Below are 82,831 nucleotides of genomic sequence, written 5' to 3'. Positions count from 1 at the left end.
TTTTTCAAACAAGATGTTTCCTTATTCAGTTTTGAGGGTTCACCTCAAACTTTATATTGATATGGTGGTGAAGGCGAAGAGGTCACACCTGTTCCCATGCCGAACACAGTAGTTAAGCTCTTCAGCGCCGATGGTAGTCGGGTTTACCCCCGTGAGAGTAGGACGCCGCCATGTCATTTAAGCAACCCTTCAGGAATATTCCTGAAGGGTTTTTTTTTATGAATATTCCTCAAAATTTTGGTAGAATAGTAGTGTACATAGAGTTCATAAATTCTGGCCTTGATCCAACATTAGGTATTTGTAGTCGCCTTGGAATGGCGGATTAGGGCTTATTTATGCAGGGGAAGGGTGCAGACAATGGCACAATTGGTAAGGAAAAGGAATACGTTTTGGAATTGGAAATATGCCATGATGTTTTTATTGATCCCGCTTGGATTTTATTTGGTATCGTTAAAGGAGGATATCGGTTTTCTTCAACATATCTTCTTTGTAGCAATCATTGTTTGGTTGGCATTTGTCGGAATATTTGGCATCACCAACCGATACGAAAGATTGAAAGTGTATGGGTTCTTATATATATCCAGCAGCCTTCTTTTCGCTTATTTAGGCCTTGTATATATTTGGTAAAAGTTATTGAGTTTACCAGCATTCCTCGTTATACTGGGTAGGAGAATGTATGTTCGGAGGGACCCATATGCAACTAGTGCGCTGGAGCTACTCGAGAAGGAAAATGGTCCGAGGGTATTTTGATAAGTTTCCATATTCAACGGTTTATTTTAGAAGAGTTCGACGGTTTTATATCGTGTATATGGTGGACTGGGATGAACACGATCCTCTTGTTTCTCAGGAAGATCGTGAAGATATGCAACATTTAATTAATGAGGAATTAGGTAGATTAAAAGAATATGAACAAAGAAAGTCGAGAAAGGGCTAACCTCTCTCGACTTTTTTGTCTCCCGTATATTCCACCAAGTGGAACAAGGTGTCCATACTACATATCGTGTAAAGTTATGACATAGCTTCCCATGCTGCGTGCATACCTGCCACACGGCCGGTGACCATAGCAGAGGTAATATTGTATCCACCTGTATAACCATGGATATCAAGGATTTCTCCGCAGAAATAGAGGCGTTCCATAAGCTTGGACTGCATTGTGTTCGGGATGATCTCTTTTATTGAAACACCACCTCCTGTGACAAAGGCTTTTTCAATCGGCTGGGAGTCATGAACATGAACATGGAACCTTTTTAACATGTGAGTGAAATTCCGTAATTTTTCATTTGAGATGTTTGCCGACTTCTCATCAGGAGCTATCTCGGATTTCTCAAGAACGAAATCAAGCAGTCTTTCGGGCACCATTCCTTTAATTACATTGCGGAAGCTTTTCTTCGAATGTTCTTCCATCATACTCTGAAGTTTGTCTAATAGAACATTTTCTTTATCTTCAGGAAGAGCGTCAATTTCAATGGTTACAGGGCGGTGGCCTTTCATGAACTCTTTCACAACATATTGAGAGCATCTTAAAATAGCAGGACCTGATAAACCGAAATGGGTGAACAACATGTCCATCCGGTGGGTAACAATTTTTCTCCCTTTTTCATTTAACACAGAAACATCGACGTCCCTGAGTGAGAGACCTTGCAATGTTTTGTTTTTAATAAATGAATCTTTGGAAAGAAGGGGTACCTCTGTAGGGAAAAGTTCGGTAATGGTATGGCCGGCTTTTTTCGCCCATGCGTATCCATCCCCAGTAGATCCTGTATGGGGTACGGCTTTCCCACCAACTGCGAGAATCAGGGATCGAGTCACAATCTTTTCCTTTGATTTTAAAATAACCTGGTGTTCGTTCTCTCCGTAATGAATGGCGTCCACCGGAGTTTCTGTCCGGACTTCGATATTTAACTCCTTCATACGATTCAAGAGCGCCTGGACTACATCTTTGGCCTTGTTACTGACAGGAAACATACGTCCGTGATCTTCTTCTTTCAATGCGACACCGAGTCCTTCGAAGAAATCAATGATGTCATAATTGTTAAATACAGAGAAAGGACTGTATAGAAATTTCCCATTCCCAGGAATGTGTTTGATGACTTCATCTTCTGGAAGGCGATTGGTGACGTTGCAACGCCCCCCTCCCGATATAGCAAGCTTTGTTCCTAGTTTTTTTCCTTTATCAATGAGTAGAGTGTCGACACCTTGCTCGGCAGCCGCAATCGCAGCCATGAGTCCTGATGGTCCTCCACCAATGACAGTTACTTGGTAAGTCATGGATGTCTTCCTTTCTTAGTTCATTCGTTCCTTGTTCTTCCTTTATCTATGATAAAATAGATGAGGTCGATTCTACAATAAAATTGAAGGTGAAAAGCGAATTATGTCAAAGATACTTAAAGGTACGATGTTATTAACGGCCGGAACATTTTTGTCAAAGTTTCTAGGAATGATTTATACCGTTCCGTTTGAAAATATGGTAGGTACGGAAGGCACAGATTTATTCTCGATTGCTTACGTCCCTTACAGCATATTACTTAGTCTTTCCAGTATGGGGGTACCTGTAGCTGTCTCCAAATTTGTTTCAAAGTATAACTCTTTGGGAGACTATGAAACAGGACGAAAGATGTTAAAAGCTGGGCTTACCCTCATGTCCATTACTGGTGTATTGGCATTCTTGATTTTGTTCTTTTCTGCAGAACAGGTGGCTGCCTGGACAATTGGTGAAGATTCTGATCGACTTGGGCATGCTACGATGGTTATACAAATGGTCAGTTTCGCTCTGCTTGTCATTCCGCCTATGAGTATTACCAGAGGGTTCTTCCAAGGGCATGAATCCATGGCGCCTACAGCCGTTTCGCAGGTGATTGAACAAATAGTAAGAATTGTGTTCTTGCTGGCGTCTGTTTTCGTTATCGTTCAAGTTTTACAAGGGCCGATTCCTCAAGCCGTCGGTTTTGCAACATTCGCCGCATTCATCGGTGGAATTGCTTCTTGTATTGTCCTTTATTGGTATTGGAGAAAGCGGAAACCGTTTCTGGATCGTCAATTAGAGGCTCAGGAGTACACGTATGGGTTGTCTAATAAGGATATGTTCAAAGAGTTGTTCGCCTACGCAGGCCCATTCATCCTAGTGGGTATTGCTACACCTCTGTATCAGCTTGTCGATCAGTTTACATTGGAAAAAGCTATCAAGGCCTCTGGGTTGGAGTATAATAATGCTTTTTCTATCATTAACTTTTTGAGCCATAAATTAATTATGATTCCTGTTACGTTAGGACTTGGATTGTCGTTAGCTCTCTTGCCGGCAATCACACAGGCTTATACTAAAAATGAAATGAACCGTCTAAACCACCAGATCAATCAGGCCTTACAAATCGTAGCCTTGTTGATCATCCCAGCTGTCGTCGGTCTTTCAGTTGTAGCTTTTGAGGCCTATGGGACATTCTATGGGGTGGATGAGCTTGAATATCGCGGAGATCTATTACGCTGGTACGCGCCTGTCGGATTATTCCTTGCGTTATATACTGTCACTTCTTCCATTTTACAAGGAATCAACAAACAGAACTTTGCTGTCATCAGTCTTGGTACAGGAATTCTATTAAAGCTGGGACTAAACTGGTGGCTCATTCAGCTATTTGGTGCAAAAGGAGCGATCATTGCCACAGGGATCGGGGTGGCAGCAGCAGTTATCCTAAACTTCGGACGTATTTTCACTTCCATTGAACTTTCTTACCAACAGTTGTTTAAGAGGACGTTGCTCGTGCTGATTTTGACAACGGTTATGGCCATCGTTGTGGTCTTTATTAAATGGATGCTTGGCTTCATTTTAGATCCGATGGAAAGTCGCTTGGATGCTCTGATCGTTCTATTCTTCAGTATAGGTGCTGGAGGTCTGGTGTACTTGTGGTTAACTTATCAGACAACATTGCTCGAGCGTGTCTTAGGTGATCGTGTTCGCGTACTGGACAGATTTTTAAAAAGAGGATAAAAGGAGGTCTGGCAAAATGAGAATTGATAAACTTTTAGCTAATATGGGCTATGGCACGAGAAAAGAAGTGAAAACTCTCTTGAAGGGTGGAAACGTTCGAATTAATGGCAACCCTGAAAAAAGTCCGAAAACCCATGTGAACCCGGATGAAGATCTGGTCACAGTGATGGGGGAGGAAGTAGAATATAGAGAATATATCTATTTAATGATGAACAAACCAGGTGACTTGATTTCTGCGACGGAAGATGCCCACGACCCAACCGTTATTGACATTTTACAGCCAGAGGATCAGGTTTTTGACCCTTTCCCTGTCGGTAGGCTGGATAAGGATACAGAAGGCTTGCTGCTGATTACAAATGATGGTCAGTTGAATCATCGTCTGACCTCCCCTAAAAAAGATGTCGGTAAGACTTACTTCGCTGTTATTGATGGAAAAGTAACAGAAGAAGATATAAGAAAATTCTCTGAAGGGGTTACCCTGGATGATGGATATCAAACCAAGCCTGGAAAATTGGTCATTCTCGAGTCTGATGATGTTTCAGAAATAGAATTAACTATAACTGAAGGGAAGTTCCATCAGGTGAAACGCATGTTCGAAGCGGTAGATAAAAAGGTGACCTATCTTAAACGTGTAATGATTGGTGAGCTTGAGCTTGACGATGATTTAGAGCTTGGGGAGTATAGGGAACTGACAGATGAAGAAATTGACTATTTAATGGAGATCACAAACTTAGAACAGTAGACATCACTGAATAATCAACCAAAAAAACACCCGGAATTTTTTCCGGGTGTCATCTATATCCTCATCTTCTATGATATTTTGACTTTCTTTTCAGTGATTGTCCATTTTCCACGGTGCGGACTTGATACAAGTCCGTTGTATTCCAAAATGCTTAAGTCCCTCTGCATGGTACGGTCTGTGATACCGAACTCGTCTGCTAACTCATTCGTCGATACTGTTCCTCGATCTCTAATGTAGAGGTACACAGCTTTAATTCGATTGAGCATGCGGGATGATGGATGATTCAAAAAACCACTCCTTAATCGTCATTGTATGGAACTTGTGGTGCATGTGAATCTCTGAAGTTGGTTTCATTCTACAATAATGTGATGGAACGTGCTACTATAATCGTTTTAATTTACAGATTATTCATCTAATTTACAAAATATTAAAGGTTAGGAGGCTGGATCGATGATGTTACTTCGTAAGATCTTCCTGAAAATGGTGAAAGTTAACAATACAGTCCTATTTACTGCGAGTGCTCTTCTTATCCTGATCTCGAGTATTTCCATCGTTGTTGTAGAACAAGATACATTTCCTACTCTTTTTGATGGTTTCTGGTGGGTGATGACAACCGTTACGACTGTAGGTTATGGTGATTATTTTCCAGTGACGGTGGCAGGACGTTCCATTGCGATACTATTATATGTCATAGGCATTGGACTTATTGGTATTGTCATAGGAAAAATTATCGACGGTTTAGCCATTTTTCGAAAAAAACGATTGGAAGGTGATATTGTGTATAAAGAGAGCGGTCATTTCGTTATCATTGGATGGTCCCAAAAAGCTCATTTTGCTGTAAAGGAAATGATGGAGACAAATAAGGAATGCAATATTGTCATCATTGATCAATTAAAAGAAGCTCCGATTCTTACAGAAAATATCCACTACATAAAAGGTGAGGCAGCGGACGAAGAGACGCTGATAAAAGCAAACATTTCCCAGGCGAAAGCGGTCCTGATTTTTGCTGATGAGCAAATGGGGAATGAACAGATGACAGACGGGAAAACCCTCTTAATCGCCTCTTCTATTGAGACTGTAGCCCCCGATGTGCATACCATTGCAGAAATCATGGAAGAAAAACATGTGAAAAACTTCAAACATGCTCAAATTGATGAATTTATTGTTTCTAATGAAACGATTTCTTCCCTTGCGGTACGTTCTGCTTTTAGAAAAGGTGTCTCCGGTATTTATGGTCAGTTGCTTAAGAGATCCGTAGGTGAAGACTTATATTACATCCCGAAAAAAGCCAGTTGGAGAACCTACAGGGATGCTTTTGTGTCTTTACTTGATGGTGGTGCGACTTTAATAGCTGATCGGAATGATCTGACTATCAATAGAAAATTGGATGAACTTATACCAGATGGGGCAGAGTTATATGCTGTATGTGACAAACCGACATATGAGAAAATTCTAGGTAAAGGAGACTGAGTATGGACTTTCACTCTTTGAGTAAAAAGTACGAAAAGGAATATTTAGAAAAAGCGATGGAGTTGTTGAAGATTCCGAGTGTTTTTGAGGAAGACCGTGAGTATCCCTATGGAAAACCTATTCATGATGCGTTAGAGAAAATGCTGAGCATCGGTAAAGAAGATGGGTTTATTACGAAAAACGTAGATGGCCATGGGGGTCACATTGAATTCGGTGATGGGGATGAGGTCATAGGTGTTCTCGGCCACTTGGATGTTGTGCCTGCAGGAGCCGGTTGGACCTCACCACCGTTTGATCCTGTCATACGCGATGGGAAATTATATGCCCGTGGGGCACAAGATGATAAAGGACCTGTGATGGCTGCTTACATCGCTATGAAAATTTTAAAAGAGCAAGGTTTTCAGCCGAAGAAAAGAATTCGTTTAATTCTTGGTACCGACGAAGAGCGGGATTGGAAAGGTATTGATTATTATTTCAAGAATGAAACGATGCCTTCTCTTGGATTCACACCTGATGCCTCCTTTCCTGTCATTCATGCTGAAAAAGGGTTATTAGACAGCTACTTTACCTACCCGGTTCCAAAAGATGAAGGAGAAACAAAAGTCATCTCTGTACATGGGGGTGATCGTTTAAATATGGTCCCTGATGAAGCAGTAGCATGGGTTGAATCTCTTCTGAATGTAGAGGAGATTTTCAACGATTATTTAGCGCAGCACAAACTTGAAGGCTCAGTAAGGGCTGCAGACGGACGGTATGAAGTAAAAATGAAAGGCAAGGCCGTGCATGCGAGTAAACCAAAGGAAGGACGGAATGCCATTACAGAGCTATTACGTTTCCTTCAATCCCTTCCTCTGGATGATGAGTATGAGTTATTTATCCAGAAGATCTATAAGGCGTTTGAAACGACAGATGGAAAAGGTTTGAATGTAAAGCAAATGGATGACGTTTCCGGGTCCCTCACTTCAAACCTTGGTTCAATCGCAATGGACGAACATACATGTAAATTGGGTTTCAACCTTAGGTATCCTGTAAGTGCAGATTATGATGCTATTGATCGCAATTTAAAAGACGTTGCGGCAAACAATAAAGGCACGTATGAAGTTTATGATCACCTGGCATCCATTCACCTCGAAAAGGACCATCCTTTTGTAAAAACGTTGCTTTCTGTTTATAACAAAGTCACGGATGAAGAAGCAGCTGCAAAGACGATGGGAGGGGCGACCTATGCGAGAGCCCTTGAAGCTGGAGTTGCTTTCGGCGCCTTATTTGAGGATAGCCCGGATACGGCTCACCAGAAAGACGAACATGTAAGAATTTCAGATATGATTAAGGCCATTCAGATCTATTCCGAAAGCCTGTATGAATTGACAAGATAAAGAGAGAGGGAGCACGTGATGCCCGAACATTCCGCGGAGAAAACATATCGCTTCATTCAGATGTTTTACTTTTTCACTTTTTTTGCCTTTGGATCGATCTTTCCTCTCCTATCTGTCTTTTTAGCAGAGGAAAAAGGGCTGAGTCATACCCAGATCGGAATCGTTATCGCAGCCCTTCCCCTCATTACTATTTTTGTACAACCCGTTTGGGGGATGCTGAGTGACTATACAAGAAATCCAAAAAGGTTGTTAATGATTGCTTCTGTTTTCGCTTCTGTGCTGGGCATCTTTTACCCCTGGCTGCAGGTATTCCCTGTTCTCTTGCTAGGTATCATTTGTATCGCATTGTTCCAGTCAGGGATCGTTCCTTTATCTGACAGCTTATCATTGAATTTTGTCCAACGAAATGGAAAGGAATATGGCAACATCCGGCTTTGGGGTGCGGTGGGCTTCGCTGTGGCCGTATTTGTTTTAGGACGGCTGACAGAAGCGACTGGTTCGATGAATTGGATTTTTTATTCTTTTTCCTTAGGATTGCTGTTCGCTTTGATCACCCTATTTGAATTTCCAAAGCGTGCCGATGAGGTGACAATTTCCTTTAGAGAAGGGTTAAAAACCTTAATTCAGGAAAAGCCTTTCCTCCTTTTTCTTGTTTCTAATTTTCTTATCTTTGGCCCTGTTCTGGCAAATAACTACTATTTTGGAACGTTTATTTTAGTAGTAGGAGGGACACTGTCGGGTGTAGGTCTTGCATTTTTACTTGCCGCAGGCAGTGAAGCTCCATTCATGAAATTCGCCCAGATGGTCATCAATCGTTTTGGTGTCGTTCCGATTATTATTTTCAGTGCAACGGTTTCTTGTTTGAGATGGTTTTTTTATTATTTCGAACCTTCTAGTACAGTGGTTTATGCAACAACGATTGCCCAGGGCGTTTCCGTAGGGCTCTACATACCTGCGGCTCTCATTCTAGTGCGGGAACTGGCTCCGGGGGATGTAAGGGCTACGGCTGTAGGATTATATTCAGCCGTAGGGAACGGGCTTGGAAATGCTTGTTTTACATTCGTTGGAGGGTTGGTTATTGACCTTTCGAGTGTGTCTTTCATGTATGGTGTGTTTTCTTTCATGACTTTAGTTGGGATCATCATTCTCCTGATCGTTAATAAAATGGTACAACCTGAATGGAAGGAGTGTATAGCATGAGTCATTATTTTATTGGCATAAAAGTTCATTCTGAGATTCGTAACAAGTTGATGACCTGGCAATCCATCTTAAAAAAGAGGATGGCCTATAAAGATTGGACGGCAGAAGAAGATTTGCATATCACATTAAAGTTCCTTGGGAGTTGTTCCGATGAAAAAGTGGAAGGTTATATCCAGTTATTGAAGCAAGAAAGCTGGCCTTCTGAGTATTCATTGAGTATCGGTCCGGCCGGGAGTTTCGGTGATCAGGAGCGACCGAGAGTTTTTCACGCTCAAGTTCAGAGGGCACCTGGCTTGTTAAAAACAAAAGAAAAAGTGGATGCTATTGGTGAAAAGCTAGGGTTTGAAAAGGAAAAACGAAAGTTCAGTCCCCATATTACATTAGCGAAGAAGCAGCCAGAGGGTGTGTCCCCTTTAATCGAGGTTTCCGAGGACTCTATCCTTCTTGAAACATATGAAATGGTCGTGAATGAAATTTCTTTTTTTCGTATTCACCCCGGAGACCAGCCAAAATATGAAACAGTTGCGACAATCAAAGGTGGGTCAAAGAATTAATGGCACAATTGATTAAATTAAATGATTATATCTCCAGATATGAGACGAATATTTATCAGTATCCAAGGCAATATGTGAAATTGAAAAAGGATCATTGGAATAAAATGAAAAAACGGTTCGAACAAGGATGGCTGGAAGAGCCTATGGAAAGGATCGAAAAAAGAGAAGAACAACCAAGGAGAGGAATTAAAAAATTTTTAAAATTAAGATCAAAAGTAGAAGGGGAGGAAACTAGTGAAAACCCTTTAAGAGAAGATCTTCTTCCTTCCTCTGAAGAAGAATTGAAACAATACTACTTAGATGGTTTAATTCCTTTTCAGTTGAAATGGGCGACGACTACTTTGAGGGAAAAATCGTACCTTGATCCCTCTTACAAGCATAATTCAGATTTGAAATATTTTTTACAACGTTTACCAGATACCTTTCTTCTCATGTTTGAGCCAGTGGTGCAAATGAAAAATACAGAGGTGGAGATTGATCATCTGCTTATTGGTCCATCTGGCATTGAAATTATCTCCCTCCTCTCTCACCCATACGGAGAAACCATTCATCCTACATCAGAGAAAAGTTGGAATATTGAGCAGGAGGGAATGCAAAGCAAGGTGCTGAGTCCAATGCACTCCCTCCGAAGAACAGAAACCTTTATTAAAAGTGTGCTGAGTAATTATCAACTGGATTTTCCATATCGCAAAGTCGTTTTGTCCAAAACCATGCGATTTGCTTCAGGGCAAGCTCCCTATCAAACGGACTGGATTGGTAAAGATCGATATTCCTCGTGGCTACATGAAAAAAGAGCGGCAAGATCTCCCTTGAAGCATGATCAATTGAAAGTAGCAGAAGCTTTATTGAACCATTGCAGCACGATAGCTGTTAAACGTCCTGAATGGGACATGGAAGACGATTTTACGGAAGGATAAGTTCCTTCTCTGGGACAGCCTGAGGCTTTCCGATGTAGTACCCCTGCCCAAAGTCAACCCCTATTCGTTGAAGCCAATCCCATTCTTCCTTTAATTCAATCCCTTCTGCGAGGACGTGGATGTTTAACTGCTTTGCTCGTTCCATTACATCAAATAAAAATGCTTGGTTGTTCACATCCGTATGACAATTTTGAATGTAAGAGCGGTCAATCTTTAAATAATCGGGTTGCAGCAGGCTTAACATCTCTAATGTGCTGTAACCGGAACCGACATCATCCAATGCCACTTTCATTCCCGAAGCTTTATATGTTTCGAGGATGGATTTTAAATGTTCCACATCATCAATCTTCTCGGTTTCAACGACTTCAAAGACGAGATCCTCCGGATCAATGTTAAATTCTTTAACGATTTGGAAGGTGTGCTTCAAGCAAAACTCAGGGACGTAAATCGTCGAAGGTAGAAAGTTAATGAAGATCTTTTCCCCCATATTCAGATGTTCTGATTTTGCTTTTACAGCCGTTCTACGTGCTTTTTGATCAAGCATGGATTGGAGACCGGAGCGGCTGGCATAGGAAAACAATTCGCCAGGTGGTACAGATAGGTCTTTCGTACGAAGCAGCGATTCATAGCCGTATACACGGTTGTTTTTCATGTCCACAATCGGTTGTAAATGCGATTCGAAGAGCCCGGCATGGATCAACTCTGCTAATTTAGGGGAGTGTAATCTTTCATAAAGATGCTGTATAGATATCGGAAATGATTGAGAATTTTCGGTGTTGAGAATATGTACCCAATAATCCGGTGCAGAATCTCCCAACCAATCGACCAAAGCTAGTCTTAACTCGTCTTTACTATGATAAGCATAAACTTTTGCATCTGGACTTTCATGCGTGAGGGGGAGTGGAAATTTATTTTCTCCTAGTTGAGAATGTTTGGAGTTGAAAACTAATGCTCCCTGATTGGGAATAAAAACAGAAGTACCACAATATTGACAATCCTTCGCCAAAGTAAATTCCTCCTTTTTTACTAATAGTATACTAGAATAATAGGAACGTTGTATAATGATATGATCATATAGGTAGGAGAAATGTCTCATGTACATAATGATTGTCAATCCAATAGCTGGTAATGGTCAATCAATGAACCTGTTTCGGCGCATACAAAAAGAACCGTTATATAAGAAAAAGAATTGCCGGTCATTCCTAACTGAAGAACCGGGCCATGCAGAAAGACTTGCCCTTCAAGTGACCAAAATCCATCATGAGTCTTTAGAAGGAATTATTGTCCTTGGAGGAGATGGAACCCTCCATGAAGTCGTGAATGGAATTAGAAATTATCCAGACACTCCTGTGGGTTTTATACCTGCGGGTTCTGGGAATGATTTTGCAAGGGGGCTCTCCCTGAAGAATCGAGGACTAAAGCTGTTTCGAACCTATGTGAAAAAACCAATGAGATCAAAGGTCTTTCTAGCTAGCTACAGTCTTAATCAAAGGCAGAAAAAAGGGAGCCGTACGTTTATGAATAGCATAGGCTTTGGACTTGATGGTGTAGTGGTAGGTGAAGCCAACCAGCAAAAATACCGTTCATGGACAAAAAGGCTTCACATAACTAAACTCACCTATCCTCTTGCTCTCCTTCGGTCCATCACGAAGACCGAACCCATCCATTTTGAACTGTTTCTTGATGGGAAAAAAACGAACATTAATAAAGCCATGATGGTGACCATAACCAATCATCCTTATTATGGTGGTGGAATGAAGATTGCCCCGAAAGCGAAGATCAACAGTAAAAGTTTAACCATACTTGTGGTTAAACCGATATCAAAAAAGAAGCTTATGGCCATGTTTGTCAGCGTATTTTTTGGTCTGCATACAAAAATGAAAGAAGTGGAAGAGTGGAAAGCTTCCTCTGTACATATAAGTTCGGGACAACCGCTTCCTTTTCAAGTGGATGGGCAAAGTGGCACATGCTTCGACTGCAGCATCAAGAAAGCGGAAACATCGACAACATTCTACTCGGATTGATAGATATCTCTTGAAAGTTGACAGAATGATGGGTTAATCTAAAATAAGGTAACTGTTGAATCGGTATCATGATAATTTTGGATCATTCCCAAAGTACGGTATACTAGAACAACAAACAAAGACGTGATTCAATCACAAGAGGATTTGAGGAATTGAAGGTGAATTGGTTGGAACATATTCTTGGTAGTAACTGGACGATAACACCAGCAGGCGGTTCGACAGGAGAAGCCTACTACGCTCAGACTGAAGGAAAACGTTTATTCTTAAAACGTAATTCTTCTCCTTTTTTAGCCGTTTTATCTGCTGAAGGTATTGTGCCAAAGCTTGTTTGGACCAAACGGCTTGAGAACGGAGATGTAATTACAGCGCAGGAGTGGCTTGAAGGGCGCGAACTGAAGCCTGAGGAAATGAAACATAGACGTGTGGCGAACCTTCTCAGCAAAATCCACCATTCCACAGAACTTCTTGATATGCTTATGAGGCTCGGGAAACATCCTTTAACACCGGATGAAGTACTGAAAGATATAAAAGGGAACCAAAAAATCCTGGATCAAGTAGATCCCAGGATTGAAATTCATCATGCCATCAAGTTTCTTGAAAAGCATGCTCACCATGTCCATCATGATGTACATGTCGTTTGTCATTGCGATACAAACCATAATAATTGGTTGTTGTCTTCCAAAGACCAGCTGTACCTTATTGACTGGGATAACGCAATGGTAGCTGATCCAGCTCTTGATCTTGGCATGCTTTTGTACAATTATATCCCTGAAGATCACTGGAACGTATGGTTAAAAGAATATGGGATCTACCCTGATTCCCATATGTTCGAACGAATGAAGTGGTACTCTGTATCTCAGGCGCTGGCTTTCATACAGTGGCATCAAATGAGGGGCGAATATGATGAAGCTTCCATTCGTACAGAGAAGTTGAAAAAAATAATGAAAAAGCATGAAATCATATAAAAAAGTTCCATCTGAATGTTATTTCAGATGGAACTTTTTTATATTCCTCATGTATTGAATTAAATGGCAGGATTGTCGAAGATTTAGTTTCGATATATTTTCGGTGGGCGTTACGTTATTGGGCGTCAGGTGTAGCTGGGAAGCTACTCGTTTTCCTGCGGGGAAAAGCGCAGGGTGAGAACCCACAGGATGCAATCCGAGGAGCATACCGGGCACCCGCGGCTCCCACTCCACTCAACAAAATTCTCGAAACTGAGTCTTCAACCAAAGGGAGCGATAGTGAAGGGGTGGAGGTGGTTGTAAATAAAAAAAACGCTGCTTAGGCAGCGGTTTTTTCTGTAGCCGGAGTATATTTAAGTTTCTTTTCCTTAACCTCAGCGCTCATCATTTCTGATAATTTTTCAAAAGGATATATAAATAGTGCGTAACCTGCGAATAGGACAGAGAAAACAGCCAATACAGTCAGTTCAATCGTTTTAGAGATCATTTTCATAATTTCGATCATCACTCCTGTTTATTTAATAAGGCACGATACTAATGGTATATCAGTAAGCGCTTACAACCCAACCCCTCAAACCATGCATATTTCTAAAATTATCGTCGATAATCTTATTGATGCATCATTAGCTCATTCATTGTCTTATATAAACGAGTTAGGTCTGTTTTTCCTCCTATACCAAGGAAAACGAGAAAAATTTTTATTTTTATCAGCTTCGTGGTACCATTTTATCGATAAGAAGGAGGAATCCATTACATGCGTTTAAGAAATAAACCGTGGGCAGATGACTTTTTAAGTGAAAATGATGAAGTTGTCGTCCAACAACCGTTTGAAATGAAAGGGAAATGGAAGGAGCTTTTCGATAACCAGGAACAGCCCTTACATTTAGAAATAGGTTCAGGTAAAGGCCAATTTATTGCCGGTATGGGAAAACAGCATCAGGATATTAACTTTGTAGGCTTGGAATTCGTGAAAAGTGTGATTGTCGGGGCGGTCAAGAAAGTCCTGGCAGCTGATACAACCAATGTCCGTATGGTCAACGAAAATGCTAAAGACCTAAGGGATTTGTTTGAAGATAACGAAGTGGATCATATTTACTTAAACTTTTCTGATCCATGGCCTAAAAATAAACATGAAAAACGCAGGTTAACGTTCCATACGTTCTTAGAACAGTATAAAGCCGTGCTGAAAGAAGAAGGACAGGTTACATTGAAGACTGATAACAAAGGTCTCTTTGAGTATTCTCTTGTAAGCTTTTCAAATTTCGGTATGATTCTGGAAGATGTATCTGTTGACCTTCATGCAGACGAAGACCCTTTAAATGTGGAGACAGAATATGAGGAAAAGTTCTCTGCAAAAGGACAACCCATTTATCGTTGTACAGCACGCTTCCCTAAATGATAACGTTTTCATTAGCTCTAGTTATTATGATAAACTAGAGCTATCTTTGTTAAGGGGAGGAGATTGCCGGTGGAAAATCTTAAGGTGGGACGTGCTTCATTGACATGGTTGAATGGTGGGGTGACTCACATGGATGGAGGAGCTATGTTCGGAGTAGTGCCGAAACCATTATGGAGTAAAAAATATCCCGTCAATGAAAACAATCAAATTGAATTGCGAACAGATCCGATTTTGTTAGAGGTTGATGGGAAGAAGATGCTGATCGATTCAGGAATAGGCAATGAAAAGATGACGGATAAGCAAAAACGGAATTTTGGGGTTTGGGAAGAGTCATCAGTCCTGCGGTCTTTAGATAGCTTGAATATCAAAGCGGAGGAGATTGACGCATTGCTTATGACTCATATGCATTTTGATCATGCTTGTGGAATGACGAGATGGGAGGAGGATCAGCTTGTTCCTACTTTTCCTAACGCGACCATTTATACGAGCGAAGTAGAATGGAATGAAATGCGCCAGCCGAACATGAGATCAAAGAATACGTATTGGCAGACGAATTGGGAAGCGGTCCAAGGAAGGGTACATACGTTTAAAGATTCGTTGGATGTGCTGCCTGGTTTAAAAATGATTCATACAAGTGGTCATAGTCACGGACATTCGATCATCACTTTTGAAGATGGCGATGATGTATTCATTCACATGGCAGATCTTATGCCAACGCATGCTCACCAAAATCCGCTCTGGGCCCTTGCGTACGATGATTACCCTGTAACTTCTGTGCATGAGAAACAACAGTGGATGGAGTATGGTTATCAACGCCGGGCATGGTATGTTTTTTACCATGATGCTATTTATAGAGCATTGAAGTTTGATGAAGATGGACAGATCCTGGACAAGGTTAAGGAAAAGGAACATCACTATCAATAAAAAATACCCTCGTCTCCGAGGGTATTTTTGTATGATTTAAGCTGTCGTTTCCGCAACGTCAACGATTGTTCCTGTTTCCGTATCGATGTAAAATTCAAATTGAGATGTTTCACCGTCCTGGTTTTTAGAAATCCCGCCACGGTACACATCGTAATTAATTCCGTTTTTGTTCAATTCTTCGGGCTTCATGTAAATCCAAGACCCACTGATCGGTCCTTGCTTTTTAAAAGCTTCTTTAGCAATTTTTAGTGCTTTTTCAGGAGTAACACCCTGACCATTACTTAATTGCTCTTTTACTACGTAGCCTGCCAATGCTCCTACACCAGCTGCTAGTGCGACTTTTTTCCAGTTCATTAACCAATCACCTCACAACTTATTTCTAACCCTCAGTATACTAAATATTCCCGATAAAAGGAAATCAAAACTTATAAACATGGCTGATTTGTAGAAACGTTTTCAAAATTCCGTTAAACTATGGAAAGAAGGAAAAAAAGGAGATGTACATATGAATCAAGAAACGAAAAGTCTTTTTAAAACATTGACAGAACTCCCGGGCGCACCTGGGAATGAACATCTTGTCCGAGAGTTTATGAGACAGGAACTTGAAAAGTACTCGGATGAGATTGTCCAAGACCGTCTGGGCGGCGTTTTCGGGTTGAAGAATGGTAAAGGCCCTACTGTCATGGTGGCAGGTCATATGGATGAAGTAGGGTTCATGGTTACACAGATTACGGATAATGGTATGCTCCGCTTCCAAACCCTTGGCGGGTGGTGGAATCAGGTTATGCTTGCACAGCGTGTACAGGTCATGACAGAAAAAGGTCCTGTAGTAGGAGTGATTGGATCGATTCCTCCACATAACTTGACACCAGAACAACGGAAAAAGCCGATGGAAATTAAAAATATGCTTATTGACATCGGTGCAGATGACAAAGACGATGCTAAGAAAATCGGGATAAAACCAGGGCAGCCGATCGTACCGATTTGTCCTTTTACTCCAATGGCTAATGAAAAGAAAGTTCTCGCTAAAGCTTGGGATAACCGTTATGGTTGCGGTCTTTCCATCGAGCTTTTAAAAGAGCTGCAAGGAGAAAAGGTTCCAAACAAGCTGTACTCAGGTGCTACGGTTCAAGAAGAAGTTGGATTGCGGGGGGCACAGGTTGCTGCTAACATGATCGAGCCAGACATTTTTTATGCGTTAGATGCATCACCTGCCAATGATATGAGCGGGGATAAAAAAGAGTTTGGTCAGTTAGGTAAAGGAGCTCTCCTGAGAATTCTAGATCGTTCGATGGTTACACACAGAGGGATTCGTGAATTCATCCTAGATACTGCTGAAACCCATGATATTCCTTATCAGTATTTTGTTTCTCAAGGAGGAACGGATGCAGGGAGAGTTCATATGGCAAACGATGGGGTTCCATCCGCAGTAGTTGGTGTATGTTCCCGTTATATCCATACCTCTTCATCCATTATTCATGTGGATGACTATGCGGCAGCCAAAGAACTTTTAATCAAACTTGTAAAAACAACAGATCAGAACACCGTAGACCAAATCAGAAGAAATGTGTAAAGGAAATGGAAGTCCCCCCAGCCGATTTCAGAGGGCGTGACTTTATGCTAAAATTGGTGAACAGGTCCCATTGATCTTGTATGAAGTCCTCATCCAAGAGAGATAATGGCAATAAACGGCTAGAGAAGGAGAAAGGTGCTCGCAATGCTGAAAATTTATGTGGGATCCCAAAACCCTACGAAAATTGAATCCGTAAAAAGTGTTTTCCCGAATATGGAAGTCATTGGAATGGAAGTAGAATCGAAAGTTGCAGCCCAACCCTTTTCTGATGAAGAGACATTAGAAGGGGCAATCAACCGCGCGAGGGAATGTGCATCTCAAAACAAAGCCCATATAGGAATTGGACTTGAGGGTGGAGTCATGGAGATAGAAGATGACCTTTACTTGTGTAATTGGGGAGCATTAGTAGACAGTAAAGAAAATGTCTATACTGCGAGTGGTGCTCGCATTCTCCTTCCCGATGAAATAAAAGCAGGGTTGGAAAAGGGGAAAGAGCTAGGGGAAGTCATGGATGAATTTACGGATAAACATGATGTAAGAAAAAATGAAGGGGCCATCGGAGTTTTTACGAATGGCGCTATTCACAGGGAAGAAATGTTCACCCATGTAGTGAAGTTGCTAAAAGGGCAGTGGACCTATGATCAATAAGAAAAGGATGCATCTAATTTAGATGCATCCTTTTCCTTATGTCCAAGAGTTTATTGCATATAAGCTCCCTTTTCTTGAAGACTCAGTTTCGAGATGTTCGTGTGATTCTAGGGGCTCCGGGAAAAAGTTCGTCTTGCTCCATCGTCCAGACACTCGCGTCATATGCTAAACGTCAATGAGGTAGAGATTATATCATTCACTTCTCTTAACCATACAAGCTGATTTTTTAAGTAGTGGTTTCGAGAACCTTCCTTGGTAAGTGGGCGGAGGGGAATGGCGAGACTCCAGTGGGAAAAAAGTGCTCGGTGAGACCCCACAGAACGCAGTCCGAGGAGGCTCACCACGCTCCCGCGGAAAGCGAGCTATTCTCCGCAGCCCACATCCACTCAATAAAGATCTTGAAACTGAATCAATTCTGCCATATATTTTAATAACTTGTTTATGGTTTATTCGTATAAGTAGGTAAGGACATCAAGGGCCTGGTCCAATGTCTCGACGGTGACATCAGCTTGGTTGGATAATTCTTTGAGTGGATGAACAAGAGATTCAGGTCTTACTATAATCAAAGGTTTTCCAGCCTGTAGGGCTGCACCTGCATCCATCGCTGTATTCCACTGTTTGTAGGACTCTCCGAAATAAGCAATGACAGCATCGGATTTTTGGAGTAAAACACGTGTTCTGAAATTATTTACACTGGAGGCAGCCTCATCACGATACACCTTATTTGGCTGTTCACCTAAAATCTTCTCCCCGATATCATCTGAAAGTGCATGATTTTCTTGTGGACTTACAAAGTGGATAGGTAACTTTTCCTTTTCTGCTTTTTTTCTTATTTCGTTTCGCCAATCATCATGAATTTGACCTGCTAGATAAATGGTTAATTCCATTGGTTCATCCTCCTTAAAATTCCCTTTTCTTTAGTATGGAAGATGTAAAAAAAGAAGTCCAGCAAACGAGCTTTTGCTGGACTTCTTTTTAGTTATGATGAGAGCCTTTCCTCTTCATGAGCAGGCTCTACCTTCTTATTCGGTTGTTCTTCGATGCCGCTGGTTTCCAATTGAAATTCGGCTTCTTCGAAAGTTTCATCATTGTCTAATCCTTCCAAATGATCACTTGAGCTTTCTTCAATTGCTATTGGATTTTCATTGATGTTGAACTGGCTGATTTCAGCGGATAGTTCCTGGGAAAGTCCCTGAAGGTCAGTAGCTGAATGGTGAACTTTCTCAATTGATAGTAATTGATTTTCACTGGAGGCCGCTACCTCTTCTGCTGTAGCTACAGCTTCTTCTGATATTACACTAATGCTCTGCAACCTTTCTTTCACTTCCTCATTTACACGATCAACACCTTCAACCGCTTCATTTACTTCCCGTATTTGTTCATTCATCGATTGTACATAAGAGGCGATCCGTTCGAAAGCATCTTTGGTTTGAGTAACAGCTTTATCTTGTGAAGACTGAAAGTGTTTAAATTTCTCTGCTTCATCAGAAAGAGTGGTCATTTGGGTGGACATGGTTGTGACCATGTTTTGAATGCTTCCTGCTTCCTGTTTCGACCGTTCTGCTAATTTTCTAACTTCATCGGCAACGACGGCAAATCCTTTTCCTGATTCACCAGCCCTCGCTGATTCGATAGCGGCATTTAAGGCTAAGAGGTTTGTACTGTCTGCAATTCCTTCAATCGTTGTGACCACTTTATTTACTTCTTCAGATTTTTTTGAAGCGTTCTGCACTTCTTCAGTCATATGGGAAGCAAGGTTGATAAAGTCTCTGGAAGTCTTTTCTAAATCAGCGACAGTTTTTAAACCGGCATGTCCTTCCGTTTCCGCTTCCATCAGTTTGGATTGAATCGTTCCAGAAGCTTTCTTTGTATCGTTGATAGCTTCTGAGACTTGCTGGATGAATTGGTGAGTTTCATCAATTTTTTGAGCTTGATCCTGCGATCCAGCTGCTACTTGACTAATTGCTTCATTTACTTCTTCTGCTTGATTTGTCGTTTGATCTGAAATGGAAGCGAGATTCTCAGATGATGTATTAAGGATACCCGTAGCTTGAAGGACTTTCCGTACAGATTGTTCCATTCTCTCGGCCATTTGGTTAAATTGTAAACCCAGCTCAGCCATCTCATCTTTGGAAGTCAAATCTACACGATGAGACAAGTCGCCTTCACCAATAAACGTGGCACTTTCCTTGAGGCTGTTTATGGATTTTTTAATGGACCGAATTAAGAAGAAACCCGTAGTTAAGATCACGATTAAAATAAGTCCGCCGATTATTGCAAGTAATGTTGTTAACCATTGTTGTCGCTGTTTCTGATCGTTAATCATGGATGCGTTTAATTCACTTGCGGTTGACATAACAGCATCCACTTGAATGGAGACATCTGCCGCAATCCCTTCAAAGGAGGTGCGGATGGCGCTGGCTTGTGTGAATGTATTATCCATGGAGTTGATGGTCTGTTCATATTTTAATAGGTTCCGGCTTAAAGTGGAAGACTGGTCAGCATCCAGATCCATTGTCTTAATTGTATCTTTAAAATTTTGAGAACTGGTTTTAAATGCAGATAATTGCTCGGAGTTCGGTTCATTAATGTAATTTCGTTCGCTTACTTTCATCGCAAGCAAGGAATTCTTCAATGGTTCACTGTTCACAGACTCAATAACATCGTTGAAATTTTCATAGGATGTTTGAATGTGTTTATGTAGTCCATCATTCTCAGTAAATCCGACTAGTTTATACATATTAACTAAAGGACCTAATTCTTCTTGATATTGAACAGCTTTCTTAGTAATTTCCGTGAATTGACTTTTGATCCTGGGATAATTTTTATACTCGTTGGAAAAGTTAGTCGCTGTTTCTTTTACGGATTGGATAGCGGCTGCTGTCTCCTCCCCTTGCTCAGCACTTGGATTACGGAAAAACTTTTGTTGCTCAATTAAGGTTTTAGACATGAGATAATTGATTTTCTGGCTGTCCGCGAGTGACTGTTGAACCTCCTTCGTTCGCTGTGCCATCTCTTTTTGTTCCTGAAAGAAATATGTAGAAAAAACAAAGATGGTAACAATACCAATAACTGCTACGATCAACAGAAAACGCATTCGGCCTCTAATCGACTTCATTCGACCCCTCCTTTTAAAATTTCACAAATTTCTTTATATACTGATTAATTATAGATCTTTTTATCTAGTAAAACAATAGGGGTGATGAGTAGCATAAGGGGTCTTTTTACTTATATTGATACGTAGGAAGTGTATTTACACCTGTTTGAAATGGGTGTATGATAGTTTTGTTCACTTCAGGAGGTTGAGAAATGCTTACATTCTTAAAAAGAAAAGGAGTCCAATTGTCCTTTCAGGCTTATTTTGTTACCGCATTAAGCTACATGGCATTGGGTCTGTTTTCTTCATTAATTATTGGATTAATTATTAAAACAATTGGCGAACAGACAGATATAATCGTTCTATCAGAATCGTTCATTGAGATGGGTACTTTTGCAATGGACTCTAAAATATGGGGGGGAGCCATTGGAGCTGCGATTGCTTATGGGCTTAAAGCACCACCGCTTGTAATTTTTGCAGCCTTATTCAGTGGGGCCGCCGGGGCAGAACTGGGCGGCCCTGCCGGAAGTTATATCGCAGCCTTATTAGCGACTGAGTTCGGGAAAATCGTCAGTAAAGAAACTAAGATTGATATCATCCTGACTCCTTTTGTCACGATTATTGTAGGTTATTGTGTAGCAGCAGCGATAGGCGCCCCGATTGGACGTTTTATGGCAGGGATAGGGAGCATCATTAACTGGGCAACGCAGCAACAGCCATTGGTTATGGGGGCACTTGTAGCTGTACTAATGGGGATTGCCTTAACAGCACCTATATCCAGTCTGGCTATAGCTTTAATGCTCTCTTTAGATGGTGTTGCAGCAGGAGCAGCCACCGTAGGATGTGCCGCGCAGATGATCGGTTTTGCTACCATTAGTTACAGAGATAACGGATTTGGCGGGGCTCTAGCTCAGGGGATTGGGACATCCATGCTACAAGTTGCGAATGTGGTGAAAAAACCTCTGATTATTCTTCCTCCAACGATAGCCGGTGCTGTCTTGGCCCCTATTGCAACCGTCTGGTTAAGCGTAGAAAACAATGCCGCAGGTTCCGGAATGGGAACGAGCGGCTTCGTAGGCCAAATTATGACTTTTGAGTCTATGGGGTTTTCATGGGAAATCTTCTGGATCATCATCAGTTTTCATTTTATAGGCCCAGCCCTGATCAGTTATCTTGTGGCGCTATGGTTCCGCAGGAAAGGATGGATCAAGCCAGGCGATATGATTATTCAATACGATTAATCATGTGCTAGAATAACGTTGGAGGTGACCAGAAATGATTACACTAGAATCAGATCAACAAATGAAAGAACTACAAAATAATGAATCTGTCATTTTCTTATTCTCTGCCGACTGGTGTCCAGATTGCAGAGTGATTGAACCATTCCTTCCAGAGTTGGAGGAGAAGTATAAAACTTGGAAATTCGTATATGTGGATCGTGATCAATTCATCCACATCTGTGCAGAAAACGATGTGTTTGGTATTCCGAGTTTCCTCGCTTTCAAAGACGGAGAAGAAGTTGGCCGCTTTGTCAGTAAGGACCGAAAAACTAAAGAACAGATCGAAGAATTCATTAACAAACTTGACCAGTAAAAAGAACAGGCCGTGCCAAAGCACGGCCTGTTTTTTAATTCAATTTCATTTCATCACTAAAGCTCCTTTTCTTGGAGACTCAGTTTCGAGACTTTTGTTGGGTGGATGGGGCTGCGGGGGATGACTCGCTTTCCGCGCGTCGTTAAAAGAAGCCTTGTCTAGTAGGAATAAGTAATGACAATACCTGGTCATGGATACGATGATTTACAATGCTTTGAAACAGTCCGTAGAAAAACATACACGTTCGTGTCCCCATCCGCTTTTCATGTTTCTCAGACCCTGTTCTCACGCCTTATTCGTGCAGAATCCTTGGGTAACACGACTCTATAACGGCGTACGTGAATAGGGCTTTATAACAGAGCACAGCAGGTTACTGGTAGAGGGATTTCGAGAACCTCGTATAGGAAAGGGGCGGAGGGAAACGGTGAGACTCCTGTGGGAAGTGCGTGGTAGATGAGACCCCGCAGAGCGTTAGCTCGAGGAGGCTCATCACTCGCCCACGGAAAGCGAACCTTTTCCTGGAGCCCCTAAACTCCCACAAAAGTCCCGAAATCAAGTCTTCCACAATCCTGCCAGTTAGTTGAATAGCGTTGTGCTTTTATTATGGAGGGGGAAATGTGTATAATAGAAAACGATGTAGTTAGAAGAAACGAAAATAGTAAACAAATTCTTTCTTCCCATAACAAAGGAGGAAAAAAGATGAAAATGACAAGCATTAAGATGAAGAAAAAACTTGAAGAACGCCTAGCGAATGATCAATGGAAAACGACATTCAATAGAGATAAAGATACCTTCCGTGTCGAGTGGAGCCACTCAGGGAAAGGGATTACGATCACATTGCCGAATGTGATTTCGAAGTATGAATCACGCGGGGAAGAAGCCATTAATGAGCTGGAAGACCATGTGAAAGAAGCTCTTCGAGTTATGAATGAAGATCATAAGCTGACAGGTAAAGAACAGCATATTTTTCCTGTTATACGAGCCGCTTCTTTTCCGACGGAAACCGAGCAGGGGAAAAAGTTGGTTTATGTTGACCATACAGCAGAAACACGGATTTATTATGCTTTGGACTTAGGCAAATCTTATCAATTAATTGATGAGAAAATGCTGGAAGACGAGGGTTGGTCTTTAGACAGAATCAAAGAAGTGGCTGGATTTAATGTGCGTTCTCTTCCTGTTGAGATGAAAAAAGATACCGTGTACGGAAATGACTTCTATTTCCATTCAATAAGGGATGGTTATGATGCAAGTCGCATCCTGAATGAGGCTCTTCTTGAAAAGCTCAAAGCAGAGTGTAAAGGAGAGTTAGCCATCAGCATTCCTCATCAGGATGTCATTATCTTTGCAGATGTCCAAAATTCAGAAGGATATGATATATTAGCTCAGATGGCTATGAAATTCTTTGCAGAAGGAACGGTACCTGTTACTTCCTTGTCGTTTTTATATGAGGATAAGCAGCTGGAACCGATTTTCATTCTTGCTCAGAAGAAACCGAATAAGGATCGAAAGGAAGAGTAGAACATGGATGTATTTTACAACAAGCAAGGAATCGGAGATGTCCTAATTATTCCAATTAAAGATGGAGACCGTGACACATTTAAACAGGATGCTTACGGAGATGTAGTGAAAATAACTAATAGTAAAGACGGTTCTTTGCTCGGCTACAACATTTTCAATGCCTCCAAGTATTTTAATATCGAAAGTCAGGGGAAAATGCGTTTGACCGAAGAAATGCTAGCCCCAATCAAAGACCTCTTCACGAAAAATCAGCTCGACGATGTGCTTGACTTTGATTTAAGTCCGAAGTTCGTCGTTGGATATGTGAAGGAAAAATCAGGACATGAGAATGCTGACAAATTAAGTGTTTGTCAGGTGGATGTCGGAGATGAAACGTTGCAGATTGTCTGTGGTGCTCCGAACATCGATCAGGGGCAAAAAGTCGTTGTTGCTAAAGTAGGAGCGGTTATGCCTGGTGGAATGAAAATCAAAGATGCAGAGTTGAGAGGCGTTCCTTCATCTGGCATGATTTGTTCCGCAAAAGAGTTGAACTTACCAGATGCACCACAAGAAAAAGGAATTTTAGTGCTTGACGAAGATGCTGTTATTGGGCAGCCTTTTGAAGTTTAATCAGGATACAGATAAGCAAAGTAGCCCAGCTGCTTTGCTTTTTTTGATTCAAAAGTCATTTTTAAAGGTATTGTAAACCAACCAATGCCTCAAACCTGTTAAAATAGGAATAATCCTATAAGTGATTTTAAAATTGAAAAGAGAGTGAACGTAATGTGGAAAGACTTAAGAAATAAGATGAAAAAATTGCTGGATACAGAAGAAAAAAATGACCAGGAGACGCTACATAATATAGAGGAAAGAAATGATGTAAACGCTAAAACAAAAATGACTTATCGTTATCCTAAACAAGGGGAATTTCGTTTTCCTGTCATTCCTGATGCGCCAGGCAAAGCTCAAAATGAAAATGAAAGTTATCAACGTCCTCGACGCAAAAAAAACGTTGAACAACAAGAACCTGTGGAGAGGATGCCACAAAGGAAGAAAAGACCTAGAAAAGAAGAAAAAGGGCTGGAGGAGTTACCGGAAACATCGTCGATTCCTTTCACGCCTACCGATGTTCCATCTCCCATTTACGGCTACCAGGCACGACAACTTACAAAAGGCTTGGAAAGGTTGGAATATGCCGTAGAGGAACAACAATCACAGCCGGAATTTTTTACTGACTCCAATGATGAAAAACAATGGCAGGAATTACGGAAACGGATGAGGGCACGTGTCGATGAAGAAAACTCTAGACCAAAAACTGCTTCCGAGCTGCCGAATATCCTTGGTCGGGAAGAAGCGGCCACTAAAGAAACCAGCTTACCTAAGGTCATAAAGGACGAAAGCAGAAGTGAGTACGAAAAAGATTGGAGACCGAATCAATCCAAAGAATACGAGGGGCTCACATTCGCTGATGATGAATTGGTGGAAGCAGAAGAAGACCATTCCGATGAAACCCTATCTATGGAAGACAGGAGTAATGGGGAAACGGTCACAGACGATTTAGTCTTAGAAACAGAAAAGGGTAAAGAACACCAAGAAATCGAAGGCGAAAAGAGTGACCAGGAGAATCTTTCAGAGTCTCTTCAAGAGGCCATTCGAAGAGGAGAAGAAGATTCATTAGAAACGTCAGAAGTGACCGAGTATAAAGAAGAAGAGCATACGGGGGCGGAAGTTTCAGATGGTGAGCAAGAATCGAAGGAGATAACAACGCGTGCTGAGACCGAATATGAGGAATCACAGAGGGAACTCCCTGAATTTAATGAAAACAAAGAAGACTCTACATTTTCCATGATGGAAAAGCAGGTAGAGACCGGCTTGACTATGGGACAAAAGGAAGACGTAGAACGGGATGATTCAGACTCTGACATGACTCAGGTGGATGATGATCGAAGAATAGGTTTAGAAAGCGACCAATTGAACAATGAGGACGCGGATGCTCTCCCTCAAGAGGAACCTTCCTTCTTCCATACCGAAAAAGAAAGGTTCACCGAAGAAAAATCAGAACAAAAGGCATCCGAAATGATTCAAGAGCAGCCCGAAGAGGACGGAGACGATTCCTGGAGCTCGACTCGACACTCCGAAGGAAAAGCGGAAATGTATCAAGAAGCAGAAGTGGAAAAACCTAATAAGGAAGAACAACCTCTACCTCAGGATGAAACGAAAAGTAAAGCGTCTTCACATTCGTATGAGCGTTCCAAAGATAAAGATGGACAAAAACGCCGTGTGCCTTTCAACGTCCTTATGACGCCACGTGATAAAAGAAATCGCGATCATGAGAAAAAACAAAACATACGGCCTGAGAAGCCTGAGTCTAGAGCAGATGAATCTTCAGCTAAGGGTGTCGAAGAAGAAAAAAGAGAAAGAGTGGAGTATCATACGCCTTTACACTTGCTTGAAGACCCCGTTCGACCAACGTCTCTCGATGATAGTTGGATAACAGAACAGATGGAACTTCTTGAAACGACCCTTCGACATTTCCATGTGCGTGCTAAGGTTGTTAATGCAATGAAGGGGCCGACAGTAACTAGATTTGAAGTGCAGCCGGAACCAGGGGTCAAAGTTAGCAAGATCACAAACCTGTCGGATGATATTAAGCTTAGTATGGCTGCGAGAGACATTAGAATTGAGGCGCCGATCCCAGGAAAACAAGCCGTGGGTATCGAAATTCCTAATAAACAGTCCATGATGGTCGGATTGCAGGAGATCTTTGAATCCGATGCTTTCCAAAAGGACGATTCACCACTGACTGTTGGTCTAGGTCTGGATATCGGTGGAGATTCTATTGTTACAAATCTGAAGAAAATGCCTCACGGGTTAATTGCGGGGGCGACAGGCTCTGGGAAAAGTGTATGTATCAACACTATCTTGATCAGCCTTTTATACAAAGCACACCATGAAGATGTGAAGTTTTTGCTTATCGATCCAAAAATGGTTGAACTTGCACCATATAATGACCTTCCACACCTTGTGTCCCCGGTCATTACAGACGTCAAAGCTGCTACAACAGCATTGAAGTGGGCTGTGAAAGAAATGGAAGAACGGTATGAGAAATTCGTAGAAGAAGGCGTAAGGGACGTTGAACGTTATAATGAAAAAATGAAGAAGCAACAGAGAGAAGCAGAAAAACTCCCTTATTTAGTCATTGTCATTGATGAACTCGCTGACTTAATGATGGTTTCCCCGCAAGATGTCGAAGATGCCATTTGCCGGATTGCACAAAAAGCAAGAGCATGTGGAATTCACTTGCTCCTGGCAACTCAACGTCCGTCTGTGGATGTTATCACCGGATTAATCAAAGCGAATATACCGACTAGAATCGCTTTTAGTGTGTCATCACAAGTAGATTCCAGAACCATCATTGATTCAGGAGGGGCTGAAAAACTCCTTGGCAGAGGGGATATGCTGTTTGTTGAGAATGGTTCAGGCCAGCCTGTTCGTATCCAGGGAGCTTTCGTCTCTGATGATGAGATTGAAAGAGTGACTCACCATGTTAAGAAAATCGCTCCACCTCAATATCTTTTTCACCAAGAAGAATTGATGAAGCAGGTTTCAACAGAAGAAGAAACGGATGAGATCTTTGATGAAGCTGTAGACTTTGTGGTCGAGCAGAATGGTGCGAGTGCATCACTCATTCAGCGCCGATTCAAAGTAGGTTATAACCGTGCAGCCAGATTGATTGACCAGATGGAAGCTTATGGAATCATTTCTGAACAAAAAGGAAGCAAACCAAGAGACATTTTATTAACGAGGCAGCAAATCGAGGAAATGATGGAGTAAATCCATCATTTCGGCAAAAACCTTGTGCAAAACTTCTCAATTTTATATGATTAACAATGAATGAAAACGAGAGTGATCATGACCTCTATGTTTAAGGAGTTAAGCCATGAAGGAAATAGCACTGAAGTTGAATGGCGAAATCAGCCGATTAACGAATAAAACGTTTAAGTTTGATGAACGTGTAGCGGAAGGCTGGTTTTCTGCTGTCTACTTTTTAAAGACAAGAGATATTGTAGAAAATCATTTACCTGATAATAAAGTAACGATGCAATTTTTTCAAAAGGACCATGCCGTATTGTGTGGAACCGACGAAGTCATTGCATTGATCCATACGTTTGCCGAGCACCCAGAGAAGCTTGAGATCCATTCATTGAAAGACGGGGATAAAATCAGTCCTTATGAGACAGTGCTCACGGTGACTGGACCTTATCAGTATTTTGGATTTTTAGAGGGAATCATTGATGGGATATTAGCGAGGAGAACTTCTGTCGCCACCAATGTATATAATGTCGTCAAAGCAGCTCGATCATCGGGCAAGCAGAAGCCCATTATTTTTATGGGTGACCGGGATGATCACTTCACGCAGCAATCAGGCGATGGTTATTCTGCTTTTATCGGCGGTTCCACGGCACAAGCGACACACGCGATGAATGAATGGTGGGGGAAAGAGGGAATGGGAACCATGCCTCATGCCCTGATCCAGATGTTCAAAGGGGATGTTGTAGCGGCAACGAAAGCCTATCATCAACAATTTCCAAACGATCAGCTGATGGCCCTGGTGGATTACAACAATGATGTCATTACTGATTCATTAAAGGTAGCCCGAGAATTTGGTGATGAATTGAAGGGTGTACGCTTAGATACTTCCCGTAACCTCGTAGACAAATACTTCCTAAGAAATCAGCACCTTATGGGTACTTTTGATCCAAGAGGAGTCAATCCTGAATTGATTTTTGCTCTCAGACGTGCTTTGGATCAGGAAGGCTACAAGCATGTGAAAATTGTAGTCAGCGGTGGATTCACCAAGGAGCGGATCCGGGCGTTTGAAGAAAAGAAAGTACCTGTTGATATGTATGGTGTCGGAGGTAGTTTATTGAAAATCGGAATCGGTTTTACAGGTGATAATGTATTGATCGATGGTGAACCAGAAGCCAAGGAAGGTAGAAGGTACAAGCATAATCCACGCTTGGAATATGTTGAATATACTGGAGCAGAAGAATGATCGCTTGAGAAAGGCACGGACAGCGTTTGTTTGTGCCTTTTGATTGGGTCATATTTACTTTTTCTGTCGTCCATTCCGTGATATGATTGGGTAATGCAGATGCGTGGTTATCTAAGCGTGCAACTTTAAATCGCATATCCATGAAGATTACATATACTATACTTAAAGTGACCCACTTTATTTTGGAGGTTCTTGTTTATGACAACTTACCATTTCATTGGTATCAAAGGAACAGGAATGAGTTCGCTTGCCCAGATTCTTCATGATTCTGGTGAGAAGGTTCAAGGATCAGATGTTGAAAAACGTTTTTTTACTCAAGAAGTTTTAGAATCTAAGAATATAGAAATTCTTCCTTTTTCAAAGGAAAACATTCAAGAAGGATTGACGATTATTGCTGGGAATGCCTTCAGTGATGATCACGAGGAAATTCAAGAAGCAAAAGAGCTGGGACTGCCGTTTTATCGTTATCATGAATTTTTAGGAGAGTGGCTGCAAAACTATACAAGTATTGCAGTAACTGGCGCTCATGGTAAGACCTCAACAACAGGATTATTGGCACATGTCCTATCTGAAAATTACCCGACTTCTTATCTTATTGGAGATGGTACAGGTAAGGGGCACGAAAACAGTCAATACTTTGCTTTTGAGGCGTGTGAATATCGACGTCATTTCCTTTCCTATAAACCGGATTACGCGATCATGACGAATATTGATTTCGATCATCCTGACTATTTCAGTAGTGTGGATGATGTATTCCAGGCTTTTCAGGAAATGGCGAAACAAGTGAAAAAAGGAATCATTGCTTGCGGAGATGATGAGCATCTCCAACATATTCAAGCCAATGTACCGGTCCTCTATTATGGACTGGCAGATACAAATGATTTCCAAGCTCAGAACATAACCGAAACATCAGAAGGAACTTCATTCGATGTTTTCGTCAGAAACAACTATTATGATACCTTTACCATTCCACAGTATGGCAACCACACCGTATTGAATGCGTTGAGTGTCATAGCATTATGTCACTATGAAAATATGCAGTCAGAAGAAATAAAAAAACTTGCTACATTCAAGGGTGTTAAACGACGGTTTACAGAAAAACAGTGGCATGACCAGATTTTAGTAGACGATTATGCCCACCACCCAATCGAAATTAACGCCACGATTGAAACGGCTCGAAAGAAATATAAAGATCGCCCCGTAGTCGCGATTTTTCAGCCTCATACGTTCACGAGAACCAAAACGTTCCTTAATGAATTTGCAGAAAGTCTGAACGAAGCGGATGAAGTTTATCTTTGCGATATCTTCGGCTCTGCCAGAGAAAATGAGGGCAAATTGACTATCAATCATTTGCAGGAATTGATTCCTGACTCCCGCGTTTTACAATTGGAAGAAGTCGATCAACTTTCAGCGCATGAAAATGGTGTGTTATTGTTCATGGGAGCAGGCGATATTCAAAAGTTCCAAGAGGCTTATGAGAAGCAGAACGACTAAATTAGCATGCGGCTTTAAGTAAAGCCGCATGCTTTTTGTTTTTCAGCGCTATTTCAAGTTGCGGAGGATTTGATTTGCCGGAAGCAGGGTTTCTTCCCGCTATTTTTTATCTGGTCAAGCCGCTTCGCTGTCCAGGGTATATAACAGCCAATCCAGCCAGGCAAGTCTCGATGCTTTCCAACCACCCCCATTTGGAATAGAGGTGAAACGAACCCTATACTCAAAAGGATGGTTTCTCTACCTCTAAGTAGGATCAAACTTTTATCGCAGGATAATAGCAAAAAGGAACTTTTTCGAACAAAATATCCAATTAGTGAAGGAATTTACGGATAGAATAGCGAATAAGTCCATTTATAGTAGCCACTAACGTTTAGAAATGCCTGATTAGGGTATAAACTAAACTGTGTGGATTACATAAGAAGGAGTGTGCAGGGGGAATGATTATTATTCTGTACATTGCTGCACTAATTGCAGCAGTGGCTTTTGCTGTTCTTGTCATCTTTTTGGCGAGGACTCTGACGGCTGTGCGCCGTACGATGAACAACGTTGCTGACACACTTGAAGGTGTGGAAAAGCAAATGGAAGGAATCACCTTAGAGACAACCGAGCTCTTGAATAAAACCAATAAATTGGCTGAAGATGTCGGAGAAAAGTCACAAAAGTTGAATACTTTAGTAGACGGGGTCAAGGGAATTGGTGACACAGTTCAAGAGTTCAATCAGTCTATTCGATCTGTATCCAAAGGATTAACCCAGTCAGCTCATGAAAACACGGATACAGCAGCCCAAGCCATGAAATGGGGGCAAGTGGCCATCAATTTGTGGAAGAAAGCAAAGAAAGAAGAGACTAAATCTTAAGGAGGAATTCGTTTATGAGTCAACAAAATCAACAAAATGGTAATGGAAGAGATTTCGTACTAGGTTCTTTAATTGGTGGACTTGTAGGAGCTGCCGTAGCCCTATTGTTCGCACCAAAATCCGGTCGTGAACTTCGTGATAATATCAATAGTAGCTCTAGTGAATGGAAAGAGCGTGCTGGAGAGTGGAAAGATGTCGCTTATGAGAAAAGTGGCGAATGGAAAGACAAAGCCGTAGAGTCTTCCTCTCAACTCTCTAAAAACGTGTCAGAGAAATCTCAGCAGTTCAGTGGAGCTGTGAAAGATAAAGTGAAAAACTTCCGTTCAAGTGAAGAAGATGAAGCTGAAAAAGCAGCTCAAGAAGTGGCAGAAGCCATTGAAGAAGCTGCACAAGAGCTTGAAAAGCAACAAGATTCTACGACATCATCTAATTTATAATGAAAAGTGAGATGGAGGTTGAACAATCAACCTCCATCTTTTCTGTTGAAGGAGGAATAAACGTGAAACATGAAGTGATTAAAAGTAAAGAGGAGTTTATAAACATCATAGAAATGCATCAAGAGTTTTTCTTACTAAAGCATAGTCTCACTTGCCCGATCAGTGCTGCAGCTCAAGAGCAGTTTCTCCGTTTTATTGAAGAGACATCTGTTCCATGCTTCATACTTTATGTACAGGATTCAAGAGAACTATCCAACCATATTGCTGAATTCACTGGAGTTCGTCATGAGTCACCTCAGGTCATTCAGTTTCAAGAAGGAGAAGCCGTTTGGCATGACAGTCATTCGGCCATCACAAAAGAAAGATTATTGGAAGTCTAACTTCGTCAAGGCCTGTAAAAAAGCAGGCCTTTTTTGGTTTAGGACAGTATTGTTGATTAAGGTTAGATAAACTTTTGATAAAGAATTTCATGAAAACCCTTTATAGGGGTGACAACTGTCGAAATATTAGCTATAATTGTCCCTAATTATTTAAAGTATTCATCCATTTCATAACACTAAATTCTTGGTAGGGGGACGAACATAATGAGTAATCAAAATCTTGACCAGCTGCGTAGCCAATTAGATGATGTTAATTTACAGCTTTTGAATTTAATCAATAAACGCGGTGATCTGGTAAAGGAAATTGGTCAAATCAAGGAGCAGCAAGGGATGAACCGCTTTGATCCTGTTAGGGAAAGAGCGATGCTCAATCAATTATCTCAACATAACAAAGGTCCTTTCGAGGATTCAACAATCGTTCACTTATTCAAGGAAATCTTCAAGGCAGCTTTAGAGTTGCAAGAAGATGATCACAGGAAGGCCCTGCTTGTATCACGTAAGAAAAAGCCTGAAGACACAGTAGTAGAAATCAAGGGAGAAAAAGTCGGAAATGGATCACCCTCTTTCATTATGGGGCCTTGTTCCGTAGAAAGTTATGAACAAGTATCGACAGTTGCAAAAGCTGTTAAAGACCAAGGGCTTAAACTTTTGCGCGGAGGTGCGTTCAAGCCTAGAACATCTCCTTACGACTTTCAGGGACTTGGTATCGAAGGTCTAAAAATGCTCAAGCAGGCCGCTGACGAACAAGATTTAGCGGTTGTCAGTGAAATCGTAAACCCTGCAGACTTGGAAGAAGCCCTGGATTACTTGGATGTTATTCAAATCGGTGCACGTAACATGCAAAACTTTGAACTTCTTAAAGCAGCAGGTTCTGTGAATAAACCGGTCCTATTAAAAAGAGGAATGTCTGCTACAATTTCGGAGTTCATTAATGCAGCGGAATACATCATCTCCAGAGGGAACCAGGATATCATTCTTTGCGAACGAGGTATCCGTACGTATGAAAAAGCGACGAGAAACACCCTAGATATCTCTGCTGTACCCATTTTAAAACAGGAAACTCACTTGCCTGTAATGGTGGATGTCACACACTCTACCGGTCGTCGTGATCTACTATTACCTGCTGCCAAAGCAGCTCTAGCCATCGGTGCAGATGGAGTCATGGCAGAGGTTCACCCTGATCCAGCTGTAGCCCTGTCTGATTCAGCGCAACAAATGGATATCCCTACATTCCATGCTTTCATGGAAGAGTTAAAAAAATAAAATAAAGACCCCCATTTTACAATTGTAAAGTTTTATAGAACAAACAATGGAAGTGAAAAGTTAGGCTGGTCAGCTAGCCTAACTTTTTTTTGTTTTCAAGCTCTTCTCACTTCAGTAATCTAAATAGAGATTTCAAGGGTGGGAGGTACCCTTTTATCTTATTCTTTTGCAGGGAAACGGCTATCCGTTATAATAATTAGGGTATAATAATACAGAGAAAAGCTACGAATATTGCGCGGGTAAGCGATTTATCGTATGATTATCCTATTGAACAAAAATGAACGACTGGATTTGACGAAGGAGGATGCATGATGAATGTAACAATATATGATGTAGCGAGAGAGGCAAATGTATCGATGGCGACGGTGTCAAGGGTTGTGAATGGGAATCCGAATGTTAAGCCGGCGACTCGTAAAAAAGTACATGACGCCATTGAAAGACTAGGGTATCGACCGAACGCGGTCGCTCGTGGATTAGCAAGTAAGAAAACGACAACCGTTGGAGTAATCATTCCTGACATCTCCAGTATTTTCTTTGCTGAACTAGCGCGAGGAATCGAAGATATCGCAACGATGTACAATTACAATATTATTTTGAGTAACTCCGATCAGAATAAAGATAAAGAGCTTCATTTAATCAATGCCATGTTAGGAAAACAAGTGGATGGCTTGATCTTCATGGGCGGAGATATTACAGAAGATCATATCCGTGAATTCAAAACTTCTTCTGTCCCTATTGCACTTGCTGCCACGGTAGATGAGACAAAAGAAACTCCATCTGTAAATATTAATTACGAAGAAGCTGCTTATGATGCAACAAAGCTGCTGCTTGAAAATAACAATCGTATCGCTTTTGTTTCTGGTCCTGAAAACACGGTCATTAATACTGAAAAAGTAGAAGGCTTTGCACGTGCTATGAAGGAAAGTGGCGAAGAACAGCCGGAAAAATGGATGGTTACAGGCGATTACTCCTATGATTCTGGCCTTGAAGCATTAGAACAGATTGTCGAGATGGACAACCAGCCAACGGCTATTTTCGTTTCTTCAGATGAGATGGCACTTGGTGTCATTCATGGTGCGCAAGACCGTGGCATTCGTGTTCCGGAGGACATAGAAGTCTTTGGTTTTGATAACACCCGCCTAGCTACGATGGTGCGTCCGACGCTTTCTACAGTCGTGCAGCCAATGTATGATATTGGCGCCGTGGCCATGCGTCTTCTTACGAAATTCATGAATAAAGAAGAAGTGGAAGAGCAGAATGTCATTTTGCCGCATAGAATTATCGAAAGAAACTCAACTCAGCAGAAATAGTACCGATATATGTACTATAAGGTACTTGTTCGAAACTGAGGAGAGAGTGGAATGACAAAAAAAGATTTATTGACTCCCATCGGAATTACAGTCGGTTTTGCCATGGTCATGTTTGGGATCATGGCAAACGCTGGTTTCGGAGGATTTAAGTCGTTTATTCAAGTGTCTTCGATCTTAATCGTTCTTGGGGGGCTTGCAGCAGCGATTCTAGTAAACTTCAATATGAGAGAAGTGAAGCTGACGTTCCGTGTAACTAAAGAGGCTTTTAAAACGAGTGACTTGAATTTAAGAGAATTGATTTCCTTGTTTGTAAGCTTATCTGAAAAAGCAAGGAGAGAAGGTTTACTTGCTCTTGAGACAGAACTGGAAGAAGTGGAAGATCCCTTTATTAAAAAGGGAATCCTTCTTGCTGTAGATGGTATTGAACCAGAGGTCATCAATGACATTATGAAAGCAGAAATCGTGGCCGTTGAAGAGCGTCATCAAAGAGGGAGAGCTATCATTGAGAAGGCAGGAGAATATGCCCCGGCATGGGGAATGATTGGGACATTGATTGGTCTCGTCCTTATGCTGCAAAGCTTATCCAATCCTGCAACACTTGGTCCTCAAATGGCTGTAGCCCTGCTTACTACCTTTTATGGTACATTGCTTGCCAACCTCGTCTTTATCCCAATGGCTGGAAAGCTTGAAAACAAAACGTATGAAGAGATATTCATAAAACAAGTTATCATTGAAGGTGTTATTGGTGTGCAGTCTGGGCAGAATCCTAAAATTCTGGAAGAAAAACTGAGCGCATTTTTATCTGAAAGTGATAAGAATGTAGAAGAAAAGGAACAAGTAGAGGAAGATCCATTAGGAGCTACTGCTAATGAATCTTAAGCGTAGAAGGGAAAAGAATAAAGGTGCACCCAAATGGATGACTACATATGCGGATATGATTACACTGGTACTTGTGTTTTTCATTCTTTTATTCTCCATGTCTCAAATTAATTTAGTGAAATTTGAAGCCATAGCAGAGTCCTTCCGTAATCGGATGATTTTTGACTTTTATCCATCGGCTATCGAGAGCGACTATCCAACAGAACAAACGAAAATTCAAGAGAACGGGGAAAAAAACAATGAGTTTGAAGACCCTGTAGAAACGCCTGATCATGTGGCATCTAAAGAGGATGAGCAGACGGAAGAACTTGAAGCATTAAAAAAAGAAGTCGATGAATATCTTAAGGAGAACGACCTCAGTGACATTATTGCAGCTACTCAAACAGAGCGGGGGGTTGTACTGGTCTTAGAAGAACAGTTGCTATTTGAAACGAGCCGTGCTGAAATCCTTGATGGAGCAAAACCTTTTTTAACGAAAGTCGGTACCCTTTTAACGAATATTCCGAATTTCGTTAAAGTAGAGGGGCATACCGATAATCGGCAGATCAACACTTATCGTTACCCTTCAAATTGGGAGTTATCTGGAGCTAGAGCTAGCAGCGTCATCCGCTATATCCTTACAAACACGGAAGGGTTAGATCCCAAGCGTTTTACTGCTGTCGCTTATGCAGAAACAAGACCCGTAGCACCGAATGATTCAGAAAAAAATTGGAGTAAAAACCGGAGAGTGGAAATTGTGATTCTTGACCCGGATTACGAAAGCCCCTCTACTTAATTAAAGCCACTACTGCAAGAGAGTAGTGGCTTTTTTTTACATAGAATTAGTATTGAACTTCTTCTGATTGTGGATTAATTGTAAGGCTTTTGCTAACACTTTTTTATTTTTTTCTGTTATTTCTTCCCGGCGTGGAATTGGTTTGAATGCATGAGGGGGGTCATGCCAGGTTTCCATCAAGTCCACCGGAGCCTCTTTTTGCCATTTTTGAACCCATTCCACTGGCAGGGCCCCCTGGAAAGGGGTTTGGTCATTCATTACTTTCCAAATTTGTGCCCAGGCCCGCGGGACCACTCGCCAGATGTCATACCCGCCTCCTCCAAGAGCAATCCATTTCCCTTCACAGTATTCGTGAGCAAGTTCATGAGCCAGTTTTGGAATAGCTTCGTAAATTTTCATCGTGGAGCATAAGTGAGTTAAAGGATCAAAATGATGAGCATCCGCACCGTTTTGAGTGACAATGACATCCGGTTTGAAGAAATTCACAATTTCTCTGAAAGCGGATTCATAAACACTTAAAAAAGATTCATCTTCTGTAAAAGCATCGATGGGGATATTAAACGAATAACCGTACCCCTCTTTTAGCCCACGTTCATTTACGTTTCCAGTGCCAGGAAAAAGGTATCGTCCTGTTTCATGAATGGAAAAAGTGCACACGTTCGGATCGTCATAAAAAGCCCATTGTACGCCATCTCCGTGGTGCGCATCGGTATCTACATACAAGACTTTAGCCTTGTACTTTTCGCGGATATATTTAATGCCTACGGCTCCATCATTATAGATGCAAAAACCAGAGGCTTTACGTTCAAAACCATGGTGCAAACCACCGCCAAGATTCAATGCGTGCTGCACCTTTCCTTCCATAACTGCATCTATAGCAGATAATGTACTTCCAACAAGCAACTGAGATGCTTTATGCATGCCTTTAAAAATTGGAGTATCTTCGGTACCAATCCCGAACTCCATACCCTCATCTTCTGTCAATAACCCCTGCCCTGCTTTTTTGACAGCTTCAATATACTTTTTGCTGTGCGCAAGCGATAATTCATCTTCTGTAGCCAATCGTGGAGCAATGATGTCCTTTTCAGATAACGCACCTGCAGATTCTAACAAATCTTTTGTCATCACCACACGCATTTGATTGAAAGGATGATCGTCGCGAAAGCGGTATGTCGTAAATTCATCGGAGTACACAAATCCAGCATGACAGGTCATGATGGAATCCCTGGCATTTGAGGCCACAGTACTTCGTAGCCTTCAGATTTCAAGTCCTCAATCGTAGGCAGGGGATTCATGGTTTGGATCCTTACCACTATGATTTTATATTTGGGATCCGGTTTATAGGGATAGATGAGGACAGAGCTGATATTCACTTTTCTTTTACCGAACACTTGAGTTACTTGAGGCAGTATTCCGGGTTTATTAATCACTTTAACTTCAATCTGTGAACTTTGGACATGAGTTCCCGTCAGTTGAATGAGCGTATACAACATATCCTTTTCCGTTATAATTCCTACCAGTTTTTCATCTCGGGTCACAGGGACACAGGCAATTTCCTGCTCATAAAAAATGGAGGCTACTTCTTCAACAAAATCCAGCGGGTGCACCGTTGTTACGGGTGAGGTCATGATGGATCGAATTGGATTTTTCAGCTCTTCATGAGCGGTTTCTTTGTCAAAGACTGAAGGACTTGCATCTCTAACATCACGGTCTGAGACGATGCCAATGACTTCATTTTTTTCGTTGATGATTGGGATATGACGAATATGATGTTCGTGAAGGAGTTTCAAAGCTTTTTCAATGGTTTCTTCAGGCGAAAGGGTAATAACTTTCTCTTTCATGATTTCTTCCACTAACATATGACTACCTCCTCGTGCGATATTGATGCCTTGTTAAGAACCTCAATTTATCAAATTGTTCAACAGATGAATCAGAGACATGGTTTCCTATCTTCACCATCAAGCAGTTTGCAGGATGGGATATGATTTCTGGATCGTCAGTAGGAGAGGGAGTAAGGCCTCCTGCTGCCATCATTTTTTCCATGACTTTTCGATAATCCCAAATGTTCAGTCCTGTTCCTTTAAGGTCCCAGTGCCAATAATATTCCGTAGAAATGATGATATAGTTTTCCATATATTCATCCATCATGGAGACTTTTAATAGACGCGAGCCAATTCGATAGCCGCGGAATTTTGGAATGACTTCAATTGCTCCAAGCTCTATGAGGTCTTCCATATTTCCTTCCGACCAACGTTCAAGAGGGTCTGGATGGAGATAGGTTACATAACCGATAATTTCCTCATTGTGCCTTGCAATAATAATGCGTCCTTCTTCGAAGTCTGCAATCCCTTTAATCGCCTCGAATTGTTTTTCCGGGGGACGGAAGGCCGTCAAACCTTCATGGAACGTGTACTTCTCAAGATCTTCAGAGGGCAATGGACCTTCTACGATGACAGGTCCATGTTCTGTGTCAAATGCCTCGTAATGATACGTCTTTTCATGATTCATTCAGCCACCACCTGACATAGATTAATTTGCTAATTTCCTCCATTATACATGAAACCATGCTTGTTTTTCATGGTGTATGAAAAAATCCGACCGGCAAGCCGATCGGATTTTCATTCATGATTTAATTTTCCTGAGGATCTGATCCATCATCTGCTCCAGAATCATTACCTTCTGACCCGTCACCAGAGTCAGAATCCTCTTCAGAGTCAGAACCGGAACCATCTCCAGTGCCATCGTCAGATCCTTCTCCGCCAGAGTCCTCACCGGAGTTCCCTTCGGAGTTATCGTCTCCAGATCCACTTTCTCCAGAATCGTTGTTTCCGGATCCTTCACCATCGTTTGACTGTCCACCATCTGAATTTCCTTCATCATTTCCAGAATCATTTCCATTCGAACCGTTGGAGTTTCCGTCCCCATCATTGGAAGATCCGTTATTGGAAGAATCATTTCCTGAGTTTGAATTTCCTCCTGAGTTATTAGAGGAGGTGTCTTGATCATCAGAAGGTTCTGGTGCGCCGGGATTTCCTACCGTCGTCGTTCCGGATAATCCCGAAGACTGACCGAAGTAATCTACGGCTCTTACGGCATAAATTCCGCTTCCTCCTGAGAATCCAAGAGAATTGTCGACTGTACTTCCAATTTGAGTGAATGATCCTCCTGGTGTAGAAGCGCGATAAACGCGGTATCCTACAACATCACTGCTGGAGGAAGGTGACCAGGAAATGGCCGATCCACTAGCACTCACGGACCCTGGTGCGGCTGGTGCCTGTCCATCATTATCAATGGAAGAAGCGGTCGATCCGATACTATCCGTAGAAGGAAGAGCCACATTGGACCATGCGCCTGAATTCGGCAAGAGTTCTCTTAATACTTCAGAGCTTGTGTACCCATTTTCTTCTAAGAATTCAGGGCTGAGAGTAACGCCTCCACCATCGATAATAAATTCACCAGGTGTATTCGGACCTGCTACGACCAGTTGATCTTTGACACGGACAAAATCACCGCTGATCAAGCTGTCGTCTACTTTTGTTGGTGCATAGTCGGCATCGTATAGATCGCTCTTGGCAAGCCCAACAGAAGAGCATAGGTCAGAGGCCAGCAGTCCTGATGTTGCGCAATATGAACGCGTCACCAAACCACCCGGGCTTTGGAAGTCGTTCTTAGGAACCATCAGTTCTGGTCGGATTTCAGATACGGCGTTTACAACGTCCGCCCATAAGCCCTGCGTACGCGAGTTATAGTTCAAGTGCTGCATGTTTCCTTCTGCAAAACCAGTCCACATGCCGACTGTGACATTTGGGTTTGTCGCTACAAACCAGGAGTCTCGGGTTTGTTGTGATGTTCCGGTTTTTCCGGCCCAGTCAACTCCACGATTGTAAAGTAAACCGCGGACCCTTGAACCAGTTCCGTATTCCAAAACATCCCGCATGACATCGATAGTTAGATAGGCAGCTTGTGGGCTGTATACTTCTGTTTCTTCCGCTTGGTGTTCATAAATGGTTTCCCCGTCTTTTGTTTCGATTTTTTCAATCATGTACGCATCTACGAATTTACCCATATTTCCGAATGTAGCATAAGCGTTTACGTTCTGCTCTACGGTTATTCCTGTAGTAAGGGCTCCAAGAGCCATTGATTCGGACTCATAATCATTATATACCCGGCCATTTATCGTTACATTTTTTAATAAGTTATCTTTCATGCCCATCTTATCGAGATATTTTTCAACTGGGTTCTTATCTAAGATTTTGTTATATTGCTTTACTGCAGGTACGTTATAAGATTTTGCTAGTGCATACCTTGCTGACACAAAACCTCGATGTTTCCTAGAGAAGTTCCTTACTTCTTGTCCATTTGATTTGTAGTTGTATGGAACATCTGCAATAACAGAACCAGGCTGAGCTTCTCCCATATCAAAGCTTGGCCCATAAACTAGGAGCGGTTTCATTGTACTACCATTTGAGCGGTCAGCTTGAGTTGCGTGGTTCATGTTTTCTACCTCGAAATCATAGCCGCCAATAAATCCATAAATCTTACCTGTTGAGTTTTCAATGAGCACACTACCTAATTGTAGAGGAATATCTTCTTTAAATTCTTGTCCATCACTGTCCAAGACCGTTTTTTGCCCCCATGGCCAGTTCCCTTCTGTATAGGAATCTCTCACTTTCTGCATAGCATCATAGACTTCCTTGTCTAGTGTGGTATGAATCTGGTATCCTCCGGCAGAAAGTTCACGCTCTGCCATCGTCTCATATTCCTCACTTAACTCGTCGTCTTCTGCAAGGTCTTTTTCGGTATGACCGTTTTCTTTCATTAAGTGATCTTTAATGAGTGCTTTCGCTCTACCTTGGACTTCCTGGTTAATAGCAGGATAAGTACCCAGAACCGTAGCTTTTGGATCTGTTAACGTTTCTTCATTAATCTCGAACTTCATCGCTTCATCATACTCTGCCTGGGTGATGTATTCAGCCTCATGCATACGTTCAAGAACTTCGTGCATGCGGTCGATCCCCGCTTCTAAATTTTCTGGTTCTTTTATCGATCCGTCATTATAGAAAGGGGTATATCCGAAGGGTGATTGAGGTAATCCTGCAATATAAGCGGATTGTGCTAATGTTAAATCTTTAGCATCTACCCCAAAAATCCCTTGAGCTGCAGTTTGTACGCCTGCCACATTTTGACCATTCGCATTCCTGCCAAAAGGTACTATGTTTAAATAGGCTTCCAAAATCTCATCTTTATCAAGGAATCGTTCGATTCTTAAAGCCAGCAGCATTTCTTTGGCTTTACGTTCAAACGATACTTCGTTCGTCAGGATTTGGTTCTTAACCAGCTGCTGGGTCAAGGTACTTCCACCTGTTTTGACGGAGGAGTTGGTCACTTCCTGAACAACAGCCCGCATGACCGCTTTCGGAACCACACCTTTATGTTCCCCGAAATATTCATCCTCTGTCGCAATTACAGCATTTCTCAAATGTTTATTAATCTGCTCTAATTGGACTTCTTCACGATAGAGATCCGACCTGACATCTCCAATCTCTGTTTTTTCATCGTTGAAGAACATGGTCGAGGTTTCCGAATAGTTATAAATCGTTTCTTTCATCTGCTCTTCGCTTCTGACCTCTTCATCTTTCACAAGAGAAGCGAAATAGCCGGCGCCTACACCACCTGCGAAGAATAACCCGATAACACCGATGATGATAAAAAATAAGATGACGTTCCATACGACATCATAGGTGATCCGGCCATTTTTCTGGATGGTGCCACTCTGCCATAAAGAGCGTATATCCAGCTTTTTTCGCCCGTTTTCCGGTTTATTAGACATGATAATACCTCCTAAAAAATCCACCAATATTATAACACACCCAAGGAAGATAGGATATAATTCTCCTTCTGGTTTATTGCTTTTTGGGTTGTGTTGTGATAAATATATACGTAGATGAATATATGTGCGTTGAAGGACTGGAGTAAAAAACAATTCCCTGTTTCAGAGAGCCGATGGTGGGTGAGAGTCGGTACACAGTTGTTTTTGAATTACGACCTGGAGCATTCTTCTGGTATGAATCAGAAGACGGTGAAATGCCGTTATCGATCGGAGTGGCACATGATACGTGTGTGTGTGCAACAAGGGTGGTACCGCGAGACCTCGTCCCTTTTTACAGGGAGCGAGGTCTTTTTTTGTTTTCAGAAAATTCATCTCTTAGACCTTAGCACAAGTCTATCTATTAAAGAATGAGGAGTGATCCAATGAATATTTTGAAGGATTTGCAACAACGTGGTTTGATCAATCAGATGACAGACGAAGAAGGTTTAAAAAAACACCTGGCGTCAGAACAAGTAACGCTTTACTGCGGCTTTGATCCGACAGCGGACAGTCTTCATATTGGACACCTGCTTCCAGTACTCATGTTGAAAAGATTCCAGCAAGCAGGGCACCGTCCGATTGCACTTGTCGGTGGCGGTACGGGAATGATCGGGGACCCGAGTGGCCGCTCAAGTGAAAGACAATTGAACAGTGCGGAGGTTGTTCAGGGATACAGTGAGAGTATTAAAGAACAATTAGCGAGAATCCTGAATTTTGATGAAGGTGAAAATGCGGCGGTTGCGCGCAATAACCATGAATGGTTATCTCAAATGACCATCATCGATTTCCTTCGGGATACCGGGAAACATTTTGGAATCAACTATATGTTGGCGAAAGATTCTGTAGAGTCCCGTATTGAACAGGGAATCAGCTATACAGAATTCTCTTACATGATCTTGCAGTCTCTTGACTTTCAACAATTGTACCAGAAAGAGAATTGCACGCTCCAAATTGGAGGAAGCGATCAGTGGGGGAACATTACGGCGGGACTTGAACTGCTGAGAAGGTCTGCGGCAGGAGAAGAAGAAGTGGAAGCCTATGGTCTGACTGTTCCATTGATTACGAAAGCGGATGGTTCGAAGTTCGGGAAGACAGCTGGTGGAGCCATCTGGCTTGATCCTGAGAAAACATCTCCTTACGAATTCTATCAGTTCTGGATCAACGCAGATGATCGGGATGTCATCCGCTTCTTGAAGTATTTCACCTTCTTAAGCATAGAAGAAATCACTGAGTTGGAAAAAGAAGTAGAAAGCCAGCCTGAAAAGCGTGTGGCTCAACGTCGTCTCGCTGAAGAAATGACCCAGCTCGTTCATGATGAGGAAGCCTTGAAACAGGCGGAGCGAATTTCTGCTGCTTTATTCAGTGGAGATATCAAAGCTTTATCAGGCGCAGAAATTGAGCAAGGATTTAAAGATGTGCCGACTTACCATTCCGAAGAAAAAGAACCGCAGCTGCTCGACCTGCTCGTGGATGCAGGCATTTCTTCTTCCAAGCGTCAGGCGCGCGAGGACATCGGCAATGGGGCCGTTTACATTAACGGGGAACGTAATCAGGATCTTAAGCATACAATCGGTGAGGAAGATCGTATTGAGGATCGCTTTACCATTATCCGCCGTGGAAAGAAAAAGTATTTCTTGGTTAAGTTCCAATAACAAAGCAAAGAGGCGGACCGTTTATGGTCCGCCTCTTTATTTATGGGTTATTTAGAGCAACTGACTCACTTCACCATTTTAAAATAAAAAAAGCGCCTCTGAAATGTAAATAACATTCCAAAGGCGCTTTGTCGTTAATCTGCAAAAGCAGATATTAACGAGAGTAGAATTCAACGATAAGTGCTTCGTTGATTTCAGAAGGAAGCTCAGAACGCTCAGGGAAACGAGTGTACGTTCCTTCACGCTTGTCTTCGTCGAAAGTAAGATATTCTGGTACGAAGTTGTTTACTTCGATCGCTTCTTCTACGACGTTAAGCTTTTGAGATTTTTCACGAAGGCTGATCATTTGACCAGGCGCTACGCGGTAAGATGGGATATCAACGCGACCGCCATCTACTGTAACGTGACCGTGAGTAACTAGCTGACGAGCTTGGTTGCGCGTACGAGCTAGACCTAGACGGTAAACGATATTATCCAAACGGGATTCAAGAAGGATCATGAAGTTTTCACCGTGGATTCCTTTCATGTTACCCGCTTCTTCAAACAAGCGGCGGAATTGACGCTCAGTCAAACCGTACATGAAACGAAGCTTTTGCTTCTCTTGTAGTTGAAGACCGAATTCGGATAGTTTTTTACGTTGGTTTGGACCGTGTTGTCCAGGAGCGTAAGGGCGCTTTTCAAGCTCCTTACCAGTTCCGCTTAAAGAAATACCATAACGACGTGATTTTTTCCAGGTTGGACCTGTGTAACGTGCCATAGGAATTTCCTCCTTTTTATTTTATTTTGCATAAAATAAAAACAGTGTGTCCCTTCGGTCATTGCTCATTATGTTTTCATGCACCTTCGCCCCAGCAGCAGAGAGTTACACGATGCACCTCAAAGAGAGGAACAAAATGATGACAATGGTGGTTCACATAGGCTGCCATTTATTTTACACAAAGAACATTGTAATCCTTATAGATACGGAAGTCAAGGGGACTGAAATAAAAAAGGTGTCGAGTATGGAAGAGTGGATCGTAAGAAATATAGTGATTATGGTATTTTTTATATTTAGTGTGAGAATCCCCATGTTGGTGAAAGGATCCATTATGTTCCGTGCCTATCGTTCTTCTGGTGTTTATCGCGATGTTTCTAATAGATACAGTTTTAAAAAGGTAAGGTTGGCTGATTCCAGGCAAACAGATATAGAATGATATAAAAGTGAAAAGGTTATAAAGATATATTTTTACATATTCAAGGTCGTTTTTATGATTAAAGTAATGGTACAATATACTCAAATCGTTTGTTAGGGAAGATAGGTGAGTCGAATGATTGTCCAATCCCTCATCAAGAAGAGAATGGAAAAACTGCAAGGTCGTCTGTTCCGATATTTTATCTCAGAATCACCCTATACGTATGAACAGTTTGTTGTCAACCTGACTGATGAAATAAAGAAATTTTCCGAAGCCTCTTTTTGTGCTATATATTTGCTGGATGAATGGAAAGGGTGGTTTCAAATCCATTCAAAGGACAGGTACATGAGAGAATCACTGAGAAGTCATTTTTCTCTCAATGATTTATATACCCAGACGCCGAATCAATCCGACCTACAACATATTATTGATGCGAAAGAAGTGGGGTCTTCGTTGCGGGTCACCTCACTACACTCTGGGGGAAATGTCTTTGGGTATCTGGTTCTGAAGGGAGCGGCTGCCTTGCATATGCAGGAGGATTTACTGCATGCGATTGGGTCAGAGGTTACGAAATGTATTAAAAAAATCGAAGGGTTTTACATGTCCATGGAGGAAGAGAAAAAATACGAGTTGTTATACAAAGTAACTTCTCACTTCCATTCCTCTATCGATACAGATGGAGTGTTAAAAGAAATTATTGAAACTCTAAGAAAAACCTATCCGGATTTTCAATACTATTTATTGTTGTCGAATGATTACACGAAAGATAATGACCTCCCTGTACGCGAGCTCACTTATGACATGGATCTTGAGTCAAGTGCAAGTACACAGGCTTATTTAACTGGAGAAGTACAAATGGAAGACCATCTGGTAGAAAAGCGATCGATTCTATACGCCCCTCTTAAAGGAAAACAAGGCATCTATGGAGTTTTGAAAGTTGTAACCCCGGAATATTTACATTTTCCAAAAAAAGATATCGAATTTTTCATTTTCATAGCAAAAGCAGCGGGGAAGGCTCTTGAAAATGCTCAGCTCTATCAGCAATCAAGAAAGTTAAACAGTGATTTGCAATTGATTAACTCTACATCACAAAAACTCAACTCCAATATGCGATTAACTGAAAAGATTCGCTATATGGCTTATAAAATTCAACAGTCTTTTGATGCGGATGAAGTTGGTTTTGTTACATATGAAGAACCTGCGATTCCCACCGTTCTAGAGGGGAGTACAGAATATTTCGCTTCGTCTGACTCAACACCGCTTATCCATTATGTAAAAGAATCCATATCTCATCAAGAGGGCCCGCTTTTCATAGGTGATTTGGATGCAAAGCCAATCGAACATGTTTTGCCTTACCGTTCTCTGATGGCCGTTCCAATGAAAGACCACGAACATATCAGTGGTCTTGCGATTGTCCTCCATAAAGATCCATATTTTTTTACATTTGAGTCATTCAAACTTCTGCAATCGCTTGTCGCTCATTCCACGCTTGCTTTTGCGAATTCAATCCTGAGAGAGAAGTTGGAGAAAGCGGTCATCACTGATTATCTAACCAAACTTCATTCAAGGGTTCATTTGGACCAATGCGTGGAGAAACATGTCAAACATGATGAGCAAGGTAGTTTGATTCTCTTTGATATCGATAATTTTAAGAATATCAATGATACCTATGGTCACCAGGTGGGGGACGAGGTCATTTGTCAGGTAGCTGATATTATCAAAGCAGTGATAGGGAATCATGGCCTTTCTGCACGGTGGGGTGGAGAAGAACTAGCGGTTTACCTTCCGATGCTTCCATCTGAAAAAGCCCACGATTTGACCGAAATGATCCGTGAAAAGATAGCGATGTCCACTTCTCCTGCTGTAACTGTTTCCTGTGGGATTGCTCCGTGGAAGGCAGAATGGGTCAGACCCACACGTAAACAAATTGTCCAACAGGCGGATCAAGCTTTATATAAAGCCAAAAGTTCAGGAAGAAATCGAATTGTAACGGCTCACCCAATAAAAGAAAGAAGCTGACAAAGAAGCCGCTGGAGTGTTTTCCACTCCAGCGGCTTCTTTGTGTTAAATGTATTTTTGTAAGGTTTGTACGAATTCGACCAATTTCTCCTCATCCACTTCATCGAATCTTTTTTTGGAAGGACTGTCGATATCAAGCACACCGAAAATTTCACCATCTTTTAAAATGGGAACGACTATTTCAGATTGGCTTGCGGCATCACAAGCGATATGACCTGGAAACGCATGGACATCTTCAATGCGCTGAACTTCGTTATCGGCTACGGCTGTACCACAAACCCCTTTGCCTGATGGGATTCGAACACAAGCGGGAAGTCCTTGGAAAGGCCCCAGAACAAGCTGGTCTTCTTTCCACAAATAGAAGCCGACCCAATTCACATCATCTAAGAATTGGTTGAGGAGAGAGGATGCATTGGATAAGTTAGCGATTTGATCCGGCTCGTCCTCAATAAGAGCCTTTAATTGTTTAATGACCAAATCATATTTTTCATTTTTTGAACCTGAGTAAGAAGTCGTTTGAAACATCAAAATACCTCCTGAGCATATAGTATTCGACAAAAATCAGAATTTTCTGTCGGTATTTGATGGACGATTGCAAGCAGGAAATCCAACAAATATAGAGAATCCTTTCCTGAGGGGGAAAAATAATGAGCCGACCAAACGTAACGCGTGACAAAGTGTTAGATGTAGCCTGCCGCCTTTTTTACAGCCAAGGTTTCAATGGAACATCTGTCCGGGATATCGCGAAGGCAGCTAATGTCAATGTCTCGCTGATCCATTACTACTTTAAGAGCAAGCAAGGCCTTTTTGAATCGCTCGCTGTCAGCTATTTTGAGCCTTATCTTGAAATGCTGGAAAACGAGCAACCCTCAGAAGGCGAATATCGTCTAAATGAATTAGTGAAAAAAATTCTACATTATAAACAGTCGAATTATCAACTATCTTGTTTGTTAAATAGGGAGCTGACGTTAAACACAACATTTGCGAGAGAAATGCTCGTCACTTACTTGGCAAAAGAGAATCATTTGCTTACCCAAATCCTTTTTCATAAAAACTCCCACATTGATGTGACATTCAAAGAAAAATTATGCCTGCTTCAATTAAAAGGACTCTTAAATGCTCCGTTCATGATGCCACATGAGTTTAAAGATCCGTTTATTACAGATGCTTCTCTCAATCACTTTGTAGACATGTATAGTGGACTTATGAACGATCATCGTTCCGTCCAGGAGCTTGCTAAAGCTTGAGAATCTGAGAATCGACAGAGCTATATCCTTGCCCCAGACCTGATGACGTATGAGCATCAGAACCATAGATTAAAGGTATGCCCATCGAAGAGGCTTTTCGTGCCATTTTTAATGGTGGATAAGTCTCTTTGCAATGCTCTTTCACAACTCCTGCCCCGTTATAATCAAGGGTGTATCCTTGATCCTTAACAAGTTTGAGAAATGAATGAGCCAGTTCTTCCCAATTAGCCGGTGCGGGATAAAGTTCCTGAAACTTCTTCACAAGTGTCATATGACCAATCCTGGACGGCTTGTATTCACCTAAATCACTGAGAACCGATCGGGTTAGCGTTTTGTAGTAGGTATCATAAAGTTGATCGACCCCGCCAAAATCATGAATGGCTTCTCTATACGTGTCCGGGCTGTAGTCGATACAGTACCACCGGCTTTGTCCTTGTAAAAAGTGGACCGATAGGATGCTGTCATCAAGAGAGGGACCATAAGTATGGAGGAAGCTTTCCACCTCTTTTTCATACCCTTCGATATAGTCAACTTCAAATCCTTTCTTAATGTGAATATCCTTTTTGTATGCTTCTTTTAATTGGTCGATTTCTTGTAAATATTCTTCCACTTGGTTTAAAGACATCCCGCTATCTTTTTCCGGCACGGGGTCTTCAAACGTTGAAGGAAGCGGTGCGTGTTCTGTGAATGTCATGGATTGATACCCGCATGTTATGGCTTGTTCAATGTAACTTTTAAGGGTATCTGAAGATCCATGTGGGCAATATGGGGTATGGATGTGACCATCAATCATAGTCGTCTCTCCTTTGTGCTTGAATTTTTTGTCAATATGATAATAAATTTGAAATATTTTAGCCAAAAGGATGTTTTACATGGTATCATTATAGACAACTAAATCACAATTCGGAACGGAATACATCCGTATGGCACGTTTATTGTAAGGAGGCTATTTATGAAGTACGTCATCGGGGCTATTTTACTACTCATCGCATTGTTCATCATAGGGCTGATTTGGCGGAAAAAGGTCTATGATGAAGTGGATCGCCTGGAAGGTTGGAAAATGGATATCATGAACCGGCGCGTCACTGAAGAATTATCCAAAGTGAAAAGTTTAAACCTTTCCGGTGAGACACAGGAAAAGTTCGAAGCCTGGCGGGCCCGTTGGGATCAAATACTGACAAAAGAACTGCCTGAGCTGGAAGAAGACCTTTTCGATGCAGAAGAAGCGGCGGATCGCTATCGTTATAAACGCGTGAAAGTGGTCTTGGCAAACACAGAGAAAAAGTTAGTAGCCATTGAGGAAGACATTAAAATGATGCTTCAAGAACTGGAAGACCTCCTTGATTCCGAAAAGCAGAGCCGCTTGGAAATTGAATCGATGGAGCCGGAATTGAAAGAACTCACCAAACTACTTATTCAAAACCGCCATCAATATGGCAAAGCGGTCCGTGTTTTTGAACAAAGAGTGGGTGAATTGAAGGATAAGCTTAGTAAATATGAACAGTTAACCGAGCAGGGTGATTACATTGAAGCCAATACCCTGGTGCAAACGATTCGGCAGGAGACTACACAATTGCAAGAGGATGTCCAACATTTTCCTGATCGTTTGAAACAGGTGAAAATTGATCTGCCTGAACAGTTGAAAGAGCTGAAAAATGGTGTGGAAGAGATGAAGGCGGAAGGGTACAGGATCTCTCATTTTGATTTTCTTCCGGAGTTACATAATTATGAGCGGTCTCTGGAGGAATTGCTCGTGCAAATGGAGCAGGGAGACCAATCAGGGGTCGAAGAGTCGTTAGAAGAAATTCAAGCAAGAATTCAGGAAATGTATCAGCTGCTGGAAAGAGAAGCAGTAGCTCATCATTATGTGGAGAAACAGTTTGTACCGCTTAAAGCTCAGTTGGATGAGCTGGAATACGTTTTGGCGGACACGGAACGGGAATTAGAAGAAATCCAACAAACGTATCAAGTGGAGGAAGATCATTTGGAGTCTCACCGAAGCTTGAAAAAGTGGTTTAATCAAATGCGTAAACGTGTGACAAGCCTCGATTTCAGACGAGGCGATGGAGAAACCTCCTATTCTCTTCTCCGTGAAGAGGTAGAAGATACCGAAAAACAATTGCAAGAACTCGAAGAAAAGCATAAATATTTCCATGAGCGTGTACAAAACCTCAGAAAAGATGAAAGAGAAGCTAAACAAAAGTTGACGAAGATGGAGAGTCTTCTCTTAGATACTCATCGACGTTTAAAGAGAAGCAACATCCCGGGCATTCCTACTTCTATCTATGAAGATATGAAAGCGGCGAGCCACAAAGTGGATGAAGTCTTTCAAAGCCTTGAAGCACAGCCGCTGGATATGGCTGTAGTGAATGAAAAACTTGATGAAGCTATGGGTATGACTGAGCAGTTGAGTCAGGATGCTGAATCGGTTATGGAGACAGCTCAGCTTGCTGAACGAGTCATTCAATGCGGCAATCGCTATAGAAGCAAATACCCGATCTTAGCTGCTAAACTTCTTGAAGCAGAGGAAAGATTCAGGTCTTATCATTATGATCAAGCACTGTCTCTAGCAAAAGAGGCCATTAAAGAAGTGGATCCAGCTGCATTGTCTAAAATTGATAAAGAGGAAGAAGTCCTGGTTTAGGAAGTGTTTCATTTGAAGAAAAGAATCATCATCGGGTTAATTTTAGTAACCGTTCTTACCTGGGCAAGTGTTTTTACCGTATTTTCTATAAACTCGGATACGGGTGTGTTAGAGAGCGGGGAGCATAGTTTTACCAGGTCTATGAATTCAGAAGGTAAAAATTTAAATGATCAGCGAATCGCTGATTTCTTTGAAAGAAACGTAGGAGCGGACGATGAGGCTGGGGGAACAATCATAGGAGAAAAGACTTTGACGAAAGATTGGGTCAAGGATGTCCGTGAAGATGGAAAACTAAGTATCGATACCCTCCTTAAATCTCTTAAATTAAATGATGCGGACAACAGTTAAGATGAAAAGCACCTGCTGAGGCAGGTGCTTTTTTTGTTCCTAAACCAAGTGTTCCATTTGACTTCATGTTATGATAAAATAATGAGCTGCAATTCGAAAACAAAGGAGTCAGAGCCCATGATTTACCTAGATAACAGTGCCACAACTCATCCGCATGACGAAGTTTTGGAGAGTTTTCAAAAAGTCGCCGACCAATATTTTGCCAATCCCTCATCCGTCCATCGTTTCGGGAGTGAAGCTGAACGCTTATTGGATCGATCCAGAAAACAAGCGGCCCAGCTATTAAACGTCTCTCCACAGGAAGTGGTCTTCACATCCGGGGGTACGGAAGGAAATAATATGGCGATCAAAGGGGTTGCGCTTCAACATCAAACCAGAGGAAAACATTTGATTACGACTGAGATTGAACACCCCTCTGTGATGGAAGCATTCAAGGCACTGGAAACATTGGGTTTTGAAGTCAGTTATATAAATGTTGATCAGAACGGGAAAGTTAACCCTGAAGATATAAAGCAAGCGTTAAGAGATGATACGATTCTTGTCAGTGTCATGAGTGTGAACAATGAGCTTGGTACCATTCAGCCCATACAAAAAATCGGTGAATTACTCAAAGCTTACCCTAAAGTATTTTTTCATGTCGATCATGTTCAAGGGTTAGGAAAAATAGAGTTACCCTTAAAAGATTGGGGCATTGATCTTTGTACTCTTTCTGGTCATAAGATTCATGGATTGAAAGGGACCGGGGCTTTACTCATGCAAAAGCACGTGCGTATTTTTCCATTGTTGCATGGAGGAAGTCAAGAGGCGGAAGTAAGAGCGGGAACAGAAAATCTGCCTGGGACAGTAGCATTTGTAAAAGCTCTTCGACTGCTTCATGAAAATCGCGAACAAAAAATTGACCACTTAAGTGGAATGAGAAAAATGTTATGGGAAGGGCTCATGCTCCGAGACTTTTGTAGAATCAATTCACCGGAGGACGGGGCTCCCCATATTGTGAATTTTTCTATTCCAGGATATAAACCTGAGGTCATTATTCACGCTCTTGGGGAAGAAGGCATATTTATTTCAACCAAATCTGCCTGTTCTTCCAAACAGCCGGACGTGAGCGCTGTTCTCAAGGCATGTAACTTGGACTATGAACGGACGACATCCGCTTTGCGTGTTAGTCTTTCTACAAGCAATAGAAGAGAGGAAATCGATCTGTTCCTGAAAACATTAGATCAAACAGTTGAAAACTTACAAGCGACGATGAGGTGAGCATAATGAATTTTGACCGAATTATGATTCGATACGGTGAAATGGCGTTGAAAGGGAAAAATAAACGTGCATTTGAACAAAAACTGCAAAGTAACATTGCTATAAAGCTAAGAAAGTATCCAAATACAACGATTAAGAAAACACAAGGGCGCATGTTTGTCCTGCTGAATGGGGAAAATCCTCATGATGTAATGAGAGAATGCCAGGAGGTCTTCGGTATTCACAGCCTCAGTTTCGCTGTCAAAGTGGAAAAAGAAGAGGAGCTAATGAAAGAAGCTGTGATGCTTGCCTTTCATGACGCAAAGAATGCACGTACGTTCAAGATTTCATCAAAGCGGACAGATAAAACTTTTTCTATTCCTTCACAGGAGCTCAACCCATTATTGGGGGGGCATATCCTCCGTCAAACGGAAGACGTAAGGGTCGATGTACACAATCCTGATGTAGAAATAAAAGTAGAAGTTCGTCACGAAGGGTGTTATGTGACGGCACAAGATTACAAAGGAGCGGGTGGACTGCCAGTTGGTACAACAGGGAAGAGTTTGTTGATGCTTTCAGGCGGAATCGATAGTCCTGTCGCCGGTTATTTGACGATGAAACGGGGCGTTGAAATTGAAGCGATTCATTTTCATTCTCCTCCTTACACAAGTGAACGGGCGAAACAAAAAGTCATCGATCTTGCTCAAGCTTTATCAAAGTTCGGTTCAAAAGTGAAAATCCATGTTATTCCATTCACAGAAATCCAGCAAAAAATTCATCGTGAAATGCCGGAAGGGTATAGTATGACGATCATGCGCCGAATGATGATGCGAATCAGTGAGCAATTAGCTGCTAAGAATGACCTTCTTTCCATCACTACCGGCGAAAGCCTTGGACAAGTTGCCAGTCAGACGATGGAAAGCATGCATACCATCAATGAGGTTACTAATTACCCGATTATCAGGCCGCTAGTTTCTATGGACAAACTTGAAATTATCGATATTTCCAGAAAAATTGGGACCTATGATATATCCATCCGCCCATTTGAAGATTGTTGTACTGTATTCGTTCCGAAAGCTCCTAAAACGAAGCCGACGCGCAAAAATGCCAATTATTATGAATCCAATTCAGATTTTACGGAGGATATCGAAAAAGCATTGGAAGAATCCTATACCATTGAAGTCTCTCCTGATCATCAATCAGGGCAGAAAGACGACGAATTTGATGATTTACTGTAGAGTTATCTCTCTGGCCTTAATGGCCAGAGCTTTTTTATTTTCTAGGAAATAATTAAAACTTCACCTGTGTATTAATCAGGAATTGAACTCTCAATACCATTCGGGACAATCGTGGTCATTCTTTTAATAGCTTGTACTTCATTTCTTTCCGCATATAGCTTATGGTATAGATAAAAGGAAGAAAGAGGGAGTGTTAAAAGTGAAGCTCTGGTATGGTGGGAAAATATATACGATGAAAAAAGAAGGCGAATGGGTGGAAGCGATTGTGACTTCCCAAGGAAAGGTGAAAGCGGTTGGTGATACACAGCTTTTATATCAAACCTACAAAGATGAAATTACGGAAGAACATGATCTGAAAGGGGCTGTCATGTACCCTGGATTTACCGATAGTCATTTACACATCATCGGCCATGGCGAACGTTTAATGAGGCTCGATCTTTCGTTTATGAAGTCTGCAGAAGAAGTGAAACAGGCCTTACATCAGCACGCAGAACAACTGCCACCTGGAGAATGGATCATCGGTGATGGTTGGAATGAAAACCAATGGGAAGAAAAACGCATCATACATAAAGATGAACTTGATGAAATTTCTTCGGAACACCCGATGATGCTTACAAGGGTCTGCCGCCACGCGTTACTAGCCAATACAAAAGCCATGAACATGGCTGGGGTCGAAAGAGGTACCCAGGACCCTCAGGGTGGTGTAATTGTAAGAGGGGAAGACGGAGAAGCGACTGGATTTTTCCATGATCAGGCGCAGGAACTTATCAAAGCGGCCATGCCTGAAGTTACGCCGGAGTATTTAAGGAAAGCTACGGACTTAGCAGTTAAGGATATGCATTCTTTTGGTCTTGTTGGAGGCCACAGTGAAGACTTGAATTATTATGGTGGTTTCAAAAAAACGTACGACGCTTTTCTGCATGTCATAGACGGTGAGGTAACAAAATTTCGTGCCCACCTTCTGATTCATCATGGCGTCATTGAACAGGTAGACCAAGAAAAACTTGGGTTCAAAAAAGGGACGGACTTCGTGGAATTAGGGGCTTTGAAAATCTTCTCTGATGGAGCTTTAGGTGGAAGAACGGCCTGGTTAAAAGATCCATATGCAGATGATCCCGAAAACTATGGAGTAGCTATCCATACAGATGAAGAGCTTGATCAACTTGTAAAAGAAGCAAGGAAAAGGGATATGCCGGTGGCTGTTCACGCCATTGGTGACGGAGCGGTGGAAGCTGTGGCCAAAGCCATTGCGTCCAATCCTCTTAAGAATGGGGAACGTGACCGTATCATTCATGCACAAATTCTAAGTCCTGCGTTAATTCATCAATTGCAGCGCTTAAATGTCGTTTTGGATATACAGCCAACCTTCGTTGCTTCTGACTTTCCGTGGGTCATGGAACGACTAGGAAATTTAAGACTGAAGAATTCTTATTCATGGAAAACACTGCTTGATGCAGGAATCAAATGTGCAGGAGGATCAGATGCCCCAATTGAAGAAATCAATCCGCTGCTAGGCATCCGTGCCGCTGTAGACAGAAGAGCGTCTTATGACCACGCCGTCTATCAAGCGGAAGAGAAGCTTACGGTATATGAAGCCATTTCCCTTTACACGAAAGGGAGTGCGCAGGCGATTCACAAGGAGAATGAACAAGGGATGATTCAGGAAGGATTCCTTGCAGACTTTACTGTATTAGACAGGGATCTTTTTGCACTGAAATCACATGAACTCGCAGACGCAACGGTTACCATGACCGTCGTAGACGAGGAAATCGTCTACCAACGGTCATAACCACCGATATCAGTGAAAGTTATTCAAAAAACGCGCAAGTTTCTTGAAGACTCAGTTTCGAGACTTTTGTGGAGTGGTTGGGGGCTGCGGGGAATAACTCGCTTTCCGCGGGAGCTTAGTGAGCCTCCTCGGACTGCGTCCTGTGGGGTCTCACCAAGCACTTTTATCCCGCAGGAGTCTCACCGCCCGCCCCATGGAAAGCGAACCTTTTCACGGAGCCCCTAGAACCACCCTATTGTCTCGAAACTGAGTCTTCAATTTAAGGGAGCTTGTGTGATAATAGATATATTTTAAACTAAAAAAGGAACTTCCGATGTCTCGGAAGTTCCTTTTTAGAAGAGTTTACAGGAACGTACGTTTTACACGGTCCCAGTACGTATTATTTTTAAGTTTGACGGTTTTAATAACGTTCTCGCTGAGGTTGATGGTAACGTCTTGGATGTTACGAACGGAAAAAGCCTCATTATCCATACCAATAATAGGATAGTCATTTCCATCTTGCCGGACTTTGAGCTTTAATGACCGTTCTCCGCTTAAAATAAAGGAAGAGCCGAGTGTGCGATAACGGTTATTGTTAAGAGAAGCAAGCTCGCTGATTTGGAAACAAGGAAGCTTCGGATCCACCACCGCACCGTTGATGGATTTATTATAAGCGGTGCTTCCAGTAGGAGTGGCAATAATTAAGCCGTCTCCGCGGAACGTTTCAAAATGGAGATCATCGATGTGGACATCAATGACGATGGATTTGATCAATGTCGAGCGCACGCTGCATTCATTCAAACACATGAAGGTAGACTCATTATTAATCGTTGTTTCAATGACGGGAAAACGGCGGACTTCAACTTCAGAATTCTTCATCGCATCGATCATTTCATCGTGATCATCGATGTCGAAGTCACAGTAAAGACCTGCTTCATGCCCGGTCCGGATCCCTACATACAGGCAGTCTTGACGGAAGCCCGTTTTGCGGACAGCTTGCAAGAAGGTGCCATCGCCTCCTACAGCGATGATGATGTTAGCATCTGTGGAATCTTCGACGATATGAAAATTATTGTCGCGTGCCAGCTGGAATAATGATTCCAATTTATCATTTAATTCTTCGGTTTGTTGATAAAAAAAGTATAAATTTCTTCGTTGGTCGTTCATCTAGCATCCTCCTTTTATGTATAGCTTGATGTCATTTTATCATTTCATTCTTGAAACCGCACACAATTTTCAAACAAATCGGGAAAGTTTAACATTGTTGAATTGAGGGGTGTAATTCGATATGGTGGATATAGATGAAAACGTAAACGAAGGTTGGCGCATCATGTTTGAGTTAAACAGACAGCTGCGTCAATTTCTTTTGATTTGGTACGAGGAAGTTTACCAGGTATGAAAGCATGATTATATTTTAAGGAGAATGATTATGAAGCAGGAACAAGTGGAAAAACTATTTCAATGGATCGATGATACTTCAACGGTCATATCTGAAGACTTGAATATCACTTATTTAGAAGCAATTGCAGAAACAATGGATGTTCTCTTCAATGGACAGCCCTTTGACGACATGGGAGATGCTTTGCAGACCTTTCTCACGAACGAACTGCTGAAAGTGAAAAAAGAAGAGTTCGAAAAAGAAGAAATAAGAAAAGCGGTTCAGCTTGCCATTCTAAAAGGAATGAAAGGAGCTACTCAGCAGCAACACCTCATCACCCCAGACTCTGTTGCCATGTTTATGGGGTATCTGGCTTCCAAATTGTTTGAAGGAAGAGAAAGCTTGAAACTTTTCGATCCAGCGTCGGGAAGCGGCAATCTATTGACATCCGTTATGAACCAGCTGGATATGTCGCTGCAAGCGTATGCCAGTGAAGTTGACCCAACGCTTATCCAGCTTTCTGTTGCGAATGCCAACCTGCAAAAAAATGAAATTGAATTCTTCCATCAGGACAGCCTGGCCCCTTTCTTAATGGAGCCTGTCGATTTTGTCCTGGCTGACCTTCCTGTAGGCTATTATCCTGATGACGCTCAAGCGGCAAGGTATAAACTGAAAGCGGATGAAGGCTTATCCTATGCCCATCATCTGTTTATAGAACAGGGATTGAATTATACAAAAGAAGGCGGCTTCCTTATGTTCATTGTCCCGAACTTCCTTTTTGAGAGTGAGCAGTCTAAGGCTTTGAATGCTTTTTTACGTGAGCATGCTCATATCGTTGGAATGCTGCAGCTTTCCGATAGCTTATTCAAAGATGAAAAGCATGGAAAGAGCATTTTGCTTTTACAGAAGAAAGGTCAGGGAACGAAGGCTCCGAAACAAGCATTGTTGGCCAAACTCCCTTCTTTTAAGAATCCGAATGGGATGGCGGATATCCTGACACAGATGAACCAATGGTTCGAAGAATATAAAAGCACACAATTGTGAGAAAATAACGAATATAACAAGTAAACGTTATCATAGCTCAGTGACCTTGAAATCGATGATGACGGGTGATTAAATAGTAGTGGTAGAAAATTACGAACCTATATTTTAAGGGGATGAGCAACGTTGAGTAATAAAATTCTTGCTATAAATGCAGGTAGTTCATCACTGAAATTCCAATTGATTGAAATGCCTGAAGAAACTGTAATTACCAAAGGTCTAGTCGAGCGTATCGGCTTGAATGATGCGGTATTTACTATTGAAGTAAATGATGAAAAAGATGAAACTGTAACAGATATCCCTGATCACGGAGAAGCTGTAAAAATGCTTCTTGATAAGTTGACAGCGAATGGAATTATCGATTCTCTAGATGAGATCAATGGTGTCGGTCACCGTGTCGTTCACGGAGGCGAGCGTTTCAGCGAATCTGTACTCATCACGGATGAAGTCATCCAAGAAATCGAGGAAGTATCAGATTTGGCGCCATTGCATAACCCTGCAAACTTGACTGGAATCAATGCTTTCCGTGAAGTGCTTCCGAATGTACCTCACGTAGCAGTATTTGATACTGCATTCCACCAGTCCATGCCTGAGCAGTCTTACCTGTACAGCCTGCCGTATGAGTATTATGAAGACTATGGCATCCGGAAGTATGGTTTCCATGGTACTTCTCACAAGTATGTCTCAGAGCGTGCTGCTGAGATGTTGGGACGCCCAGTGGAAGAGCTTCGTCTTCTATCATGCCACCTGGGTAATGGCGCCAGTATTGCAGCTATTGAAGGCGGCAAGTCTATTGATACATCTATGGGCTTCACACCACTTGCTGGGGTTACAATGGGGACGCGTTCAGGTAACATCGACCCTGCATTGATTCCATTCATCATGGAGAAGACAGGTAAAACAGCGAATGAAGTCATGAATGTATTGAACAAAGAAAGTGGTATGCTTGCGCTTTCTGGTTTCTCCAGTGACTTGAGAGATATCGAAAAGCGTGCAGAAAATGGGGACGAGCGTGCCGAGCTTGCTCTAGAAGTGTTTGCTGCACGTATTCATAAATATATCGGTTCTTATGCTGCTCGTATGCACGGCATTGATGGAATTATCTTTACAGCTGGTGTAGGTGAAAACAGTGTTACGATGCGTGAACGTGTGTTGAAAGGGCTTGAATTCATGGGCGTGTACTGGGACCCTGCCCTTAACAAAGTTCGTGGAAAAGAAGCATTTGTAAACTATCCTCACTCCCCTGTGAAGGTCATGATTATTCCTACAAACGAAGAAGTCATGATTGCTCGTGACACCGTCGAAAAAGGACTATAATAGGAAAAAAAGCAATTGTACCCTAGGTGCAATTGCTTTTTTTTGAGCTTTCAGTCTACAATATATGGTAAGGAACAAAGACGAGGAGGGAGCGCTTTGTCACACCACCACCGCATACGTACGGAATTAAAGACATGGTTAGAGCAATATCAACAGTATCAGCCGAATGATTTTGAAATGGTTTATGATCATTGGGTTCAACAAAGTTTAATGAATGTGGATCCTCAAGTGAAAAAAGCATTTTTCTCAAAATTAGATGCCTGGTTTTTTCATACCCATGCTTTTTTACAAGGCACCTCTTATCAATATGAGGCGAGAGAACGTATTCTAACGGTGGGACGGATTTTTTCGGATCAGATTGAAAAAATTGAAGATATGGAGACAGAGCTGACCGTTGAACAGTTGACCTACATAGCCGAACAGCAGATGGCTCGGGGGCGCCTGTATTCATTTGCACAGGGCGGCTTGACAGGGGCTGGTGGGTGGCTTTTCTTAGGGATGGATTATCCTTTGATGATGTTAATGAATTTAAGAGCCATTCAGCTGATTGGATTAACCTTTGGTCATGAGATGAACCACCCTTACGAAATGATGATTTCTCTCAAGGTTTTTCATGCTGCTACCTTGCCGAAAAGACTAAAAGCGGGTGCGTGGAATGAGTTGATCGAAGAAGTGAAGATGAAAGAGCATCCTTTTATCTTTGCGGGGGAGGATCAATTGACCGATGAAGGTTGGATGGAACAACCGATGAAACAGTGCTTTAAATCCTTATTCATCCTCATGTTCAGGAAAAAACTTGTTCAAGGTCTACCATTCATCAGCATTGCGATCGGGGCTTATTCGAATTATCATTTAACAAAACAAGTGACAGAATTCGCTATGAAGTTTTATCAATACCGTCACCTTATGAACAAGGAAGGAGCATCTTAATTGGCCGTAGAGGAACATAAAGCAAGCGCAGGAAATTCGATTTCCTGCCTTGTGCTCACAGTGAGCGACACACGTACAGAAGAAACGGACAAAAGTGGTAAGCTGATGATCGATACGCTGACGAAAGAAGGTCACTCGGTGGGTGAATACCATATTGTAAAAGATGAACAAAGTCAAATTCATGACTATGTGAAGAGAGGCGTGGATGATCCCAAAATCGAGGCCGTTTTAATAAACGGCGGTACAGGGGTTGCCAAACGAGATGTAACGATTGAAGTGATAGAAAAAATACTGGATAAAGAGATGCCAGGTTTCGGAGAAATCTTCAGAATGCTTAGCTACAAAGAGGATATTGGATCCGCGGCAATCTTATCGCGGGCTATCGCTGGAGTATCCGGACGAACGGCTATTTTCTCTACTCCGGGTTCTTCTGGTGCTGTAAAACTCGCGATGGATCGATTAATTCTTCCTGAACTTCCACACATAATTGGTGAACTGAATAAAGACAAATAAAAGAGCCCGCATCCGGGCTCTTTTATTTGTCTTGGGTTTCTTCTGTGTCATCAGGGCGAACAACAAGTACATCGCAGGTAGCGTATCTTGTTATGTGTTCGGATACACTGCCGATAAAGAAACGTTCCATCGCATTCAAGCCGGTTGCGCCACAGATAATCAGATCGGCATTATATTTCGGAGCGACATCTTTAGCAATTTTTACTTTTGGAGAACCGTATTCAATGTCAACCACTACATTTTTCACACCGGCTTTTTCTGCTTTTTCCTGGTAGTCATTTAATAATTCGGTCGCATATTGTTCCGCCCGGATGGCTAGGGAACGGTCATAGGCTTCTACGGTCGCAAAGGCCCGGGTGTCCACCACGTGAGCTAAAACCAGCTTCGCCTCATTACGGTTCGCAATGTCAATAGCCTTGTTAAATGCCACTTCTGCCGTTACAGAACCATCGACCGCCACAACAATATCTTTGTATTCAAAAGTCATGCTGGATGCCTCCTCTCATTTCTATATTTTTATTATATCACGCCTGTTTAATGGATAGACGGACGAATCAAGCATAATTATAACAATTTTGCGAAAAGTAAACAGGGAGGTGGTCACATGAAGAAACCGAAAAATCCAATCGAAAGAGAAAAAGAAATGGAACAGGATCAGCAACTCATGCAGTCCATGAATGAGAGTTACCAATCTGGAAGTAAGAAAAAAGATAAACGCTAATACAAAGCCCCAACAGCTTTATGCTGTTGGGGTACTTGATTTATCTTTCTTTTTTAAAAATGGGTAAAGTATGAAGATCACCAAGAAAGTTAAGAATCCCGGAGACCATGATTCAGGAAGAAGGAAATAAAGAAGGCTCCCTGCCATAATCACTCCCATAGCCAAGCTGTTCACATACCGTGGCTTCGTTAATAGGATCAGATCTTCTTCGTCCAAATGTATTCTTTTTACTATCAGGTAATCACTGCAAATAACAGCTGAGATTGGAATGATTAACCCGCCAAGCAAAGAGATGAATGATTCCGCTTCATTTACAAGGGTGGGAAAACCACTAAGAAGCACACCTACTGAGCCGAAAACAACGGCCGCTTGAACTCTCGAGAGTTTTGGAAAGGTATTTAAAAGGCTGAATCCACCTGTATAAGCATTACTGACATTAATACTGATCATAGAAACGATGGCTGTAGCTGTAATGATTGTTATAAGAAGCGGGGAATCCGTCAAGTCCGTGGATGATACATATGGGTTGATATCCTGAAAAAGATAGGCGGAGGCACATCCGATGACGGCTGTAATAAAAAATCCGATTCCATTTCCTATGAGTAGTCCGTAAAATCCATGGGAAGGGGACTTTGCGTACCTCGTCATGTCAGCTGATGCACTGACGCCTGATACATATTGAACAAAGGCAAGGCTTGCAAAAAATAACATAGAGGGGGAGGAGCCTCCCAAGCCTCCACTTTGAAGCATCATCAGTGAACCAGGTGTTACATTTGTAGTAAAGTAAACATACAAGATTGTTGCCTCTCCAACGAGCAATAAAGGTAAAAAATAGCTCATCGCTTTTTTTACCGCATTAAAACCAACAATCGCAAGTGTAACCATGAGAATAGACAACGGAATTGAATAGACCCAAAACGGGAGATTTATACCAGTTAAACGTAAAATCAGTTGTTGGATGACATATGTACCGCCGATGGTTTGTACACTGAACCAATAAAGGGAAGTGAGACTTCGAATCGGTGCGGATAAAAAGCGGGTTCCATTCACTCCAAGGATTGTACGTAATGCATATTGGGCCGGGATGCCGAGTCTTGCGCCAGGTAAAGATAAAAAGGATACAAGTAAAAAGCCGAGAATTGCTCCGATACTAGTGGAGATGACACCTGTCCAGAAGGAAAGTCCACCTTCCAAGACAGCCAATGCGGGAACGAGGAAGTTACCTGCATTGGCTGCGATGGCAATCTGAATGAAAGCAAAGCGGTACCAGGGTGTATCCCGTTTCTCGGCGGGGACAGCTTCTAAACCATATTGTTCGATTACACGTTTCCGTGGAGCAGCTTTCAAAACATTCACGTCCTTTCTGACCCAATCATTGTACAGAAAGGTCACACAAGTGTAAATGAAAATAGAATCTTAAGGAGGTTTAAAAAATGAGACATGCTCTGATTACAGCCGGCACCAAGGGGCTGGGCAGGAAAGTAGCTGAGCACATGCTTAACCAGAATCATTCCATTACCGTTACATATAAAAACGACGAAGCTAAAGCCCTCTCTTTATTGGATGATTTTCCAAAGGATCATGACAGAATACAAATTATACAGGCTGACGTGACAGTCAAAGAGGATATTCATCGTCTTACCGAAAATACAATAAAGCGCTTTGGAAGAGTAGATTATTTGATTAACAATGCTGGACCATATATTTTTGAACGTAAAAAACTGATGGACTATACAGAAGAGGAATGGAATTCGATGATTCGAGGAAATCTGGACGCTGTGTTTTATCTGATGAAAGCTACTGTTCCTCATATGAGAAAGCAAAATTTCGGAAGGATCATTAATTATGGATTTCAGGGAGCGCAATCTGCTTCCGGGTGGATCTATCGTTCTGCTTTCGCAGCAGCAAAAGTTGGCCTTGTATCCCTGACTAAAACCATTGCTTATGAAGAAGCAGAATATGGCATCACATCAAATATGATATGTCCGGGAAACATAACAGGAGAGTGGAAGGAAGCCTGTATAGAGGTGAGTAGAAAAAGCAAGGATGAAGAAACCCCGATCGGGAGGCCGGGAACAGGGGAAGATGTAGCACGGACCATCGACTTTTTATGTCATGAAGATTCGGATATGATTACGGGTACGATCTATGAAGTCACCGGTGGATTAGACGTTATTCACAGGCATCGGTAAAGACAGGGGAAGGGCTAAATTTCAGAGTACCTTCATCACGGGTAAAAGATTTGGTACAATGAAAGGGCTTTCTTAAATCTTTGATTGACTTGTATGATAAGCGCAAAAAGAGGAAGTATTAATCATATGTGGAACAAGGAGGCTGGGTTGCGGTGAAAATAGGAGTACCAAAAGAAGTCAAAAATAATGAGAATCGTATAGCAATGACCCCTGCAGGTGTGGTCAGCTTAACCAACGCAGGACATGAAGTGTTTGTAGAAACCCATGCAGGATTAGGTTCAGGATTCACCGATGATCAATACAGGGAAGCGGGTGCTACAATCGTTGAGTCCGCTCAGAAAGCATGGAGTCAGGAAATGGTCATGAAAGTGAAGGAACCGGTTCCGGAAGAGTATGACTATTTTTATGAAGGTTTAATCCTATTTACTTATTTACACTTAGCGCCGGAATCTGAATTGACGAAGGCTCTCGTGAATAAGAAAGTGATTTCAATTGCATATGAGACCGTCCAATTACCGAACGGATCATTACCACTTTTAACACCGATGAGTGAAGTAGCTGGAAGAATGGCTTCCCAAATCGGTGCACAATACCTTGAGAAATCCAAAGGTGGAAAAGGGATCCTGTTAGGAGGCATCCCTGGTGTAAGGCGCGGGAGAGTCACTGTTATCGGTGGTGGAGTTGTAGGAACAAATGCTGCTAAAATCGCTATGGGACTAGGAGCGGATGTCACCATTATTGACCTCAACCCTGAACGCTTGCGCCAGCTTGATGATATTTTTGGTTCTGATATCAACACCTTGATGTCAAACCCGCTTAATATTCAAGAGGCCTTGGAAGAGTCTGATCTTGTCATTGGAGCTGTCCTTATTCCTGGAGCTAAAGCTCCAAGCCTTGTTACAGAAGATATGGTCAAATCTATGAAAGAAGGCTCCGTCATTGTAGATGTAGCCATTGATCAGGGGGGCATTTTTGAAACCACTGATCGAATTACCACTCATGATGATCCCACTTATGAAAAACATGGCGTGCTTCATTATGCAGTAGCGAACATGCCGGGAGCTGTTCCCAGGACGTCCACAATCGGGTTAACGAATGTAACGGTTCCTTACGCTCTTCAGTTAGCGAATAAGGGCTATGTAAGGGCTTGTAAGGAAAACGATGCGCTTTATAAAGGTCTGAACACGCTGAATGGTCATGTGACCTACAAAGCGGTGGCAGAAGCGCAAGGTCTTGAGTTCACAGAGGCCAAGCAACTTTTTTAATCAGTCATCTTTTAAAAAGCGCGGACTTTATGTCCACGCTTTTTCATATTCCTCACCCCTTCTTCCTACACAATATGGCAGGTTTCTTGAAAACTCAGTTTTGAGACTTTTGTTGAGTGGATGGGGCTGCAGGGAATGACTCGCTTTCCGCGGGAGCGCAATGAGCCTCCTCAGGCTGACGCCTTCCGGGGTCTCACCTAGCACTCTTTTCCTCCTAGATATCCGCTTCCGGCGCCTAGCGGCTAGTGAGACTTCCCTCGCTTCTGTACGATAAGTCAACATCGAATCACTTCGTTCTTCGTGTTTCCTTTATCTCCGCCAGCTCAGTCCAGTCCATACGCCGCTGATCGAAGCGCCTGCACACTTAAAATAGGAGTCTCGCCATTCCCCTTCGCCCCTTTACCAAGGATAATTCTTGAAACCACTTCTAAAAAATCAACTTGAATGATGAAGCGAAATAATCTTATAAATCTTCCCACCAGAACTAAAAGCTTGAGATAGAGAGCTTTATGCCTACTTAGGAGAGAGGAGTAATAGACACACTCTCTCGGTATAGAGGTTCGTTTCACTCCTCATATGAAATGGAGTGGTTGGGAAGCTGCGAGACTCCCGTGGGAGAAGGAGATAGGCGAGATCCCGCAGGACGCAGTCCGAGGAAGCTCGGCGCTCCCCCACAGGAAAGTGAGTTGCTTCCCAGCCACCCCTGACGCTTAACCCAGGCAACGAACCCAGAAACATCTCGAAACTGATTCTTCAAGTATAGGGAGTTTTAGTTGCATTGTTGATTCCTCAGGGATTTCTTTAAGCGGATTTAATATGATTCTGGTTAGTATCTTCTTTGTCAGCACCTTTTTGTTTTCTAAAGATGGTTGCAATGATAGGTCCTGAAATGTTGTGCCAAACACTGAAAATGGCACTGGGTACGGCAGCGAGCGGGTTAAAATGAACAGCCGCGAGAGATGCCCCAAGACCAGAGTTTTGCATACCAACCTCAATGGAAATCGCTCGTTGTTTTGCAGGCTCCATGTTGAACAACTTCCCTAAACCATAGCCAGTTAGGTAACCGAGCAGGTTATGGACGACAACGATTGCGAAGATGACGGCCCCTGTCTCTGCGATCTGATATTGATTGACACTTACGACTGCAGCAACGATGGCTACGATACTAATTACCGATACAAGTGGCAGGACCTTGACGGTTGCCTGCACTTTTTTCTTGAAGATGGATTGAACGATCAGACCTAAAACAATCGGTACAAGAACGACTTTAACGATAGAGACAAAAAGGTCTCCTGCTGAAACCGGGAGCCACTGGCTTGCAAACACCCACACCAGGAACGGGGTGAAAAGAGGAGCAAGCAGAGTAGATACGGCTGTAACAGAAACGGACAGAGCTGTGTCGCCCTTTGAAAGGTAAGTCATAACATTGGAAGAAGTCCCACCTGGACAACATCCTACAAGAATGACACCGACCGCTACTTCTGGTGAAACGGGAAGGATCGTCACTAATAGGAAAGCGAGAAGAGGCATAAGTGTAAACTGGGCTCCTACACCGACCGCCACATCTTTTGGCCGTTTGAAAACCTCCTGAAAGTCTTGTTTAGATAGAGTCAACCCCATCCCGAACATGATAATTCCTAATAGGGGAACAATATAAGGGGCGATCCATGTAAATCCTCCTGGGATAAAAAAAGATAAGGCCGCGAAAACGAGGACCCAGACCGCGAAAGTGCTGCCTGCAAATTGACTTACTTTTTCTAATGTTTTCATATGATTCAACTCCTTATGTAAAAATATATTTTCTGATTATACGCTCTTTTCAGAAAAAACAAAGGATGATAGGTCAGAAAAAAATGAAAAAAAGCAAGAAATGGCCCAGGATTTGAGATTCTTGTAGATCCTGCGTAAAATAAAAAGAAAAAGTGAAACCTTTTAAGAACATCACACGTACATACAGGTACACAGGGTCATACTTGAAGGAGAGGTGAAGATTTGGGTTTCTTTTCTAGATTGTTTTCAAAAAATGAGAAGCAGACACCAGAAGTGAAAGAGCGAACCCCTTTAAATATCCAAGTCGGGGACATTGTCACATACGATCTTGTGGATTACGAAGTAGTCGGTAAGATTACTTATCGTGACGGTGGTTATGAATGGTTTTCTTATCAGCTATTGGAAGGGAATCAAACAAAGTGGCTGGCAGCAGAAATGGATGATGAGCTGGAACTAGGCGTGTATGAGACAGTCAAACTCCCTGTATCCCTGCCCTTCCCTGAAAAACTCGAATATGAGGGCCAAAACTTCTTTAAAGATGAAGAAGGAGAAGCGCGCGTAACAGGAGAAGGGAGAAGTACAAACATTAATGGACGTACCTCCCGATATGCGGAGTATATTTCGGAAGATGAAGAAACGTATCTCAGCCTTGAATCTTGGGGCAGTGAAGTAGAAGCCAGTGTAGGTTTTGATATTGAAGCATATGAAATTAAAATCCTGGCAGGTTCAAAATAAGGAGGAAGAAAAATGTTTAAATTTTTTAATCGTGTAAAAACAGTCGTAGGTTCAGAGTTGAACGCCATGTTGGATAAAGCAGAAGACCCTGTGAAAATGCTGGATCAATTCATGCGTGATATGGAGAATGATATTCGTGAAGCTGAAAGTGCGGTAGCCAAGCAGATTGCTAATGAAAAAATGTTGAAACGAAAATACGATGACTCTCAGGCTCTTGTAGATAAGCGCATGCAGCAAGCAGAAAAAGCGATTGAGGCAGGGAATGAAGATTTAGCCCGTCGTGCTTTGGAAGATAAGAAGAACCATCAGGATCAAGCGGATCAATTCAAGGCTTCCTGGGAGCGTGCTCAGCAGGATGCGAATAACCTTCGTCAAAAGCTGGATGAAATGAAGAAGGAATATCAGGAAATGAAGTTAAAGAAAGATTCCTTGAAGGCACGTGCCGAGTCTGCGAAAACGCGCACGAAGATGAATCGCACCATGTCAAACATTGGTGGGGATCAGTCAAGACAAGGTTTTGAACGTATGGAAGAAAAAGTTATGCACTATGAAGCAGAAGCTGAAACAAGTGAGGATATGTCTTCAGAGAGCCGTTCCTTGGACGATGAATTTGAAGACCTGGATAATAAAGATAGTGTGGATAATGAGTTGGAAGCACTGAAGAAAAAGATGAACAAAGAGTAATCTCTGGTCCAACACTCGTGCCTGGCCAAGTGGTCAGGCACGTTTTAAGGGCTGGAAATATAGTATATTTCGAGTCTTGGATGGATTGCCTCAATAGAGACATCGCTTTACGCTCAGTGTGACCTGAGCGATTGTTATGTGAAAGGAGGATGTGTGTTGAAAGATTATGCAGGGATCATAGTCGTCGGAATCATTGCCTTTTTCTTGTTGTTCAATGTATTCGGTGGAAATGACCAAAGAGGAATGTCGGGGTCTTATACAGAAGATACATATGGTGAACTCCCTTCAGAACCTGACCGTTCAGAGATACTAAATGGATTAGAAAATTCAGGGACCAATGATATCGAATCACTGATTCAGAATCATTTCCCTTTATTGGATACAGTCCGATCCGAGCAGGGCATCTCAAGGATTTATATGACAAAACAATTGACGTTAACTGAGGTCTCAGATTCTTTGACCTCAGCTATTCCTCCAGAAGAAATAAGTGAAAGGCAGGAAAATAAACAGGCGCTCATATATCCTGATCATTTTGTTATCCTTCAGGAAAGTACGGAGGAACCCGGGGTCATTACGATTGAACTTGCATCTGATGATTTTGTAAGAAATCATTACTCTCCCGGCTTTTTTAGTGGTTTATTTTTAGGATCTATTCTTAACCGTTCTTTGGGGTCTAATGACTGGTATGAGCGTCGTAGAGCGAATTGCCAGCAAACTGGGAACTGTTATGGTGGATATGGGATGTACGGGAATTATAACTCAGGTGGAACCACTTCTATGAGAGGGTCATCAAATCGTGGTGGAGGACCAGGTACAGGAAAATAAAGGAGGTTATCAAGATGGAACCATTTTTGGCTACGTTAGGCTATTTTGTAATGGCGGTTGTGATTGTTGTAATTGGATTGGTTATTTTCGAATGGTTAACAAGGCAGTATAAGGATTGGGAAGAGGTAAAGCAAGGCAACCAGGCTGTTGCCATGTCGATCGCAGGGAAAATTATCGGCATCTGTATTGTCCTCTCATTTGCAATCTATCATAGTTTCACTGTATGGGATACGTTGATATGGGGGGCGTACGGAGTTGTCCTTCAAATGATTGCCTACCTATTATTTGAACTATTCACACGTAAGTTTTCTGTAGAAACGAAGTTAAAGGAAAATAATACAGCGGTAGGAATCATTACGATGGGGGTATCAATCGGTTTGGCCTTCGTTATTGGTGCGTCGATTACATAACGCCCTTGGAATAGCTGAGAGAAGCCACTATGAACCATTCTCATAGTGGCTTTTTAACATTCAAGTTTAAGTGGAGTGAACAAAGTGGAAGCGAATATTAGAAAAAGTCATTTTATATACTGGGCCTCAGGCATTGTTTCCATATGTGGTATTATTTTCGAAGTTTTATTTGGTGCGCTCGGGTCTTACATTCTCGGTGATGGTGTGAAGCAGTACACATTGACGATCAGCCTGTTCCTTACCGGGATGGGGATTGGTGCGAGTGTAAGTGAAAGAGTGATGAAGCAGCTGATTGTCACCTTCATTTGGATTGAATTCATGGTGGCTTTAATTGGAGGCTTCTCAAGTTTCACGATGTTTGGTATGACAGCATTTGCTCCTGCGGGAACGGATGCTCTGTTCTTATACTTAGTCACATTCACCATTGGTGCACTGACCGGTCTTGAGCTGCCTATTCTTATCAGAAAGGCAAATGAAATAGGTGTAGAGCTCAACAGGAGCACGGCGAGAGTATTGTTTTCTGACTATGCAGGTGGATTGATTGGTGGTTTGCTGTTTGCTTTCTATCTCCGGCCTCAAATGGGTATGGTGAAAAGCGCCTTCTTTGTGGCATGTATCAACTTGGCTGTTGCTGTTTTAGTCTTGTATCTATTCCGCTCTGAAATTAAGAATTTCTCTATTCATTTGACAGGAGCCATTATCATCGGCGTCCTTCTTATTGGCGGGTTGTTCTTCGGTGAAGAAATGGCCTTCTCGTTCGAACAGAAGCTGTATAAAGATCCGATTATTCATATGGAAGAGAGTGCTTATCAACGGATCGTACTTACAAAGGAGCAGGGAGACACACGTCTTTTTTTAAACGGATCATTACAGTTCAGTTCAACAGACGAACACCGCTACCATGAAACACTTGTTCACCCTCCTGTCGCTTTTTCTGAAAAACATGAACATGTACTTATCCTTGGAGGGGGGGATGGGATTGCGGCTAATGAGTTGTTGAAGTATCAGGGGATCAAAGGGATTACGCTCGTTGACCTTGACCCTGCTGTTACAAACCTTGCTCGGTCCAATTTCCATCTACTGCAAGTAAATAAGGGTGCGCTAGATGACCCGAGAGTTAACGTATTAAATAAAGACGCTTTCGAGTTTTTGGAGACTGCTGATCAAATGTATGATGTCATTATTATTGACCTCCCAGATCCGAATAACGAAAGCCTGAATAAACTCTATACACGGGAGTTTTATTCTTTAGTGAGAAACCATCTGTCCCCCGGAGGGGCAGCAATGATTCAGGCGACAAGTCCTCTTTTTGCGACAGAAGTATACTGGACGATTAATGAAACGGTAGCCTCTACAGGGCTTTACACCGAAAATTTCCACGTCGATGTTCCGAGCTTCGGTAATTGGGGGTTCATTATGGCCTCACGAGAACCATTGGCGGTCGAAGAGGTCCAATTTACTGTAGAAACGGAATTTCTAACAGAGGAAGTTTTTCAATCTATGACAGTGTTTGGAAAAGATGAAGATGGGGAAATCTTGAATGGAGAAGGCCAAGTGGTCAAGTTGGAACCCAATACTCTCATCAACCCACATCTTATTCAGAAGTATGAAAAAGCTTGGCGTAATTACTAAATAAGTAATGTTTAAAAGGAGTGTTATGGATGAAAGTTTCTTATCATGGTCATGCCGTTGTGAAGGTTGAAGCCAATGGAAAGACGATTCTTTTTGATCCTTTTATTTCAGAAAACGGGAATACAGATCTCGATGCTGAACAAGTAAAAGCAGATGTGATTCTGCTTACTCATGGTCACAACGATCACGTTGGGGATACATTTGAAATTGCAAAAAGAAATGATGCTCAAGTCATCGCTCCGTTCGAGTTAGCTACTTACCTTGGAAATAAGGGGCTTAACGCTCACCCTATGTATATCGGTGGAGGTCATGAATTCGACTTTGGACATGTGAAATTCACCCAGGCCTTTCATGGTTCTTCTTATCAAGAAGAAGATGGAACGATCGTGTACACAGGGATGCCAACAGGAATTTTACTAACGATTGATGGAAAGACCATTTACCATGCCGGAGATACCGGATTGTTCTCTGATATGAAAATGATAGGGGAACGGAACGAAATCGATCTTGCTTTCCTCCCTATTGGGGACAATTTCACGATGGGTCCATCTGATGCGCTGGTGGCTGCTGAGTGGATTCAAGCGAAACAGGTTGTGCCTGTTCACTACAACACCTTTGATTTAATTGCCCAGGATGGGGATGCCTTTGCTCATGAAGTGAAACCAGGTAAAGGAAAGGCTTTAAAGCCGGGAGAATCCATCGAGCTATAAGACCAGAATATTCAAAGCCGTTTGTCTACTTCTATGACAAACGGCTTTTTCTGAAACTTCAGGAAGAAATTGCGGATCATCTGTATCAACTGTATAATAACAATTATACGAGATTGGATTAGTACAGTTAGAAAGATTGGTGGGCGTATGGCAACAAAACATGAACAGATTCTTGAACATATAGAATCCCTGTCGGTCGGCAGTAAAATATCTGTCAGAAGAATAGCGAAAGCATTGAATGTCAGTGAAGGTACAGCCTACAGGGCTATCAAAGAAGCGGAGAATCAAGACCTTGTCAGCACCATGGAACGGGTCGGTACCATCCGAATTGAAAAGAAGAAAAAAGAAAACATAGAAAAATTAACATTTGCTGAAATTGTGAATGTCGTTGATGGTCAAGTACTTGGTGGACGAGAAGGTCTTTATAAAACTCTAAGTAAATTTGTCATAGGTGCGATGAAGCTTGAAGCGATGATGCGGTATACAGAAGCGGGTTCTCTTCTTATTGTGGGAAACCGGACAAATGCGCATGAGCTTGCTGTTAAAGAGGGAGCTGCCGTTTTAATTACGGGTGGTTTCGATACAAGTGAGACGGTCAAAAAGCTGGCTGACGAGAAGAAGCTCCCCGTCATCTCTACCAGTTATGATACTTTTACCGTCGCAACGATGATCAATCGAGCGATTTATGATCAATTAATTAAAAAAGAAATTGTGCTTGTCGATGATATCTATACTTCTTATGAAGATTCAAAGTTTCTGCAAGCATCGGATGCCGTTGCCAGATGGCATGAATTTAATGCAGCCACAGGCCATAGCCGCTATCCGGTTGTAGATCAGCAGAATCGTGTAGTCGGCATCGTTACATCAAGAGATGTAATTGGAAAAGATAAGGAGGCAAGGATTGAAAAAGTCATGACTCGAAACCCGATGACTGTTCATGCCAAAACCTCCCTTGCAAACGCTGCCCATGTCATGGTTTGGGAAGGGATTGAGCTAATGCCCGTTGTCGATCCTTCACATAAACTGCAAGGGATCATTTCCCGTCAGGATGTGTTAAAAGCCTTGCAGCATATCCAGAGGCAGCCTCAGGTAGGCGAAACGATAGATGATCTGGCGACAAATCGCATGGAGGTTATTACAGAAGACGACTCAAACCCTGTGTGGCAGACGAAAGTAACTCCCCAAATGACGAACCCACTTGGAACAATGTCTTATGGTGTTTTTATTTCGTTAATCACAGAAGCCTCAAGTCGGTTATTAAGAAAGTATAAAAAGGGCGATCTTGTTGTAGAAAACATTTCTGTCTATTTTATTAAACCTGTTCAAATCGAAAGTGATATAGAAGTGCGTCCGCAAATTTTGGAGGTCGGTAGGAAATTTGCCAAAGTAGATATCGAGGTTCACCATGAGAAATCAATTGTTGGGAAAGCTCTTCTTATGGCTCAGCTCATCGACCGATAAAAAAAGTCGCTGAACAACAGCGACTTTTCTTAGAATTCATGATTGAGGGCTTGTCCGGTGTTTTTGAAACTCTGCCTGGTAGTGTTTGCTTGCTTTCCATCCCAAACGAGCTTGGAAAATACCAAGAGCAATGAATACAAGGCCTACAAAAAGTGAAAGTTTCGTTTGATAGAATACATACTGGTTAATTCCAAAGAAGAAAATGAAACTTCCAAGGAAAAGCTTGGATTTACTATTTAAGTATTCTTGAGTAAGTGGATCATTGGAACGAATAATCATGACCTTGTAGTAAATGTAGAGCACAAAAGAGACTAATATAAGGATCGGGAAAATAATCATTTGATCGACTCCTGCGTTTAATTTTCCCTTTTATTGTAGCTTGTTTCAACGGAAAAGGCTACCTGTACAGAGAATTCTATGATTAATTGACACGGAACACAAAAGAGGAGGACCTTTTTATGAATAAGAAGGCCATTATAAAAGCGATTAAAGATTACGAAGTGATCATCATCCATCGTCATGTGCGTCCAGATCCGGATGCCTATGGATCACAGGCTGGTTTAGCAACATTGATTAAAGCCACTTTTCCGCAAAAACAAGTGTTTATCACAGGTACATCTGAACCTTCCCTGGAATTTCTGGCAACGATGAATGAAGTACCTGATGAAGTTTTTAAAGGATCTCTTACAATCGTATGCGATACTGCGAACCAGGCTCGTATTGATGATCAGCGCTATGACCAGGGAGATCTTTTAGTGAAAATCGATCACCACCCCGAAGTAGATGCGTATGGGGATATCCAGTGGGTGGATACAACAGCAAGCTCCACTTCAGAAATGATCTATCAATTGTACGCTGAATTTGTAGGAGAAGGGTTGATCCTTACTGATGAGGCCGCTCGACTTCTCTATGCAGGAATTGTAGGAGATACGGGGCGGTTCCTCTTTCCAAGTACGACGAAACAGACGCTCTCTTATGCAGCTGACCTTGTGAATTTTGAGTTCGATCGACCATCATTATACAACGAAATGTATAAGACGCCTGTTCATGTCGCCAAGTTAAAAGGGTATGTTTTACAAAATTTCACCGTTCATGATGCTGGCTATTCGACCATCCGTCTGGATCGCAAAACGTTGGATCAGTTTAACGTTTCACCGTCAGAAACGAGTCAGCTCGTAGGTTTGCTGGGAGATATAGAAGGTATGCTTGCATGGGCATTTTTCGTGGAGGAAGAAGATACCATCCGTGTCCGGTTACGTTCGAAAGGTCCAGTGATTAATGGAATTGCAGCTAACCATAATGGAGGAGGTCACCCGATGGCTTCAGGTGCTTCTGCTTCTTCATGGGACGAAACAGCTGAAATCGCAAAAGAACTTGAAGCCGTATGTATGAAGTACAAAAAAGAGCAGGCGGACTAAGCCTGCTCTGCTTTTTATCGTTTCAATTTGATTTCGAGGTGCAAATTCATGGTTTCAGAGACAATTAATCTCGTCACCTTCAACTCATAAGTGAAATCATCGACCACATAGTTTTTGTTTTCAATCGTAGAGATGATGAGGTCCACTTGATCAGCAACGATAGAGATATCTTTACCCGATACAGTCACCAGTTGATCTTTGACCAAAGCATTCAGCTGATGCTGGGTCAACAGATCGATCTCCAGTTTTTTGGCATTTGTAAACACCACGCTTATTTCTTTGACACTCATGGGCTTGCCTTTTGACCCTTGATCCTGATTGTTCAGGAGTGTTTCATATTTAGCTTCCCATTCACTTAGTTGGGCTGTCATTTCAATATGTTCTTCTGTGTATTTTTGTTGCAGTTGACCATGAACGTAAATGAAAAAGGAATAACCAATAATTGCTCCTAATACAAGACCTGCAAAGAAACGTCTCCATTCCTTGTTTTTATGGTAGGCAGGAAAGTGCACTATATCACCTCATCACCCAATAACCATTCAAAAAGAAGCAGCGCTGTTTTCACTCCACCCATGGCAGCGACAATGATCATCACCTGCTTGAAGATATCAAAAGTGGAACCATCAAAGATTCCTTTTTCGAAATTGCTTATGGCATCGAATGTTCCGCCGATGGCTGCGACAATGGCCCAAATCCTCAGCCCTTTTGCGATCCGGAACATGGATGTCAAAGCGGCTTCCCCTGTCAAAAAACTTCCTATACTTCCGATAATGGTCCCGCCGACAATTACCCCGAACGCGATAAAGAAGCATTGGATCATGGATATGACTAAACGATCTTCCATCTTGTCCCTCTTTTCGCTGTCTGAAAATAGTCTCTTACCTAACCATTATTCTTACAGCCCTCTCTTTATGCAGAAGGCTTTCATCCTATCTCCAGAGTAGCTATAATTTACATGAAAGAAGGTGTGCGAAATGACGTTTACTCATTTGAATGTGCAATCAGGGTATAGCTTGATGAACAGTACGATTAAAATCAAGGACCTTGTACGATCAGCCAAAGAATCAGGGTTTGGAGCTGTTGCCCTTACTGATCAGGATACGATGAGCGGAGCGGTCTCTTTTTATGAGGAATGTAAAAACGAGGGATTAAAGCCAATCATTGGTATGAAAACCTCTGTCATGGATCAAACATTCTCCTTTCCGATGATTTTGTTGGCAGAAACAACCAGGGGTTACCACAACCTCCTCGAAATAAGTACAATCGTACAAACAGAAAAGGAAAACCTAACGCTTGAACAGTTGGCCGGTTACAAAGAAGGGTTGATTTTCATCCAAATGACCTCGAGTTCTCCGTGGGCGGAGTCGATCTCTAATCGCATGACTGACAAAATAGAGACGTCTAGAGAACGTTGGTTGGATCTTTTAGGACATCATCGTTTCTATCTAAGTATCCAGGATCGTGATCTTCATTCGGAACGCCAATTACATACACCATTAAGAGAATGGGTGAGTAAAAACGGAATGAAGGTCGTGGCCATAGGTGATGTGCGTTATTTGAACCGCGAGGATGCAGATGCTTTCCAATGTTTGCGTGCGATTGATGAAGGGGCACGTTATAGCCCTGAAAACAATGACCATCACCACTATCTTAAGTCTCAAGAGGAAATGGAAGGTTTTTTCGGAGAATGGTGGCCGGAATCTCTAATAGCAACGGAAGATATTGTGGGTGCATGCCAGGTGGATTTGGAATTGAACAGACAACTGCTTCCATCCTATCCTTCCCCGGAAAATAAAAGCTCGGATGAATACTTGCGGCAGCTTTGTGAATCAACTTTGTCTCTAAAATACGACACGAAGAATCGTCAACAAGCGGTGGAGAGACTGAATCATGAACTGTCTATCATATCTTCTATGGGTTTCAGCGATTATTTTTTAATTGTATGGGATTTCATTAGTTATGCGAGAGAAAATGGTATTCACGCCGGCCCAGGGCGTGGTTCTGCCGCTGGCTCTATCGTTTCATACTTGCTTGGGATCACTCAGGTCGATCCTTTAGCGTATCAATTGTTATTCGAACGATTTCTCAATCCCGAAAGAATCACGATGCCGGATATAGATATTGATTTTCCTGATCACCGTAGGGACGAGGTAATCTCCTATGTTGCTGAGAAATATGGGAGTGACCACGTGGCTCAGATTTGTACATTTGGTACGTTTGCCGCAAGGAGTGTCTTGAGAGAGTTGTTCAAGGTATTGAAAGTAGATGAGAGTGATGCATCCTTCATTCTTCACCAAATCCCTAAAACCACCACTTCGTCACTTGTGGAAGTCGTGAAGAAATCGGAGGAGTTAAAAGAATACATTAGAAACTCCGATCGTTTAAAGTTGTTGTTCCGAGTGGCTACGAAGCTGGAAGGACTTCCAAGACATGTATCAACCCATGCAGCGGGTGTTGTTTTAAGCGAAGAGCCACTTGTAAAATATACAGCGCTTTTGAAGAGTCAAGGTCCTGTATCCTTAACTCAATATGCAATGGGTGACCTTGAGAAAGTAGGACTTCTTAAGATTGATTTTCTCGGTCTCCGTAACCTCTCTTTCCTGGAAAGGATGGAACAGAAAGTTAAAAGATATCGTCAAAAGGACTTTTCAATCAGTCGTATACCGCTTGATGATAATCTCACGTTTGATCTATTGAAACAAGGGAGGACCAATGGGGTTTTTCAATTGGAGTCTCAAGGAATGAAGAATGTACTGCAACGTTTAAAACCAAGTCATTTTGAAGATGTTGTCGCGGTTAACGCTCTTTATAGACCAGGACCGATGGAATACATCCCTTTATATATTGAAAGGAAGCATGGCCAGAAGAATATTGAGTATCCACATCCTGACTTAAAACCTATTCTTGCCCATACTTTCGGAGTGTTGGTTTATCAAGAACAAATAATGGAAGTCGCTCGTCGAGTTGCTGGATATTCCTTAGGAGAAGCCGATCTATTAAGGCGGGCGGTGAGTAAAAAGCAAGCCGATGTTTTAGAGGAAGAACGGATGAGATTTATTCAGGGGTGTAAGTCGAAAGGCTATGTGGATTCAATTGCACACCAGTTATTTGACTGGATTGTAAAGTTCTCCAATTATGGCTTTAACAGAAGCCATGCGGTTGCCTACAGCTTGATTTCCTACAGGTTAGCTTACATGAAAGTTCATTACCCTTCTTACTTTATGGCAGAATTGATGAATGCTCATCTAGGAGATCATGAAAAGATGACGATGTATATTCGTGAAGCCAGAGATATGAAAGTGAAGGTGAAAGCTCCATCTGTGAATAGAAGTCAAGCCCTGAACACTGATGACTCTGGAGAAATAAGAGTTGGAATGACTGCTGTTAAAGGGGTGGGCTACCAGGCAGCTCAAGCGATTATTGAAGAGAGAGCAAAGGGACCTTTTCGTAACCTTAACGATTTTTGTTTGCGTGTCGATGGAAAGCTTGTTCCCAGGAAGGTCATTGAATCCCTTGTTCTTGCGGGCGCCTTCGACGATCTACACCAAAATAGAGCGACTGTTCTTGCAAGCATCGATCAAGCTTTAGAACAGGGAGAGCTCTTTAAGGAGTTCCAAGATCAACCTGGCTTCTTTGGAAATGAATTGGATATGGAAATGGTGGAAGTGGAACCTTTCCCTCCTTTGAAACGTTTGTCGATGGAAAAAGAGGTGTTGGGCACATACATGTCTCAACACCCCTTGGGTCACCAAAGGAAAGACCTGGATAAGAAGGGTGTTCTTCCACTGCGAGAGGCTCAACGTTTGACGAAGAGACAGGTGGAGGTGGCCGTGGTAATTGATGGTCTACGGGAAATACGGACGAAACGGGGCGACCCTATGGCATTCTTAACGATCAGCGATGAAACGGCTGAGATGGATGCGGTCCTTTTCCCGGAAGCTTATCGAAATATAAAAGTATGGGTGAAAGAGCAGATGCTGGTGCACGTGAAGGGTAAAATTGATGAAAGAAAAGGACAGAAACAATTGATCATTAATCATGCGAATCCTTTTGGTATGAATGATGTACCAGGTGAAAAAAAGCAACGGCTGTTTATAAAGGTCACGGAAGACCATGAACGCTATTCCATAGAAAAATTGAAAAAGCTTGCTGAATATTTCCCGGGGAATACACCAATCTTCATTTTTCGATCCGAAGATCGAGTGACTTATAAACTGGATGATACCTATTGTCTTGAGCTCAATGATGTGTCGATGGGGAAATTGAATGAATTTTTCGGGGAGTCATCTGTAGCTGTCAGGCCTATGAAAGATGGGGCAGAACAATAAAAGCTCAGTCCGGATTTTTGTATTTCTTTACACTCTATATTCATCTGTTATAATTAAGAGGTTAATGGTGGTCAGACCACCAGGGTCGGTTCACTATAAGTCTAAAAGGAGAGTGTCGTCGTGTCGAATTTAAGAGATGAAGCTTTGCACATACATCGTGTAAATAAAGGGAAACTTGAAACCCATTCAAAAGTTCCAGTCAGGAATGCTAGAGACTTGAGTCTAGCTTATTCCCCTGGAGTGGCAGAACCCTGTAAGGAGATTTATGATCATAAAGATACGGTGTACGATTATACGATGAAGGGCAACATGGTAGCCGTCGTCAGTGATGGATCGGCTGTTCTTGGTCTTGGGAATATTGGTCCTGAGGCTGCTCTTCCAGTTATGGAAGGTAAAGCTGCTTTATTTAAGAGTTTTGCAGGAGTAGATGCATTCCCTATTTGTTTGAACACGCGAGATATTGACCAGATTGTGCAGACAGTAAAGTTGATGGAACCTACTTTCGGCGGTGTGAACCTGGAAGATATCGCCGCACCCAACTGCTTCATCATCGAAGATCGACTGAAGAAAGAAACGAATATCCCTATCTTCCATGACGACCAACATGGTACGGCAATCGTAACAGTTGCAGGGTTAATGAATGCATTAAAAATAACTGGGAAAACCTTCTCTGAAATCAAAGTGGTGGCGAATGGTGCTGGAGCTGCTGGAATAGCTATTATTAAATTACTCTATCATTTCGGTGTGCGTGATATTATTATGTGTGATTCCAAAGGGGCTATTTTTGAAGGCCGTGATTATGGAATGAACGATGTGAAAGATGAAATTGCTAAAATCACGAATAAAGACCGCACAGAGGGGAATCTTGAAGAGGTCATGGAAGGCGCGGATGTGTTTATTGGTGTATCCGTCGGTGGACTGCTCTCTAAAGAGACTGTATCTAAAATGAATGATGATTCTATCATCTTTGCCATGGCAAATCCAGAACCTGAAATTATGCCGGAAGATGCAAAGGAAGCCGGAGCGCGTGTCATCGGGACAGGCCGCTCAGACTTTCCTAACCAGGTAAATAATGTGCTGGCATTCCCGGGAATTTTCCGTGGTGCGTTGGACGTAAGGGCGACTAGGATCAATGAAAAGATGAAGATTGCAGCTGCTGAAGCCATTGCCTCCTTAGTAAGCGAGGATGAATTGAGTGAGGACTACGTCATTCCTGCACCATTTGATCCACGGGTGGCCCCAGCTGTTGCTGCAAGCGTAGCGAAAGCGGCGATGGAGTCCGGGGTAGCCCGCCATCACGTAGACCCGGAGGAAGTTGCAGAAAAAACGAGACAACTGACATTAATTGATGAAGATTGATATGAGAAGGGGAAGCCTTTCGGTTTCTCCTTCTACATAATATGATTGTGGTTAGAGATGAAAAGAGGTGTCCGTGTAACGTGGCCCAGGAGCAGCGAGGAAAAGTGTATGAAGGTGTTCTTCAACAGTTGAAATCATACATTGAAGAGCACCGGTTAAAGCCTGGAGATAAGCTGCCTTCAGAACGAGAGTTAAGTGAACAGCTGAATGTAGGCAGATCCTCAATCCGGGAAGCCTTTCGGGCGATGGAGCTTTTAGGATTGATTGAAACAAGAAGAGGCGAGGGCACCTATATGAGAGCATATCGTCCTTACCATATGGTCGAGCTGCTATCCAACTTCTTACTTAACGAATCCAGGACCAAGAGCGAATTGATGACTGCTAAACAAATGATAGAAAAAGAGGTACTGCTTTTGTTGAACGGGAGGTTAGCCAGCCAGGATATGAGCGCATTAAAAACAATTATATCCGGCCATTCCTACACTCAGAGGCACCAAAAGGTATTTGAATATTTGTTCAGCCTTTGTGATCAACCTCTCCTTCTATCGATGTGGCAATTCATCTCAGGATTTACCCATACTTTCCATGAGGTAAGCTATTCTGATGATTGGTATGAAGAAATGGTAACCGCCATGGAAGAAGAAAGTACAATGAATATTATACGTCTATTTCAATGATCGCATCGTGTCGAATCTATTTCGACAGAATAAGTCATATTTTGAAATGGAATTTATGTATATTGATAAGAAAGGAAGCTTTGTCCCAAAGGAGGAATCACCTTGCTAAGAGACTTTTTCAGCAAGAAAAAAAGATACGCATCCATTCCCAGCCAAGAAGCAAAGCAGGATGTACCTGAAGGTTTGATGCAGAAATGCCCAAACTGCCAAAAAATCTTTTATAGAAAAGAATTGAATCGAAATATGAATGTCTGCCCTCATTGTGATCATCATCATCGGCTTAGTGCGTATGAACGCATCCAACACTTATTTGATGAGGAATCCTTTGTAGAGTGGGACAAGCACATGATTTCAAATAATCCGTTGCATTTCCCGGAATATGAAGAAAAACTCGAGAAAGACCGTCAAAAATCAGACTTGAATGAAGCGGTTGTCACCGGAAAAGCGAAAATGAATGGCATGGAAACAGCGGTGGCTGTTATGGATGCCCGCTTCCGAATGGGGAGCATGGGGTCGGTAGTAGGGGAAAAAATCACGAACGCTATCGAGAATGCCAGGAAAGAGAACCTTCCATTTATCATCTTCACAGCATCCGGCGGTGCGAGGATGCAGGAAGGTGTTCTCAGTCTTATGCAAATGGGGAAAACATCAGTCGCTCTCCAGCGACATCATGCCGATGGTGGCCTTTTCATTTCAGTCATGACCCATCCGACAACAGGTGGCGTTTCAGCGAGTTTTGCCTCACTTGGAGATTATAATTTTGCAGAGCCTGGCGCTTTGATTGGATTTGCAGGTCGGAGGATCATTGAACAAACGATCCGCGAAAAACTTCCAGAGGATTTCCAAACAGCTGAATTTCTTCTGGAACACGGTCAACTGGACAAAGTCATTCATCGTCATGACATGAAAAAGACACTGACGACGGTTCTTGATCTTCATAATGTGGGAGGTGACCAATCGTGAAACATGTACTCGAATTCGAGAAACCTGTCATAGAATTGAGAGAGAAAATTTCTGATCTGAAACGCCTGACTGAGAACAGTGAAATGGATCTTAGCGACGAAATCGTAACCTTAGAGAATCGTTTGGAAAGACTTGAAACAGATGTGTATGATCGAATGGCTCCTTGGGATCGTGTACAAATGGCACGACACCCTGAAAGACCGACCACACTGGATTATATCGAATATCTATTTACAGATTTCCTTGAGATGCACGGAGACCGTACTTTTGGAGACGATGCAGCGATTGTATCTGGAATTGCTAAATTCAAAGGTCAACCCGTAACTGTGATCGGTCACCAGAGAGGTAAAGATACAAAAGAAAATATTCGTCGTAATTTCGGTATGCCTCATCCTGAAGGATACAGAAAAGCGCTCCGCTTAATGAAGCAGGCAGATAAATTCAAACGACCGATTATTACTTTTATTGATACAAAGGGAGCTTATCCTGGAAAAGCTGCAGAAGAAAGAGGCCAAAGTGAAGCTATTGCCAGGAACCTGATGGAAATGGCCGGTCTTACGGTTCCGGTGATATGCATAGTGATTGGTGAAGGCGGTAGTGGTGGAGCGCTCGGTCTTGGTATCGGAGATCGTATTTTTATGCTTGAGAACTCCACGTATTCCGTGATTTCTCCTGAAGGGGCTTCCTCTATTTTATGGAAGGATGCAGGCCTTGCACAAGAAGCAGCAGAATCGATGAAAATTACTTCCTACGATTTGAAGAAATTAAATGTAATTGATGCTGTGATTCCAGAGGTAAGAGGTGGAGCTCACAGAGATATCGAGGCTCAAGCCCGTGAAATTGAGAAAACCATTTCTGATTCTTTAGAAACGTTGAGCACTCTTGAGGTTGAAGAATTAT

77 protein-coding genes, 1 rRNA gene and 1 other annotated feature (1 of these 79 running past the window's edge) are annotated in these 82,831 nt (G+C 42.2%); of the genes, 57 read left to right on the top strand and 21 right to left on the bottom strand.

Annotation, left to right across the window (positions count from 1 at the left end; genetic code table 11):
• Positions 1-60: 60 nt before the first annotated feature.
• From rrf to J0K78_RS14160, 3 genes are all read left to right on the top strand, one after another.
• Positions 61-174 (top strand): 5S ribosomal RNA (gene rrf, locus J0K78_RS14170).
• 183 nt (positions 175-357) lie between these two features.
• Positions 358-627, top strand: coding sequence for a hypothetical protein (locus J0K78_RS14165; RefSeq protein WP_206947636.1), 270 nt, complete (start codon positions 358-360; stop codon positions 625-627).
• A gap of 67 nt (positions 628-694) precedes the next feature.
• Positions 695-934, top strand: coding sequence for a hypothetical protein (locus tag J0K78_RS14160; protein ID WP_242517889.1), 240 nt, complete (start codon positions 695-697; stop codon positions 932-934).
• Between the two features lie 74 nt (positions 935-1,008).
• Here J0K78_RS14160 and J0K78_RS14155 read toward each other — a convergent pair whose 3' ends face one another.
• Complete coding sequence (locus tag J0K78_RS14155) at positions 1,009-2,268, bottom strand: BaiN/RdsA family NAD(P)/FAD-dependent oxidoreductase (RefSeq protein WP_206947635.1); 1,260 nt, start codon at positions 2,266-2,268, stop codon at positions 1,009-1,011.
• A gap of 103 nt (positions 2,269-2,371) precedes the next feature.
• Between J0K78_RS14155 and J0K78_RS14150 the strand changes: the two genes are divergently transcribed.
• Together J0K78_RS14150 and J0K78_RS14145 are read left to right on the top strand one after the other, a co-directional pair.
• Positions 2,372-3,979, top strand: a complete 1,608-nt coding sequence (locus J0K78_RS14150; protein ID WP_206947634.1) for a putative polysaccharide biosynthesis protein — start codon at positions 2,372-2,374, stop codon at positions 3,977-3,979.
• 16 nt (positions 3,980-3,995) lie between these two features.
• Positions 3,996-4,721, top strand: coding sequence for a pseudouridine synthase (locus tag J0K78_RS14145; RefSeq protein ID WP_160916340.1), 726 nt, complete (start codon positions 3,996-3,998; stop codon positions 4,719-4,721).
• Between the two features lie 68 nt (positions 4,722-4,789).
• Here J0K78_RS14145 and J0K78_RS14140 read toward each other — a convergent pair whose 3' ends face one another.
• Positions 4,790-4,987 (bottom strand): DeoR family transcriptional regulator, encoded by a 198-nt coding sequence (locus J0K78_RS14140; RefSeq protein WP_370551134.1) that lies wholly within the window; start codon positions 4,985-4,987, stop codon positions 4,790-4,792.
• Positions 4,988-5,171: 184 nt separating this feature from the next.
• Between J0K78_RS14140 and J0K78_RS14135 the strand changes: the two genes are divergently transcribed.
• The 5 genes from J0K78_RS14135 to J0K78_RS14115 are packed head-to-tail and all read left to right on the top strand — an operon-like array spanning position 5,172 to position 10,238.
• The gene (locus J0K78_RS14135) at positions 5,172-6,191 is read left to right on the top strand and encodes an ion channel (RefSeq protein WP_206947633.1); all 1,020 of its coding nucleotides are present in this window, start codon (positions 5,172-5,174) and stop codon (positions 6,189-6,191) included.
• A 2-nt stretch (positions 6,192-6,193) separates the two neighbouring features.
• Entirely contained in the window at positions 6,194-7,567 is a 1,374-nt protein-coding gene (gene pepV, locus J0K78_RS14130) for a dipeptidase PepV (RefSeq protein WP_206947632.1), read from the top strand.
• Positions 7,568-7,585: 18 nt separating this feature from the next.
• Positions 7,586-8,767 (top strand): MFS transporter, encoded by a 1,182-nt coding sequence (locus tag J0K78_RS14125; protein ID WP_206947631.1) that lies wholly within the window; start codon positions 7,586-7,588, stop codon positions 8,765-8,767.
• Positions 8,764-9,321 (top strand): RNA 2',3'-cyclic phosphodiesterase, encoded by a 558-nt coding sequence (gene thpR / locus J0K78_RS14120; protein ID WP_206947630.1) that lies wholly within the window; start codon positions 8,764-8,766, stop codon positions 9,319-9,321. The genes J0K78_RS14125 and thpR overlap by 4 nt, the downstream gene beginning before the upstream one ends.
• Positions 9,321-10,238 carry a nuclease-related domain-containing protein gene (locus J0K78_RS14115; RefSeq protein ID WP_206947629.1) on the top strand — a complete coding sequence of 306 codons (918 nt, stop codon included), beginning with the start codon at positions 9,321-9,323 and terminating at the stop codon, positions 10,236-10,238. Before thpR ends, J0K78_RS14115 begins: the two co-directional genes overlap by 1 nt.
• Here the strand turns inward: J0K78_RS14115 and J0K78_RS14110 are convergent.
• Positions 10,225-11,244, bottom strand: coding sequence for an EAL domain-containing protein (locus J0K78_RS14110; RefSeq protein WP_242517888.1), 1,020 nt, complete (start codon positions 11,242-11,244; stop codon positions 10,225-10,227). The two genes, J0K78_RS14115 and J0K78_RS14110, sit on opposite strands and share 14 nt — an antisense overlap.
• 88 nt (positions 11,245-11,332) lie before the next feature.
• On the opposite strand from J0K78_RS14110, the gene J0K78_RS14105 reads away from it, so the two are divergent.
• Positions 11,333-12,262: a diacylglycerol/lipid kinase family protein gene (locus tag J0K78_RS14105; protein WP_206947628.1), complete on the top strand. Its 930-nt coding sequence runs from the start codon at positions 11,333-11,335 to the stop codon at positions 12,260-12,262.
• 158 nt (positions 12,263-12,420) lie between these two features.
• Entirely contained in the window at positions 12,421-13,227 is an 807-nt protein-coding gene (locus J0K78_RS14100) for a phosphotransferase (RefSeq protein ID WP_206947627.1), read from the top strand.
• Positions 13,228-13,546: 319 nt separating this feature from the next.
• On the opposite strand, the gene J0K78_RS14095 is transcribed toward J0K78_RS14100, so the two are convergent.
• The gene (locus J0K78_RS14095; RefSeq protein ID WP_206947643.1) at positions 13,547-13,732 is read right to left on the bottom strand and encodes a hypothetical protein; all 186 of its coding nucleotides are present in this window, start codon (positions 13,730-13,732) and stop codon (positions 13,547-13,549) included.
• Positions 13,733-13,981: 249 nt separating this feature from the next.
• On the opposite strand from J0K78_RS14095, the gene trmB reads away from it, so the two are divergent.
• Together trmB and J0K78_RS14085 are read left to right on the top strand one after the other, a co-directional pair.
• Complete coding sequence (gene trmB / locus J0K78_RS14090) at positions 13,982-14,626, top strand: tRNA (guanosine(46)-N7)-methyltransferase TrmB (protein WP_206947626.1); 645 nt, start codon at positions 13,982-13,984, stop codon at positions 14,624-14,626.
• A gap of 69 nt (positions 14,627-14,695) precedes the next feature.
• On the top strand, positions 14,696-15,550 hold the full coding sequence (locus J0K78_RS14085) for a YtnP family quorum-quenching lactonase (protein WP_206947625.1): 855 nt from the start codon (positions 14,696-14,698) through the stop codon (positions 15,548-15,550).
• Positions 15,551-15,586: 36 nt separating this feature from the next.
• On the opposite strand, the gene J0K78_RS14080 is transcribed toward J0K78_RS14085, so the two are convergent.
• On the bottom strand, positions 15,587-15,904 hold the full coding sequence (locus tag J0K78_RS14080) for a PepSY domain-containing protein (RefSeq protein ID WP_075034533.1): 318 nt from the start codon (positions 15,902-15,904) through the stop codon (positions 15,587-15,589).
• 151 nt (positions 15,905-16,055) lie between these two features.
• Between J0K78_RS14080 and J0K78_RS14075 the strand changes: the two genes are divergently transcribed.
• Complete coding sequence (locus J0K78_RS14075) at positions 16,056-17,123, top strand: M42 family metallopeptidase (protein WP_206947624.1); 1,068 nt, start codon at positions 16,056-16,058, stop codon at positions 17,121-17,123.
• Between the two features lie 147 nt (positions 17,124-17,270).
• Complete coding sequence (locus J0K78_RS14070) at positions 17,271-17,771, top strand: DUF84 family protein (RefSeq protein ID WP_160916351.1); 501 nt, start codon at positions 17,271-17,273, stop codon at positions 17,769-17,771.
• Between the two features lie 446 nt (positions 17,772-18,217).
• On the opposite strand, the gene J0K78_RS14065 is transcribed toward J0K78_RS14070, so the two are convergent.
• Together J0K78_RS14065 and J0K78_RS14060 are read right to left on the bottom strand one after the other, a co-directional pair.
• Positions 18,218-18,658 (bottom strand): YtoQ family protein, encoded by a 441-nt coding sequence (locus J0K78_RS14065; RefSeq protein WP_206947623.1) that lies wholly within the window; start codon positions 18,656-18,658, stop codon positions 18,218-18,220.
• A gap of 92 nt (positions 18,659-18,750) precedes the next feature.
• Positions 18,751-20,889, bottom strand: coding sequence for a methyl-accepting chemotaxis protein (locus J0K78_RS14060; RefSeq protein WP_206947622.1), 2,139 nt, complete (start codon positions 20,887-20,889; stop codon positions 18,751-18,753).
• Between the two features lie 191 nt (positions 20,890-21,080).
• Here J0K78_RS14060 and J0K78_RS14055 point away from each other — a divergent pair, with 191 nt between their 5' ends.
• The 14 genes from J0K78_RS14055 (at position 21,081) to motS (ending at position 36,409) form a co-directional block, all read left to right on the top strand.
• Positions 21,081-22,109, top strand: coding sequence for a PTS sugar transporter subunit IIC (locus J0K78_RS14055; RefSeq protein WP_206947621.1), 1,029 nt, complete (start codon positions 21,081-21,083; stop codon positions 22,107-22,109).
• 34 nt (positions 22,110-22,143) lie between these two features.
• Positions 22,144-22,461, top strand: coding sequence for a thioredoxin family protein (locus J0K78_RS14050; RefSeq protein ID WP_160916315.1), 318 nt, complete (start codon positions 22,144-22,146; stop codon positions 22,459-22,461).
• A gap of 699 nt (positions 22,462-23,160) precedes the next feature.
• A complete protein-coding gene (locus tag J0K78_RS14045; RefSeq protein WP_206947620.1) occupies positions 23,161-23,979 on the top strand; it encodes a DUF1444 domain-containing protein in 819 nt (272 codons plus the stop codon).
• Positions 23,980-23,982: 3 nt separating this feature from the next.
• On the top strand, positions 23,983-24,588 hold the full coding sequence (gene ytpR, locus J0K78_RS14040; protein ID WP_206947619.1) for a YtpR family tRNA-binding protein: 606 nt from the start codon (positions 23,983-23,985) through the stop codon (positions 24,586-24,588).
• Positions 24,589-24,741: 153 nt separating this feature from the next.
• Positions 24,742-27,792, top strand: coding sequence for a DNA translocase FtsK (locus J0K78_RS14035; RefSeq protein ID WP_242517887.1), 3,051 nt, complete (start codon positions 24,742-24,744; stop codon positions 27,790-27,792).
• 106 nt (positions 27,793-27,898) lie between these two features.
• A complete protein-coding gene (locus J0K78_RS14030) occupies positions 27,899-29,014 on the top strand; it encodes a nicotinate phosphoribosyltransferase (RefSeq protein WP_160916309.1) in 1,116 nt (371 codons plus the stop codon).
• A gap of 198 nt (positions 29,015-29,212) precedes the next feature.
• Complete coding sequence (gene murC, locus J0K78_RS14025) at positions 29,213-30,508, top strand: UDP-N-acetylmuramate--L-alanine ligase (protein ID WP_160916307.1); 1,296 nt, start codon at positions 29,213-29,215, stop codon at positions 30,506-30,508.
• A gap of 437 nt (positions 30,509-30,945) precedes the next feature.
• A complete protein-coding gene (locus J0K78_RS14020) occupies positions 30,946-31,365 on the top strand; it encodes a DUF948 domain-containing protein (protein WP_089650496.1) in 420 nt (139 codons plus the stop codon).
• 14 nt (positions 31,366-31,379) lie between these two features.
• A complete protein-coding gene (locus tag J0K78_RS14015) occupies positions 31,380-31,802 on the top strand; it encodes a YtxH domain-containing protein (RefSeq protein ID WP_206947618.1) in 423 nt (140 codons plus the stop codon).
• 62 nt (positions 31,803-31,864) lie between these two features.
• Positions 31,865-32,182, top strand: a complete 318-nt coding sequence (ytxJ, locus tag J0K78_RS14010) for a bacillithiol system redox-active protein YtxJ (protein ID WP_206947617.1) — start codon at positions 31,865-31,867, stop codon at positions 32,180-32,182.
• A gap of 204 nt (positions 32,183-32,386) precedes the next feature.
• A complete protein-coding gene (locus J0K78_RS14005; RefSeq protein WP_160916301.1) occupies positions 32,387-33,445 on the top strand; it encodes a bifunctional 3-deoxy-7-phosphoheptulonate synthase/chorismate mutase in 1,059 nt (352 codons plus the stop codon).
• Between the two features lie 311 nt (positions 33,446-33,756).
• The gene (gene ccpA / locus J0K78_RS14000; RefSeq protein ID WP_206947616.1) at positions 33,757-34,755 is read left to right on the top strand and encodes a catabolite control protein A; all 999 of its coding nucleotides are present in this window, start codon (positions 33,757-33,759) and stop codon (positions 34,753-34,755) included.
• Positions 34,756-34,806: 51 nt separating this feature from the next.
• Entirely contained in the window at positions 34,807-35,634 is an 828-nt protein-coding gene (motP, locus tag J0K78_RS13995; RefSeq protein ID WP_206947615.1) for a flagellar motor protein MotP, read from the top strand.
• Positions 35,624-36,409, top strand: coding sequence for a flagellar motor protein MotS (gene motS / locus J0K78_RS13990; protein ID WP_206947614.1), 786 nt, complete (start codon positions 35,624-35,626; stop codon positions 36,407-36,409). The genes motP and motS overlap by 11 nt, the downstream gene beginning before the upstream one ends.
• A 36-nt stretch (positions 36,410-36,445) precedes the next feature.
• On the opposite strand, the gene J0K78_RS13985 is transcribed toward motS, so the two are convergent.
• From J0K78_RS13985 to J0K78_RS13970, 4 genes are all read right to left on the bottom strand, one after another.
• Positions 36,446-37,624, bottom strand: a complete 1,179-nt coding sequence (locus J0K78_RS13985) for an acetoin utilization protein AcuC (protein ID WP_206947613.1) — start codon at positions 37,622-37,624, stop codon at positions 36,446-36,448.
• The gene (locus J0K78_RS13980) at positions 37,621-38,268 is read right to left on the bottom strand and encodes an acetoin utilization AcuB family protein (RefSeq protein WP_206947612.1); all 648 of its coding nucleotides are present in this window, start codon (positions 38,266-38,268) and stop codon (positions 37,621-37,623) included. The genes J0K78_RS13985 and J0K78_RS13980 overlap by 4 nt, the downstream gene beginning before the upstream one ends.
• Before the next feature lie 4 nt (positions 38,269-38,272).
• The gene (locus tag J0K78_RS13975) at positions 38,273-38,917 is read right to left on the bottom strand and encodes a GNAT family N-acetyltransferase (RefSeq protein WP_160916290.1); all 645 of its coding nucleotides are present in this window, start codon (positions 38,915-38,917) and stop codon (positions 38,273-38,275) included.
• A 121-nt stretch (positions 38,918-39,038) separates the two neighbouring features.
• On the bottom strand, positions 39,039-42,239 hold the full coding sequence (locus J0K78_RS13970; protein WP_206947611.1) for a transglycosylase domain-containing protein: 3,201 nt from the start codon (positions 42,237-42,239) through the stop codon (positions 39,039-39,041).
• A gap of 120 nt (positions 42,240-42,359) precedes the next feature.
• Positions 42,360-42,571, top strand: a binding site (T-box leader).
• Between the two features lie 90 nt (positions 42,572-42,661).
• On the opposite strand from J0K78_RS13970, the gene tyrS reads away from it, so the two are divergent.
• Entirely contained in the window at positions 42,662-43,930 is a 1,269-nt protein-coding gene (gene tyrS, locus J0K78_RS13965; protein WP_206947610.1) for a tyrosine--tRNA ligase, read from the top strand.
• 154 nt (positions 43,931-44,084) lie between these two features.
• Here tyrS and rpsD read toward each other — a convergent pair whose 3' ends face one another.
• Positions 44,085-44,687, bottom strand: a complete 603-nt coding sequence (rpsD, locus tag J0K78_RS13960) for a 30S ribosomal protein S4 (RefSeq protein WP_160916284.1) — start codon at positions 44,685-44,687, stop codon at positions 44,085-44,087.
• Between the two features lie 550 nt (positions 44,688-45,237).
• Between rpsD and J0K78_RS13955 the strand changes: the two genes are divergently transcribed.
• The gene (locus J0K78_RS13955; protein ID WP_206947609.1) at positions 45,238-47,121 is read left to right on the top strand and encodes a sensor domain-containing diguanylate cyclase; all 1,884 of its coding nucleotides are present in this window, start codon (positions 45,238-45,240) and stop codon (positions 47,119-47,121) included.
• A gap of 45 nt (positions 47,122-47,166) precedes the next feature.
• Here the strand turns inward: J0K78_RS13955 and J0K78_RS13950 are convergent, their stop codons facing one another.
• Complete coding sequence (locus J0K78_RS13950; protein WP_206947608.1) at positions 47,167-47,646, bottom strand: GAF domain-containing protein; 480 nt, start codon at positions 47,644-47,646, stop codon at positions 47,167-47,169.
• 122 nt (positions 47,647-47,768) lie between these two features.
• Between J0K78_RS13950 and refZ the strand changes: the two genes are divergently transcribed.
• Positions 47,769-48,368 carry a forespore capture DNA-binding protein RefZ gene (gene refZ / locus J0K78_RS13945; protein WP_160916278.1) on the top strand — a complete coding sequence of 200 codons (600 nt, stop codon included), beginning with the start codon at positions 47,769-47,771 and terminating at the stop codon, positions 48,366-48,368.
• On the opposite strand, the gene hisJ is transcribed toward refZ, so the two are convergent.
• The gene (gene hisJ, locus J0K78_RS13940; protein WP_206947607.1) at positions 48,358-49,161 is read right to left on the bottom strand and encodes a histidinol-phosphatase HisJ; all 804 of its coding nucleotides are present in this window, start codon (positions 49,159-49,161) and stop codon (positions 48,358-48,360) included. The genes refZ and hisJ overlap by 11 nt on opposite strands.
• A gap of 159 nt (positions 49,162-49,320) precedes the next feature.
• Here hisJ and ezrA point away from each other — a divergent pair, with 159 nt between their 5' ends.
• The 5 genes from ezrA (at position 49,321) to J0K78_RS13915 (ending at position 55,623) form a co-directional block, all read left to right on the top strand.
• Positions 49,321-51,012 (top strand): septation ring formation regulator EzrA, encoded by a 1,692-nt coding sequence (gene ezrA / locus J0K78_RS13935; protein WP_206947606.1) that lies wholly within the window; start codon positions 49,321-49,323, stop codon positions 51,010-51,012.
• Positions 51,013-51,024: 12 nt separating this feature from the next.
• Complete coding sequence (locus tag J0K78_RS13930; protein WP_206947605.1) at positions 51,025-51,360, top strand: hypothetical protein; 336 nt, start codon at positions 51,025-51,027, stop codon at positions 51,358-51,360.
• Positions 51,361-51,477: 117 nt separating this feature from the next.
• A complete protein-coding gene (locus tag J0K78_RS13925; protein WP_206947604.1) occupies positions 51,478-52,617 on the top strand; it encodes a cysteine desulfurase family protein in 1,140 nt (379 codons plus the stop codon).
• 5 nt (positions 52,618-52,622) lie between these two features.
• The gene (gene thiI, locus J0K78_RS13920) at positions 52,623-53,834 is read left to right on the top strand and encodes a tRNA uracil 4-sulfurtransferase ThiI (protein ID WP_206947603.1); all 1,212 of its coding nucleotides are present in this window, start codon (positions 52,623-52,625) and stop codon (positions 53,832-53,834) included.
• Between the two features lie 199 nt (positions 53,835-54,033).
• Positions 54,034-55,623 (top strand): amidohydrolase, encoded by a 1,590-nt coding sequence (locus J0K78_RS13915; protein ID WP_206947602.1) that lies wholly within the window; start codon positions 54,034-54,036, stop codon positions 55,621-55,623.
• 342 nt (positions 55,624-55,965) lie between these two features.
• Here J0K78_RS13915 and J0K78_RS13910 read toward each other — a convergent pair whose 3' ends face one another.
• The gene (locus tag J0K78_RS13910; protein WP_160916264.1) at positions 55,966-56,769 is read right to left on the bottom strand and encodes an NAD kinase; all 804 of its coding nucleotides are present in this window, start codon (positions 56,767-56,769) and stop codon (positions 55,966-55,968) included.
• 262 nt (positions 56,770-57,031) lie between these two features.
• Between J0K78_RS13910 and J0K78_RS13905 the strand changes: the two genes are divergently transcribed.
• From J0K78_RS13905 to J0K78_RS13890, 4 genes are all read left to right on the top strand, one after another.
• On the top strand, positions 57,032-58,024 hold the full coding sequence (locus J0K78_RS13905) for a class I SAM-dependent methyltransferase (RefSeq protein ID WP_206947601.1): 993 nt from the start codon (positions 57,032-57,034) through the stop codon (positions 58,022-58,024).
• 123 nt (positions 58,025-58,147) lie between these two features.
• Positions 58,148-59,338, top strand: coding sequence for an acetate kinase (locus J0K78_RS13900; protein WP_160916260.1), 1,191 nt, complete (start codon positions 58,148-58,150; stop codon positions 59,336-59,338).
• Between the two features lie 96 nt (positions 59,339-59,434).
• Complete coding sequence (locus J0K78_RS13895; protein ID WP_206947600.1) at positions 59,435-60,268, top strand: EcsC family protein; 834 nt, start codon at positions 59,435-59,437, stop codon at positions 60,266-60,268.
• Complete coding sequence (locus tag J0K78_RS13890; protein ID WP_206947599.1) at positions 60,269-60,781, top strand: MogA/MoaB family molybdenum cofactor biosynthesis protein; 513 nt, start codon at positions 60,269-60,271, stop codon at positions 60,779-60,781.
• Between the two features lie 22 nt (positions 60,782-60,803).
• Here the strand turns inward: J0K78_RS13890 and J0K78_RS13885 are convergent, their stop codons facing one another.
• Complete coding sequence (locus tag J0K78_RS13885; RefSeq protein WP_206947598.1) at positions 60,804-61,268, bottom strand: universal stress protein; 465 nt, start codon at positions 61,266-61,268, stop codon at positions 60,804-60,806.
• A gap of 252 nt (positions 61,269-61,520) precedes the next feature.
• Positions 61,521-62,849 carry a purine-cytosine permease family protein gene (locus tag J0K78_RS13880; RefSeq protein WP_242517885.1) on the bottom strand — a complete coding sequence of 443 codons (1,329 nt, stop codon included), beginning with the start codon at positions 62,847-62,849 and terminating at the stop codon, positions 61,521-61,523.
• A gap of 86 nt (positions 62,850-62,935) precedes the next feature.
• Here J0K78_RS13880 and J0K78_RS13875 point away from each other — a divergent pair, with 86 nt between their 5' ends.
• Entirely contained in the window at positions 62,936-63,694 is a 759-nt protein-coding gene (locus J0K78_RS13875; RefSeq protein ID WP_206947596.1) for an SDR family oxidoreductase, read from the top strand.
• 152 nt (positions 63,695-63,846) lie between these two features.
• Positions 63,847-64,959, top strand: a complete 1,113-nt coding sequence (gene ald / locus J0K78_RS13870; protein ID WP_206947595.1) for an alanine dehydrogenase — start codon at positions 63,847-63,849, stop codon at positions 64,957-64,959.
• 801 nt (positions 64,960-65,760) lie between these two features.
• Here ald and J0K78_RS13865 read toward each other — a convergent pair.
• A complete protein-coding gene (locus J0K78_RS13865) occupies positions 65,761-66,729 on the bottom strand; it encodes a bile acid:sodium symporter family protein (RefSeq protein ID WP_206947594.1) in 969 nt (322 codons plus the stop codon).
• A 222-nt stretch (positions 66,730-66,951) separates the two neighbouring features.
• Between J0K78_RS13865 and J0K78_RS13860 the strand changes: the two genes are divergently transcribed.
• The 7 genes from J0K78_RS13860 to J0K78_RS13830 all read left to right on the top strand — a co-directional run bounded on the left by J0K78_RS13860 (position 66,952) and on the right by J0K78_RS13830 (position 73,186).
• On the top strand, positions 66,952-67,464 hold the full coding sequence (locus J0K78_RS13860) for a DUF4178 domain-containing protein (protein ID WP_206947593.1): 513 nt from the start codon (positions 66,952-66,954) through the stop codon (positions 67,462-67,464).
• A 12-nt stretch (positions 67,465-67,476) separates the two neighbouring features.
• On the top strand, positions 67,477-68,148 hold the full coding sequence (locus J0K78_RS13855; protein ID WP_160916242.1) for a PspA/IM30 family protein: 672 nt from the start codon (positions 67,477-67,479) through the stop codon (positions 68,146-68,148).
• 156 nt (positions 68,149-68,304) lie between these two features.
• Entirely contained in the window at positions 68,305-68,973 is a 669-nt protein-coding gene (locus tag J0K78_RS13850) for a DUF4247 domain-containing protein (protein WP_206947592.1), read from the top strand.
• A gap of 14 nt (positions 68,974-68,987) precedes the next feature.
• Complete coding sequence (locus J0K78_RS13845) at positions 68,988-69,383, top strand: DUF350 domain-containing protein (RefSeq protein ID WP_160916238.1); 396 nt, start codon at positions 68,988-68,990, stop codon at positions 69,381-69,383.
• Positions 69,384-69,467: 84 nt separating this feature from the next.
• Positions 69,468-71,015: a polyamine aminopropyltransferase gene (locus tag J0K78_RS13840; protein ID WP_206947591.1), complete on the top strand. Its 1,548-nt coding sequence runs from the start codon at positions 69,468-69,470 to the stop codon at positions 71,013-71,015.
• A 29-nt stretch (positions 71,016-71,044) separates the two neighbouring features.
• The gene (locus tag J0K78_RS13835; RefSeq protein ID WP_206947590.1) at positions 71,045-71,725 is read left to right on the top strand and encodes a metal-dependent hydrolase; all 681 of its coding nucleotides are present in this window, start codon (positions 71,045-71,047) and stop codon (positions 71,723-71,725) included.
• A 147-nt stretch (positions 71,726-71,872) separates the two neighbouring features.
• Positions 71,873-73,186, top strand: coding sequence for a DRTGG domain-containing protein (locus J0K78_RS13830; RefSeq protein ID WP_206947589.1), 1,314 nt, complete (start codon positions 71,873-71,875; stop codon positions 73,184-73,186).
• A gap of 36 nt (positions 73,187-73,222) precedes the next feature.
• On the opposite strand, the gene J0K78_RS13825 is transcribed toward J0K78_RS13830, so the two are convergent.
• Positions 73,223-73,525, bottom strand: a complete 303-nt coding sequence (locus J0K78_RS13825; RefSeq protein WP_160916230.1) for a YtpI family protein — start codon at positions 73,523-73,525, stop codon at positions 73,223-73,225.
• A 119-nt stretch (positions 73,526-73,644) separates the two neighbouring features.
• Between J0K78_RS13825 and J0K78_RS13820 the strand changes: the two genes are divergently transcribed.
• A complete protein-coding gene (locus J0K78_RS13820) occupies positions 73,645-74,604 on the top strand; it encodes a DHH family phosphoesterase (RefSeq protein ID WP_206947588.1) in 960 nt (319 codons plus the stop codon).
• Between the two features lie 14 nt (positions 74,605-74,618).
• Here J0K78_RS13820 and ytrI read toward each other — a convergent pair whose 3' ends face one another.
• Entirely contained in the window at positions 74,619-75,116 is a 498-nt protein-coding gene (gene ytrI / locus J0K78_RS13815) for a sporulation membrane protein YtrI (protein WP_206947587.1), read from the bottom strand.
• Positions 75,116-75,448 carry a sporulation membrane protein YtrH gene (ytrH, locus tag J0K78_RS13810; protein ID WP_160916224.1) on the bottom strand — a complete coding sequence of 111 codons (333 nt, stop codon included), beginning with the start codon at positions 75,446-75,448 and terminating at the stop codon, positions 75,116-75,118. Before ytrH ends, ytrI begins: the two co-directional genes overlap by 1 nt.
• Before the next feature lie 130 nt (positions 75,449-75,578).
• Between ytrH and dnaE the strand changes: the two genes are divergently transcribed.
• The 5 genes from dnaE to accA form a co-directional block, all read left to right on the top strand.
• A complete protein-coding gene (dnaE, locus tag J0K78_RS13805; RefSeq protein WP_206947586.1) occupies positions 75,579-78,932 on the top strand; it encodes a DNA polymerase III subunit alpha in 3,354 nt (1,117 codons plus the stop codon).
• 120 nt (positions 78,933-79,052) lie between these two features.
• On the top strand, positions 79,053-80,291 hold the full coding sequence (gene ystJ / locus J0K78_RS13800) for an NADP-dependent malic enzyme (RefSeq protein ID WP_089650539.1): 1,239 nt from the start codon (positions 79,053-79,055) through the stop codon (positions 80,289-80,291).
• Positions 80,292-80,371: 80 nt separating this feature from the next.
• A complete protein-coding gene (locus J0K78_RS13795) occupies positions 80,372-80,968 on the top strand; it encodes a FadR/GntR family transcriptional regulator (protein ID WP_206947585.1) in 597 nt (198 codons plus the stop codon).
• Between the two features lie 102 nt (positions 80,969-81,070).
• Positions 81,071-81,931: an acetyl-CoA carboxylase, carboxyltransferase subunit beta gene (gene accD / locus J0K78_RS13790; protein WP_206947584.1), complete on the top strand. Its 861-nt coding sequence runs from the start codon at positions 81,071-81,073 to the stop codon at positions 81,929-81,931.
• Positions 81,928-82,831: the 5' portion of an acetyl-CoA carboxylase carboxyl transferase subunit alpha gene (gene accA, locus J0K78_RS13785; protein ID WP_206947583.1), read on the top strand. Its footprint extends 59 nt past the window's final position; the window shows 904 of its 963 coding nt (coding positions 1-904); its start codon is at positions 81,928-81,930; its stop codon lies beyond the right edge, outside the window. The genes accD and accA overlap by 4 nt, the downstream gene beginning before the upstream one ends.

Origin of the sequence: Halobacillus sp. GSS1 (assembly GCF_017307035.1) — a bacterium.
Taxonomy (GTDB): domain Bacteria; phylum Bacillota; class Bacilli; order Bacillales; family Halobacillaceae; genus Halobacillus; species Halobacillus litoralis.
Note: the sequence above shows the minus strand (reverse complement) of the source record. Positions and strands in the feature narration are given on the sequence as shown.

Excerpts from the sequence above, each read along its gene's own strand:
- J0K78_RS14035 (WP_242517887.1), top strand. The coding sequence starts at position 24,742 with ATGTGGAAAGACTTAAGAAATAAGATGAAAAAATTGCTGGATACAGAA.
- dnaE (WP_206947586.1), top strand. The coding sequence starts at position 75,579 with ATGACGTTTACTCATTTGAATGTGCAATCAGGGTATAGCTTGATGAAC.
- J0K78_RS14065 (WP_206947623.1), bottom strand. The coding sequence starts at position 18,658 with ATGGAATTAACCATTTATCTAGCAGGTCAAATTCATGATGATTGGCGA.
- ytrH (WP_160916224.1), bottom strand. The coding sequence starts at position 75,448 with ATGGAAGATCGTTTAGTCATATCCATGATCCAATGCTTCTTTATCGCG.
- J0K78_RS13975 (WP_160916290.1), bottom strand. The coding sequence starts at position 38,917 with ATGAATCATGAAAAGACGTATCATTACGAGGCATTTGACACAGAACAT.
- ezrA (WP_206947606.1), top strand. The coding sequence starts at position 49,321 with ATGAAGTACGTCATCGGGGCTATTTTACTACTCATCGCATTGTTCATC.
- J0K78_RS13950 (WP_206947608.1), bottom strand. The coding sequence starts at position 47,646 with ATGTTTCAAACGACTTCTTACTCAGGTTCAAAAAATGAAAAATATGAT.
- J0K78_RS13875 (WP_206947596.1), top strand. The coding sequence starts at position 62,936 with ATGAGACATGCTCTGATTACAGCCGGCACCAAGGGGCTGGGCAGGAAA.
- J0K78_RS14135 (WP_206947633.1), top strand. The coding sequence starts at position 5,172 with ATGATGTTACTTCGTAAGATCTTCCTGAAAATGGTGAAAGTTAACAAT.
- J0K78_RS14105 (WP_206947628.1), top strand. The coding sequence starts at position 11,333 with ATGTACATAATGATTGTCAATCCAATAGCTGGTAATGGTCAATCAATG.
- J0K78_RS13905 (WP_206947601.1), top strand. The coding sequence starts at position 57,032 with ATGAAGCAGGAACAAGTGGAAAAACTATTTCAATGGATCGATGATACT.
- J0K78_RS13830 (WP_206947589.1), top strand. The coding sequence starts at position 71,873 with ATGGCAACAAAACATGAACAGATTCTTGAACATATAGAATCCCTGTCG.
- J0K78_RS14055 (WP_206947621.1), top strand. The coding sequence starts at position 21,081 with ATGCTTACATTCTTAAAAAGAAAAGGAGTCCAATTGTCCTTTCAGGCT.
- pepV (WP_206947632.1), top strand. The coding sequence starts at position 6,194 with ATGGACTTTCACTCTTTGAGTAAAAAGTACGAAAAGGAATATTTAGAA.
- J0K78_RS14030 (WP_160916309.1), top strand. The coding sequence starts at position 27,899 with ATGAAGGAAATAGCACTGAAGTTGAATGGCGAAATCAGCCGATTAACG.
- J0K78_RS14145 (WP_160916340.1), top strand. The coding sequence starts at position 3,996 with ATGAGAATTGATAAACTTTTAGCTAATATGGGCTATGGCACGAGAAAA.
- J0K78_RS14115 (WP_206947629.1), top strand. The coding sequence starts at position 9,321 with ATGGCACAATTGATTAAATTAAATGATTATATCTCCAGATATGAGACG.
- J0K78_RS14165 (WP_206947636.1), top strand. The coding sequence starts at position 358 with ATGGCACAATTGGTAAGGAAAAGGAATACGTTTTGGAATTGGAAATAT.
- J0K78_RS13970 (WP_206947611.1), bottom strand. The coding sequence starts at position 42,239 with ATGTCTAATAAACCGGAAAACGGGCGAAAAAAGCTGGATATACGCTCT.
- J0K78_RS14045 (WP_206947620.1), top strand. The coding sequence starts at position 23,161 with ATGAAAATGACAAGCATTAAGATGAAGAAAAAACTTGAAGAACGCCTA.
- J0K78_RS14015 (WP_206947618.1), top strand. The coding sequence starts at position 31,380 with ATGAGTCAACAAAATCAACAAAATGGTAATGGAAGAGATTTCGTACTA.
- J0K78_RS14080 (WP_075034533.1), bottom strand. The coding sequence starts at position 15,904 with ATGAACTGGAAAAAAGTCGCACTAGCAGCTGGTGTAGGAGCATTGGCA.
- J0K78_RS13980 (WP_206947612.1), bottom strand. The coding sequence starts at position 38,268 with ATGTTAGTGGAAGAAATCATGAAAGAGAAAGTTATTACCCTTTCGCCT.
- J0K78_RS14160 (WP_242517889.1), top strand. The coding sequence starts at position 695 with ATGCAACTAGTGCGCTGGAGCTACTCGAGAAGGAAAATGGTCCGAGGG.
- thpR (WP_206947630.1), top strand. The coding sequence starts at position 8,764 with ATGAGTCATTATTTTATTGGCATAAAAGTTCATTCTGAGATTCGTAAC.
- ccpA (WP_206947616.1), top strand. The coding sequence starts at position 33,757 with ATGAATGTAACAATATATGATGTAGCGAGAGAGGCAAATGTATCGATG.
- J0K78_RS14020 (WP_089650496.1), top strand. The coding sequence starts at position 30,946 with ATGATTATTATTCTGTACATTGCTGCACTAATTGCAGCAGTGGCTTTT.
- J0K78_RS13925 (WP_206947604.1), top strand. The coding sequence starts at position 51,478 with ATGATTTACCTAGATAACAGTGCCACAACTCATCCGCATGACGAAGTT.
- thiI (WP_206947603.1), top strand. The coding sequence starts at position 52,623 with ATGAATTTTGACCGAATTATGATTCGATACGGTGAAATGGCGTTGAAA.
- J0K78_RS13985 (WP_206947613.1), bottom strand. The coding sequence starts at position 37,624 with ATGACCTGTCATGCTGGATTTGTGTACTCCGATGAATTTACGACATAC.
- ytpR (WP_206947619.1), top strand. The coding sequence starts at position 23,983 with ATGGATGTATTTTACAACAAGCAAGGAATCGGAGATGTCCTAATTATT.
- motP (WP_206947615.1), top strand. The coding sequence starts at position 34,807 with ATGACAAAAAAAGATTTATTGACTCCCATCGGAATTACAGTCGGTTTT.
- J0K78_RS14140 (WP_370551134.1), bottom strand. The coding sequence starts at position 4,987 with ATGCTCAATCGAATTAAAGCTGTGTACCTCTACATTAGAGATCGAGGA.
- J0K78_RS14150 (WP_206947634.1), top strand. The coding sequence starts at position 2,372 with ATGTCAAAGATACTTAAAGGTACGATGTTATTAACGGCCGGAACATTT.
- J0K78_RS13845 (WP_160916238.1), top strand. The coding sequence starts at position 68,988 with ATGGAACCATTTTTGGCTACGTTAGGCTATTTTGTAATGGCGGTTGTG.
- J0K78_RS14095 (WP_206947643.1), bottom strand. The coding sequence starts at position 13,732 with ATGATCGAAATTATGAAAATGATCTCTAAAACGATTGAACTGACTGTA.
- J0K78_RS13820 (WP_206947588.1), top strand. The coding sequence starts at position 73,645 with ATGAATAAGAAGGCCATTATAAAAGCGATTAAAGATTACGAAGTGATC.
- J0K78_RS13955 (WP_206947609.1), top strand. The coding sequence starts at position 45,238 with ATGATTGTCCAATCCCTCATCAAGAAGAGAATGGAAAAACTGCAAGGT.
- motS (WP_206947614.1), top strand. The coding sequence starts at position 35,624 with ATGAATCTTAAGCGTAGAAGGGAAAAGAATAAAGGTGCACCCAAATGG.
- J0K78_RS13855 (WP_160916242.1), top strand. The coding sequence starts at position 67,477 with ATGTTTAAATTTTTTAATCGTGTAAAAACAGTCGTAGGTTCAGAGTTG.
- J0K78_RS13865 (WP_206947594.1), bottom strand. The coding sequence starts at position 66,729 with ATGAAAACATTAGAAAAAGTAAGTCAATTTGCAGGCAGCACTTTCGCG.
- J0K78_RS14060 (WP_206947622.1), bottom strand. The coding sequence starts at position 20,889 with ATGAAGTCGATTAGAGGCCGAATGCGTTTTCTGTTGATCGTAGCAGTT.
- trmB (WP_206947626.1), top strand. The coding sequence starts at position 13,982 with ATGCGTTTAAGAAATAAACCGTGGGCAGATGACTTTTTAAGTGAAAAT.
- refZ (WP_160916278.1), top strand. The coding sequence starts at position 47,769 with ATGAGCCGACCAAACGTAACGCGTGACAAAGTGTTAGATGTAGCCTGC.
- rpsD (WP_160916284.1), bottom strand. The coding sequence starts at position 44,687 with ATGGCACGTTACACAGGTCCAACCTGGAAAAAATCACGTCGTTATGGT.
- J0K78_RS14125 (WP_206947631.1), top strand. The coding sequence starts at position 7,586 with ATGCCCGAACATTCCGCGGAGAAAACATATCGCTTCATTCAGATGTTT.
- J0K78_RS13835 (WP_206947590.1), top strand. The coding sequence starts at position 71,045 with ATGAAAGTTTCTTATCATGGTCATGCCGTTGTGAAGGTTGAAGCCAAT.
- tyrS (WP_206947610.1), top strand. The coding sequence starts at position 42,662 with ATGAATATTTTGAAGGATTTGCAACAACGTGGTTTGATCAATCAGATG.
- J0K78_RS14050 (WP_160916315.1), top strand. The coding sequence starts at position 22,144 with ATGATTACACTAGAATCAGATCAACAAATGAAAGAACTACAAAATAAT.
- J0K78_RS14075 (WP_206947624.1), top strand. The coding sequence starts at position 16,056 with ATGAATCAAGAAACGAAAAGTCTTTTTAAAACATTGACAGAACTCCCG.
- murC (WP_160916307.1), top strand. The coding sequence starts at position 29,213 with ATGACAACTTACCATTTCATTGGTATCAAAGGAACAGGAATGAGTTCG.
- J0K78_RS13825 (WP_160916230.1), bottom strand. The coding sequence starts at position 73,525 with ATGATTATTTTCCCGATCCTTATATTAGTCTCTTTTGTGCTCTACATT.
- J0K78_RS14005 (WP_160916301.1), top strand. The coding sequence starts at position 32,387 with ATGAGTAATCAAAATCTTGACCAGCTGCGTAGCCAATTAGATGATGTT.
- J0K78_RS14155 (WP_206947635.1), bottom strand. The coding sequence starts at position 2,268 with ATGACTTACCAAGTAACTGTCATTGGTGGAGGACCATCAGGACTCATG.
- J0K78_RS13885 (WP_206947598.1), bottom strand. The coding sequence starts at position 61,268 with ATGACTTTTGAATACAAAGATATTGTTGTGGCGGTCGATGGTTCTGTA.
- hisJ (WP_206947607.1), bottom strand. The coding sequence starts at position 49,161 with ATGATTGATGGTCACATCCATACCCCATATTGCCCACATGGATCTTCA.
- J0K78_RS13910 (WP_160916264.1), bottom strand. The coding sequence starts at position 56,769 with ATGAACGACCAACGAAGAAATTTATACTTTTTTTATCAACAAACCGAA.